Source organism: Paramagnetospirillum magnetotacticum MS-1 (assembly GCF_000829825.1).
GTDB classification, from domain to species: domain Bacteria; phylum Pseudomonadota; class Alphaproteobacteria; order Rhodospirillales; family Magnetospirillaceae; genus Phaeospirillum; species Phaeospirillum magnetotacticum.
This window is the reverse complement of sequence record NZ_JXSL01000009.1, coordinates 170,906-286,248: the sequence shown is the minus strand read 5'-3', so window position 1 is coordinate 286,248 and position 115,343 is coordinate 170,906. Positions and strand designations below refer to the sequence as shown.

Genomic DNA, 115,343 nt, shown 5'->3' with positions numbered 1-115,343 from the left:
CTCGACGGCGTTGTCGCCCAGTTCGTAACCCAGATCCTTCAGCTTGGCCTTGAAGGCGGCGCGGCCCGAATGCTTGCCCATCACCAGGGACGAACGGTTCAGACCCACGGATTCCGGGGTCATGATCTCGTAGGTCTGGGCGTGCTTAAGGACGCCGTCCTGGTGGATGCCCGATTCATGGGCGAAGGCGTTCTTGCCGACGATGGCCTTGTTGGGCTGCACCACGAAGCCGGTGATGGTGGACACCAGCCGCGACGCCCGCGTGATGTTCTCGGTCTTAACGCCCGACTTGTAGGGCAGGAGGTCGGGGCGCGTGCGCAGCGCCATGACGATCTCTTCCATGGCGGCATTGCCAGCGCGTTCGCCCAAGCCGTTGATGGTGCATTCGATCTGCCGCGCGCCCTTGCCCACGGCGGCCAGGGAATTGGCCACGGCGAGGCCGAGATCGTTGTGGCAATGGACCGAGATGATCGCCTTGTCGATATTGGGCACGCGGTTGAACAGCATAGCGATCAGGGCCGCATATTCATCCGGGATGGCATAGCCCACCGTGTCGGGGATATTGATGGTGCGCGCCCCGGCCTTGATGGCGGCCTCGACACAGGTGCACAGGAAGTCGTGTTCGGTGCGCGAGCCGTCCTCGGCCGACCATTCCACGTCGTCGGTCAGGTTGCGGGCATAGGCCACCGATTCGGAGATCTTCTCCAGGACCTTTTCCGGCTCCATCTGCAGCTTGTATTTCATGTGCAGCGGGCTGGTGGACAAGAAGGTATGGATGCGGCCCCGCCCCGCCGGTTTGACGGCTTCGGCGCAGCGCTCGATATCGCCCTTGGTGGCGCGGGCCAGGCCACAGATCACCGAAGTCTTCACCGCCCTGGCCACGGCCTCCACGGCCTCGAAATCGCCGTTGGACGCAATGGGAAAGCCCGCCTCGATCACATCGACGCCCATCTCTTCCAGTGCCAGCGCAATGCGGACCTTCTCCTCCAGATTCATGGAGGCGCCGGGCGATTGCTCGCCGTCGCGCAGCGTGGTGTCGAAGATGATGACGCGGTTCTTGTCCATGTACTCGCTCTTGAACTCTGACGCGCCGCCTGAAGGCGCAAGACGGAATAAGAAGGCGAGCACGGCCCGCCGGAAGCGGCCGGTGAAACATCATCGTGAAACCCGTTTCACCGCGCCTATAGGAAGGCCATTTCGCGGTGCAAAGTCAACAGCCATCGTGTGTCGTAATCGTGCGAAGGCAAAGGATTCTGCGCCGCGCATTCATCTGGTGCGGCAAGGGCGCGGCCATGGGCGCGCTGGTCTTGCGATTCGTTCCAGGCTGGCGCTTAGCCCTCTGGTGGCAAAGCGGAAAATTATGTGCGCGGTCTCACAGTCACCTTCAGAAAAAACCACTAACTTTAGGTCGGGATGGATGAATAAAGCGATGAATGCGGAGCCTGGAACACATGCGTGCCACCTCGAAACAGTCCATTGCCGCCGCCAGGGCCCGCGAGGCCGTCGGCCGGACTCTGTCCGGACCGGTCATGGCCAAGCTGGCGGAACTGGTCCCCGATCTGGCCTGGGCGCCCAAAGGCCGCGAATTGGAGACGACGTTGCGCGACTGCGACCTGCTGCACCGCTGCTTCATCGCGTTTCGCACCCATCGCGCCGATTTCCGCCCTCTCTTGCTCGACAGCCGGAACAAGCCGGTGGAGAACGACAATACGCCGCTGGTCTGCGGCCGGACCGTCAACCAGATCGTCGCCATGATCGTGCGCTCCGCCGCCAAGCGGCACTTCCGCGCCCGCCTGGACGGCTTCCCGCCCGGCCGCGCCCAGCGTTTGCGCAGCCCGGAAGGCGTGGGCTGGGGCGGCATGCTCACCTGGATGGGCGAACGGGTGGAGGAAAGCCGAGGCCGCAAGAATAAAGGTCGCGGCGATCATCTCTACGATGCCATCCGCCGCTATTTGCTGCACGACTGGCAGGTGCCGATCATTGCGCAATACGCCCGCATGACGCCACCCGAAGTCCGGGCTTTGGGCTCGCGCATTCTGGACTTCCGCGACGCGGCGGATCTTGGCGCTTGGCTGGATGGCGGTGCCGATGCGCGGGCGATGCCCGCCCAGTGGAAAGTGGAACCCGTTTCCCAGCCTCCCGGGTCAGATCCGGTGCCCGAGCCCGAGCCCGAGCCGGTGGCCGAGCCCGTCCAGGGGGCAGCCGCCCTGCCCGGCGCTGGCCTTACGCGCGATGGCCGCTCGCGGCTCAGTCAGGTCTTGTCCGATGACGGACGCCTGATCCGTATGGAAACCGTGGTGCCGCTGCTCACCACGCCCGCGCTCAAGGCCGCCCTGGGCCATCCGGGGCGCGAGGAACTGCGCCGCGCCGCCCGCGCCCTGGCTGGGACGGGATCGGGCACGGTGCGCCGTCTGGCGGTGGATTACGGCCTTAACCCGGAGCAGATGACCGCCATGCTGGCCAAGTCAGCCTTGCTGCTGCCGCCTGCCGTCTATGAAAAGATGTTCGGCCGCAAGGGGGAATTGTTGCTGATCCTGGCCCTCATCGGCCGGGCCAAGGCCGCCGGTCTGGATGCGGACGCGTCACCGGCCGCCTTCGCCGCCTTCATGGAGGATCTGTTCGGGCGGTTTGCGCGTTAGGGGGGGGGCGGGCCGCCGCCGCCCAAAGAAAAAAGCCCCGGCGGTGTTCCGTCGGGGCTTTCTCGAACGCTTGAGGCGCGGGCCTTAGTTCTTGGCCTTGTCCACCAGCTTGTTCTTGGCGATCCAGGGCATCATGGCGCGCAGCTTCTCGCCGACCACTTCGATGCCGTGTTCGGCCTGGATACGACGGGTCGCCTTGAAGGAGGGCTGACCGGCCTTGCATTCCAGCATCCAGTCGCGGACGAAGCGACCGGCCTGGATGTCTTCCAGGACGCGCTTCATCTCGGCCTTGGTCTCGTTGGTGATGATGCGCGGGCCGGTGACGTAGTCGCCGTATTCCGCGGTGTTGGAGATGGAGTAGCGCATATTGGCGATGCCGCCCTCATAGATGAGGTCGACGATCAGCTTCACTTCGTGCAGGCACTCGAAATAGGCCATCTCGGGGGCATAGCCCGCCTCGACCAGGGTTTCGAAGCCGTACTGGATCAGCTTGGTCAGGCCACCGCACAGGACCACCTGCTCGCCGAACAGGTCGGTCTCGCATTCCTCGCGGAAGGTGGTCTCGATGATGCCCGAACGGCCGCCGCCGATGGCGGACGCGTAGGACAGGGCGATCTCCAGCGCATTGCCCGAGGCGTTCTGAGCCACGGCCACCAGACAGGGCACACCGCCGCCCTTCAGGTATTCGCCGCGCACGGTATGGCCGGGGCCCTTGGGGGCGACCATGAACACGTCGAGATCGGCGCGGGCTTCGATCAGCTTGAAGTGGATGTTCAGGCCATGGGCGAAGACCAGGGCGGCGCCCTGCTTCATGTTGCCCGCCAGGTCCTGATAGTAGAGATCGGCCTGCAGCTCGTCGGGGGTGAGGATCATCACCACGTCGCCCCACTTGGCGGCATCGGCGGGGGTCATGACCTTGAGGCCCTCGGCCTCGGCCTTCTTGGCGGTGGCGGAACCGGCGCGCAAAGCGACGGCCACGTCCTTGACGCCGGAATCCCGCAGGTTCAGGGCATGGGCATGGCCCTGGGAGCCGTAGCCCACCACCACGACCTTCTTGCCCTTGATCAGATTAACGTCGGCATCCCGATCGTAATAAACGCGCATGAGAGGTTCCTTTCGACAGGCGGATACAGGTCCGCGCAAATTCTGGCGGGCTTTCTAAATCGGATTCGGTCCGCGCGCAATGGCGACGACGCCGGTGCGCGAAACGTCGGCCAGACCCAGGGGCTCCATCAGCTTGATGAAGGCGTCCACCTTGTCGGTGGCGCCCACCACTTCGAAGACGAAGCTTTCATTGGTGGAATCGATGGCGCGCGCCCGGAAAATGTCGGCGATGCGCAACGATTCCACCCGCTTGTCGCCGGTGGCGGCCACCTTAACCAGGGCCAGTTCGCGCGACACATGGGGACCTTCGATGGTCAGGTCGTGCACCTTGTAGACCGGCACCAGGCGGCGGAGCTGATTCTTGATCTGCTCGATGATCATGGCGGTGCCGCTGGTCACGATGGTGATGCGCGACAGCTTTTCGCTGGCATCAACCTCGGCCACGGTCAGGCTTTCAATGTTGTAGCCGCGTCCCGAGAACAGGCCGACGACACGGGCCAGCACGCCGGATTCGTTGTCCACCAGGACGGCGATGGTGTGGCGGTTGATTTCCTGCTGAGCGATGGTCACTTGCATTCCCCCTTACACCAGAACCATGCCATCTTGTTCCGAGCCCGGCTTGTCGCGACCCTTATCCTCCGGCCCCAGAACCATTTCATTATGGGCCATGCCGGGCATGATCATGGGGAACACGTTTTCCGAGGCGTCGGTGCGCATTTCCAGGATCACCGGGCGGTCGACGGCGATCATTTCCTTGATGGCGCCATCCACCTCACCGGGATTTTCGGCGCGCAGGCCGACGGCGCCGAAGGCCTCGGCCAGCTTGACGAAGTCGGGGTGGTGGATCATGTGGCTTTCGGAATAGCGGCCGCCATGGATCAGTTCCTGCCACTGGCGGACCATGCCGAGATACTGGTTGTTGAGGATGACGATCTTCACCGGCAGACGGTGCTGCACCAGGGTGGCCATCTCCTGGATGTTCATCTGGATGGAGGCTTCGCCAGCGATGTTGATGACCAGCGCGTCGGGATGCGCCATCTGCACGCCCATGGCGGACGGCAGGCCATAGCCCATGGTGCCCAGCCCGCCCGAGGTCAGCCAGTGCAGCGGCAGGTCAAAGCGCAGATGCTGCGCCGCCCACATCTGATGCTGCCCCACCTCGGTGCAGAAATAGGGATTGCGATGACGGGTCATCTCGTAGAGCCGCTGGATGGCGTATTGCGGCTTGATGATCTTGTTGGAATTCTCGAAGGACAGGCAGTCGGTGCCCCGCCACTGGTTGATCTTGGCCCACCAAGCCTTCAGCGCCTTGTCATCGACGCGGGCCTGCTTGGCCTTCCACACCTTGATCATGTCTTCGAGAACATGGGCGCAATCGCCGACGATGGGCAGGTCGACCGCCACGTTCTTGTTGATGGAGCTGGGATCGATATCGACGTGGATCTTCTTCGACTTAGGCGAAAAGCCTTCCAGCTTGCCGGTGACGCGGTCGTCGAAGCGGGCGCCGATATTGATCATCAGATCGCAGTCGTGCATGGCCATGTTGGCCTCGACCGTGCCGTGCATGCCCAGCATGCCGAGGAACAGCGGGTCCGAACCGGGGAAGGCGCCCAGACCCATCAGGGTCAGCGTGCAGGGATAGCCGGTCATGCGCACGAACTGGGTCAGCAGCTGACAGGCCGCCGGGCCGGAATTGACCACGCCGCCGCCCACATAAAAGATGGGGCGCTTGGCATGGGCGATCATCTCGACCGCCTTCTCGATGGCCTTCAGATCGCCCTTGACCTGGGGCTTGTACTTGGACTTCAGCTTGGACGGCGGCTGGTACTCGCCCTTGGCCTGGACCACGTCCTTGGGCAGGTCGATCAGCACCGGGCCGGGGCGGCCCGAACGGGCCACATGGAAGGCCTCGTGCACGGTGCGCGCCAGCTCGTTGACGTCCTTGACCAGATAATTGTGCTTGGTGCAAGGCCGGGTGATGCCGGTGATGTCGGCTTCCTGGAAGGCGTCGTTGCCGATCAGATGGGTGGGAACCTGACCCGTCAGGCAAACCAGCGGCACCGAATCACACTGGGCGTCGGCCAGGCCGGTGACCGCATTGGTGGCGCCGGGGCCAGACGTCACCAGGACACAGCCCACCTTGCCGGTGGAGCGGGCGTACCCTTCGGCGGCGTGCACGGCGGCCTGCTCGTGGCGGACCAGGACGTGGCGCAGGCGGTTCTGCTTGAACAGCTCGTCATAGATGGGCAGTACGGCGCCGCCGGGATACCCGAAAATAACCTCTACGCCCTGGTCGACCAAGGCCTTGAGGAGGATTTCCGCTCCGGTCAACGTATCGTGATGCGCCATCTCAGCACCTTATCCTTCATGTCGTTGTTCCCCTGTCTCCTGGAAGAATGGCAGGGGCACGCGCTGCTGCACTGCGGCGCGAGGGGCACAAACTAGCCGCATGTCACGGGGCGGTCAAGAGGTGTTGGCGAATTTTCAGAAAGATTGTGGCTATTAAACTTTCCGAAAGTTGCTCAGACACGGTCAGGGACGCCATCATCTGATGACGGAACCATGTGCCCTGGCGCTTGGCGTAATTGCGGGTGGCCTGGCAGGCATCGGCGATGGCGGCGTCCAGCCCGGTCTCTCCCGCCAGATGGGCGGCCAGTTCACGCCGCCCCAAGGCTTTTTGGATGGGAAGGTCATGGGCGAGACCCAGGGCTTCGAACGCCCGCACTTCGTCCAGGGCGCCCGCCGCCACCATGGCGCGAAAGCGGGACTCGCACTGGGCGTAGAGGCGGGGGCGGGGCGGATCGAGGACCATGGTGAACCAGCGGGCGGCGACGGCGCCTTGGCGGGGCTCGTCCTGCCACTCGGCCAGGGAACGTCCGGTGGCCATGATCACCTCCCAGGCCCGCGCCAGGCGTTGGGAGTTACCGGAATCGAGGCGTTCGGCCATCAGAGGATCATGCTTGGCCAGCCGGTTGTGAAAGGCCGCGTTGCCCATCTCGGCCAGCAGGGCGCGGGCCTCCGCCCGGATGGACTCGGGTATGTCTGGAATGGGAGACAATCCTTCCATCACCGCCTTGAGATAAAGCCCGGTGCCGCCCGTCAGGATGGGCAGCTTGCCCTCGTTCCAGGCCGCCTGGATCTCGCCCGTGGCCATCAGGGCCCAGCGCGCCGCCGAACACAGCTCCGAGGGCGGCAAGACGGCGTAGAGGCGGTGCGGCGCCCGCACCATGTCCTCGGGGGAGGGCCGGGCGGTGAGCAGCGGCAGGGCATCGGTCACCTGCATGGAATCGGCGTTGATCACCACGCCGCCGAACTCACGGGCGATGGCCAGGGCAAGGCCGGATTTGCCCGACGCGGTGGGACCGGCGATGACGATCGCCGGTCTGGGGGCGAGGGGAATGGTCATTCCTCGGACAGCAGGCTCAGGACATGGGCTTCCAAGGCGGCCAGCCGCAGGATCTCGTCGCGCTTCTCGGTCAACAGGGTCCGGGCCGATGCCATCATGTGCCTCCGGGAGCGATTATAGCGCGAGGCCGTCAGGACGAGAAGCGGGGTAGGGCAAGCAAACGGGGCAATCGGGTGAAGGCAAATGTTCCCACAAAAAAGGCCGTCATCCCCGCGAAGGCGGGGATCCATGCTGCCGCAGCCATGATTTTGGGCCTGACGCCACTTTGTGTCCCCGCCATGGATCCCCGCCTTCGCGGGGATGACGAATAATTTGAAGGATGAGATCCCTTCACCTGATTGCCCTGGGCAAGCAATGTCATGACCTCGGTTCCGTCGGCCTTCTTGGTCATCATTCCGACCACCTTTGGTCCGGCAAGGAGGACGAAGAGGCTCGCCCCATGGCGCCTACACCAACCCCGACCCCAGCGCAGGACCTGATCCGCCGTCCTGGGGGTGTCTCGCAGCGCCATGCCGATTTCGGCGCGAACCCGCCCATTACGCCGCAGGAGAAGAGACAACCGGGTGGCCAGGGACCGGTGCCGACCGGGCGCTCCCTCGGGTCGAGGCGCCAGCCGGATCGCGTCGAGGCGCGTTCCGATCATGGGGTCACTTCCAGGCGGGGATCGGCCCCAAGGCCCGCATCCATTCCTCAGCGGCCCTGGGATGAGGGTCGCGGAAGCCCAGACCGGCCAGACGGGCCAGGGTGGGAGAGCTCAGCAATTCGTCGAGGGGCTTCTTCAGGCACTGGGCATAGCCCGGCCCCAGATCGCTGGCGTAGTCCGTCTTCATAGGCGAATCCCAGCGCGCCACGAAATTGCCCAGCGGCTGGCCGTCGGCGGTCCAGGCGTCGATGCCGCAGCCGATCTTCAGTGCTCCATCTTGCTTGCCCCAGCCGGGGCGGCCGGTGAGGCGGACCACGATGTGGGGACGGATGGTGGGATCATTGATCTCCACCTGCTTAAAGCCCTTGGCCAGCATGGTCTGGGCGGTTTCAGCCAGGATACGGCCGTCCAGGATCTTGGTTTCCTCGGACTGGTAGCGGCTGATCTGGATGGACAGTTTGCGCTTCAGGTCGTTGTCGCCCATGAAGATCATGACGCGGGCGTTGAAGGGCAGGGCGACGCCGGGCACCGGGGCGGGGTCGACCTGGGCGGCGGGCGGCAGGCCGGACGAGCATCCGGCAACAAGCAGAGCCGCCAGGGACACCCCGATCCAATTGCGTCCGGCCATGCTCTTAATCCTCATTTCAGTTGATGGAAGACAGGCCCTTGGCCTTCACCCGCTTCTGCCACTCGCCCATGAAGGTCTGGAAGTCCTGGACCTGCTTGATCTTTTCGCCCAGGCGGCGGTAGTCGATGATGCCGCGCTCGGGCTCGCTGGTCAGCAGGTCGAAGGCCTCCTTCCACTCGGTCTGGCCCATCAGGGCGCCATAGCCGCGGCGCAGGCGGGTCAAGCCGCGCTCGTCCTTGGCCAGCGTCATGGCGGTGGCGGTGTCGAGCAGACGGCGAGCCATGGCCGGTTCCAGGGCGCGGTTGCCGATGGGCTTTTGGATGGTGGATTCCAGGGCGGCGGCGGCCTCGGGCCAGCGTTTCAGCTTCCAGTTGATGTCGCCGCGCAAGCGGTTGGCCTCTTCGCTCTGATCGTTGATGATTAGCGCCAGGGCCTCGGCCGAACGTCCCAGATCGGTCAGGGCCTGTACCCGGATATAGCGGCGCTGGGCGGCCAGATCGGTCGGGATCTCAGGGACCTCGCTGGCTTCCAGCGCCTCCAGCGCCAGACCCGGCTTGCGGTCCGACAGATTGAGGAAGGCCAGCCTTGTGCCGATGCGGGCCTTGTCCAGGCCCGACAGGCGGAATTCCACCTGATGGCGCAGCAACTCGCCCGCCCGCTCCAACAGATCGACGCCAGCCAGACGGTCGGCCAGGCGGCGGATCATCTCGTCGCCCTTGGTGCCCGACGGCGTCAGTTCCTGGAACTCGTCGTACAGGCCGATGGCCACCACGGGGGACAGTTTCTCCGCCTCGCCCATCAGGAACAGGCGGTTGAAGGTGTCGCTCATCTCCTCCTGGACCTGGCCGATCTCGGGATGGTCGGGATAATTGGCGACCAGCGAGTGCATGGCGCGCAGTCCCTCGCCATAGCGCCCGGCGGCGATCTGGAGTTGCCCCAGACGCCGCAGCAGCTGGAACTCGAAATCCTCGCCGCGCCAGGCGAAGCGCAGCTTTTCCAGGTCGTGGATGGCCTCGGCCGGGGTCATCTTGTTCAAGCGAAGCATCAGCTCGACGCGGTCGCGGGCGGCATAGGCGCGATCGGGGCGGCTTTCGCTGGCCTCGGCGTCGCGATAGCGGGAAATGGCCGTATCCCACTGCTTGCCCGCCTGGGCGGCCATGCCCGAGAGATAGGCCAGCTTACCCACGTCGCGCCGCGACAGGCCGGGACCCATCATGGAATCGACGATGCGCGCCGCGCCCTTGGAATCTCCGGCCTTGGCCACGGTCTTGGCGGCGATCTCGCCGATACCGATGCGCAGATTGCGTGGCCAGCCCTTGATGTCATCGGGCGCCAGACGCAGGACCAGGGCATTCTTGCCCGGATCGGGCAGCGAGCGGGCCTGGGCCGCCGCCAGGAACAGCTGGACCCTGGCATCCCCCTTCAAGGCCGGGGTGGACAGATCGATGATGGCATCGGCATCGCGGCCCATCAGGAAGCTGGCGGCGCCGCGCACCGCGCGATAGGGGGGCGTATCGACGATCAGGGGGTCCACCGCCGCCATGACGCGCAACTCGCCCAAAGCCTCGGCGCCGAAGCCGTTGGCAAGGTAATGCCGCGCGATTTCCATGCGCTGGGCGTTCTTCTCATCGGGTCGCACATGGGCTAGGCGGCCGATCAGCTTGCGGTGGTCATCGACGAATTTGTCGTTGCCGCCGCGCAGCCATTTGGAAATATCCAAGGGCCCGGTGGTCATCACTTCGGCGCCCATGCTGCCGTCCACGGCCACCTTGCCGCCAGTGCCGGTGGGGCTTTCGGCGGCCAGCATGGGTGACAGATAGAGGCCTCCGGGCTGGGTGATTTCCACGGTTTCGCGGTTGGAATCCAGTCGCACTGTATCGGCACGCGGAATCATGGCGATGCCCTGTGCGGTGGGCAGAAGCTCTGCCCCCGGATATTCGCGTCCCACCCGCACGCCTGCGCCGATGGCGGGAACGGTGACCACATGGATGGAGTCGCCCACTTCCGGGTCGCGCAGGATCATGGGGGCCGAACCGTCGGTGGTCTTGATCACCACCCGGCCCCGTTCCTGGAAGTCCATCTGGGTCGAGACATCCATGCCCGCCTTGGGGGCGATGGGCTGTTCGTGGATGTCGAGCACCCACAACTGGCCCTCCTTGCGGACCGAGGGGTTGAAGCCGGGCCGGGTGATCATGCGCACGGCGGTGCCCTTGAAGCCCTGGATCTGCTCCACATGCAGCACCACATCGCCGCCGGTGCGTTTCAAGAGCTTGGTGTCCATCTCGGCCTTGAGGTCGAACACCGCCCACAGCCAGCCGGAGCGGCGGAACACGGCGGCGCCCACCGGCTTGTCGAAGGCGAAGCCCAGGCTGACCACCTTGCCGGTGGGGACGGCCCGGATGTCGTCGCCCTGGGGGGGCGCGGCCTCGGCCTCGGCGGGAGCCTGGGGCGCTACGGCGGGCGGCTTGCCATTGGCTTTGCCGGGAAGATTGGCCTCGGCCGGGGGGAGCCCCTGCTGGTCCAGGGGCTTCAGCGCCGGGGGTTGTTCCTCGGTGCCTGGTGCAGGCGCCAGGGGCGGGGGGACGGCGCCGTTGGCGCGCGGCGGCGGCGGGGCTCCGGCGGGACGAACCAGATCCACGGCGACGCGCGGTCCGCTGGTGAAATGACGCACCCGCATGCCTGGCGGCAGGGAAAGGATCACCGAGGTGCCCTTGCCGTTGGGCTTGGCCTCCAGGAAGCCCACATCAGCGGGCAGCGAGGCCTTCAGGGAGGTGACGTTGACATTGGCCGGGCGGTCGAAATTGATGGAGGCCGTGCCGTTGCCCTCGTCCACCGAATAACCCACCGGCTTGGGCCAGTCGAAGACCAGCCGGTTGAAGCCGGTATGCTCGCCGCCGCGCACCATCAGATCGGTGGCGGGCCCTTGGGGTTTGGCGGACTCTGGCGGTTTGGCGGGTTCGGGGGCCTTTGGCGTGTCCGGCGCCTTCGGCGTCTCGGGGGCGGCTTTGGCGGGGGCCTTGGCCGCCGTCTGACCGGCGGGAGCCTCGGCCGGAGGAATGGCGGGAATTTCCGCCGGTGGCAGCGCCTGTTCGGGCGGCGGCGGCGCCGATGCCGAACTGGTGGCCTTGGTCTCGGACAGGTCGATGACCACGGAATTGGTGCCGGTCTGGAAGCTCTTGATCTGGACCGGGACGGCCAGGGGGAAGGTGGCCATCTTGCGGTCAGGGCTGAGCGTCACGCCCTTGAGATAACGGGCCAGGGGCTTCAGCACCGCTTTCGGGTCGCCGGAAATGGGCCGGTCGAAACGGATGATCAGCTGGCTGTTGACCGTTTCGGCCGAGAACTTCACCGGAGCGTCCCAGTCGAAGACCAGGCGGCCGAACCCGTCATGCTCGGCGGCGCGCGGGGATGTCTGGGCAACCACGCCAGCGGCGGGCCCAAGGATCAGGCAAAGCAACAGGAACAGAAATGACAGGGCCGGTCCAAGCTTGCGCCGACGGGAATCGCTCACGCCCACGGGCGTTTTCATTGGCCGTCCGGTGGTGGCTTGCGCGGCAGCCTTCATGGAAGGCTAGTCGAAACTTGCCAGCAGCGCGTCGATGTCGGCCTGATTGGTGGCGTTGCCGGGCAGCTGCGGGCCGTTGAGAAGGTCCTGATCGGTCAGCGGCTTTGCTTCCTTGGGACCGGAACCGTGATCCACGTTGCCGCCGAACATCTTGACCAGGCTTTCCACCCGGTCTTCGATTTCCTTCAGCGCCTTGACCACCTTGGTGATGCGCTGGCCGGTAATATCCTGGAAGGTACAGGCCTCGAAGATCCTGGTGGTGATCTCGTCCAGGCGGTTGGCGACCTCCTGGTCCAGCATGGGCGACAGGGAGCCCAGGCTTTCGGCCGCGTCCATGATTTCGTTGGTCGCCGCCTCGGTGGCACCGACGATGGCGTCAAGCTCGTCGGTGGCCGAGGCGATGAACTCGTTGGTGATCTCGCCGGGTCTGAGCGCGGCGATTTCTTCCTTGGCGGCATGGATGTATTGGGCCAGGGATTCCAGCTCGCGATAGAGCCGCAGATCCCCGGCACCGATATCTCCCGTCATGGTTTCGAGTAAAGCCCGAACCACTTCCCCTATCTTATCAACCTGAATGGTCTCGCCATGCTCGGCACGAATGGCGTCCAAGCGAAGTTCCAGATCGCGGTCAACGCCTTTCGCCGACATGACAGATAGACCCCCCAAGGCCGTTTAGAAATCGCCCAGCACGCTCGTCATCTTGGTCTTCAACGTTTCGGCGTTGAAGGGCTTGACGATATAGTTGGACACGCCCGCTTCCTTGGCCGCGATGACGTTTTCCGACTTGGACTCGGCGGTCACCATGATGAAGGGAACCGGCTTCAGCTTGGCGTCGGCACGGACCTCACGCAGCAACTGCAGGCCGGTCATGGGCTCCATGTTCCAGTCGGAGATGACCAGACCATAATTGCCGACACGAAGCATCTGCAACGCCATCGCACCGTCGGTCGCCTCATCGACGTTGTTGAAACCCAGCTGCTTCAGCAGGTTTCTGATGATTCGCAACATCGTCTTGTAATCATCAACGATGAGAACATTCATATTCTTATCGACAGCCATCCATCCGCTCCTTCGAGACACTAGCCGCCAGAAACCGAAAAACCCGGTAACCTACGAATTTTTATAGATAAGATGGGGGGGTACACCTGCGCAAGTCATTTTTTCTGCAATCCCCCGACAATCACCCGCCCGAGGCCGCCCTTGGCATCGGTATCTGGCGTCTTTGTGCCAATTCGGCAGTAACTGCCTTGGCCTTGGACGGGTCCATTTCGGCCATGATCGGAGCAACACGTTGTTCCTTCATGCGCTCGACCACTTCCAGCAGGATATTCATATCCAGCTGTTCGAAAATCTTCGCCGCTTCCTTGGGCTTCATATTCTCGTATATTTTAACCAGGGAGCGCATCTTGTTGTCTTCCTGGTCGTTGTACTGACGCAGCAGGCCTTCGATGGTGTTCTGCAGCGTCTTCATCTCAGCGACCTTGCGGTCGATCTGATCCTCGGCGGCCTTTAGCAAGGCTTCGCGCTTTTCGATGTCCTTTTCACGCAGATCGAGGGTGCCGCGCCGCTCCTGCAGCTTTTGCAGCACGTCCAATTCGGTCTGGCTCATTCCCGCGCCCGGATCGGAATTGGCCGGGGCGGCGGCGGGCGCCGCCGGGGTCTGGGCCGGAGCGGGGGCGTTGGCGGTCTGGGCGGCGGTCTGGCCGGGAGGCGGCGCCTTGGCCGGTTGTTGCGCCTGCAATTCGGCCACGGAGACGGATTCCAGGCCGACCATGCCCTTGAAGATGTCGCTGACGCGCAGCGACAGCATCAGAACGCCCACGAAGATCAGAACCGGCAGAACCCGCACGATGGGGGCCTTGCCTTCCGTCTTGGGCGATCCCTTGGCGGATTTGGCGGGCCTGGGCGCGCCGGGGGGCTGCGCCTTGACGGGTCCGGGGACGGGTTTGCGGTTCTTGGCGGCCATGATGGCTCCTTACCGCATGGACTGAAGGGCGCGAAGCAGTTCGCGCTCGGCTTCGGAACGGTCGTCGCTTTCGGCATCGGCGGAGGCGGCCGCGGCGGCTGCGATGGCGGCGGCCCGATTACCGGCCATGCGGGGCGGCGGCATGGTGGGGGCCGAGGCGGTGCCGACCGGATTGGGGCGCTCGATGGCGCCGCGCGGTTCCGGCGTGGATTTGGGCGCATCGGTGCGGGCGGTACGGACGGCGTTTTCCAGGCGGTTGGCCATGGTGTCGGCCCGCTCGATCATGAAGGCCAGATCGTCGCGCAGCGACTGCGCCTTTTCCACCCGCTCCTGCAGGGTCTGGCCGGATTCCTCCGCCGCCTTCCTGAGTTTGGGGATGGAGGATTCGGCGCGCAGCGTCGCCTCGTTGAAGGCGGAAATGGTCTTTGCCAGATCGTCGCGGTTCTTGCGCAAGGAGGACAGGCGCTGGTTCAGCATCCAGGCATAGCCGATGGTGGCGATCAACAGCACCGAAACGATAAGGTCGAGGACGACTTTCCAATCCACGGCGATCACCCGGACTTGATGGTGGATTCATCCACCTGAATGGCGATGTGCTGGCCCTTGCGCCCCATGCGGCCACGGAACATGGCCACCTCGCCGCAGCGCATGTCGATCTGCGAATCGGCGGTGGCGTTCAGCATGAATTTGGAACCCGGCTTCCAGTTCAGGACTTCGCGCAGATTCATCACCTGCTCGTCGAGCACCGCCTCCAGTTCCACCTCGGTCAGCCACAATTCCTCGGCCAAGTGGGTTTCCCAAATGGAGTCGCGGCCGAACTTTTCACCCATGAACATCTGGAGCAGAAGCTCGCGGACGGGTTCCAGGGTGGCGTAGGGCAGCAGCAGTTCAAGGCGTCCGCCGCGGTCTTCCATGTCGATGCGCAGCTTGGCGACGATGGCGGCGTTGCTGGGGCGCGAAATGGTGGCGAAGCGCGGATTGGTTTCCAGGCGGTCGAAGCGGAAGGTCACCGGCGACAGGGGGTCGAAGGCCGCCGACAGATCGGACAGCACCACATGCACCATGCGCTCCACCAGATTGCGTTCGATGGTGGTGTAGGGACGGCCCTCGATACGCATGGCCGCCGTGCCGCGACGCCCGCCCAGCAGCACGTCCACGATGGAGTAGATCAGCGAGGAATCGACGGTCAGCAGGCCGAAATTGTCCCATTCCTCGGCCTTGAACACCGCCAGCATGGCGGGCAGGGGAATGGAGTTCAGGTAGTCGCCGAAACGAAGGGACAAAATATTGTCCAGCGACACTTCCACGTTGTCGGACGTGAAATTACGCATGGAGGTGGACATCATGCGGACCAGGCGGTCGAACACCACTTCCAGCATGGGAAGGCGTTCGTAGGACACCAGGGCGGAATTGAGGATGGCCTGGATGCCCGACTTGTCGTTGGCGCCGCCCATGTCGTCGTCGAATCCCAGAAGGGAGTCGATTTCGTCCTGGTTCAGAACGCGGGTGGCATCCTTGGCGACCGCCGCCTGGGTCTCGCCGGAACTGTCGCCGGCGCCCAACATGGCTTCCCATTCGGCGGCCATGTCTCCGCCGCCGTCGTCCCCGCCACCACCGGCACCGGCGTCACCACCGCCGCCACCGCCAGCGTCGTCGCCAGCCATGGCAGCCCACTCCTTCATCAGGGCTTCTTCGTCGTCTGCCCCGCGGGTGGTTCCACCATCGTCGTTCATCGCCATGTCGGTCTATCCCGCCGGTCCGTTACTGGACCAGCATCTCCTTGAAGAGGACGTCATTGACCTTTACCGGCTTGACCGCCGCGTTGACGCGGGTCAGCAATTCCTCGCGCAGCAGATGCATGCCCGACGCGCCCTGCAGGTCCTCGACCCGAAGTTCGCGCAGGTAGATCTGGAAATTGTCGATGATGCGGGGCAGCATCTGCTCGACGCGGGGCTGGTCGGTGACCGCCTCCAGTTCGAGCGCCACCCTGAGCTTCAGGAAGGCCTGCTTGCGTCCCGTGGTCTGCAGATTGACCAGCATTTCCGGCAGATCCATGAAGGACGCCGCCTGCACGGCCTTCGGCGGCGGCGGTGGCGCGGCCTCGGCGGCCGGGGCGTGCTCGTCCTTTTTGCCCGTCAGCTTGTCCAGCAGGCCGGAGAAGTAGACCCCGGCCCCGGCGCCCACCAGCAAAAGGATGGGCAGCACGATCATCAGGATCTTCTTGATCGGCGGCTTTTTAGACGGGGAATCGGATATCTCTTCCGAGCCTTCGCCTTCTTCGAAATCTTCTTCCAGATCTTCGGCCATGGACCTCTTCCGGCGCTCGGGCGGCGCGGGCCCACCAGGGCCCACACATGCGCATGCTAGAAACTAGACCTTTGCGGTTAACAAGAGGTTGCGTCGGGGCAAAAGATAGGGAGTCCACCCCATTTGCCCGGCACGCTTCCCCCCACCACGCTGACACGATAGCAACCCCAGGGGGCGCCCGGCAATAACTGCCCGGCAACCCCTGCCCGGAATGGCATCCTGGCCGAAGAAAATGGCGGAAATACGCCAATTTTTAATTTGGCACGGCGGTTGCGAGGATGGTGGCGCAAGCAATTGCCACCCAGGAACGAGATCATGCAGAACACATCCTACATCGCTCTGTCCCGTCAGGCCGCCCTGTGGCGCCAGATGGAGGTTGTTGCCAACAACATGGCCAATGCCAACACGCCAGCCTTCAAGGGCGAAGAGATGATGTTCCGCGAGTTCCTGGTACCGACCCGGTCGTCCGAGCGGGCCATCGGCGGCAAGCTGGCCTTCGTCCAGGATGTGGGCGTGCTGCGCGATACCCGCGAAGGCCCGCTGACCAAGACCGACAATCCCCTGGACTTCGCCCTGCACGGCGACGGCTATTTCCAGATCGAGACCGAGGCTGGCATGCGCTATGCCCGCAACGGCCATTTCCGCCTGGACCAGACCGGCATGCTGGTCAATTCCCAGGGTTACGCGGTGATGGACGACCGGGACCAGCCCATCGTCTTCGCCCCCAACGAGACCCGCGTCGAAGTCGCCTCCGACGGCACCGTCTCCACCGAGAACGGCCGCGTGGCCCGCATGAAGGTGGTCAAGTTCGAGAACGACCAGCTGCTGCGCAAGGCGGGCGATTCGCTGTTCGAGACCACTCAGGACCCCGAAGCGGTCCAGAGCCCCAACGTCGCCCAGGGCATGATGGAAGAATCCAACGTCCAGCCCGTGCTTGAAATGACCCGGATGACCCAGATCCTGCGCGAATACCAAGGTGTGCAGAAGATGCTGGACGCCGAGCACGAACGCCAGCTCAAGGCCATCCAGACCCTGGGCTCTTCCAAGACCAACTGACCGGTTAAACGAGTAAGGAACTCTCGCCATGCGCTCTTTGAACATCGCCGCGACCGGCATGCTGGCTCAGCAGACCAACGTCGAAGTCATTTCGAACAATATCGCGAATATGAACACCACCGCCTTCACCCGGCGGCGTCCCGAATTCGCGGATCTGCTCTATCAGAACCTGCGCCGCGTCGGCTCGCAGTCGTCGGATACCGGCACCATCGTGCCGACCGGCGTGCAACTGGGCCTGGGCGTGAAGACCACGGCGGTCTACCGCATCACCGAGCAGGGCAGCGTGCAAAGCACCGACAACACGCTCGACATGGCCGTTCAGGGCAAGGGCTACTTCCAGATCAAGCTGCCCTCGGGCGAGACCGCCTATACCCGCGACGGCTCGTTCCAGCTGTCGCCGGAAGGCACCATCGTCACCCATGAGGGCTATCAGGTGATCCCCCAGGTGACCATCCCCTCCGATGCGGTGGGCGTCACCGTCGATTCCACCGGCCAGGTGATCGTCAAGCAGGACGGCCAGGTGCAAAGCCAGATCAAGGGTCAGCTGACGCTGGCCACCTTCGCCAACGATGCTGGTCTGGAAGCGCGCGGCGGCAATCTGTTCATGGAAACCCCCGCTTCGGGCCAGCCGGTGGTGCAGACTCCGGGCAAGCCCGGCTTCGGCACCATCCTCCAGGGCTTCCTCGAGACCTCCAACGTCAATGTGGTGGCCGAGGTGACCAATCTGATCGGCGCCCAGCGCGCCTATGAAATGAATTCGAAGGTCATCCAGGCCTCCGACGAGATGCTGTCGACCATCAACCAGATGAAGTAGTGAGGCCATCATGATCCGCCGCCTCTGCCTTCGCGCCACTATCGCCGGACTGGCTTTCGCCGCCGCCTTCGGGACGGCCAATGCCGCCGAACTGCCGCCCCAGTTGAAACCCAACGCGGTTCTCACCGGCGACGCCATCACGCTGGGCGATATCTGGGAGAATATCGGCGACAAGGCCGGAACGCCGCTGGCCAACGCGCCGGCGCCGGGCAAGCGGATCACGCTGGAAACCCGCTGGCTGATGGCGGTGGCCCAGTCTTACGGCATCGACTGGCGCCCGGCTTCGGCTTTCGAGCGCACGGTGGTCGAGCGCGCGGGCCAAAGCGTCGATATCCGTACCATCGAGACCGAGCTGAAGGAAGCTTTGTCCATGGAGGGCGCGCCCGCCGGAGCCACCATCGAGATCAGCAACCGTCAGCAGCTACACATCGTCATTCCGGCCAATGCCAGCCCCACCGTGGCGATCAAGGACCTGTCCTATGATCCGCGCATGAACCGCTTTCAGGCGGTGGTGGAATCTCCGGCCGGGGCGCCCAATTCCGTCCGCTTCAAGGTCATGGGCAGCGTCTACGCCTCGGCCCGCATTCCCGTCCTGGCCCATGCCATGGGCCGTGGCGAGGTGATTGCCGAGGCCGATATCCAGTGGGTCGAAGTGCGCGAGGAAGTGGTGCGGCGCGATATCGTCAGCAATCCCCGCATGCTCATCGGCCAGGAGCCCCGCTATCAGCTGCGCGCTGGCGTGCCGGTGCGCACCAACGAAGTGCAAAAGCCGTTGGCGGTGGGCAAGAACAGCTCGGTGACCATCGTGCTGCGCTCGAAGTTCATGACTCTGACCGCCCAGGGCCGCGCCATGGAGGACGGCAGTGTCGGCGACGTCATCCGCGTCACCAATGTGCAAAGCAAGCAGACCGTCGACGCCCGCATCGAAGGCCCCGGCCAGGTGTCGGTGATGTCGGGCGGCATGCGCGCCCTGGCCCATAATTAAGCCTGATCGGGAGAAGTAAATCATGTCCGCCATTCCCGCCTCCCGCCTGTTCAGCGCCAAGGCCCTGCGCGTCGTGGCCGTGGTTGCCGCCATCTCCGAACTGTCGGCCTGCAATATGCTGACCCGCATGTCGGAAGTGGGCTCCGGCCCCCAAAGTTCGCCCATCAGCAATCCCACCCAGGCGTCGGGTTACCAGCCGGTCAGCATGCCCATGCCGCAGCCTTCGGCTCCTCCACAGAACGCCAATTCCCTGTGGCGGCCGGGTGCGCGGGCCTTCTTCAAGGACCAGCGCGCCAAGGATGTGGGCGATATCCTGACCGTGGCGGTGTCCATCTCCGACAGTGCCACGCTGACGACCGGTCTCACCAATTCGCGCACCGGCTCGGAAAAGGCAGGCTCGGGCACCACCGGCTCGTCCATAACTGCCGTGGGCCTGGAGTCCCAGTTGGCCAAATTGCTGCCCAACATCAATCTGGCCAGTCTGGCCGATCTGTCGTCCACTTCGGCGGTGACCAATTCGGGCAACACAACCCGGACGGAAAGCATCACCATGAGCATGGCCGCCGTGATCACCCAGGTTCTGCCCAACGGCAATCTGGTGATCTCGGGACGCCAGGAATTCCGGGTGAACTACGAGATGCGCGAATTGTCCATCCAGGGCATCATCCGTCCGGAAGACATCAGCTCGTCCAACTCGGTCAGTTCGGAAAAGATCGCCGAGGCCCGCGTCTATTACGGCGGCCGCGGCATGGTCAGCGATCTGACCCAGCCGCGTTACGGCCAGCAGATCTTCGACATCATCTTCCCGTTCTGATCGGAAGCCTTCCCATGAACGGCCCGCCGGAGTGTGCTCCGGCGGGCCTTCGGCATTTTTTGCCGGGTAGGCTCCAGGGGCGTGAATGCCTGCTTCACCACGAAGGCGCGAAGACACGAAGGGGCATGAAGGATGAATTCCTCTTCGTGTTTCTTCCTGATCTTCGTGCCTTCGTGGTGAATATATCGGGGAAAAACTAAAGGGGCGGGTCCTTGGCAAGACCCGCCCCTCGTCCGTTCGGATCGGAAACCCGGCCCTACTTCTTCTTGCCCTCGGCCAGCGGCAGGGCGATGTAGCGCAGTTGCTGGGGGTTTTCCACCCGCAGCAGCAGCGACTTGGCCCCGGCCCGGCGACCTTCGTCGATCAGCTTGCCCAGATCGGCGGGCGAGCGTACCGGCTTGTGATCGGCCTCGATGATCATGTCGCCGGGGCGCATGCCCTTTTCGGCGGCCGGGCTGTCGGGCTTGACCTCGGTGACGACGATACCCTTGGCCTCCTCGTCAAGGCCGAAGCGCTCGCGCAGTTGGGCGGTGAGGGAAGAGACGGTCAGGCCCGCGCCGGGGATGGTCAGGATGCCGTCCTTGTTTGCCTGGGGCTTCGGGCTTTCGGGCTTGCCTTTGACCTGCTGTTCGGCCGGGTCCTCGGGCATCTCGCCCACGCTGGCGGTGATGGTCTGGCGCTTGCCGTCGCGCCAGATGACCACGTCCACCTTCTTGCCGATGGGAGTGGAGGCCACATAGCGGGGCAGGCGGCGCATCTCGGTGATGTCCTTGCCGTCGAATTTCAGCACCACGTCGCCGTCCTTCAGGCCCGCCTTGACGCCGGGGCCGTTGGGATCGACCTTGGCCACCAAAGCGCCCTTCTGATCGGGCAGGCCGATATTCTCGGCCATGTCGGTGTCCAGGGACTGGATGCGGATGCCCAGCCAGCCGCGCCGCACCTTGCCGAATTTGCGAAGATCGTCCAGCACAGGCACGGCCAGCGCGGCGGGCACGGCGAAGCCGATGCCGATGGAGCCGCCCGACGGCGAGATGATGGCCGAGTTGATGCCGATGACCTCGCCCTTCATGTTGAACATGGGGCCGCCCGAATTGCCGCGGTTGATGGCGGCGTCGGTCTGCAGGAAGTCGTCATAGGGTCCGGCATTGATGTCGCGGGCCCTGGCCGAGACGATGCCCGCCGTGACCGTTCCGCCAAAGCCGAAGGGATTGCCGATGGCCAGCACCCAGTCGCCGACGCGGGCCTCGTCGGAATTGCCGAAGGGCACGGGGACCAGGGGCTTCTTGCCGGGTTCGATCTTCAACAGCGCCAGATCCACCTTGGGATCGCGGCCCACCAATGTGGCCTGGAACACCGTGTCGTCATGCAGCTTGACGCTGATCTCGTCGGCATCGGCGATGACGTGGTTGTTGGTGACGATATAGCCCGCCGCGTCGATGATGAAGCCCGAGCCCAGCGAGGTGGCCTTGCGTGACGGCGCGTCGGGGCTTTTGCCGCCCTGCTGGCGCTCCATGAATTCCTTGAAGAACTCCTCCAGGGGCGATCCCGGCGGGAATTGCGGCAGTTCGGGCGCGCCCTGGCTGGGCTTCATGGTCTGGGTGGTCGAGATGTTGACCACGGCGGGAAGCAGCCGTTCGGCCAGATCGGCGAAGCCGCCGGGCGGGGCGCCTGCGCTGGCCATGCCAGGGACGAGCAGGGTGAAGACGGCCAGGGCGCCAGCCAAACGGCGCGCGGAGCCGAGGAATCGGTCACGACTTGCGATGAACACTGGAGAAGATCCTCCGGAATGGACGCCGTCCCGGCCAGGGCAGGGACGCTATGGATATTAGCCGGGTTGACGCGGCTGGCAAGCGGTGGGCGAGTATGAAGGGCAACTATGGCGTGATGAAGGCGGACCGCACCAGCCAGACCCCAAGAATTCCCAGAATGGCCATGAACAGCCCGACGCCGCGCAGCAGGTCGGACGGCATGACCAGAACCTGGGCCATCATGCGCTTCATGGCCTCGGGGAAGGCCGCCCAGGCGAGGCCCTCGATGACGAGGACCAGCGCCAGGGCGGTCATCAGGTCGGTCATTGGCCCCTGCGGCCCGGACCGGAGCCGAAGGCTTTCAGGAACTCGTTGTCGGGCGACAGAACCATGGTGGTGCTGCCGTCACCCAACGCGGAGCGGTAGGCCTGGAGCGAACGGTACAAGGTGAAGAACTGCAGGTCCTTGCCGAAGGCCTCGGACAGGATGCGGTTGGCCTCGGCATCGCCCTGGCCGCGCTCGATCTGGGCCTGGCGTTGGGCCTCGGCCAGCAGCACGGTGCGTTCGCGGTCGGCGCGGGCGCGGATCTGCTGGCTCCACTCATAGCCCTGGGCGCGGGCCTCCTTGGCCTGGCGTTCACGCTCGGACTTCATGCGGTCGTAGATGGACTGGCTGGTTTCTTCCGGCAGGTCGGCGCGGCGCAGCCGAACATCCACCACCTCGATACCCATCTCGCGAAGGGAGCGTTCGGCCACTTCGTGCTGAATCTGCTCCATGATCTTGGCGCGTTCGTCCGATAGCAGCGAGGGCAGCATCACCTGACCCATCACCCGGCGCATGGCCGAGGAGACGATCTGGGTCATCTGGCCGCGGGCCTGCATCTCGGTGCGCACCGCCTGATAGAACTTCAGGGGGTCGGCGATGCGGTAGCGGGTGAAGGTATCGACCACGATGCGCTTCTGGTCGCCCATGATGATCTGCTCGTCGGGCGGGTCCAGCGCCAGGAGGCGGTTGTCATAGCGAACCACATCCTCGACGAAGGGCAGTTTGACGTGCAGGCCGGGCTCCTTGATGGTGGCGCGGTGGGCGCCGAAGCGCAGCACCAGGGCCTGCTCCGCCTGATTGACGATGAACAGCGAAGACGAGGCCAGCATCAGGAGGATGGCGGCCGCCGCGGCGGTGGCGAAGAGGGAGCGGCTCATTTGGCGCCTCCCTGCTTCTTCAATTCAGGCAGCGGCAGATAGGGGACCAGACCCCTGGCCGAGGGATCGATGACCACCTTGGTGGCTCCCTTCAGGACTTCTTCCATGGTTTCGATGTATAGGCGCCGGGCCGTCACGTCCTCGGACAGCTTGTAGGAGTTGTACAGGGACAAGAAGCGCTTGGCGTCGCCCTGGGCCAGATCCACCACCTGCTCGCGATAGGCCTGGGCCTCCTGGGTCAGGCGCTCGGCCTCGCCGCGCGCCCTGGGGATGATGTCGTTGCGGTAGGCCTCGGCCTCGTTGCGGGCGCGCTCCTGGTCGGCGCGGGCGCGCTGTACGTCGTTGAAGGCGTCGATGACCGCGCTGGGCGGATCGACCTTCTGCAGCTGGACCTGTTGGACATGAATGCCCGCGCCATAGGCGTCCAGCAGGCGTTGCAGCTCTTCCTGGGCCTGGATGGCGATCAGTTCGCGCTTGTCGGACAGAGCCGCCTGGATGGGGTTGCGGCCGATCACCTCGCGCAGCGCGCTTTCGGCGGCGACCTTGACGGTCAGTTCGGGATCACGCACGGCGAACAGATATTTCCCGGCGTCCTTGATGCGCCAGAACACCGCGGCCTCGGCCTCGACGATATTCTCGTCGCCGGTCAGCATGCGGCTTTCATCGGTGGCCCGTCCGCCGCCGCGCAGATCGGCGCCAGCGCGCGAGCCCAGCAGCAACTGGTTGACCTTGGTCACCTTGGGCAGCAGCACCGTCTCGATGGGATAGGGCAGGCGGTAGTGCAGGCCCGGCTCGGTGGTGTCCACCCATTGGCCGAAACGCATGACCACGCCCTGCTCGTCGGGGCTGACCTTATAGACGCCGGACGCCGCCCACAGAGCCACCGCCACCGCAGCCAGGGCGATGATGCCCTTGGTGCCGCCGCCGCCGCTGCCGGGGCCACCTTGCATGGCGCGGCGCAGGCGTTCCTGGCCCTTGCGGATGAAGTCCTCGAGGTCCGGCCCATTGCCGAAGCCGCCGCCGTTACCGCCGCCGCCCGGGCGGTTGCCGCCGCCATTGCCCCACGGGCCGCCGCCGTTACCGCCGCCGCCGCCCCAGGGGCCGCCGCCGCCACGAGGATTCCAAGCCATGAATCGTCCCTTCGTCGAAGTCTCGGTCGTACCTGCCGAAAAACCACAGGCGCCACCGGAACATAGGGCAGGTTTTGGCCCCGCGCAACGCGGGCCCGTTCACATTACGGGTTTTCAATATTGAAATTGCCCCGGAAACGGCTTTGCAAACCGGGTCGCGCCCCCTATATGAGGAGATGCTTGTGCGCTTTGGAAGCGTATAACCAACTAATTTACTGTGTCTTTACAGCGAAGAGGGCAGCATGGCCGAGGTCACCGAACAGCAGATCGTCGAGGCGCTGAGCCGGATCATCGATCCCGACCGCAAGGCCGATATCGTCAGTCTCGGCATGGTGTCGGGTCTGGCGGTGAAGAACGGCCATGTGGCCTTCGCCATCGAGGTGGATGCGCAACGCGGCCCCCATCTCGAGCCGCTGCGCAAGGCGGCCGAGAAGGCGGTGCACGATCTGCCGGGCGTGCTGTCTGTTTCCGCCGTGCTGACCGCCGAGCGCAATACCCAGGGCGGTCCCAAGGGCGCGCCCCAGGGCGGCCACGGTCATGGTCATCAGGCGGAACAGCCCTTGCTGCCCAGCGTCAAGGCCATCGTCGCCATCGCCTCGGGCAAGGGCGGCGTGGGCAAGTCGACCACGGCGACCAATATCGCCATGGCGCTCTCGCGCATGGGGCTCAAGGTCGGGCTGTTCGACGCCGATATCTTCGGGCCAAGCATGCCCCGCATGCTGGGCATCACGGGCGAGCCGGTCAGCCCCGACGGCCAGACCATGATGCCCATGGAGAATTACGGCGTGAAGTGCATGTCCATGGGCTTCCTGGTGCCCGAGGACTCGCCCATCATCTGGCGCGGCCCTATGGTGATGGGAGCGCTGGAGCAGCTTTTGCGCGACGTCCATTGGGGCGAACTGGACGTGATGATCATCGACATGCCGCCGGGCACCGGCGACACCCAGCTGACCATGACCCAGCGCGTGCCGCTGACCGGCGCGGTGATCGTGTCCACACCCCAGGACATCGCCCTGCTTGACGCCACCAAGGGCCTCAACATGTTCCGCAAGGTGGATGTGCCGGTCCTGGGGATCATCGAGAATATGAGCTATTACATCTGCCCCAAATGCGGCGACGAAGCCCATATCTTCGGCCATGGCGGCGCCAAGGCGGAAGCCGCCCGCCTGTCGGCCGACTTCCTGGGCGAGGTTCCGCTCGACATTTCCATCCGCCAGACGGCGGACGCGGGCGAGCCCATCGTCATCTCCAAGCCCAACAGCCCCCACGCCAAGGTCTATATGGAGATCGCCGCCAAGATCTGGGACAAGGTCCAGGTCCTGCAAAGCAGCCGCAAGGGCCCGCGAATCGTGATGGAATAGGGTGATGGCGGGCATCTCGCCCGCCCCTCATCCCCCCGAGGCAGGCCTCGGATGGGACATGTCGGTCATCACCCCCGGTCCGTTGACCAGGGAGAAGCCCGACTTGATCACTTCGGTGATCAGCGGGCGGCGGCGGATGCCCCAGACATAACAGGCCATGCCCGATTTGTGGGCCACGTCGCGGAAGCGTTCCATGCGCTCCAGCAATTCGGCGTCGCCGGTCTTTTCCTGGGGCGACAATTGGGCCAGATCGATCCCGATGGCCTTCACCCCTTTCAAGGCCTTGACCATGCCGGGCGCCGACAGGGGCAGCCGGGCCATGAGGGTGCAGTCCAGCTTTTCCAGGGGCTGGAACAGCCGGGCGACCACATGGGGTGGAACGGCGGGCGACAGGCCGAAAATCTCGATCTTCAGATGCTTGCGAAGCGCCTGGGCCGGACAGCTTTCGAACGGGATGCGGATGCAGTCGCGCCAGCGTGGCGCCAGACTCATCCAGTGGAACGGCACCGTCAGGCCCAGCTTGTGGCGGCCATAGAACAGATCCTTCAGCTCATAGGCCGCCTGGGTGGCGACGAAGCGGTCCATGGTCAGTGATTCGATGGGGGTCGCGTCGGCATAGGCATAGGCGCCTTCCAGTGGCGGCGCTCCTTCCTTGTCGACCCGGATGATCTTGGCGTGAAAGGCCCCCACCGCCCGTTTGGTGGCGACCCAGGTGGGGGTCCAGACCAGTGTCAGGTTTGATTCCGGCGTCAGGTGATGGTCCGAGGCCAGACCGGCCTCGGCCTGACGTTCCATCTGCTCGTCCAGCCAGTCGGCGCCCTTGCCGTCTTTTCCGGCGACGGTCATCACCTGGCGCGGGGCGTCGGCTCCCGCCAGGATGGGCCCATCCATGCGCAGCACTTCGCGCGGGGCATCGGCGCCGTTCAAGGTCTTGCCGTCGACCACCAAGGTGGTGCGCGGAGCGTCGGCGCCCAGAAGTCCGCCGCCGCCCTCCATGGACAAAGTGCGGGTCGGCTCGCCGTCGCGTGTCTTGGGCTCATCCATCACCCATTTGGGCATGGAGGATTCGTCAATGTGATAGGGCCTGTCGCCGCCGCTGATGGAATAAGCGGGGCCCTTGGCCGGTTTCTCGACGGGCCGTGCCGTAGAGGAGGGGGGCATCATGGCCGCCAAGCTGGCGCGATGGGGGGCCGACAGACCCGACTGGCCAGGCAGCAGGGCGGCTCCCGCCTGGGCGACCGCCTTGCGGATGGCCTCGTGATCCAAGGTTCCCTCGTCGGTCACCGCATCTCTCACCGCCATATTGGCGGCGACCACCTGGGGGCGTCTTCCGTCGATGAGGGCGTCGCCGAAAAGATAGGTCGAAAGGTCGGCGGCGATGGAGGCGACCTGGGCCCGGGCCTCCTGGCGGTTGGCCGTGGGCATGGACAGGCAGGCGATTTCGGCATCCAGGCGGGTGATCACGTCCTTGGAAAGATCCACATGGCGGCGGATGATGGCGTCGCCCGCCACTTCCAGCAATCCGCTAAGCTTGTCCCATTTGTTCCCGACCGCGTCGCGGAAGTCGGTCAGGGAGAAGACGTGGAGACGGTGGTCTTCGGGTTTTCCGTTTGCCGAGGATTTCAGCAGGGCCTGGGCGAATGTATCGGGATCGAGGAAGCCGGATTGCGGCAATTGCGGCCGGAGCTTCGGGGTCCTGGGCGCGGCAGGGGCTTCGCCAGCCGGTGGGGCCTCTGCTTTCCTGAAACGCGCCTTGATAGCGGTCCATAGGCTTGCAAGCCCCATGATCCCATTTTCCCCTTCAATCCCCTCAGCAGAATTCCATAGTTGAGGCGGCTCGTCTACTCTGGGGCGTCAAGCCAGACGGAAGCCAAGGGTGCGCGCTAGCCCGTCTTGGGGCAATATGGTATGGCAGGGTCACTGGGGACGCTCCGCTTGGATGTTCCGGTGTTTTGGGAGAGGGTGGCATGCGTTGGTTTATTGCCGTTTCGATGATGGCGTTGTTTCTCTGCGTCGGCATGGCGGAGCCCTCCGCGGCGCAGGGCGCCGGACCTGAGGCTGTCATCCGCACGTTCAGCGACCGGCTTCTCGAGTCCATGAAAGGTGGAGCCAAGCTGGGCTTCAAGGGCCGCGCCGAAAAGATGCGTCCCGCAGTGGCCGACGCCTATGACATGGCCTCCATGACCAAGAGCACGCTGGGCACCGCCGCAACCAAGCTGGCGCCGGAAGATGCGGCGAAACTGGCCGAGGCCTATTCCAATTTTTCCGTGGCCACCTACGCCGCCCAGTTCAACGAGTGGAGCGGCGAGCGGTTCGAGGTGGGCGAGCAACGCCCGTCCGCCGGTGGCGCGGTGGTCGTTCCCTCTTGGCTGGTGCCTAAGAACGGCGATCCCACCCAGATCGATTACGTCATGCGCCAGGACCAGGGGCAGTGGCGCATCGTCGATGTGCTGTTCGAGGGCACCGTCAGCCAGGTGGCGGTGCGGCGCTCGGAATTCGGCTCCATCTTCCGCTCCAAAGGGCTGGGTGGCCTGATCGATATCCTGGAAAAGCAGACCGCGGCCTTGGACCGGTAAAACCATGACCACCGTCTGGCAGGGTTTGTCCCTGCTGCTGATCGCTCTGACCTTGGCGGGCTGCCTGTTTCAGGTGGCGTCGGCGGTGCTTGTCCGCCGGTTCCGGCGTGAACCGGAACCCGTTCCCGTCGACCGGCCGCCCATCTCGGTGATGAAGCCCCTATGCGGGGCCGAACACGGCATGGCCGAGAATCTCGAATCCTGCCTTCGCCAGGACTACCCCCAGTTCCAACTGGTGTTCGGCGTGTCCGATCCCGCCGATCCCGCCTTGAAGGTGGTGGCGGAACTGCCCCGCGACCTTGACGGGATGGAGATCGATGTGGTGGCCGATGCCACCCGCCACGGCCACAATCTCAAAGTGGGCAACCTGCTCAATATGTGGCCCCGGGTGCGCCACGACGTGATCGCCATTGCCGACAGCGATGTGCGGGTCGGTCCCCATTACCTGGATGATCTGGCGGCGCCCTTCGCCGATCCCAAGGTGGGAATCGTCACCTGCCTCTATGTGGGACGGCCGGAAGCGGGTCTGTGGAGCGCGCTGGGCGCCATGGGCATCAATCACGGTTTCCTGCCCGGCGCGCTGGTGGCCCGCGCCATCGGGCGCAAGGATGGCTGTTTCGGCGCCACCATGGCGGTGCGCCGCCAGGCACTGGAAAAGGGCGGCGGGCTGGCCGCCCTGTCCCATGTGCTGGCCGACGACTGGGTGCTGGGCCGCATGGTCCGTGAACAGGGCCTGGAGATCGCCCTGGCGGCCCGGCCCGTGGACATGAACGTTCACGAGGACTCGTTCAAAACTTTGCTCGATCACGAGATTCGCTGGGGCCGGACCATTGCGGCGGTGGACCGGACTTCCTACATGGCTTCGGTGATCACGCAGCCACTAGCCCTCGGGGCTCTGGCTGTGGCGGCGGGCGGCGCGTGGTGGCCGTCCCTGGTGGCGCTGTCGTCGGCGCTGGCGTGTCGCTTGTGGGCGGTCCGGACCGAGGAGAGGGCGCTGAGCCTGCCCAGGTCCGGGATTGGTTTGTTGGCCTTGCGGGAAATTCTGTCGTTCGTCGTCTATGTTGTCGCATGTTGCGGACGGACTGTGGTATGGCGGGGCCGGAAATTTTCCGTCCGCGCCGACGGTACACTTGATCAGGTTGAAGGCAGTCAGACATGAAGAAGTCGCTTTTCCTCAATCCGCCCTCCTTCGATGGTTATGACGGGGGGGCCGGAGCCCGGTTCCAGGCGAAGCGCGAGATCAAGTCCAACTGGTACCCCACTTGGCTGGCCCAGCCGGCTGCCATGGTTCCCGGCTCCAAGCTGGTGGACGCCCCGGCCTCGGGCAAGACCCTGGACGACTGCCTGAAGCTGGCCAAGGACTATGAGCTGCTGGTGATCTATGCCGGTGCCGCCACCTATGCCTCCGAGTGCAAGGTGGCCGAGGCTTTCAAGGCCGCCAATCCCAACATCATGATCGGCATGGTCGGCGCCCATGTGGCGACGGTACCCGAAGTGTCGCTGATGGCGTCCGAGGCCGTGGACTTCGTAGCGCGGCACGAATTCGACTACACCATCGTCGAGGTGGCCGAGGGCAAGCCCTTCGCCGAGATCGACGGACTGACCTTTCGGGGCGAGGACGGCAAGCCGGTCCATACCAAGGACCGCACCTTGATCCACGACATGGACGCCCTGCCCTATGTGGGGCCGGTCTATCGCCGTGACCTCAATCCCGAGGATTACTTCATCGGCTATATCCGCCATCCCTATATGGCCTTCTATACGGGGCGCGGCTGCAAGTCCAAGTGCAGCTTCTGCCTGTGGCCGCAGACCATCGGCGGCCGGGTCTACCGGGCCCGCAGCGCCGCCAGCGTGATCGAGGAAGTGAAGCTGGCCCGTCAGATGTTCCCCGAGGTGCGCGAATTCTTCTTCGACGACGACACCTTCACCGACGACCTCGAACGGGTCGAGGAGATCGCCAGGGGCATCGGCCATCTGGGTGTGCCGTGGTCGTGCAACGCCAAGGCCAATATTCCGCGCAAGACCCTGGAAGTGCTGAAGGCCAATGGCTTGCGCGTTCTGGTGGTCGGCTACGAATCCGGCGTGCAGGAAATCCTGAATAACATCAGGAAGGGCCTGCGCATCGACATCATCAAGCGCTTTTCCCAAGATTGCCACGAACTGGGCATCGTCTTGCACGGCACCTTCATCCTGGGCCTGCCGGGCGAGACCAAGGAAACCATCAAGCAGACCCTGGCCTTCGCCAAGGAGGTCAATCCCCGCACCCTTCAGGTCTCCATGGCCGCGCCCTATCCCGGCACCGAACTGTACGAGCAGGCCATCGCCAATGGCTGGTTCAAGCAGGACAAGGAACTGCTGATGAAGGAGACCGGCGGCGGCGGCTATCAGGTGGCGGCGCTCAGCTATCCCGACCTCACCTCCGAGGAGATCTTCAAGGGCGTGGCCGAGTTCTACAAGGCCTTCTACTTCCGCCCCGCCAAGATCGGCGAGATCGTCTGGGAGATGCTGCAGGATTGGGACATGATGAAGCGCCGCCTGCGTGAAGGCGTCGAATTCTTCCAGTTCCTGCGCACTCGCAACAAGCCGATGGAATGCTGATCGGGTCCTTGAGCCGATGATGGGAAAGGGGGGCTTCAGCCCCCCTTTTTCATGCGCAGCCGGTCCCAGTATTCCAGCCGCTTCCTGATGTCGCGCTCGAAGCCGCGCTCGACCGGCTTATAGAAGCGGATCCGTTCCATGGCGTCGGGGAAGTAGTTCTGGCCCGAGAAGCCGTCCGGGTCGTCGTGGTCGTACTGGTAGCCCTTGGAATAGCCAAGGTCCTTCATCATCTTGGTGGGCGCGTTCAGGATATGCATGGGCGGCGCGGCCGAGCCGGTGGTCTTGGCCGCCTTCCTGGCCGCCTTATAGGCCATATAGGCGGCGTTGGACTTGGGCGCCGTGCCCAGATAGATCACCAGTTGGGCGAGCGCCAGTTCGCCCTCGGGGCTGCCCAACCGCTCATAGACATCCCAGGCGGCGATGGCCTGGGTGACGGCCTGCGGATCGGCCAGACCGATATCTTCGACGGCAAAGCGGGTCAGACGGCGGGCGATGAACAGCGGGTCCTCGCCGCCTTCCAGCATGCGGGCCATCCAATAGAGCGCCGCGTCGGTGTCCGAGCCGCGCAAGCTCTTGTGCAACGCGCTGATCAGGTTGTAATGGCCTTCGCGGTCCTTGTCATAGGCGGGCGCGCGCCGCTGCACCGCTTGGGCCAGACCGGCGGCGTCCAGCACCGGCTCGGGCGGCAGCATGGCCAGATCCTCGGCCAGATTGAGCAGATAGCGGCCGTCGCCATCGGCCATGGCGCGCATGGCGGCGCGGGCATCCGCATCCAGGGGCAGGGCGCGGCCCAGATCAGCCTCGGCCTTGACCAGAAGGTCTTCCAGCGCCCCGTCGTCCAGGCGGTGCAGGACCAGGACCTGACAGCGTGACAGTAGCGCTCCGTTCAGTTCGAAGGATGGGTTCTCGGTGGTCGCACCCACCAGAACCACGGTGCCGTTTTCCACATAGGGCAGGAAGCCGTCCTGCTGCGCCCGGTTGAAACGGTGGATTTCGTCCACGAACAGCAATGTCGACCGACCGGTCTGCTTTCTCTTTTCGGCGGCGTCGAACACCTTGCGCAGATCGGCGACGCCGGAGAAGACGGCCGACAGCGGCTCGAAATAGAGACCGACCTTTTCCGCCAGTAGCCGGGCGATGGTGGTCTTGCCGCAGCCGGGCGGTCCCCACAGGATCACCGAGGCCAGACGCCCCGCCGCCAGCATGCGGCCCAGGGGTGCGGTGGCGGCCAGCAGATGGCCTTGCCCCACCACCTCGTCCAGGGCCCCCGGCCTCAGGCGTTCGGCCAGGGGCTTGTCGCTGGAAGGGGTGTCGAAAAGGGAACTCATCCGCCCAGGACCAAGCTCATCACCTCGCCGTTACGCTTGATGGTGATGGCCCAGCGGGCCGATTCGGCGTCCAGCGACCGGCGGGCGTCGGCGACGCTGGCAATGGCGCGTTCGTTGATCTTGATCAGCATGTCGCCGGGCTGCAGCCCCAGGCGGTTGGCCACCGAGCCACGCTTGATGGCCAGGATCATCACGCCGGTCAGGCTGGAATTGATGCCCAGTTCCTCGGCCAGGGCCGGGTTGAGATTGACCAGGGTCGTGCCGGAAAAGGGGTTGCGGCCGTTGATCTCGGTTTTGTCGCGGGGCGGGTTTTCCGGGGGCGCCACCAGACGGACGGTCAGAATCCGTTCCACGCCGCCCCGTAACACGGTAAGGCGCGCCTCCGAGCCGATGGCCAGGGTGGCGAGGCGAAAACGCATGCCTTCGGTATCGTCAACCTCGCGTCCTTCCACCGCGACGATCACGTCGCCATCGGCCAGACCGGCCCGCTGGGCGGGGGAATCGGGGCTGATATGGTTGACCAGCACGCCCACGGGCCGGGGAAGCTTCATGGCCTGGGCCAGATCGGCGGTTACCGCCTGACCCGATGCGCCCAGCCAGGGCCGCACCACCTTGCCGCCCTTGGCGATGGAGGTGGTCACCTGCCGGACCAGGGCGGTGGGAATGGCGAAGCCGATGCCGTTGGAGCCGCCGTCCTTGGAATAGATGGCGCTGTTGATGCCGATCAGGCGGCCTTGCAGATCCACCAGGGCGCCGCCGGAATTGCCGGGATTGATGGCGGCATCGGTCTGGATGAAGCTTTGCACGTCGGACACGCCCACATTGGTGCGCGCCAGGGCCGAGATGATGCCCTGGGTCACCGTCTGGCCAACGCCGAACGGATTGCCCACGGCCAGCACCACGTCGCCCACCTCGATGGCGTCGGAATCGCCCAGAACCAGGGTGGGAAAGCTCTCTTTTCCGCCGTCGATCTTGAGCACCGCCAGATCGGTGCGCTCGTCCGAGCCGACGATGCGGGCCTCGAATTCGCGGCGGTCGGAGAGGATCACGGTGACCTCGTCGGCGTCCTTGATGACGTGGTGGTTGGTGACCACCGTGCCGTCGGCCCCGATCATCACGCCCGAGCCCAGAGAGCGCTGCACCCGGTCCTGGCTCATGCCCGGCACATCACCGAAGAAGCGGCGGAAGAAGGGATCGGCGAACATGGGCGAGGCGGCGGCCCTGACCACCCGCTTGGTATAGATATTGACCACGGCGGGCGCCACCTGACGGGCCACCGGCGCGAAGGTCAGTTTCACCTGCTCGCGCGAGGTCGGCACGACCTGGGTTTGGGCCTGGGCGGCGGGCACGAGAATCACCAGGGCAAGGGCGGCGGCGAGGATCTTCAGGGACGTGGTCATGGCTACCCGCTTAAACAGGAGGAAAAAGGCGTTCTTATATAAGGTCATTCGCCCAGGACGCGCTACCGCCAGTCCAAAGGATAGCTGACCAGCCCATCGGCCAATTTGGGCTCGAACCAGGTGGATTTGGGCGGCATCACCTGATTGGAATCGGCCACGGCCACCAGATCCTCCATTTGGGTGGGAAACAGGGCGAAGGCGCAGGCCATCTCGCCCGAATCGACGCGGCGCTCCAACTCGGACAGACCGCGCTTGCCGCCCACGAAGTCGACGCGCTTGTCCTTTCTGAGGTCATGGATGCCCAGCACCGGCCCCAGCAGGCGGTCGGACAGCAGGCTGACGTCGAGGCGGGCGACGGGATCGGCGGGGGGCGGATTCTTGATCCCCAGCCGGTACCACCGGCCCTCGATGTACAGGCCGAACTGGCGGGAATGGGCGGGGCGGGCCTGTTCGGGGCTGGGCTCCACTGTGAACTCGGAATCCAGCGCCTTGAGGAAAGCCTGGGATGTCAGGCCGCCCAGGTCTTTGACCACCCGGTTGTAGTCGAAGATCTTCATCTCATGGATGGGAAAGGTCACCACTAGGAACGATTCACAAGCCCCGTCTGCGTTGCCCTGACGCCGGGCCGCCGCGACCCGCGACGCGGCGGCCGAGCGGTGATGGCCGTCGGCGATATAGACCGCCTCCATGGCATCGAAGGAGCGGGTTACCGTCTGGATCTGCGCTTCGTTATCCATCACCCACAGGGTATGGACGATGCCGTCGGCGGCGGTGACCGAATAGGCGGGCGGGGCGGCGGTCACCGCCTTGATGACGGCGGCCAGTTCCGGCGTGTCGCGGTGCGCCAGCAGGACAGGGCCGGTCTGGGCGTCGCAGGCATCGATCTGGCGGACGCGGTCGTCTTCCTTGTCGGGCCGGGTGAATTCATGCTTGCGGATGCGGTTGGCATCATAGGCCGCCACCGAGCCGCCGCCGACGATGCCGGTCTGGACATGGCTGCCCATCTTCAGGCGGTAGACGTAAAAGCAGGGCTTGGCATCCCTGACCAGCACGCCCGCCGCCGCCATGGCTTTCAGATTCTCCGCCGCCTTGGCATAGACGGCGGGGGCGTAAACATCAGTGCCGGGGGGCAGATCAATCTCGGGCTTGGAGACGTGCAGGAAGGAATGGGGCTTGCCCAAAGCCATCTCGCGGGCCTCGTCAGAGGACAACACGTCATAGGGTGGTGCGGCCACCTGGGACGCGGTCAAGGATGTGGGGCGCAGGCCGGGAAAGGGGCGGAGCAGCGGCACGGACACTTTGGACCTCCCGAAGCAATGACGTCGCCCACAGGTTTATCCCTCGCCAAGGCATCAGCCAAGGGCTTCATGCTTGCCAAGCCGTGTTGCGGTGCAGTAAACGGGACCGTTTTTCCCTTCTCCTCCAAGGACGCACCATGATCAACGTTCTGACCCTGATCGCCGGACATGGTGGAGAGGGGCTTGATTCCTCGCTGGTCTTCGAGGTGCGCGGCGCGCTCCGGGCCTTGGGCGCCGAGGTGGGGCAGGCCCGGTGGCTGAGCCCGGAACACGCCTGCGACCTGGACTTTTCCGAACTGGACCCGCGCGAGGCCGATCAGGTGGCGGCCCGCATCCTCGAGGGCTGGAGCGTGGACGTGGTCGCCCAGAAGGCCGAGGGGCGGCGCAAGAAGCTGCTGGTCGCCGACATGGATTCCACCATGGTCATCGGCGAGACCCTGGACGAACTGGCCGATTTCGCGGGGCTCAAAGATCACATCGCGCGCATCACCGCGCGCGCCATGAATGGCGAGATCGGCTTCGAGGCCGCTTTGCGTGAACGCGTCGGCCTGCTCAAGGACCTGTCGGAAGACTGCCTGCAAAAGACCTGGGACCGCACCGAATTCACGCCGGGCGCTCACAAGCTGGTGCGCACCATGGTCAAGCACGGGGCCTATGCCGTGTTGGTCTCGGGCGGGTTCAAGTTCTTCACCACCAAGGTCCGCGAATCCTGCGGCTTCCACCGCGACATCGCCAATGAACTGATGGTCGAGAACGGTCGACTGACCGGTCAGGTCGGTGACACCATCATCGGCCGCGAGACCAAGTTGGCCACGCTCAACGCCGTGTCGGCCGAGCTTGGCATCACGCCGGAATTGGCGGTGGCGGTGGGCGATGGCGCCAATGATCTGGACATGCTGCGCGCCGCCGGTTTGGGCGTGGCTTTCCACGCCAAGCCGGTGGTGGCCGCCGAGGCGCGCGTGCGCGTCGATCACGGCGATCTGGTCACCCTGCTCTACGCCCAGGGTTATACCGACGACGAGATGGTGGAATAGGGCAGCCGGTCGGGATCGGCCAGCAAATAGACTCCGCCGATGCGCCCCTGGGCGCAGCCGAAAGTGAGGACCCAGCGGGCTGTGCCCTGGGCTTCGCCGACCAGGGCGGGCAGGCCGTTGACCTCGGCCATGCGGAAGGTGAAGTCGGCGGGCTGGAACTTGCGGCGCACACCCAGCAGAAAGCGGGCGATGCGGTCGGGCCCCAAGATGGGATTGCGGGCGGACTTGACCTTGGCGCCCCCATCGCTGATCAGGCGCGATTCCGTTCCCAAAAGCGAAACCAGGGCGCCGTAGTCGCGCTGGTCGCAGGCGGCGGCGAAGCGCCGCACCAGGGTGGCGGTCTGGGCCGCATCCCAGTCGAAGCGCACCTCGCCTTTGAGCGCGGCACGGGCCCGGCTCATGATCTGGCGGCATGTGGCGACGCTCTTGCCCAAGGTGGCGGCGATGTCGGCGAAATCCAGATCCATGGCTTCGCGAAGAACATAGACCGCCCGCTGATCCGGCGTCAGGCGCTCCAGCAGCAGCAACAGTCCGGTGGACAGATCGGCCTCGCCCGGTTCCACCATTTCCACCCAGGGGTCGGGCAGCCATTGGGCGCCAAGACGGGCGCGGCGCTGATCCTTGCGCAACCGGTCAATGGCCAGCCTGGTGACCTGGGTGGTGAGAAAGGCGGCGGGTTCCTCCACACTGTCGGCCACCAGATTCCATTTCAGCCAGGCGTCCTGAACCACGTCCTCGGCATCGGCGGTACTGCCCAGCAGGCGGTAAGCCAGCAGCCGCAGACGCGGCCGCTGGGCCAAAAACTGCACCAGGGCGGGGCTTTGTCCCTCAGCCATGGGGTCCCTCAGCCATGGGGCCCCACCGCATAGGCCGAGATGCCGACCCGGTTCCAGGCATTGATCACCGCGATGGTCATGGTGAGCTCGGCGATGAAAGTGTCGGCATGGTGGCGGCGTAATTCGGCCAGCAGGCCGGGGACCTTGTCCTCGTCCTGGCGGGTCAGCGCCTCGGCCCAGGCGAAGGCGGCCCTTTGGCCTTCGTCGAACAGGGGCGAAACGGGCCACTGGGCCACGGCGGCCAATTGCTCTTCGGTGACGCCGTCGCGCAGGCCCCATTCGCGGTGCAGATTCTGGCAGAAATGGCAGTTGTTGAGTTGCGAGACCCGAAGGTCGATCAGATGCTTGAACCCGGCCCCCAGGCTGGACCCGGCCAGAATGTCCGAGACGGCATAGAGCCCCTGATAGGCCTGGGGCGCCAAGGTGGTGATGTCGAAACGCGTGTCCATGAAGGCGATCCTTGTGCGGTGAGATACGCCTTGATGACGCGCGGGCCGGGGAGGATGTGACAGGACCTGCGTAAATTTCTCCGACTACCGTTCCCGGAACGCCTCGTGACGCAGTTTGATCACCGGCTTGATCAGGAATTCCATGATGGAGCGGGTGCCGGTGTGGATTTCCACCGTGGCCTGCATGCCCGCGCTGATCAGTCGCTTGGCCTGTTCGTCGCCGATATAGGCGCGGTCGGTCTGGACCACCACCCGGTAATAGGGCTGGGCGTTGGGGGTCTGGGGCACGGTGGTGTCGGGCGCCACCAAGATGACATCGCCGTCCAGGCCGCCATAGGTGGTGTAGTCATAGGCGCTGATCTTCACCGTGGCGCGCTGGCCTTCCTGGACATAGCCGCGATCCATGGGATTGAGCTTGGCATCCACCTGAAGGCGTTCGTGCAAGGGAACGATCTCCATGATGGGATCGCCGGGGCGAACCACGCCGCCGATGGTGTTGGAGCGCATATTCTTGACGATGCCGTCGATGGGGCTGGCGATCAAGGTGCGGCGTTGCTGGTCGGTGGCCTGGATGAACAGTTCCCGGGTCCGCGCGATATTGAGTTCGGCCTCGGACATTTCGCTTTGGGCGGTGCGCTGGAAACGGGCCATTTCCTCGGCGACCCGGCCCTTGGCCTCCTGTTGGGCGGCTTCGGCGCGGGGAATGGAGGCGCGCACGGATTCAAGCTGGCCCTTCAGGTCCTCCACCTGGGACTGGATCTGGACGTGGTCCATCTTCGAGGCCAGACCGGCCTTGATCAGGTCGGTGGACATGACCAGCCTTTCCTGGGAAAGGCGCAGGCTGGTGGTGATGGACCGCGATTTGGTTTCGTATTCCTGTACTTCCAGGCCCTTCTGGCGGACTTGATCGCGAAGCACGGTCAGGGTCGCGTTAAGGGCCTGGCGGCGGGCTTCGAACGAACGGCGCTCGGATTCCACCAGGGCGGGCTGGCGCTTGGCTTCCTCCTCGGGGAAGGCCACCGGCTTGTCGTTCAACTCGGCTTCGAGGCGGGCGCGCTGAAGCATGTAGCCGTCCATGCGGGCCTGCAATTCCTCCTTGTTGAGCGAACTGACCGGCAGGTCCAGCAGGATCAGCGGTGCGCCCTCTTTGACCTCCGAGCCATCGGTGACCATGATCTCGCGCACCACGCCGCCTTCCAGGTGCTGGATGACCTTGACCTTGCCTTCGGGAACGACCTCGCCCTCGGCGATGGCTACTTCGTCCAGATGGGAGACGAAGGCCCAGACGATGAAGATTCCGGTCAGGCTCATCACCACGCGGGCCAGGGGCCGCCAGGTGGGCAGGGGATAGGAATTGGCCAGGGCGTAAAGGCGCGAGCCGAATTGGGGCGCGTGATAATCCTGCAACGGCGCCGGTCCGATGGGATTCATGGCGGGCAGGAACCAGTCGCGGGTGCCGATCAGGATGCGGCGCGGCCAGGCCAGCAGACCGGTGGGGGCATCCTCGGGCTTTTCCGGGGCGGCCATCAGCCAGCACAGGGTCTTCCAGAAGGTGACAAGCCCACTCCGAATGGATTGCATGGCGGTGGGCGGCGGTCCTTTCGGTCCGCCAGGCGGACCGCCGCCGCCGCCCATCATGGCGGCCATGGCCTGCATCATCTGTTCCTGGGTCATCTGCGGCTGTTCGCCCGAGGGACCATTTTGCGGGCCCGCGCCCGCGCCTGGCGGCGGCGTGCCGGCAATGGCCTGATCGGCGGGAACCTTGACCGGAGTGATCTGGCCCAGGGCCTGGGGCGGTGAAGGCGGGGGCTGGGTCATGAATTGCCTCCCACGCCGATGCGCACGCCGCCGCCCAGCGGCGGTGGCGGCTGCGACACCACATGCGGGGGTGGGGGCGGGGCCGGTTGCGGCTGAGGCTGGGCAGGGGGCTGAGGCTGTGGCCGGGCGCCAAACAGACGTTGAAGGGTCTCGGCCGCCGGACCAGCGGCGGCGACGCTTCCCTTATCGAGAACCACCACATCGCGGCAGATGGGCAGCAGGACTGGAGAATGGGTGACGATGATTACCGTATGGGTCTTGCCCAACTCGGCCAGGGTGTTGCGCAGATCCTCCTCGGCCTGGCGGTCCAGGCTGGCCGAGGGCTCGTCCAGCAGCAGAACGGGCGGGTCGCCCAGCAAGGCGCGGGCGATGGCGATGCGTTGACGCTGCCCCGCCGACAGCCGCGACCCGGCCTCGCCGATGGAGGTGCCGTAGCCGTCGGGCAGATCGACGATATACTGGTGCACGCCCGCTTCCCTGGCGGCGGCCAGGATCTGCTCGTCGCTGGCACCGGGCGCGCCATAGACGATGTTGTCGCGGATGGAGGCGTTGAACAGCACGCATTCCTGGGGCACATAGCCCATCCATCCCGCCAGTTCGGACCGTGTGAACTGGGCGATGTCGGCCTGATCCAGCAGGACGCGGCCCTTGGCCGGGTGATAAAGGCCTAGGATGATCTTGAGCAGCGTGGTCTTGCCCGAGCCGTTGCGGCCCAGCACGGCGGTGATGCCGCCGGGATGGATTTCCAGCCGGTCGATGGACGCCGCCGCCTGGGACTTCTGGTCATAGGCGAAGGAAATGTCTTCCAGCGTGATGAGGCCGGTGGGGCGTTCACGGGCGATGGCGCTGTGGCGGCGCTCCTCCTTCTCGGCGAAGACCTCGCCCAGGCGGTCCACCGACTGGCGGAACGAGGAAAAGCTCTTCCAGGCCCCCACCAGTTGGTTGATGGGGCCGTAAAGCCGCGACGACAGCATGTTGCAGGCCACCAATGCGCCCATGGTCAGGTCATGGTCCATGATAAAGACCGCGCCCACCGTGGTCAGCAGCACGCTGCCCAGCATGGTCAGCATCTGACCCAGATTGACATATTCGTCGTTGACGGCGCCGCGCTGGATGGATTGTTCGATGGCGCCCGCCTGACGCTCCTCCCAGATGGGACGGATGGCGCGGTCGAGCGCCACCGCCTTGACGGTGGCGCGGCCGGCGATGATCTCGGCCACCAGTCCGTCGCGGGATTGCTGGACGTTCTTTTCCTTGCCGGTGCTTTCCTTCATGGCGCCGCCGGAGCGCCAGGCCAGGACCAGGAAGGCCACGAACAGCAAAACGAAGACCAGGGCCAGCGGGCGGCCGATGACGAAGATCACCCCTAAGAAGATCAGCACGAAGGGCAGGTCGGTCAGAAGGATGGCGGTGGAGCCCGACACCGTGTTGCGGATGGTGTCCACGTCGCGGAACAGGGTCTGCCAGAACGAGGCCGGGCGGCTTTCCAGGGCGCGCAGCGGCAGATGCATGATCTTGTCGAACAGCTTGGTGCCGATCTCCACATCGATGCGCAAGGCCGCCGTCTGCATGATCCGCCCGCGCGACGTGCGGATGATCCAGTCGAAGGCCAGCAGCACGGCCACGCCGATCACCAGTCCCTTCAGGGTGGCGGTGCCGTTATGGCCGATCACCCGGTCATAGACTTGCATCACGAAGATGGGGACCGCCAGCGCCATCAGATTGATGAACAGGGACGCGGCCAGCAATTCGCGCATCACCGTGCGCAAGGGCTCGATGACGGTCTTCAGCCAGGATGTCTTCTCGGTGTTCATAACCGGCGATTGTCGCCTGCCCCGCCGGGGATGCAAGGGAAATTACCGCGCCCGCCCGCCAGGGGCTGGCCCGCATTATAAGTGGATTTTCATATCCACCTTTTGATATCGTCCCCAAAAGAAGATCAAGGTTGGCTGACGGCGGGTTTTTCTTCGAATCGGGGCAAAGTTGGGGGGCGAAATGTCAGGATCCGTGAAATCTGGGATGCGCATCGGTAAGCGGTTGTGGCTGGGTTTCGGAATCTTGTGCGCCCTGATCGCCGTGGTGACGGGCACCATCATCGTCGAGGCGCTTGCCGTTAACCGGGCCGCCGACCGCATGCTCGGCCTGCGCATGCCCGTGGCCCAGACCGGTTCCGCCATCGAGGGGCGCATGTACGCCTCCCTGGCTGCGTTGCGCGGCTATCTGTTGACCGGCAAGGATGGCTTCAAGACGGAGCGGGCGGAGATCTGGGGTGAGTTGGGGGCTCAGATGGCCGAGATGGACAGGCTTGTGGCCCGCTTCACCAATCCACGCAACCAGGACGCCTGGACCGAGGCGCGCACGCTGCTGCTGGAACTCAAGACCGCCCAGGGCAAGGCCGAAGCCTTGGGGGCCACCCGGGAAGGGGTGGAAATTCTGGTCAGCGAGGCCATTCCCCGTGTCAACCGGCTGGTGGTCCTGTTCTCGGGCGCGAAGGGGGCCGACGGCAAGCGTTCGGGCGGAATGGTCGACAACCAGAAGCAACTTCTCGACGAGGATTCCCGCGAGGTTGCTGGTCTGGTCGATATGATGATCACGGTGGCGGTGGGGGTGTTCTTCGCGGGCCTGATCATGGCTTTGGTCACCGCCCAGCGCACCGCGGCGTCCATCGTGCCGCCGCTGGTGGCCATGACCGGGGCCATGGATCATCTGTCCAAGGGCGATACTTCGGTGGAGATCCCGTCCGCCCATCGCGCCGACGAGGTGGGCGAGATGGCCGCCGCCATGGAGGTGTTCCGCGCCAATCTGATCCGCCAGCACGAGCTTGAGGAAAAGCAGAAGCGGGCCGACGAGGCGGCGCGCCAGCGGGCCGAGCGCATCGCCAGTCTGTGCTGCGACTTCGATGGCGCCGCCAGCGCCATGGTCAAGGAGGTGGCCGCCGCCGCCAGCCAGTTGCAATCGACGGCAGGCGCCATGAGCGCCACCGCCCAGCAGACCAGCCATCAGGCGACCTCGGTGGCCGCCGCCTCGGAAGAAGCCTCGGTCAATGTCCAGACCGTGGCCGCCGCCGCCGAGGAATTGTCGGGCTCCATCAATGAAATCGGACGTCAGGTGGCGCATTCCTCCACCATCTCGCAACAGGCGGTGGGCGAGGCCGCCAAGGCGGCTGGCGTGGTCAACGAACTGGCCGAGACCGCCCAGAAGATCGGCGACGTGATCAATCTGATCACCGATATCGCGTCGCAGACCAATCTGCTGGCGCTCAACGCCACCATCGAGGCGGCCCGCGCCGGAGAGGCGGGCAAGGGATTCGCCGTGGTGGCGGGCGAGGTCAAGAATCTGGCCAATCAGACGGCCAGGGCCACCGACGATATCGGCCGCCAGATCGCCGCCATCCAGGATCAGACCCATCGGGTGGTGGACACGATCGGCGGCATCGTCAAGGTCATCGAGGAAATCGGCAATATCTCCGGCGATGTGGCCGATGCCGTCGAGGAACAAGGCGCCGCCACCCAGGAAATCGCCCGCAACGTGGAGCAGGCGGCTGCCGGAACCGCCGAGGTGTCGGGCAATGTGGTCCAGGTGCAAGACGCCGCCGACCAGACCGGGGCCTCTTCGCGGGAAGTGCTGGAGGCCTCGCGCACCCTGGCCGAGCAGTCGGGCAATCTGCGCTCCACCATCGAAGTCTTCCTCAGGGACGTCCGCGCCGCCTGACCAAGGCCGTAAGTCTGCCTCGACGCAGGCAAGCCGCTCGGGTATGAAGGGGCTGCGGCCTGGGAGGGCCGCAAGCGGTTGGCCGGTGGGGGACCATGAAGACCTGTGTCGCCATTCGTCATGTGGCGTTCGAGGACCTGGGCAGCTTTCAGGCGCCTCTGGAGGCGGCTGGCTATTCCATCCGCTATGTGGAGGCCGGTCTTGACGACATCTCGGCCCTTGAGGCGCAGACCGTCGATCTTCTGGTGGTTCTGGGCGGCCCGATCGGCGCCTATGATGATGGCGATTACCCCTTTCTGAGAGACGAGTTGCGCCTGATCGAGGCGCGGCTGCGGGCCGGACGACCGGTCATCGGCATTTGTCTCGGGGCGCAAGTGATGGCCCGCGCCCTGGGCGCCAGGGTCTATCCCAATGGCGGCGTGAAGGAAATCGGCTGGTCGGCGCTGGACCTGACCGAGGCCGGGCGAGCCTCGCCCCTGGCCGCGCTGACCGGTACGCCGGTACTCCATTGGCACGGCGACACCTTCGATCTGCCCGAAGGCGCCACTTTGCTGGCCTCTACCCCCATCACCCGTCACCAGGCCTTTTCCTGGGGGCGGGCCGGGCTGGGGCTGCAGTTTCATGTGGAGGCGACGCGGATCGGGCTGGAGCGCTGGTTCATCGGCCATGCCGGTGAAATCGGCGCGACGCCGGGATTATCCGTGGCGGGATTACGGGCCGCGACAGGGCAATATGCGGCCGGGCTCGAAGCCCAAGCCCCGAAGGTGCTGAGTGCGTTTTTGTCTGATATGATGTAACTGGCGTCGGGCCGCCTTCCCGCCTGTTCAGGGCTGGTGAAGCGTTGTATAGTCCGCCGAAAGGGGCAAGAGAACACAGCCGTGGACCAGAAACTCAACGAAGAAGACGTCAAGCGCCTGCTCTCCAATCCGACCGGGGACGTGCGTGCCGAAATCGCCGATAAGATTGCCTCCCAACACCAGGGATTGAGCGATGGCGAACGCAAGCTGGCCGAGGACATCTTCCGCCTCATGGTCCGCGACGCCGAAGTCCGGGTCAGGGAGGCCCTGGCCCGCCAGCTCAAGGAGAACCCGACGGTTCCCCATGACGTGGCCATGTCCCTGGCCCGCGACGTCGAAGACGTGTCGCTGCCCATGCTGCAGTTCTCCGAGGTTCTGACCGACGAGGATCTGATCGAGATCGTGCGCAGCCAAAGCCCGGAAAAGCAGGTGGCCGTTGCTGGCCGCAGCCATGTTTCCGCCAGCCTGGCCGATGCCCTGGTCGATAGCGGCAACGAAACCGCCGTGGCGACCCTGGTGTCCAACGAAGGCGCCGATCTGAACGAGGCCGCGCTGAACCGCGTCGTCGACCGCTATGGCGAGTCCGAGCAGGTGGGCAAATCCATGGTGGAGCGCAAGGTGCTGCCCATCACCGTGGCCGAACGCCTGATGACCAAGGTGTCGGAGAATCTGCGCCAGCATCTGATGGCGCGTCCCGACCTGACGCCGGAAGCCGCCGCCGCCATGATGATCCAGGCGCGCGAACTGGCGGTTCTGGGCCTGTCCAATTCGGAAAGCGACGTGGCCCAGCTGGTGGGGCATCTCTACAATGTGGGGCGTCTCACGCCGTCCATCATGCTGCGCTCGGTGTGTATGGGCGATATGACCTTCTTCGAAGTGGCCATCGCCAAGCTGGCCAAGATCAAGGTCGAGAACTGCCGCACCCTGATCCACGACGCGGGCAAGCGCGGTTTCGAGGCCTTGTTCGAGAAGGCCGGTCTGCCCAAGGCCTTCTACGCCGCCATGCGCGCCGCCATCGACGTGTCCTACGAGATGGAATATGACGGCGGCCCCAATGACCGCGAGCGCTTCTCGCGCCGGATGATCGAACGCATCCTGACCCAGTACGGCGATCTCGGCGTGGATTTCGAGAACGACGATCTGGAATACCTGCTGTCCAAGATGAATCAGTTGCCAGCCACCATGCTCGGCGAGTGACGTCGGGACTTTCACAAGGGGAAAACCATGGCCGGCAGCGCGAAGCCCGCGGCCAAGCCGCTCGACAAGGACGCGGCCAACCGCAAGGAAATCGTCACCACCATCAAGGGACCGGTGACCGCCCGTGTCACTCAGCTGATTCCCGCCCTGGCCGCCTTTCCCAATCCCTATGCCTCGGTTTTGGCCACCCCTGATCTGCTTTACGCCTGCATGCAGCTGGTCAAGACCAAGCGCGAGCAGTTCCAGGATCTGCTGATCGACAAGAACGGCGATCCGGTGACCACCGATGACGGCGTTCTGCGCTGCGAGCGCTCGCTCAATCAGGTGATTTCCATGGTGGTGCGCTCGGGCGCCAAGGCCTATGCCGAAAAGCGTTTCGGCACCGCTGACAAGCCCGCCGCCCCCGTGGCCGTGAAGAAAGAGCCCAAGACCCTTCTGGAGAAGATCCAATCCCTGGTCTCGGGCAAATGGGGCGACATGGAAGTCCCCAAGCCTTCGCCCACCCAGGCCGACCAGTTCTATGGCGCCATCAAAGATTATCTGGATTACGACTGGCAGGTGCCGCTGATCCCCTGTTTCGCCGAACTGCCGGTCAAGCTGATCCGCGAGATGGGGCTGGGCGTCACCACCTTGCGCACCCCCGAGGGTATCGCCGCCCTGGCCGATATCGGCCGCCATTCCATGGATCAGGCCAAGCGCATCCTGTCGGATTCCATGATGCGCGAAATGCTCGATACCCAGCCCCTGGCCGCCAAGGGCGTGGCCTTCCTGGGTAAGGACCGCTACGACTATCTGCACGGCACCGTCTACGACAAGATGGGCGAGAAGTTCTGGGAAATGTGCGTCGACTGCGAGCGCCTGGAGGCCATGGAGGTCCAGAACGCCAAGGATCTGGAGCAGTTGGCCACCCATCTGCACATCCTCTCGGGCGAGGCCATCAACCAGATCGTCCGCTTCCTGAACTATTCCCAGATTCCCATCTTCCTGGAAATCGGCACGGAAAAGCTGGGCGAGGAGAAATTCGCGGAAATCTTCGGCGTGCCCGGCAACAAGAAGCTGATCAAGATCTTCTGCGAGAAGATCAAGATGTGGAAGCTGGACCAGGAAGACCCGGACGCGGATCTGCGCGCCAAGCTGCCCGACGTTTTCGGCGCCTATATGCGGGCTCCCGCCGATTTCGAAAAGGGTCTGTAGGGTTTTGTCGGCCTAGGGCCGGTTGACCGGCAGCCGCATCACTCCGAACCAGTATTCCAGGATTCCCTGGATGGCCTCGAACAGGGCGTCCACATCCACCGGCTTGGTGACGAAACCCGACGCCCCGCTGTGATAGGCGGCGGCCACGTCGCGTTCGGCGTCGGATGTGGTGAGCACCACCACCGGCAGATCCTTCAGGGCGGCATCGGCCTTCATCTCGACCAGGACCTCGTGCCCGCTTTTCTTGGGCATGTTGAGATCGAGCAGAATCAGGTCGGGCAGGACGTGGGTTCCCTCCAGGGCCAGGGCACGCAGGCGTTTCATGGCCTCAACCCCATCGGAAATGTGATCGATCCGGCACACGAAGCGGCTGCTGGCAAAGGCGGCTCTGACCAGACCGGCATCGCCTGGGTCGTCCTCAACCAGCATTACCTTGAATTCCTGCTCGCTAACCTCGTTCACGGTCTCTCCCATCGGGCATCTACGCTCCGGGTCCGTGCCGCGGGCAGGACGATGGAGAAAACACTCCCCTGCCCAATTTGGGAACGGACCCGAATGGTTCCCCCCAGATGTTCCACCATCTTTTTGGCGATTGCTAGCCCCATTCCCGTTCCGGGATGGGCCGAGCGGGCATGAAGGCGCTGAAAGACATCGAATATACGTTCAAAATACATCTCTTCGATTCCGATGCCGTTATCGGCGATGTCGATGTACAGGTACGTCCCTTCCATGCGCGACGAAATGCGGATCACCGCCGGGCGCTCGGGCGATCGGTATTCGATGGCATTGCCGATCAGAGCCAGGAACGCCTCGCTCAGGCGATGATGGTCGGCCCACACCATGGGCAGGGGAGAGACCTCCAATGTGGCCCCGCTTTGGTTGATGGGGCCGCTCAGCTTGCGTCGGGCCATGGCCAGAGCCTCGGCGGCGTCAATCTGCCGCTTGGGCAGGGGGGCGTTGCTTTCCCCCAGATAGATCTGAACATCATGAAGCAGGGATTTCATCAGCCGGGCGGCGTTTGCCAGTCCGGACAGCCATTCCCGGTGCTCTGGCGTCAGTTGGTCGGACATGCCCCGTTCCACCAACTGGCTGAACGATACGATGGAGCGCAGCGGTTCTTGTAAATCATGGGCGACGACGAACGAGAAACGCTCCAGTTCCCGGTTGGCGTTGGACAATTCGCGGGTGCGGCTTTCCACTAGTTTTTCCAAGGTCTCGCGCCTGCGCAGAGCGATCCAGGTCAGAGTGAGGAGGCCGATGCCGATGATCAGCAGGCCGAAGCGCAGGGCGGCGATTTCCGCTTCCTCGGCAGTGGCCTTTGCCCAGCCCATACGCGGGGCCAGGGCGAATTCCCAATATCCTTCCGGCAGAGCGATCGGCACCAGGACTGGCTGCATGGCGAAGACCCCGGCATCACCGCCCACCAAAGTTCCAGACTTTGTCCGCAGGCCCCAGATATAGGTCCTCATGCTGTCGATCAGGCCGGAATCCAGGAGGGAGGCGATGGAAAAGGCCATCCCGACCGCTCCCCAGGGGCGCTCATCGACGAAGATTGCCTGGCGGGCCATCAGTCCCAGGCCGCCCTGAATCAGTTCCACCGGCTCGTGCACCGCCAGGTCACGGGTCTTGATGGCGCGGTTGACCGCCTCGGCGAAGCCTGGGCGCTTGTCGTCAAGCAGATGGTTCCCCACCACCTTGAGGTTGCCGGCGTCTTGCGGATAGACCAGCCGGACCACGAAGTCCGGCGCGACCGAAATATTTCTGATGCCCGGAACCTGCTGGTAACAGGCACTGGCGAAGGCCGGGAATTCCAGGTCGATCTCTTCGGGATGATTCTCGGCGGCCTTGACCGCCATGAAGGCGGCAAGACCGCGCACCAGGGCCAGGCGCTGATTGAGGGCATTGCCCAACGCCCCCGCCGAGGACTGGGCCAATGCCGAAGCCTGCCCGCGCAATTGCGCCTCGCGGTGATCGCTATAAATGGCTGTGATCCACCAGGACAGGCCAAGCCAGACCACAGTCGCCAGGAGCATGATGAATGCAAGCCTGTTTCGCCCGGCCCGTGGCGGGGCTGGCGTCGGTGGGTCCTTTGCGCCATCGAGGGGCATTGCTGGTCCATCAAGCCCGGTGGAGAAAAAGTCGGGGTGACTTTAGCCCAATCCCAAGGCAAGAGACACGCTCAATTATGGCCGACGTATTAAGACTTGACGGTGAAGCTTTGTTTCGGGCAGGTTAGGATCATGACACAGATGAATGCCACCCTGCTGCTGCTAGCCACCCTGGAATCGTAAGTTCGGTTCCGGGATTTCGTGGTTTTAGCCTTCGGGTAGGTTCTTTCGTGATGTCAGCTCTCTCCTCCTTCTCCTCGATGTGTGTTCCGGCCTTCGGCGCCCTGGCTCTGCTGCGACTAACCAGCGGTCGCCGGGCATAAGGTCTTTCGCGGCCGCCCGGCGGCTCCAAGGACCGGGCCGCGCTTTCCTCATCGCCAAAAAGATCAAGGAGGACCAGGCCATGATGCCTGCCGCCAGCACCAAGTACCGGGCCTATCCCGCCATCCGTCTCAGCCACCGCCGCTGGCCCGACGCCACCATCACCCGCCCACCCATGTGGTGTTCCGTGGATCTGCGCGACGGCAATCAGGCGCTGATCGATCCCATGGGATCGGATCGCAAGATGGCCCTGTGGCAGACCCTGGTGGGAATGGGGTTCAAGGAGATCGAGGTGGGCTTTCCCGCCGCGTCCCAGACCGATTTCGACTTCATCCGCCTGCTGATCGAGGGCGGCCATATTCCCGACGACGTCACCATCCAGGTGCTGGTCCAGTCGCGCGAAGACCTGATCCGCCGCACTTTCGAGGCCCTGGCGGGGGCCAAGCGCTGCATTCTTCACATGTACAACTCCACCTCCGAGGCCCAGCGGCGCATCGTGTTCGGCATCGACCGCCAAGGCTGCATCGATCTCGCCCTGGGCGGAGTCAAACTGGTGCGCGAGCTTTCCGCCCAAAGGCCCGAGGGCGAGGTGGTGTTTCAGTACTCGGCCGAGAGCTTTACCGGCACCGAGCCCGACTTCGCGGTGGAGATCGTGGAGAAGGTGGCCGAGGCCTGGGGCGCCACTCCGGAACGCCGGATGATCTGTAATCTCCCGGCCACGGTGGAGATGTCGACGCCCAATATCTATGCCGATGTCATCGAGTGGTTCTGCGCCACGGTGAAGAACCGCGACTCGCTCATCGTCTCGGTTCATCCCCATAACGACCGGGGCACCGGCGTGGCGGCCGCCGAACTGGCGGTGATGGCGGGCGCTGACCGTGTCGAGGGAACCTTGTTCGGCAATGGCGAACGCACCGGCAATGTGGACGTGGTGACCCTGGCGCTCAACCTCTATACCCAGGGCGTCGACCCCGCTCTCGACCTTTCCGACATCGACACGGTGCGGCGCACCGCCGAGCATTGCACCGGGCTGCCCGTCCATCCCCGCCATCCTTATGCCGGGGAACTGGTCTACACCGCCTTTTCCGGCTCGCATCAGGATGCCATCAAGAAGGGCTTCGCCGCCCGCAAGAAGGCCAATGATCCGGTCTGGGAAGTGCCCTATCTCCCCATCGATCCGGCCGATGTGGGGCGCAGCTACGAAGCGGTGATCCGCATCAACAGCCAGTCGGGCAAGGGCGGCATCGCCGCCGTGCTGGAACGCGACCATGGATTGGAGATTCCCCGTCCGCTGCAGATCGACTTCGCCCGCGTGGTTCAGGCCATGGCCGACAAGGCAGGCCGCGAACTGGATTCGGGCGAGATCATGGCCGCCTTCTCCCAGACCTATTTCAAGGACTGGCCGCTGGAACTGGTGGAATACGAGACCCATTCCGAGGGCCGCGGCGCATCGCGGACGATTTCGGCCACCATCCGCGATCGCGGCGTGGAAAAGCGCATCGAAGGCCAGGGCAACGGCCCGCTGGACGCCTTCATCCATGCGCTGGAAACCGGTTTGGGCCGCAAGGTCAAGGTCCGGGACTATCACGAACACGCCATCGGTTCGGGCTCGGAGGCCCAGGCCGCCTGTTATGTGGAGATCGCCGGAGAGGGCGGAGGATCGGTGCACGGCGCCGCCCTGGATTCCTCCATCACCATGGCCTCGCTGAAGGCGGTGGTCAGCGCGCTGAATAGGGCTTAGCCCGATTATTCGCCCGCCGCGCTCCTTTGGGGGAGTGCGGCGGGTTCGTCAAGTCGGCCGACCAACTGCTCGAACTGATCAACCGGCATGGGCCTGGCGAACAGATAGCCCTGGCCGAAGTCGCAGCCAGCGGCGGCAAGCAGGGCATATTGCTCTTCGGTCTCGATCCCTTCGGCGACAACCTTCATGCCCAGGCGGTGAGCCATCACGATGATCGCCTCGGCGATGGCGCGGTCGCTTGAATCGTCGGTCATGTCGCGGACGAAGGACTGGTCGATCTTGATGTAATCGATATCAAAGCGCTTCAGATAGGACATGGCGGAATAACCGGTGCCGAAATCGTCCAGCGCGATCTGCATGCCCGCCGCGCGGAACTTGCTCAATCTTTCCATCACATCCGCATGCTGGCCCAGCAACAGCCCCTCGGTGACCTCGATGGAGATGCATTGGGGCGAGATGTTCAATTGGCGCAGATGCTCGGCCCATTCCAGGTGGCTGAATCCTGAGAAGAACTGGCGGGGCGATTTGTTGACGGCAATCTGGAACAGGCATGGGGCGTTTGGCCCGGCCATTTCCGCCTTGCGGCAAATACCGCCATTCACATAGGGGCAGCGATCGCACAATCGACGAGCGGTGGCGGCGGCCTGGCGAAAGACCCAATTGCCGATATCGCTGATCAGGCCGGTTTCCTCGGCGATGGGGATGAAGAGCGCGGGGCTGACGAAACCGCGCTCCGGGTGGCGCCAGCGCAGCAGGGCCTCGGCCTTGACGATGGTCCGGGACGGCATGTCGATGATGGGCTGGTAGTAGACCTCGAACTGCCCGGCGACCAGCGCCTCACGAAGGTCGTTGGCCAGTTGCAGTCTGGTCTGTCCTGCTTCTCGCATGGACTCCGTGAAGCAGCACGAGCGGTCGCGCCCCCCATCCTTGGCCTCGCGCACGGCCTGATCCACATTGCGGAGCAGTTCCTCGATGTCGCCTCCATCGGTGGGATAAGCGGTGATGCCGATGCTGGCGGTCAGATGGACGGTATCGCTTCCCGAGTGAAAGGGTTCGGCGATGGCCATGCGAATGGCCGCGACAGTGGCCTCGATGCGGGCGGTACTGAGATCATCGACCATGGAGACAATGAATTCGTCGGCTCCCAGATGTCCGACGACATCCGTTTCGGACAGGCAGGACCTGATCCGGCGGACGACCTCCAACAGTAATTGGTCGCCGATGGCATGTCCCAATGTGTCGTTGATCTCCTTGAAGCGGTCCAGATCAACGAGCAGGACGCCCACGACCCTGTCGGGGAGGCCGTCCGCACGCGCCAAATCCTTGCGCAGCAGATCAAGGAAGCGCTGACGATTGGGCAGACCGGTCAGCAGATCATGGTTGGCCTGATGCCAGATGATCTCCTCGGCTTTCTTCTGGGTGGTGATGTCGGAGGCAATGGCGACGCGGCGCTGCACCTGGCCTTCGCCATCATAGATGGTCGAGATGGTCAGGCGTTCGGGATAGATCTCCCCGTTCTTGCGGCGGTTCCAAACCTCTCCCGACCAGTTTCCCGAGGTGACGATGGACTGCCACATCTCGGCATAAAAGGCGGCGTCATGGCGGCCCGATTTCAAAATTTTCGGATTTTGGCCGACCAGTTCTTCCAGGTCGTATCCGGTCAGGCGGCAAAACGGTTTGTTAACGCTGACGATCAGGCCCTCGGCATCGGTGATGGCGATGGCCTCGCTGGTCCCGTCGAACACCGAGGCTGCCAGCACCAATTGCTCGGCATTGTCGCGCAGAGACTGCTTTTGCGAACTGATGCGGTCGTGGAACTTGTTGAAACTATCCAGCAATTGACGGATTTCCGGTCCGCCCTCGACCGGCAGGGGGCTCAAGGGGCGATTGCCCGAGGCCATGGCGTTGAGCATCTCGGCCGAGTGTTCCAGCGGCGCCAACTGGCGGCGGACAAACAACCAGAGCAATATGGCGATGATAAGGGATGCCAGCGCGGCGTCCTTATAGATCTCGAATGTCAGGCGCTGGATGGGGGCAAATGCGACGGAGGTCGGCATGGTGGCGATCACGGCCCATCCCACGCTTTCGATCCTCTTGGAGGAACTGAGGACTTCAATGCCCTGGGAGTTGATGGAAATCCCCGACCCTTCATAGCCCTCCACATAGCGGTCGAGCATACGGTTGACGCCCGCTGCTGGCAGGGGCTGAAGAATCCGCTCCTTCCTGGTGGAGGCGACGTAAAGCCGGTCCTTGGGGGAAATGATGTGGAATTCCCCTTCGAGGCGGCTCTGCCGGGGAATGATTTCGGTGAAGAAGTCACTGTCCGAGACGGAATTGGATCCCACCAGGATGCCAATGATCTGGTCGGCCGGGCCGCGGATGGGAACCGCCAGCAAGACGATCGGCCTGCTGCTGAACCGTCCCAGGCGCGGGCGGGATATGGCGACGTCCCTGCCTGCCATGATCATCGGGAAATAATCTTCGCCAGAGAAATCATAGCCCGCCCTGCCATTCAGTGCCGGAAAGTCGGCGACGCCGATTCCTTGCCGCGAAACCACGGACAGGCCCAGGTTGAACAGTCGGCCGACATGTTTGAACGCGGCCAGTTTTTCCCCCAGACGCTCGTTGTTTCCCATCAATTCCGGGGTGATCAGCGAAGCAATGTCCTTCAGCGTGTTGATCCGCAGCTTGCTCTCTTCCTCGAGGCTGTCGGTGATGTGATCCACCAGCGCAGCCTGCTCGGCGGAAATCACCGACGTGACGTCATCGCGAATTTCTTCCGCTACGTCGTGGGCAAGCAGCCAGATGGCGGCAACGAACATGCCGACACAGGCCACAACGATCTTGGTCTTGAGGTCGAGGTTCTGAATGGCTGCCGTCATGGTCCGAATCATCTGATGCTGTTCAATGCGGTGCTTCATTGGCATCGTTTGGATATTGCCCTCAGCTTGGCTGGGGATAATATCCAATAGTGCCTTAACGATTCGGTTAAGGCCATGGCGGCGCGATGAGGCGCCGGACCTCATTCCTCGGGTGGGACTTCCGCCGCTCGCTCGCTGGTCCTCAGATAAGCCATCTTGTCGGGATGGCGCCTTGCCACGCCGTGATGGTGCAGGCGCATGGCATCGACCAGGGCCCCCTTGCGCTTCAACTGATCGTCGGCCATGCGCACCATGCGTGAATTGGGCCAGGAGAACGGGCGGATGGCCTTCAGATGGGTGAAGGCCTCGGCCTCTCGCCCCGGATTGTGCTGGGCCATCAGGATGATGGCCGTGGCGGTGGAGCGCGAGATGCCCATGTGGCAGTGGATCAGCAGATGCTCCACAGTTTCCGTCTTCAGCGCCGTGCCGTAATCCAGGATGGCTTCGACGTCGCGCATGGTGGGGTGAGCCTGACCCTCCTGCGGATTGACGATGTCGTGGAAGCGCCAGATGGTGCGGCTGTGGGGCGGATAGAGAGCGAAATGCTCGGGGTCCGGCCATTGGGGATCGAGAATGGTCACCACATGGCTGACCCCAGCCGCCGCATGGTCGGGCAGTTCGTCGATGCCGCAGATGGTCAGGCGGAAGGGCAGCAGACCGGGACCGCTCACAGCTGCTGAATCTCGATATTGTGTTTCTTCAGTGCATAGCCGATCTGGCGGGGCGTCAGGCCCATGAGGCGGGCGGCCTTGGCCTGGACCCAGCCGCAACGCTCCATGGCCTGGATCAGACGCTCGCGCTCGGAGAGATCCTCGTCGGAGAGGGAGGCCTCGGCGGGCGTTTCCGCGGCTGGCGGGGCCGGAGCCGGGACAGGAGCCGAGGGCAGAGGCGGGGCCGCATGGGCGGGCGGGACGATGGGGCCGGTGGGAACCGGGATGGGCGCGCTGAGATTGGGCGCCGCCTTATCCGCCGGATTGCGCTTGTGCCACAAGGTGGAGGACAGACAGGTGTCCTGTTTGCACGACAGGTCCATCTCGTCGATCATCTCGCCCTTGGTCATGGTGGCGGTGCGATAGACGCAATTTTCAAGCTCGCGCACATTGCCGGGGAAATAACATCGCTGCAGCGCCTCGAGCGCCGTCTGGGAGAAGGTCAGGCCCCGGCCGTTCTCCTCGTTGAACTGCTTGAGGAAATACATGGCCAGCAACGGAATGTCGCCCGAGCGTTCGCGCAGTGGCGGCAGGAAGATGGGCACCACGTTGAGGCGGTAATACAGGTCGGCGCGGAACGAACCGTCGGCCACCCCGGCTTCCAGGTCGCGATTGGTGGCGGCGATCAGACGGACATCGACCTTGACGGTCTTGTTGCCGCCGACCCGCTCGAACTCGCCCTCCTGGAGCACGCGCAGCAGCTTGGCCTGGAAGTTGGCGGAAATCTCGCCGATCTCGTCCAGGAACAAGGTGCCCCCGGTGGACAGTTCGAAGCGGCCCTTGCGTTCGGCCACGGCGCCGGTGAAGGCCCCCTTCTCGTGACCGAACAGTTCTGATTCCAGCACGCTTTCCGAAAGGGCGGCGCAATTGACCTTGATGAAGGGCTTTTGCGCGCGGGCCGACAGGATGTGAATGGCGCGGGCCACCAGTTCCTTGCCGGTACCGCTTTCGCCGCGCAACAAGATGGTCGCCTTGGTGGGGGCGGCCTGCTGCACATGGGCGAAGACGCGAGCCATGGCCTCGGAGGAGCCCACCACGTCTTCCAAGCCCCGGATGGGCAGGGTGGGGCGGACCTCGGCCATGCGCTTGTGCAGGCGCGCCGCGTCGGTCATCAGGGTTTCGCGGTCATTGGCCAGCTTGCGGTGCAGGCTGGCGGTCTGGCCGATCAGGGTGGCGACCATGGTGAGGAAGCGCAGGTCGTGCTCGAACACATACTGGGCGCTGTCGCTCCACGAACGTTCCACCGACAGCGCGCCGAAGGGCTTGTCGGTGGTCTTGATGGGCACGCAGAAGAAGGACAAACGCTCGTCTTCGAGGGAATCGTCGTTCTCGGCGACGTATTCGGTCAGCAGCGGTTCCTCGGCGGCATCGGGCACCACCATGGGAATGCCGGTATTCATCACCTTATCGACGGCGGCGAAGGGATATTTCAGCACGCCTTCGCGCGCCAGGCGCAGGGACATGCCGGTAACGGCGGCCAGATGGGATTTGCCCGCCTCGTCCTTCAGAACCACGGCGCCGTGGCGCATGTTGAGGTAGGAGGCCAGGACGTTGAGGACATCATGCAGGGCCTTGTCCAGATCCAGGGTGGCTCCGAGAATTTTGCTGATCTCGTAGATCCCGATCAGGGGCAGGGCGCTCTCGTCGCTCTTTTGGGCCGTCATACGCATCCGATCCACCGGTTGACCTTTACACGGAGATAGCGCCGCGAACGAGCCGCAGCGCCCCGATCCCCCCGCCGTTTCTTGATGTTGTGCATAATTCTTATTCCATTACCGCCCGTCCGTCCACACCCGCTTGGCATGCCATGTGGGTAGGATGACGCATGGCTGCCCGCAAGGCCTTGGCCGAGGCCCTTTTTACCGGGATGGGACAAGAAAATCAGCCCCGCTTATTGCGCGGACGGCGCGGCGGCGCTTCGGTGGTGGGCTCCTGGGGTGCGGCCAGAGCCAGGGGGCGGCGGGGCAGCGAGGCCTCCATAACCTGTTCGATCAGCTGGGCCGTGGCCAGGACCTCGGCCAGCTTTGTGCGCAGGGTGTCGACGGTAAGCTCCTCGGCCTTGCGCTTGCGGCTGGCGGTCAGGGCACCGGCGCCAGCGGCCACGAATTTATCGACCCAATCGTCCAGCTTGGTGCGGCTGATGCCGATGGAGGACGCGATGGCTTCGGCGTCCTCGCCCCGCAGAACCCGCATCACCGCCTGACGCTTCAGGGCCTGGGTGATGGGCAGGCGCCGCTTCTGCACCATGGTCAGCTTGGTGATGTTGTCGCCGCGTGCTGTCGTGGGGGCGGTTTCGGCCAGGACGGGCGGAACCGGGGAGACGGCCTGCACGGGCGCTGCCGGTTTGAGAACGGCGACCCTGGGGACCGGTTTGGCGGGAGCCAGCGCCTGGACGGCGGGCGCGGGCGCCACGGTCGCCGCCGGGGCCTGCGCAACTGGGGCCTGTGCAACTGGGGCCTGCGCGGAGGGGGCCAGCGCCGTCGGAGCCTGCGCCGCGGGGGCAGGGCGGCCCGGCAGAGCCATATTGATCCGGCCGGTCACCGCCTTGGCCGGTTGCGGCGCGACAGACCCCGACACCGCCGCGGGGGCAGGCAGGGCCAGATGGGGCAGGCTGGCCGGGATGACGGCATTGATGGGGGCGGGCAGCTGGGACGGACGGCCACGGGGGCCGGTCTGCTCGCTCTGGACCGAGATGGAGGGAATCGGCGCGTCGGCCCTGTCGCCGGTGGAGAACATGCGGCCAAGGGGGATGCGCCCTGACGAACGCGACGGAATGGTCAGTTCGGCTCCGGCGCGGATATGCTTGGCCTGCAGGCGGGTGGTGGCGGGGCGGACGCCCTGCGCCGGTTGCGGAACGGGAAGCGAAGCCTGCGCCGCCGGAACCTGGGCTACAGGAACCTTGATAACCGGAGCCTGGCTGATGGGCGCCTGGCCGACGGGCGCCAGGACGGGGGCGGCGGTTTGGGGGCGCGGCGGCAGCGGCTGGGACGACAATTGCTGCGGCGCAACGGGCGCAACAGGGGCAACGGGCGCCACGGGTGCAGACACGGGAGCCGGGGCGGCGGCGGTTGCCTGCTGGGCGGCGGCGATGGCCCTGTCCGCCAGTTCCGAGGCTGGCATCTTGACCGGGGTGATGCGGGCCAGGGCCTGGGCGTCGCCAGCCTGGCCGGGGCCGGGAAGGGCGGGCGGCGGCTTGAGCTTCTCGAGGACCTTCTCCACTTCCTCCAGACCGAGGGTGGCGGTATCGACGATGGGGGTGAAGCCGTGGGTGGTCACCAGACGGTTCAGATAGGCGTGGGCACCGGCCGCGTAAAGAACGGCCTCGTGCCCTTCGCCCGAATCCTTGACGAATTTGCGGACCCGGTGGGGAATGCGCCGCAGGATGCCCTGGCGGCGGTTGGACAGAACCTTGAAGTTCATGACTTCGAATAGCAGGTCTGAATGCCGGGCCGGATGCAGGCATTCGAACAGCCATTCGATCAGTTCGATTTCGGCGAATTCAAGGACCAGGAAGGTCTGCTGGGTCTTCTGCCAGTCGGAGATGAAGGCGCGGATGGCGGCCAGCTGCGCCGCCATTTCGTCTTCGAAGGTGACCGGGTCGAGCATGCGCCAGGCCCGGTCCGAGGCCAGGGGCAGGCGGGTGGGCAAGCCGAATTGCCGGGTCAGATGGATGGCGACGCCCAGCAGGGGGCGGCTTTGCAGCCCGCTGACACCTTGGGCGGCGAAGCAGTCGCGCACCAGATCGGACGCCTTGAAGTCGTCCCGGGGCGGCGGGTCCGACAGCAGGGTGGCCAAAAGCTGCACGTCGGGAGGAAGGCTCGGATCACCCTTGTCGGGAATCTCCGCCAGAGCCCTGGAGATGATGGAATAGGCCCTTTCCTCGGACATGGCTGCGCTGGCGGGGGCGGCAGCCTGTCGCGGGGGGGCGTGGGAGGCGGAGGTGCCGCCAGCGCGGTCGCCCTCGGCGGTCACCGGGGCAAAGGCCGCACGGAAACCGTTCAGCAGGCCGCTGAAGGGGGCCGCCAGGGCGCGGCTGACCGATGACAGGGGGCCCGATTGGGGTAGGGCATCCGTGATCCGGCTTGAAACGGCGGAAAGAACACGCGACGACCCGCGCAGGGCGTTTCTCGACCAGGCGCTCAGACGTTCCGCCAGCGGCGGTGAGGAGACGGCCGAAGCGTGGTGGAGCGGTGCATGCGAAGTTTCCGCGATTGCTTCGGTCTTGGCGCGCTCGCGCCGCCGAACGGCCCGCAGAGCCAGACGTTCAAACAGGCCAAGGTGGTGATGCGCGCCGGAACCAGGACGAGCTTTCCCCCAGCGCGGCATCAAAGCCATGCGCTTAGTGGAATACTTACCCTTTCGCCCGCCCTTAACCTTCATACTTCAACAATCCGAGAGGAGGCAGTCAGAACCCCATCGGCCTCAATCCTCCCGGAAAGTCCCATCAGGGAGGATGAACCCATACTACACACTAACCTTGAGATTTTAATAGTTTATGTCTGTAGGGCAAATATTCTCTCCTATACCATGAGTCTGGTATGCCTTGGTTGGCATGCGCCGCAGGAGGTTTTCGCGAGCCAAGTTTCGGCGCCAGCGTTCAATTGGTTTGCCGGGTCGGGCGGGAATGCTATGGTTGAGGCCTTGGGTTGGGGAGCAAGATGATCCAGGGTTCGCTTCGATTCATCGTCAGGCTTCTCGCGATACTTCTGCTGGTGGCGCCCATGCGGGCGGGGGCCGCGGACGGGGCTGCGGCGACGCCCATCCGCATCGGGTTGCTGCCCACCGTCGCCACGCTGAGCCTTCTCAAGCTCTACGATCCCCTGCGCCAGCATCTGCAACAGGCCCTGGGCCGTCCGGTTGAGCTGTATACTTCGGGCAACTTTCATTCTTACTTGGACGATATTGCCGCCGTCGAGTTCGACATGCTGGTGGCCGCCCCCCATTTCGGGGTGATCGCGACGGATCGCGGCTATGTGGCGATGTTACGCTATCAACAGGAGCTGACCCCTCTGATCGTGGTGACCAAGGAGAGTGCCCTGCGCGAGGCGCGGCATCTGCGCGGCAAGCGAGTCTTGACCGCTGACCGACTGGCCGCCCTGTCGGTGGTGGCGGAAACCTGGATGATGGTCGATTATGGCATGCTTGCCGGGGTGGACTATGAACTGAACGAGGTTTCAAGCCATTCCACCGCGGTTCGGGCCGTGGCCATCGGCGACGCCGATGCGGCCATCAGTTCTGCGTCGGTGTTGCAGCAGCTTCCCGAGGATCAGCGAGAGAAAGTCGTGTCCTTCGCCAGCCGTCTGCGCATTCCCCATCAGTTCATCCTGGCCCATCCCCGGCTGGGGCAAGAGACCATCGGCGTGATCCGCGAAGCGCTTGGCGATTTTGGCGCGACCGAGAAGGGGCGGGCTTTCTTTAAGGCCGGTGGCTTCAAGGGACTTGTGCCCGTTACTCCCGCCGATATGGAACAGGCGCGGCCCTACGCCCAAATGGTGATGAGGGCGGGCAACAGCCCCGCCACCAACGGCAGGAGTGGGAATTGAGTTTCGGTTATGCGCGCCCTCCATCGGTCCGGCCGGTCAATTCGCTGCGGCTTCGCCTGCTGGCGTTCAGCGTCCTGGTCGAGCTGATCATGCTGACCCTGCTGGTGACCAACAGCGTGCGGCTGATCCAGACACATCTGTCCGACAGCACCCAATTGCGTCTTCAGGCGCAGGAGTCCTCGTACAACATCACCCTGGCCGGGCAGTTGGCCGAACGCGATTATGCCGCGCTGCAAAGCATCATCGAGGGATGGGGAGCTTCCAAGGGCATCACCTATATGGTGGTGACCAATGCGGCGGGTAAGGTGGTGGCGGCCTGGGGACATGATGGCAACGGTCCCTTGCCCTCGGCTGAGAAAGTCCTTTCGCCGGAACTGGACGAGTATCGGGGCGCCTTCGACGTCGTCTTCCTGGGGCAGCGCTATGGCGAGGCGCGCTACGGCCTTGATACCCGCTTTCTGGGCACGGCGCGGCGCGAATTGCTGCATCAAAGCCTGGGCATCGCCGTGGTCGAGGTGGTTCTGACCGTCACCTTGCTGGCCGCCATCGGCTATTGGCTGACCCGTCATCTCGACATGCTGGCACGGGCATCGCTCAAGGTGGCCGGGGGTGATTTTTCCATCCGTCTCAAGATGGAAGGCAAGGATGAGATCGCCGTACTCACCCAGGCTTTCAACACCATGTCCGTCGCGGTGGAAAGCCGCATCCAGGATCTGGATGAAAGCCAGAAACGGTTCCGCGCCATCGCCGATTTCACCTATGCCTGGGAGAATTGGTTCGATACCGAGGGCCATCTGCGCTGGGTCAATCCGGCGGTGGAGCGCATTACCGGCTACAGCGTCGCGGAATGCCACGAGATGGAAGGTTTTCCCCTGCCCATGGTGGTCGGGGACGACCGCCCTCAGGTCAGCAGCGTTCTGGCCAGCGCCCAGAACGGGCAGTCTGGCCAGGACATGGAGTTCCGCATCCAGAACAAGCAGGGCGATATCTTGTGGGTGGCCATGTCGTGGCAGCCCATCTTCGACGGAGAGGGCGCGCCCCTGGGCACGCGCTCGTCCATCCGCGACATCTCGGTGCAAAAGCACAGTTCCGATCTGGCGGTGGAGGCCAAGGGCGAACTGGAGCGCATGCTGTTCGCCGCCTCCCATGATCTACAGGAACCCATCCGCTATATCCTGGCCTATACCCAGCGCCTGGACCGCGAATTCGGCGGCGAGATGCCCGAACGGGCGCAAAGCAGCATGACCTTCATCCGCGAAGGCGCCAACCAGCTCAGCCTGCTGGTCAAGGGACTGGTGGACTACACCCGCTCCAACCGCCCCATGACCGCCTTCGCCCCGGTGGATTGCCGCCGGGTGGTGGATCAGGCCATCGCCGACTGCACCGCCATGTCCACGGCCAACCCGCCCCAGTTCAGGGTGGGCGAGATGCCGGTGGTCCAGGCCGATCCGGTGCTGCTGTTCATTCTCTTCGAGAACCTGATCAGCAATGCCATCAAGTTCGTCCGTCCCGACGTCCCGCCCCAGGTGAACATCACCGCCCAGGCCGAGGAAGAGGGCTGGCGCATCGATATCAGCGATAACGGCATCGGCATCGATCCGCAATATCTGCAGACCATCATCCGGCCCTTCTCGCGCCTGCATTCGCGCTCCACCTTCCCTGGGGCCGGACTGGGTCTGGCCTCGGCCCTGAAAGTGGCGAAGATCCACGGCGGGCGGTTATGGCTGGATTCCGAGCCCGGCAAGGGCACCACGGTCCACATCTGGCTGCCCACCAAGGCGCAGCCCGAGGTGGTGTGATCAGTCCTCGGTCCGCAGTTCGGCTGGCGCGCGGAAGTTGAAATGGGCGGGCGCGGCCATGACGACGGCGCGGGTCCGGGCGAAGGCTGATTTCAGTCCCTCGGGCAGGCGTCCCTCGCCGCCAGCGGCCCGCGCGATCTCCACCAGGGAGGGCGCGCCTTTTTCCCCGCCGGTCACCACGAGGCCGTTGCTCTTGGCGGCGAACAGCAGATCGTGGATCAGGGTGCGCTTGTTGGCGGCCACCGCCTGACGGGCTCCGGCCAGGGCGGCTTCGGCGCCTTCGGGGGCGAACAGGGTGACCCGGTGGTGCGGATCGATGCCTGCCGGAGACAGATGGCCATAGGCCGACAGTTCCACCTCCACCGCGCCCTTCAACTCACGGGCCAGAACGCGGATGGCCGAGCGGTAATCGGCATAGGCCTCCAGCACCGAGACGATGGCTCCGGTATCGGCGGGCAGGACGATATTGATGTCGGTGGAGGTACTCCACGGCTTCAATTTTCCGGGTTGAACAACACGTGCCTTGGTGCGGGCCAGATCGGGGGCGCCTTCGCGGATGGCGCGGAAGGTCTCCATCTCGGCGCCCGAGGAGAAGCCCACGCCGAAATCGATCATCACGCCGCCGATGGTCTCGGTCTCGGGGTCCAGAAGGCTCATCAGCACATCGTCGATGGACAGTTCGGACCAGCCGGTGAGGCAGGCCAGCATATCGGCGCCCGCATATTCGCACGATTGCAGCAGGCCTTGCGCCTTGGAGCGTGCAGGCTCTTCCGAATGCTCGATGAAGGTTTCCAGGGAATCGCGGCTGACCAGTTCGATGCCGTTCAGCACCGTGTCGCCGCCCTCGCCGGCAACAAGGCCCCCGGCCTCGGCGGGCAGGGTGATCTGGGTCCAGGGGCGCAGCCAGGCCAGCAGGCTGGCAATGGTGTCCACGTCCGAGCCCTGCACCGGCAGAACCAGCCCGAACTCGCCGGAGGGAACCAGGAAGAAGCGAAAGCGGGCGGCGGCCACCATGCCGGTCCAGCCTTGCATGCCCTGCACCTCGGCCAGGGTGTCATCCTCGACCAGGCGGGCCACGTCGCCGCCATCGGCAAGGCTGACGGCATCCAGGGTGCCGAGCGGCGACAGGCGCAGCGGCCCCATGCCGCCGGTGGCCACCACGCCGCCCACGAAGGCCGAACCGATGCTGGTGAGATCCACCAGGACGCGGGCATTGGGGCCGATGGCTTCGGCCAGGGCGGCGTTGACCTGGGTGAAGGTAAGGCCCGCACCGGCCGAAACCAGTCCCTTCCCGGAATCGATGGCGATCTGATGAGTCTTCAGCGCCGAAAGCGGCGTGTCGTCGGCCACTCTCTCGGCGGCCAGGGCACCCTTGGGGCGGATGGCGACGATGCCGCCAAAGCCCGCGATCTCCTCGTCGGCATAGTCGTAGGACCCGATGGCGCTGGTCAATCCACCCGCAGGCATCACCGCCCAATTGGCGCGCACCGCATCGGCTACCGCCTGGGCGATGTCATGGGTGGCCAGCAGGCGGGCCCGGATGGGCTTGCCGCCATCGTCGGTCAGTTCCGCCAATGGCAGGGAGGAAAAGTCGGTGGACATGGTCAAAAGGCTACCGCGAGCTGCGCGGTCCTTAGCGTCGATGCGAAGGCGCGGACCATAGCACCAACGGCTCTCAAGAAAAAACCCCCTCCGGTGTCAGGCCTCCCCCACACTATCGGGGGGGCTCCTGCCTCAAGGAACGCATTTGGCCAGTTCGACGGGCAGTTCGATTGCCGAGAGGGTCTCGGGATCGGAGACCAACTGCTCCAAGGTCTCGTTGATGATATAGGTCATGGCGCGCATTTTTTTGTCCAGGTTGACGACGTTGGGAGCCGTCCTTTGCCTGGGGGATCCCACGGCGTCTGGAGTGGCGGCCTGGATGCCGAGATTGTCGATTTTCGCCTGATTGGTATCGGCCTTCTGCTCTTGCTCGGTCGGGGCGCCCGGTATGCGGGTCACGCTGTCATCGGCCTTGCCGGGGACATTCATGCTTTGGACGGACTGCTTGTTCTTGCCGTCGGGGTCCAATCCGGCGTTGCCGTCCAGGGCATTGCGCGTGGCCTGCATCTGGCTTTTGTGGTCTTCCAATTCCTTGATGCTGCCCGTGACGGCGTCCAAGGTGGCCTTGGCGCTGAATTGCTGCATCTTTCCGAAATACAGTGTCGCGACCCTGTTCTCGATTTTCTGGCGATATTTTTCCAAGGTGGCGGGAATTGCGGCCACCGCTTGGGAATTCTTTACGGCCAGAGGTTTCGAACTGGTGCCCAGCGCGATGGCGGCGGCCAGCGCCGCGCGGACATTTCCGTCACTACCGGAACTGTTGGCAATGTAGCCTTTGGCTTTTCCCAGATTGCGATCCAGGCGGGCCTTGCGGGTTTGAATGATGGTCCCGAAGTCAGGCCCCCCAGACTGCTTGGGGTCAAAGAACTTAACCTTCTCGGCAGCGGTCTTGAAGCAACGCCAATTCTCCGTCGATGCGCTCAGCACCTCGGCTCGGCCGGAAAAATCAAGGTTCTGATTCAAGACATAATAGGCACCGGTTCCAAGGCCCAGATCCACCAGAACATTGGTGTTGGCGCCATGGAGGGTGACCGCGCCAGCGGCGACGGCCGCCGCATAGAGCGGGGCGGTCATCCAATATCCGGTATTGCGCAGGTCGACAGTCCGCTTGTTGTACATATCAATCAGGATATCGGCATAGGCGATATTCTGCTGCACGGAGGTCAAGGTAATGTTGGGTGGGGCGGCGGTGATCTGACTCTGATCAGTGATCTGGGGCGGCGTGGTGGACAGCAGTTCGATGCAGCCCCCCAAGGAAAGGACGCCAGACAGCAGTGCGAGCCGCGAGATTGAAACCCCATTGCCCATGACACCCCCCCCCTTTTTATCGATCATCGAACTGTTGCGCACAATAGGTGTACGCAAGCGAATAATGATTCGAATAATGCATCTATAGCATGCATATAACAACTATAAAGAGTCATCGCGCGGTGCGTTGGAATTGGCCGTGCGCCGCACTATCTGCAAGGGTGTCCCCGCTGTTACGGCAAAAGGCAGGTCCGGCGAGCATGCCCGATGGAAACCAGTCCCTGACCGTCACCGTCTTATCCGCCATCGCTGAGATCGGGGCGGAGGAGTGGGATGGGTGTGCAGGGAGCCATAATCCCTTTATTCGCCACGCTTTCCTTCTGGCCATGGAGCATTCGGGATCGGCCACGGCCCAGACCGGCTGGACGCCCCGCCATCTGGCGGTGAGGGACGCGGAGGGCCGCTTGCTGGCGGCGGCGCCGCTTTATCTCAAAAGCCATTCCTTCGGCGAATACGTCTTCGACTGGAGTTGGGCCCAGGCCTATGAGCGGGCGGGAGGGCGCTATTACCCAAAGCTGCAATGCGCCGTGCCCTTCACGCCCGTCACGGGGCCGCGCCTGCTGGTCCGCCCCGGAGAGGACGGCCCAAGGCTGCGCCGTGTCCTGGCAGCTTCCATGGTGGATCTGGCGCGTCGCCTGGGGGCCAGTTCGGTGCACGTCACCTTTCCCAGCGGCCAGGAGTATGAGGGACTGGGCGAGGTGGGCTATCTGCAACGCCTGGGCAGCCAGTATCACTGGAGCAATCAGGGCTATCAAAGCTTTGACGACTTTCTGGGGCAATTGTCGTCGCGCAAACGCAAGCAGATCCGTAAGGAGCGCGACGCCGTGGCGCGCTCCGGCGTGCGCATCACCACCTTGGTGGGCACCGAGGTCAAATCGCGCCATTGGGATGTGTTTCATGCCTTCTATGAGTCGGTGGTCGACCGCAAATGGGGTCGGGCCTATGTCAACCGCGCCTTCTTCGAGGAACTGTCGGCCTCGAATCTGGCCGAAGCCGTGGTCCTGGTCTGGGCCGAAGATGACGGCGAGCCCCTGGGGGCCGCCTTCAACATGCTGGGCAAGGACACGCTTTATGGCCGCACCTGGGGTGGCGGGCGGCATGTGGACTTCCTGCATTTCGAGGCCTGCTACTACCGCGCCCTGGACTTCGCCATCGCCCATGGACTGGCGCGCGTCGAGGCCGGAGCCCAGGGCGAGCACAAGGTCAGCCGGGGCTACCTGCCGACGCCCACCTATTCAGCCCACTGGATCGCCGATGCCGCCCTGGCCGAGCCGGTGGCCCGCTATCTCGCCCATGAACGCGCCCAAGTGGCCGAGGATATGGCTGACCAGACCGAGGAAGGGCCTTTCCGGAAAGCGTGATGGGTGAGGTTTACCGCCATCGTCACCCCGGAAGCGCATCGCGCTATCCGGGGCCCAGGGGGGCGTGACTCCTGGGTCCCGGCTCTCACGTTGTTCGGCCGGGATGACGGAGTCGGCGACGGCTTCCGTCCCGCAGAGAACCGCTTTAGACTGCGGCCGTCCATAGCCGCAGGAGATACGCCTTGGCCGTCGAAGGCCCGACACCGGAACAGAAGGCCGATTATCTGGTTCGCAAGCTGGAACAGACCATCCGCGAGAACCGGACGGTCAAAGGCATGTCGTTCCGCACCTGGCAGAACATCGCCCGCGAAGAGATCGTCAACGCCATGCGCGAGCACGAAAAGCGGTTGATGCGCTATGACCAGACGGTCAACCGCCTGGTTCTGGCCTCGGCCTCGTCCTTGGTGACCATCGGTTTTTGGGGGGCCATGGTGGCGGTCAACAGCGCCTATGGCGGCGTGGCGGCCATCATCACCTTGGTGGCGGGTGCCGCCTTGTTCTTCGTCACCGCCGATTGGGGCATCAAACGCTTCACCTCGGGCTACAACAAGCAGAAACGGGCCGAGCGCCTCGCCCATATCGAGGACCTGGACAAGCGCATCAAGCGCATGGAACACGATATGAAGAAAAAGGCCGACCGCCTGAAGGAAACCCAGGCCAAGCTGGGGGCGGTCGAGATTTGAACTCTCTTTTCCCCTATGACGTGATGGTGATCGGTGCCGGTGCCGCCGGGCTGATGTGCGCCGCCCTGGCCTCGGGGCGGGGCAAGAGGGTGGTGGTGCTGGACCACAGCGACCAGCCGGGGCGCAAGATCCTCATCTCGGGCGGCGGCAAGTGCAACTTCACCAACCGCACCGTGACGCCCGCCCAGTATCTGTCGGCCAATCCCCATTACGCCACCTCGGCGCTGAAGCGGTACGGCCCCGCCGATTTCCTCGACCTGATGAAGCGCTACCGCATCGCCTTCCACGAGCGCGAGCATGGACAGCTTTTCTGCGACAATTCCGCTGCCGATATCGTCTCCATGCTGATGAGCGAATGTGGCGCGGGTGGGGTGGAGATGGTGCTCGACGCCAAGATCGGCGCCGTCACCGGCGACGGCCCCTTCCGGGCGGCCACCAGCCGAGGAACCTATGAGGCCGCCGCTTTGGTGGTGGCCACAGGCGGATTATCGGTGCCGAAGATCGGCGCTACCGGCTTCGCCCATACCCTGGCCGGGCGTTATGGCTTGGCGGTGGTGGCGCCGCGGCCCGGATTGGTGCCGCTGACCTTTACCGGGGCCGATCTCGACCTGATGCGCGATCTGGCCGGTATCGCCATTCCAGCCGAGGTGACATTCGGCAAGACCAAATTCCGCGAAGCCGTGCTGTTCACCCATCGAGGATTGTCGGGACCGGCCATTTTGCAGATCAGTTCGTATTGGCTGACCGGTCAGTCTATTACGCTTAACCTGCTTCCCGACCTGGACGTGCAGGCCCGCCTGCTGGAGCGCAAGGCGCAAAGGCCCAATGCCCAGGTGGAAACCATCGTGGGAGAGCTGCTGCCCGCCAGACTGGCCCGCGCCCTGGTGGAGCGGGCTGGGCTGCTGGGTCGACCGATTGGTCAGTCGACAAATGCCGCCCTGGCCGGATTGGCCCGGCTGCTGTCCCAGTGGCCGCTGGTTCCGGCGGGCAGCGAGGGCTATCGCACCGCCGAGGTCACCTTGGGCGGTGTGGACACCGCCGGTCTTTCCTCCAAGACCATGGCGGCCAAATCCCATCCCGGCCTCTTCTTCGTCGGCGAGGCCGTCGACGTGGCCGGTTGGCTGGGCGGCTATAACTTCCAGTGGGCGTGGTCGTCGGGCTGGGTGGCGGGGATGAGCGTTTGAGGGAGATGCGGGGCTCCCGCCCCGACCCCGGTTGGAGGAGACCTCCTAACCTCCCTATATTTTGAAAATCAAAGAAGGTTTGGGGCATCGCCCCAAGCGGGTCTGAGGGCGGCAGCCCTCATCAAAGGGCCAACCCCAACCGCGTCCCCTCCTCGAAGGCGGCGAGGGCGTCCAGCTTCGAGGCATCGCGGGCCCCGCCGATCAATTGGACGTCACGGCCCAGGGCTTTCAACTCGTCGGCCAGATCGCGCCGTGGCTCCTGGCCGATACAGACCACGATGGTGTCGGCCTCGATCAGCCTGTCCTCGCCGTTCAGGGTGACATGCAGCCCGGCATCGTCGATGCGGCGGTAGGTAACGCCCGCCAGCATGTCCACGTGGTGGCGTTGGAGATGGGCCTTATGAATCCAGCCTGTGGTCTTGCCGAGTGAGGCGCCGGGGCGGTCGGGCTTGCGTTGAAGCATGGTGATGGCGCGTTTGGGTGGTGGCGGGGCCGAAGGCTCGGCCAAGGCGCCGCGATGGGTGAAGGCGCGGTCGATGCCCCATTGGGCGTTGAAGTCCGCCTCGTGGTCCTCGCCCACCAGAGTGAGGGCCACGTCGAAACCGATGCCGCCCGCACCCATGATGGCGACGCGGGCCCCGGCCCGCTTGGCGCCCGACAAGATATCCTCGTAGCCCACCACCTTGGGGTGGTCGGCGCCGGGCAGGTCAAGCTTGCGCGGGCGGATGCCGGTGGCCAGGACGATGCGCTCGAACCCCGTCAGGTCCGAGGCGGCTGCGGCACGGCCCAGGCGCAGGGTGACTCCGGCCTGGGTCAGGGCCTGGGCGTAATAGGCGGGGGTAGCGGCGTATTCCTCCTTACCCGGCACGGTCTGGGCCAGGATGAACTGGCCACCCAACTGGGGCGCCGCGTCGAACAGGGTAACGGCATGGCCGCGCTTGGCGGCTTCCAGGGCGCAGGCCAGACCGGCCGGTCCGCCGCCCACCACGGCGATGCGTTTGGTTTCGCAAGGCGGGCGCGCCATGAACTCGCCTTCCCGTCCGGCGCGGGGGTTGACCAGACAGGTGGCGGCCCCGCCCGAGAAGATGGGATCGAGGCAGCCCTGGTTGCAGCCGATACAGGCGTTGATGGTGCTGGCCTCGCCGCGCGCCACCTTGGCGGCGAAGGCGGGATCGGCCAGCAGGGGACGCGCCATGCTGACCAGATCGCACTGGCCCTCGGCGATGAGGGATTCGGCAAGGTCCGGGGTCTTGATGCGGTTGCTGGCGGCCACCGGAATCTTCACGGCTGCCTTGACGCGGGCGGTGGCCCAGCTCCACACCCCCTGGGGGACCGTATGGGCGATGGTGGGAACCCTGGCCTCGTGCCAGCCGATGCCGCTGTTGATCAGGTCGCAGCCCTCGATCTCGATGGCCTGGGCGACGGCGACCACCTCATCGGCGCTCAAGCCGTCTTCCACCAGATCCACCATGGACAGGCGCACGCTCATCATCTTGGCCTCGCCCAGGGCTTGGCGCACGGCGCGGACGATCTCCACCAGGAAACGCATGCGGCCGTGCAAGTCTCCGCCCCAACGGTCCGTGCGCTTATTGGTGCGCGGCGCCAGGAATTCGTTGATCAGATAGCCTTCGGACGCCATCACCTCGACGCCGTCATACCCCGCCAGCAAGGCCAGCCGGGCGCAGTTGGCGTAATCGGCAACGGTCTGAACGATCTCGGCATCGGTGAGTTCGCGCGGTGTGGCGCTGTTGATGGGGGCCCTGATCGCCGAGGGCGCCACGATATCCTTCATGCGGGAATAGCGGCCGCAATGAAGGATCTGCATGATGATGCGCCCGCCTTCGCGGTGCACCGCCTGGGTGATCAACTGGTGACCGGGAAGTTCGGCCTCGGAGGTCAGTACCGTGCCGTCGGGGCCGAAATTGCCTTGCTCGTTGGGCGCCACGCCGCCGGTGACGATCAGGCCGATACCGCCCCTGGCGCGTTCGGCATAAAACGCGGCCAGCCGAGGCCAGGCATCGGGCAGCCCTTCGAAGCCCAAATGCATGGACCCCATGATCATGCGGTTGGGAAGATGGATTGCGCGAAGCGTGATGGGCGACAGCAGGTGGCGATGGGGCATGGCGACCTCATAATGGCATTGCGGTACCATTATGCCGGATATGGAGGGCGGGGCAATATTTTGAGCGCGGTGACGCCCCACGCTGATCTATGGTCACCGAGACTGCGGCTCACCCCTTCTGCGTCTCGACCCGCAGGCCGGTCAGCAAGAAGACGTCGCGGGGGCTCAACTGGGCTTCGGCGTTGAAGCGCCCGCCCGCCACCGCTTCGGGCTGCGGGCGCTTGCGGATGATGAATTCGATGGCGGCCTCGCCCACCGGCGTCAAGGTCTGGTCGAAGCGGGGCAGGCGATGGCGGAAGCTGCCGTCCAGGGATTCGATGCGGCGGATATCGGCCTGGACGCCCAGCGAGGGCAGGACTTCCAGCAGGTTGACCGAGACGGGACTCCAGGATTTCGTCTTGAACAGGGTAAAGGTCCATCGGTGTTCAAGATTGTGCCGCGACGGCCACCAGCCCTGCTCGTACATGTCCTCGTCGGGAACCAGGACGACCATATGGCCACCGGGCTTGAGGACGCGCAGCCAGTGGCGCAGGGCTTCCTTGGGATCGGCCATCTTCTGCAAGACAAAGGCGGAATGCACGAAGTCGAAGCTGGCATCGGCCAGGCCTGTGAGGAATTGCAGATCGCCATCGACCACGTCCCAGATCTTGGTCCCGGTGATTCCGGGAAACTGCTCGCCATACAGGGCGAGGGGATCGTTGGCGCCGCCGATGTCCAAACCCTGGCCGACGAAGATCCGGGTGATGAAGTCGGGCTGACGGGCGCGGCGCGCGATGGACTTACTGGTTTCCTTCAAGGGATCACTCCACGGCCTGCAACTTGTCCAGGATATCGCCGCCCCCCGGCACATGGGTGCGAAAGGATTTCCAGGCGGTTTGCCGGGCCAGTTTGCGCCATGCCTCGAAGGCTTCGGCATCCAGGGTGACCACCTCCACCCCGGCGGCGATGAAAGTGCCGGCCAGGCGGCGCTCGAGCAGGGACAAGGCTTGGGACAGACTGGCCTCGGCGGCGGCGGCGGCGGTGTGCAGGGCCTGGCGCTGAGACTCGCTGAGAGAGTCGTAGCGGCGTTTGGAGATCAGAATCGGTTCATAATTATACCACAGGGCACCCGCCTCTCCGGGGACCACCAGACAGGTGAATTTGCGCTCCATGCGCAGGGAGAGCAAGGTGGCGGCCGAGGTATTGGCGATATCGATCAGATCATTGCTGACCAGGGTGCCCAGCGAATCCGAGGAGATGACCGGGACGGGGGCGGCCCCGGCTCCGGCCCAGAACTCGCTCATGAAGCGCCCGATGGTTCTGGCCCGCAGGCCCTTGGCATCAACGGGGTTCACCACGCAACGCTGACGGCTGGCATAGGCGCCGGGAATCCAGGAATCAGCCAGAACCAACGCGCCAGCCGCCTCCATCTGGCGCTTCAGATCGCGCATGACGGCCGAGGCGGCGACGCGTTCGCCCTGGGCCCGCGAGCGGATCAAGGTCGGCAGCGACAGGGCCCCGAGTTGGGGAACGCGCCCCTGCAGATAGTCCGACGGCATGAAGGCCATGTCGATACTGCCGCCGGTCAGCGCGCTCCACTGGTCACCGGGGCGCAGCAGAGAGGCAGAGGCATAAAGCCGGATGGTTACCCCCTGGGGCTCCATGGCGCTGGCGATAGCGCGCATGGCCTCGTCTCGCATGTCGCCGGGCGGGAACTGATAGGAGGCGATCCAGGTCTCGGCATGGGCCGGGTGCACGACGGACAACACCGTCATGGCGGCCATCGCCAATTTCATCCCATGTCCGAAAAAGCGTTTCAGCACCGTGGCGCAGTCCCCAACCATCCCCCGGCTGTCAGTGCACCACGTTCGCGGGTCTCGGGCAACTATTCCCTGGCGCCGGGGTCGTCGCGGGTCTCTTCACCGGCTTCCAGTTCCTCGACCACTTCCTCGGGCAGCATCAGCACGCCCGCATTGTAGTCGTAGTCGAAGATCTCGGCGTAGCGGCCCCAGGTGATGGTGGTTTCCAGCACGCGCTCGGCCTCGTCATCGGTGAGGTAGTCCTGCAATTCCTGCAAGAAGCGGTCTTCCGGGGCGCGGTGGTCCTTGCGCTCGTCCAGCACCCGGCGGATATGGGCGGCCAGCGGGATATTCTTGACCAGAGCCTCGGCGAACAGCTCCTTGCGGTGGGCATCATCGGCCTCGACGAAGGCCTGACCCGAATGGGTGACGAAGATATCGCCCGCGGCGATGCGGGCCAGGCCTAAGACGCGCAGGCCTTCGAACAGGTGGAACAACTGGTCGTCCTCCAACTCGGTCTCCTCGGCCAGTTGCGGCAGGTCGGCACGGCCGTTGAAAGGCGCCTCGGCGACGGTTTCCAGCAGACCGGCCATCTTGCCCGGCGTGGTGTCGGGCAGGCGGTAGCCGAGCGTCAACTGCTCGGTGGCCCCCACGCCGCCGCCCCTGACATTGGCGGTCATCAAGGTGTAGACCTCGTCGACGATCTGGCGGAAGGCGGCGGATTCCGTGTCACGCGGCCGGGGCAGATTGACGCGGATCTCGGCCCTGACCCGCCCTGGATCGGAGGAGAACACCAGGACGCGGTCGGCCATGGAGACCGCTTCCTCGATATTGTGGGAGACCAGCAAGATGCCCTTGGTGGGAATCTTGCGCTCGTCCCACAGTTCCAGCAGATCCTCGCGCAGCGTTTCCGAGGTCAGCACGTCCAGCGCCGAAAAAGGCTCGTCCAGCAGCAGCACGTCGGGGCGCATGACCAGGGCGCGGGCAAAGCCCACACGCTGGCGCATGCCGCCTGAAAGTTCCTTCGGATACGCGCTTTCATAACCGCCCAGACCGATGAGATCGATGGCCTCGTTGGCGCGGTCCTCGCGCTCGGCCTTAGGGATTCCCGCCGCTTCAAGGCCCAGTTCCACGTTTTCTTCCACCGTCAGCCAGGGGAACAGGGCGAAGGACTGGAACACCATGGAGATGCCCTTGGCCGGGCCGGTCATCAGGTGGCCGCGATACTTGACCTCGCCGCCATTGGCCTTGATCAGACCGGCCATGATGCGCAGCAGGGTCGACTTGCCCGAGCCCGACTTGCCCAAGAGGGCGACGATCTCGCCCTCTTCCAGCTTGAAGTCGACGCCTTCCAGAACGGTGCGTTCGCGCCGGTCGGGCGTGAGGAAGGTCTTACGCACGCCGCGCAGGTCGAGAAGGGCGGTGGAAGTGGTGTTGTCTGCCATGACCCGGTCCTTCAGTCCAAACGCAGCCGGTCGGCCGCCAGCATGTAAAGGCGCCGCCACAAAAAGCGGTTGAAGCCCATCACGAACAGGCACATCACGGCGATGCCCAGCGCGATGCGCGGAAAGTCGCCGTCGGCGGTGGCGCGCGCGATATACGAGCCCAGGCCCACGGCTTCCAGCTTGGTGTCGCCCCAACTGACCAGTTCGGAGACGATGGAGGCGTTCCATGACCCGCCCGACGCTGTCACCGCCCCGGTGACATAGGACGGGAAGATGGCGGGCAGGATGAACTTCTTCCAGCGCAGCCAGCCCGACAGCCCCAGATTGCCCGCCGCGTCCTTCATGTCCTGGGGGATGGCCGAGGCTCCGGCGATGACGTTGAACAGAATGTACCACTGGGTGCCCAGGATCATCAGCGGGCTGGTCCACACATCCACATTGGCGTCGAAACGGACGATCAGCACCACCGCCACCGGGAACATCAGATTGGCGGGGAAGGCCGCCAGGAACTGCGCCACCCACTGGACATTTTGGGCGACCAGGGGGCGCTGGCCGATCCACACGCCCACCGGCACCCAGATCAACGAGGCCAGCGAGATCAGCACGACCACCCGAAAGGCGGTGGCAAAGCCGTAGAGCAGAACCTGCCCCACTTCCCAAAGGCCGATGGAGCCGTGGATGAACAGCGCCACCTCCACCAGGGCGCCGACGGCGCCGCAGATCAGCAGGCCGTCCCAGGTCCGCTCGACCCAGCGGGGCAGGGTCACCATGTGGATGGGGGCCTGATGGAACAGCTGGGCCCGATCCTTGCGGCGCAATAGGAAGGTGAAGCGGTCCCACATGGCAGAGGGCAAACGGGCGAGGGTGCGGAACATCCGCCCGCGCTGCATCAGGGTCAACAGCCAGGATTCGGGCTGCTGCTCGCCGGGCAGGGAATCCACCTTGAACTTGTCGGCCCAGGCCACCAGGGGGCGGAACATCAACTGGTCATAGATCATGATGCCAGCCAGCACCGCCAGCACGGCCCAACCGATGGCCGCCAGATTCTCCTCGGCGATGGCCAGGGCGATATAGGACCCAACGCCGGGCAGGGCGATGCTTTGGCCGGAAACCGAGATGGCCTCGGAGGCCACCACGAAGAACCAGCCGCCCGACACGCTCATCATCATGTTCCACACCAGACCAGGCATGGCCCAGGGCAGCTCCAGGCGCCAGAAACGCTGCCAGGGCGACAGGTGGAACATTTCCGAGGCTTCGATCAGGTCGTTGGGCACCGTCTTCAGCGAGGAATACAGGCTGAACGTCATGTTCCAGGCCTGGGAGGTGAAGATGGCGAAGATGGCCGCGCATTCCACGCCCAGCAGATTGCCGGGGAACAGGGCGATGAAGCCGGTCACCGTGATGGACAGGAAGCCCAGGATGGGAATGGACTGCAAGATGTCGAGGACGGGGATCAGCACCTTTTCCAGGGCGGGCACCTTGGCGGCCAGGGTGGCGTAGACCAGGGTGAAGGCCAGCGAGGCCAACAGGGCGGCGGCCATGCGAAGCGCGCTGCGCAGCAGGTAATAGGGCAGACCCGCCGGGTCCAGGGACAGGGCAAGCTTTTCGCCCACGTCATAGGGCGTGGTCATCTGGGCGCCGCCATAGGCCAACAAGGCCAGCAGCGCGAAGATCATCGGTATGATCGCCAGATCCCAAAAATTGGGTTTGAGTTCCGGCGCCACCGCGACTGTGGGCAGGCTCCAACGCATTCCGGCCATTCCGGTTCGGGTTGAGTGCGCCCCACATAGCCTGCTTCGGCGGACTTTGTCGAGCGGGGAAACCTTTACAAGATCGTGACTGTCAGCAGCCTGTCAGGCCCGGTCCAGAATCACGAAGTCGAAGGCCGGATCGCCGTCATTGGGGCGCCGGGTGACTTCTTTCCACCGAGCGCGGTCGAAGGCGGGAAACACCGTGTCGCCCTCATAGGCGCGTCTGATCTCGGTAAGATAGAGGCGGGTGGCGCGGGCCAGGGCCTCGGCGAACAGGGCATTGCCGCCGATGACCATCAGTTCCGACGCCTCGGGCGCCAGTTCCGCCGCCAGCTTCAGGGCTTCGTCCAGAGAGTGGGCGGCATGTGCCCCCTCGGCCCGCCAGTCCAATTGCCGCGTCACCACGATGTTGGGGCGCTTGGGCAGCGGCCGGCCTATGGAATCCCAGGTCTTGCGGCCCATGATCACCGGCTTGCCCAGGGTATTCTCCTTGAACCATTTCAGGTCCTCGGGAATATGCCAGGGGAGCTGGTTGTCCTTGCCGATCACGCCGTTCGAGGCGATGGCGACGATGAGGGAAACGTTCTTTTCTGTCATTCCGACGACCATCGGGAGGAGGAATCGCCGTCTGCTGCGATTTGTCCGGTTCGGTAAAGGCGGACCAGAATGAGATCCCTCGGCTTCGCTCGGGATGACCGGCTGGATGTCTCGCTCATACCGCCACCGGGGCGGAGATATGGGCGTGGCACTGGTAGTCCACCACCTTGATGTCGTCCATGGTGAAGGCGAACAGGTCCTTCACATCCGGGTTCAGCTCCAGCCGGGGCAGGGCCAAGGGCGCGCGCGACAACTGCAGCTCCGCCTGCTCCATGTGGTTGGAGTACAGATGGGCGTCGCCGAACGTATGGACGAAGTCGCCGACCTCCAGCCCCGTCACCTGGGCCATCATATGGGTCAGCAGGGCATAGGAGGCGATGTTGAAGGGCACGCCCAGGAAGACGTCTGCCGAGCGCTGGTAAAGCTGGCAGGACAGGCGGCCCTCGGCCACATAGAACTGAAACAGGCAGTGGCAGGGCGGGAGCGCCATGGACTCGATATCGGCCGGGTTCCAGGCCGAGACGATCAGGCGGCGCGAATCCGGGCTCTTCTTGATCATCTCCACCACCTGGGTGATCTGATCGACGGTGCGCCCGTCGGGGCAGGCCCAGGACCGCCACTGCTTGCCGTAGACCGGCCCCAGATCGCCGTCGGCATCGGCCCATTCGTCCCAGATGGAGACCTTGTTGTCCTTGAGATAACGGATATTGGTATCGCCCCGCAGGAACCACAAAAGCTCGACGAAGATGGAGCGGGTGTGGAGCTTCTTGGTGGTCACCAGGGGAAAGCCCGCCGACAGGTCGAAGCGCATCTGGTGGCCGAACACGCTGGTGGTGCCGGTGCCGGTGCGGTCGGTCTTGGTCACGCCCTCGGCGCGGATGCGGCGCAACAGGTCGAGATATTGCTGCAAGGGCCAAACCTCCTGGTTGGGGCGGCGGCACTGTATCAGCCCAGGTTGTGGGGATGCAATCTCGGGGGGTGTCTTCTTTCGCCACACCCCGTCACGTCTTGGACGGAGACATGGGGCGAAACCAGCCTTAAGATATATCTGGGCGAAAGGAGTGCCGCGTGAGTTTCGACACCAAGACGCTATGGATGACGCTGGCCATCAGTAATCTAGTGTTCGGTCTGCTGATGCTGGTCTATGCCGGAGCCGAGGGCGGCCGGGCGACCCTGCGTGGCTGGGCCTCCGCCCAGTTGCTCAAAGGGCTGGCGATCGTCCTGATCATCATCAAGCCGATGTTTTCCCATCCCTGGGGCTTTACCGGAAATGTGCTCTATCTGGTGGGGCACTTCGTCGAACTGGCTGCTTTCCTGGCCTATGCGGGGCTCGGTGATCGTATCAAGGGCGCCGCCCTGATGTCGGTTGCTCTGACCTTGGGATATCTCGTTGGTATTGGGATCGGCGCCGCGGGCGGCGCCATGGCGGTGATATTTTCGTCCTCCCTGTTCGTTCTTTATGGCCTCAGCGCCTTGGCCCTGGCGGCCTCGGGGCGTCGCCGGTCGCCGGTCCAGGTTCTACTGGTGGTCAGCAACGGGCTGATCGCTCTGACCGCCCTGGCCCGCGCCGGACTGGCCTGGTCCAGCGAGGCCTGGGATCCACAGAGCGCCGCCCTGACCAACCAGGCCATGTTTCTGCTCGGCTATGTCTTCTCCCTGTGCGACGGATTCGCCTTCCTGCTGCTGGTCAAGGAAGACGCCGACCGGTCCTTGCTGCGCATGGCGACCACCGACGAGTTGACCGGCATCGCCAATCGCGCCCATTTCCTGGATCTCGCAGAGGACCGGCGGCGGCTGTGCCTGCGCTCGGGCCAGCCCATCACGGTGATGATGATGGATTTGGACCACTTCAAGCAGGTCAACGATGTGTTCGGCCATGCGGTGGGAGACGAGGTGCTGCGCCGGGTGGGAGCGGTCTTGCGCGATCATCTGCGCGATGTGGACGTCTATGGGCGGCTGGGCGGTGAGGAATTCGCCGTGGTTCTTCCTGGAACTTCGCCGGAGGCTGCCCTGCCGGTGGCCGAGCGCCTGCGTGCCGCCCTGGCCGAGACGGTGGTGGCGACCGATTCTGGCCAGGCCAGGATCACGGTCAGTCTGGGATTGGCCGATCTGGCGGGCGACCGGCGCCTGGAACAGGCCATGTCCGAGGCCGACCAGCATCTGTACCGCGCCAAGGCCCAGGGGCGGAACCGGGTGGTGGCCGCGACCGAAACCATTTCCGACAGGGCTGGCGCTTCGTTGCGGCCCGCTTTATAGTGGCGGTTGCCGGGCAACCGGCTATGACGCTAAACGCCACACGGAATAGACGTTACGGACCCGGGGGCGGTACCCGGCGCCTCCACCAAATTTCCCGGCCCACGACGCGGGCCGGAACCTTGGGGGCGAAATAGGATCGACGTGCGCAGTAAAGGTCTGGTTTGCGTTCGGCATGATACCACCGTTATCGGGTCAATCCTAACAAGTGCCAACGACAACGTTGAACTTGCCGCTGCGGCTTAGTCCGTAAGCGCGGTCCGGGGGGAACCGGGCAACAGAACTCCCCCCACTTCTCCGGGTTCCAGTGACGCCCGTCATCGGAACACGGCTAGGCCCAAGGGGCCGCGCGGCTTTTTGCCGCGGGAGCCAAGCACGCGGAGGCGTGCGCCCGGCGCCTGAGGGGCTTCGGTGTGTGATACGCGAGGATGGGGTTTTTCGCCGGTGGAAGAACTGCGTTACGACAAGATGGTGGAAGAGGCCCTGCGCGGCGTGGTTCGCGACTCGCTGGTTTTTGCGGCCGAGCATGGCCTGCCGGGCGAGCATCATTTCTACATCACTTTCCGCCCCCATCATCCCGACGTGGAAATGGCCGACCACCTGAAGGCCCGCCATCCCGACGAGATGACCATCGTGCTTCAGCACCAGTTCTGGGACCTGTTCGTCACCGAGGACGGCTTCACGGTGACCCTGTCGTTTTCGGGCAAGCCCGAGAAGATGGTGATCCCCTTCTCCTCGGTGACCGGCTTTGCCGATCCCTCCGCCAAGTTTGGCCTTCAGTTCCAGGCCATTCCCGGCGATGACGAGGATGACGACGACATGGAGGTCGACGCCTTCGACCCCCAGCCGCCGCGCGGTTCGGCATCGTCCACCGATGACGAGCCCGAGCCCAATCCTCCCGGCGAGGGCGGCGACGGCAAGGTGGTGGCACTGGACAAGTTCCGCAAGAAGTAGGTCGGGCCCTCCGGCCGCCCTTGACGTTGCCTGCAAAAAGGTGTTTGACCAGAAGCGGCCGCCCAGCCCCGAAGGGTGGGGGCGGCGCTACCCGTTTTCTCTGACCGAGGTCGCCGGCCATGTCCGATTTCGCCTTCCACGAAATGTTCCCGCTGTCTCACGACGACACCCCCTATCGCAAGATCACCAGCGACGGCGTGGGGACCGCCAGCTTCAACGGCCAGAGCGTGGTCACCGTGGCGCCCGAGGCGATCACGGCGCTGACCAAGGAAGCCATCAAGGACACCTCGCACCTGCTGCGCCCCGCCCATCTGCAGCAACTCCGCAACATTCTCGACGATGCCGGATCGTCGCCCAACGACCGCTTCGTCGCCTACGACCTGTTGAAAAACGCCTGTATCGCGTCGGGCGGCGTTCTGCCCATGTGCCAGGACACCGGCACCGCCATCGTCATGGGCAAGAAGGGCCAGCGGGTCTGGACCTCGGGCAATGACGAGGCGGCCATCTCCAAGGGCGTCCAGGAGGCTTATACCGAGCTGAACCTGCGCTATTCCCAGACCGCGCCTCTCGACATGTACGAAGAGGTCAATACCGGCACCAATCTGCCTGCCCAGATCGACCTCTATGCCACCGAGGGCGAGGCCTACAAGTTCATGTTCATGGCCAAGGGCGGCGGCTCGGCCAACAAGACCTTCCTGTACCAGCAGACCAAGGCGCTGCTGAACCCCAAGTCGCTGCTCACCTTCCTCGATGCCCAGATCCGGACGCTGGGCACCTCGGCCTGTCCGCCCTACCATCTGGCCATCGTCATCGGCGGCCTGTCCGCCGAGATGTGCCTGAAGACGGTCAAGCTGGCCTCGGCCAAGTATCTGGACTCGTTGCCCACTTCCGGCAACAAGTTCGGTCAGGCCTTCCGCGATGTGGAACTGGAGCAGATCGTCCTCAAGATGACCCAGGACATGGGCATCGGCGCTCAGTTCGGCGGCAAGTATTTCTGTCATGACGTGCGCGTCATCCGCCTTGCGCGCCACGGCGCCTCCTGCCCGGTGGCCATCGGCGTATCGTGCTCCGCCGACCGCCAGATCCTGGGCAAGATCACCAAGGACGGCGTCTATGTGGAAGCCATGGAGAAGGATCCGGCCAAGTATCTGCCCGATATCGATCCCTCCAAGCTGGCGGGCGAGGTGGTCAAGATCGACCTCAACCGCCCCATGGACGAGATCAGGAAGACCCTGTCCCAATACCCGGTGAAGACCCGCGTGTCGCTTACCGGCCCCATGATCGTGGCGCGCGACATCGCCCACGCCAAGCTCAAGGAGCGTCTGGACCGTGGCGAAGGCCTGCCCGAGTATTTCAAGCAGATGGGCGTCTATTACGCTGGCCCGGCGAAGACGCCGTCCAACTTCGCCTCGGGCTCGTTCGGCCCGACCACGGCGGGCCGGATGGATTCCTATGTGGATCAGTTCCAGGCTGCCGGCGGCTCCATGCTGATGATCGCCAAGGGCAACCGCTCCAAGGCGGTCACCGAGGCCTGCAAGAAGTATGGCGGCTTCTATCTGGGCTCCATCGGCGGCGCCGCCGCCCGGCTGGCCCAGGACTGCATCAAGAAGGTCGAGGTCATCGAATACCCCGAACTGGGCATGGAAGCCATCTGGCGCATCGAAGTGGTCGACTTCCCCGCCTTCATCGTCGTCGATGACAAGGGCAACGACTTCTTCGCCGAGTTCGCGCACTAAGCCCTATTCCCGTCATGGCCGGGCTTGTCCCGGCCACCCACGCGGTTCCGTCTGAACGTCCCTCGAAACACGAGGGGCGGATGGGCGTGGGTGCCCGGCACAAGGCCGCGGCTGTCCGGTTTAAATTTCCATGAGAGTTCCGAATGGCAGAGCCAATGCGGATTTCATCTGGTCATGGAACACGGATGGACACGGATGCCGCTTCGCGGCCACGGATGATCACGGAAAGGTCATCCTGGGGCAGGGTCGGGGGGGCGGGAACGAGACCATTTCCGTGTTTATCCGTGAGCGGCGCGATGCACCGCATCCGTGACATCCGTGTCTCATGACTCCACGTCTGCCATCCTAAATTTAACCGGGCAGCCGAGGGACAAGCCCGGCCATGACGACAAGGAGGAAAGCCCTGGCCCGAACTGGGCAATCTCGAATTAATCGATAAACTCGATTTCAGAAACGAATTTAACTCGTTTCACTCGATCAATTGGTTTCGATAAGGTCTCTCCATCGGATCACACCAAGGAGAGACCCCAATGGCCTTCAATCCCGCCTCGCCCACCATCGGCAATCTGGAAGCCGCCTTCGCTGGCGAGTCCATGGCGAACCGCAAATATCTCTACTTCGCCCGCCGGGCCCGTGAACTGGGCGCCGTCGAGGTGGCCGAGGTTTTCGAGCGCACCGCCGAGCAGGAGACCCTGCACGCCTTCGGGCATCTTGAACTGCTCTATCCCAAGGCCGATCTCACCGTCGAGAAGATGCTGCAGATGGCCATCGATGGCGAGACCTACGAATACACCGAGATGTACCCCAAGTTCCGCCATCTGGCCGAGCAGGAGGGCCATGACGCCGCCGTCAAGGAGATGGACGAGCAGATCGCCGAGTCCAAGGAGCACGCCGAGCGTTTCGCCAAGATCCTGGCTACCGCCGCCAAGCGTTTCGCCGCCCTGGCCAAGGTCGAGGAGAAGCATGCGGGCCACTACCAGGCCACCCTGGACGCCCACAAGAGCGCCTGAATCCAACTCATATCGGAGGATAATTCCATGAAGAAGTATGTCTGCGTCGTCTGCGGTTTCGTCTATGACCCGGCTGTCGGCATGCCCGAGGACGGCATTCCGGCGGGCACCCCCTTCGAATCCATTCCTGACGACTGGGAATGCCCCGATTGCGGCGTGTCCAAATCGGACTTCGAAGTCCAGGAGGGCTGATTCCATGGACCGCGCCCCCCAAAACGGTGTGGTGATCCTCGGCAGCGGGCTGGGGGGGTATACCCTGGCCCGCGAGTTGAGGAAGCTGGACGCCCAGGTGAGCATCACCATCGTCACCGCCGATGGGGGGGAGTCTTACTCCAAGCCCATGCTGTCGGCGGCCTTCGCCCAGGGCAAGGACGCCCTTTCCCTGATGCAAAAGAGCCCCGGACAGATGGCCGAGGATCTGAAAGCCACCATCCTCGCCCGTCACCGGGTGGCCGCCATCCGCCGCGATGCCAAGACGGTGGTGATCCGCCGCCCCGATGGCGACGAGATGGAACTGGGCTATGGCCGTCTGGTTCTGGCCCTGGGCGCAGATCCCCGGCCCTATGTGGCCGAGGGCAGCGAGACGGCGGGGTTGCGCACGGTCAACGATCTGGACGATTACGCCGCCTGGCGCGCGGCACTTTCCCCCGGTGCCCGCGTCCTGCTGGTAGGCGCCGGGCTGATCGGCTCGGAATTCGCCAACGACCTTGCCGGTGCCGGGTTTTGCGTCGCCGTGGTGGACCCCGCGCCCTGGCCGCTCGGCCGCCTGCTTCCCCAAGCCCTGGGCGAGGAGATGGCCAAGGCGCTGGGGGAGGCGGGCATAAGCTTCCATCTGGGGCGCTCAGTGACCCGATGGAGCATGGGCCGCGCCGAACTGGATGATGGTTCCGCCATCGCCTATGACCAGGCGCTGTCGGCCATCGGACTGATCCCGCGCACAAGGCTGGCATCGGAAGCGGGGCTGGTGGTGGAGCGGGGGATCAAGGTCGATGGAAGCCTGGCCACGTCGGACCCGGCCATCTTCGCCATGGGCGATTGCGCCGAGACGCCCGCCGGGCTGCTGCCCTTTATCCTGCCGCTGATGGCCGAGGCCAAGGCCCTGGCCGCCACCCTGGCCGGGTGCGAGACGCCTTTGAAGCTTCCCGCCCTGCCCGTGGTGGTCAAGACGCCCGCTCTTCCCATGGTGGTCTGCCCGCCCGCTCCTGGCGCGGTGGGAGACTGGGTGATGGAGGGCGCGGGACGCGACCGCAAGGCGCTGTTCGTCTCGCCCCAGGGCAAGGCGTTGGGCTTCGCTCTGTCGGGGGCGCGGGTGAATGAACGTCAAAGTCTGGCGAAAGAGATGCCAGACCTGTTGTGACAAAGCGCAAATGATGCTTTCCTGATGGGGATGGGCAAACGTATTAGGGGGACTTTTCCGATGAAGCTTCAGCTTGCCGCCTTCGCCGCAATCATGGCCCTGGCGGGCACCGCTTTGGCCGCCGATCCGCCGCCGGCCTTTTCGGCCTGCAAGACCTGCCACAAGGTAGAGGCGGGTGGCAAAAGCATCGGCCCCAGCCTGTTCGGCGTGGCCGGGTCCAAGGCTGGCACCGCGGCTGCGGGCTTTGCCTATTCACCGGCCATAACCGGTTGGGGCAAGTCCTGGGATGACGCCAATCTGGCGGCCTATATCGCCAATCCCAAGGATGTCATTCCCGGCAACAAGATGGTCTTCGCCGGGCTGAAGAATCCCGCCGACGTGGCCGCCGTGGTGGATTATCTGAAGACCCTGAAGTAGCGGGCGGCGCGGGGGCTTAGCGCCCCCGCGCTTCCTCGGCCGCATGGGCGGCGGCGGCGCGGGCGTGATGCCCGGCCACCATCTTTCGGATCACCACATAGAAGATGGGCGTGAAGACCAACCCAAAACCGGTGACGCCCAGCATGCCGTAGAACACGGTTGTGCCTAAGCTCTGGCGCATTTCGGCGCCCGCTCCGGTCCCCGCCACCAAGGGCAGCACGCCCAGGATGAAGGCCAGGGAGGTCATCAGAATGGGCCGCAGGCGGGTCCGTCCCGCATGGACGGCGGCCTCGATGCGGTCGAGGCCTTCGGATTCGCCCTGTCTGGCGAATTCCACGATCAGGATGGCGTTCTTGGCGGCCAGTCCGATCAGCACGATGAAGCCGATCTGGGCCAGGATATTGATGGGCAGTCCCCGGATGATCAGTCCGGTGACGGCGGCCAGCAGGCACATGGGTACGATCAGCACCACGGCGGCGGGCAGGGACCAGCTTTCATACTGGGCAGCCAGCAGCAGGAAGACGAACAGCACCGAAGCCGCGAACACGAACAATCCGTTATTACCCGCCAGCAATTCCTGCAGCGCCAGTTCGGTCCATTCGAAGCCGAAGCCCTCGGGCAGGCGCTCGGCGGCCAGGGCGCGCATCTGCTCGAGCGCATAGCCGCTGGCATAGCCCGGCGCGGCCGAGCCCTGCACCTCGGCGGCCGGGAACAGGTTGTAGCGGGGCACGCGATAGGGCCCGGTGTCGAAGCGGAACGAGGCTACGGCGCCAATGGGCACCATCTGGCCCTTGTCGTTTCTCACCTTGATATTGGCGATGTCCTCCACCTCCTGGCGGAAGGGCGCGTCGGCCTGGGCGGTGACCCGGAAGGTGCGGCCCAGATAGTTGAATTCGTTGACGAAGGCCGAGCCCAGATAGACCTGCAACGCCTCGGACACCCGGTCGGTGGGCACGCCCAGCATCTGGGCGCGCACTCGGTCGATATCGGCGTAGACATTGGGCGTGCGGGTGTTGAACAGGGTGAAGATACCTTGCAGTCCGGGAATCTTGTTGGCCTCGGCCGCCATGTCCAGGGCCACGTCCTCCAGCGCCTTGGAGCCACGCCCGCCCTTGTCCTGCAGCATCATCTTGAAGCCGCCCGCCGTGCCGATACCGCGCACCGGGGGAGGCTGGATGGTGATGATAAAGGCGTCCTGAACGGAACTCAGGCGCTTTCTAAGATCGGCCAGGATCACATTGGCCGACAGGCCCTGGGCGTAGCGTTCCTCGAAGGGCTTTAGGGGCGTGAAGATGGCGGCGCCGTTGGAGGCATTGGTGAAAGTGGCGCCGTCCAGACCGGCGAAGGCCAGGGTATGGGCGACGCCGGGGGTCTCGGCCATGACGTCCGCGACCTTCTTGACCACCGCATCGGTGCGCGACAGTGATGAACCGGGCGGCAACTGGACCACGGTGATCAGATAGCCCTGGTCCATCTCGGGGATGAAGCCCTTGGGGGTCTGGAAGAACTCCACCCCCGCCGCGCCGATCAGCCCGCCATAAATGACCAGCATCAGAGCCGATTTGCGCACCACCGTGCGGGTCAGGGAGCCATAGCCCCCGGCCAGGCGGTCGAAATTGTGGTTGAACCAGGCGAAGAATCGGGCCACCACCTTGCGCCAGCCGGTCTCGTCATGATGGTCCAGCGGGCCGTGGCCCCTGAACAGCAGGGCGCACAAAGCGGGCGACAAGGTCAGCGACACGATCAGCGAAATCACCGTCGAGGCGGCGATGGTCACCGCGAACTGACGGAAGAACTGGCCCGAGATGCCCGGAATGAAGGCAGCCGGGATGAACACCGCGCACAGGACCAGGGCGATGGAGATCAGCGCGCTGCCCACCTCGTCCATGGTCTGGTGGGCGGCGGACCGGGCATTCATGCCGTCCTTCATGTTGCGCTCGACGTTTTCCACCACCACGATGGCGTCGTCCACCACGATGCCCACCGCCAGGACCAGGCCGAACAGCGATAGGTTGTTCAGCGAATAGCCGAGCGCGCCCAGCACCGCGAAGGTGCCCACCAGCGAGACCGGAATGGCGGCCAGCGGAATCAGCGAGGCCCGCCAGGTCTGGAGGAACAAGATCACCACTACGACCACCAGCAAGACCGCCTCGAAGATGGTCTTGATCACCGCCTTGACCGACTGGGCGATGAACTGGGTGGGATTGTAGGCGATGGTGTAGGAGACGCCCGAGGGGAAGGTCTTGGACAGTTCCTCCACCTTGGCGATGACCCGGTCGGCGGTGGCCAGGGCGTTGGAGCCGGGGCGCTGGAACACCGCCACCGGCACGGCATTCTTGCCGTTGAGATAGCCGTTGACGCTGTAATCCTGGGCGCCCAGTTCGATGCGCGCCACATCCTTGAGGCGCACCATGCGGCCCGTGGCATCGGCCTTGACGATGACATCGCCGAACTGGGCGGGGTCGAGAAGGCGGCCCTGGGTCTGGACGGAAAACTGGAAAGCGCCCTGATTGGGGATGGGCGGCTGGTCCAGCACACCGGCGGCGATCTGGACGTTCTGGGCCTGCAGCGCCTTGACCACCTCGCCCGCTGTGAGGTTGCGGGCCGCCGCCTTGTCCGGGTCGATCCAGACGCGCATGGCGTAATCGCGCGCGCCGAAGATGCGCACTTCGCCGACGCCATCCAGGCGGGCCAGCACGTCGATCATCTGAAGGGTGGCGAAGTTGGACAGATACAGCTGTTCGCGCGAGCCGTCGGGCGAGTTGAGATGCACCACCATCAGCATGTCGGGCGAGTTCTTGGCCACGGTGATGCCGATGCGCTTGACGTCGTCGGGCAGCCGCGCCGTGGCCACCGCCACCCGGTTCTGCACCAGCACCTGGGCGGTGTCGAGATTGGTGCCCAGTGCGAAGGTCACGGTCAGCTTCAGATTGCCGTCGCCGGTGGCCTGGCTGTTCAGATACAGCATGTTCTCGACGCCGTTGATCTGCTGTTCCAGCGGCGTCGCCACGGTGTCGGCCACCACCTGGGCCGAGGCGCCGGGATAAGAGGCGCTGACCACGATGGTCGGCGGCGCGATCTCGGGATACTGCGCCACCGGAAGAGCGAAATAGGTGATGGCGCCGATGATGGTGATCAGCACCGAGACCACGGTGGCGAAGATGGGGCGGTCGATAAAGAAGTGGGACAGGCGCATGGGCTTTGGTCCCTATTCGATCTTGCCGGGCTGGGCCGTGACCTTGGCGCCGGGCCGGGCCCGCATCAGGCCATTGATGACGATCTGATCGTCGGGCGCGATGCCGTCCCGGACCACCCGCAACTCGCCGTCCTTGGGACCCAGCTTGACCGGCTTGGGCACGATGGCGCCGTCCTTCACGGTCATCACCAGCTTGCGCGATTGGTCGGTGACGATGGCGGTGTCGGGGACCAGCAGCGCCTCGTAGGGGGCCGAGGCGGCCAGACGCACGCGGCCGAAGGCGCCTGCGGGGACCTGGCCTTCGGGATTGGCCAGGATGGCGCGCGCCCGGATGGTGCCGGTGCCCTTGTCGATCTGATTGTCGATGAAGTCCAGCTTGCCTTCATGGGGCCAGCCGCTTTCGCTCATCAGCCGCAGTTGAACCGCCGCCCCCACCGGATTGCCCCGCTTGGCCTGGACCAGATAGTCGGCCTCGGTCAGGTCGAAGGTCACATGGATGGGGTCCTGGGAGACGATGGTGGTGAGCAAGGTGGGCGAGGCCACGCCGGGGCCGCCGGTGACCAGATTGCCGATACTCACCTGCTTGGCGCTGATCCGTCCCGAAATGGGGGCGGTGACGCGGGTGAATTGCAGGTTCAACTCGGCATCGCGCACGGCGGCGCGGGCGGCCTCCACCGTGGCTCCGGCGCCCCGTGATTCCTCGGTCCTCTGGTCCAGGGTGCTTTCGGCGACGAATTCCTTGCGATGAAGCTCGCCGGCCCGAGACAATTGCCGCTTGGCGAATTCCTTGGAGCCCATGGCCTGATCCAGCTTGGCCCGCGCCGAGGCCAAGGCAATCTCGTAGGGGCGCGGATCGATGACGAACAGCGGATCGCCCTTGGCCACCATCTGCCCGTCGGTGAAGTGCACCTCGGTCAGATAGCCGTTCACACGGGCCCGCACCTCGACATAATCCACCGCCTCGAACTGGCCGGTATATTCGCTCCAGTCGGTGATGGTGCGGCTGACCGGCTGGGCCACCGTCACGGCAGGGCCGCCGGAAGCCTGGGCTCCGCCCGGACCCGATTTGGTGGATGCGAACGAGACAAGCCCTGCCGCCACCCCGGCCAGCGCCAGTCCGCCCAGCAGCAGGACGGGCAGCGGAAGTTTGAGGCGGCGGGGCGAATTGTCCATGGTCCGGTCTCATTTCGGCTGATGTTTAGGGAAAGACATGGTCACGGCCAGCCTGCGGATACAAGATATCCGCAAAGCTGAACTGAACGGTTCGGTTTTAACGAGCCTATGGGGCGATGGTCAATAGGAAGTGCCCAAACCTTGGATAGTGCAGGGGTATTGAGTCTCGGTTGTGAGCCCATCCATCCGCATGTATTCTTTTGCGCATGAATGCGCAGCAGCCAGGATCGCTTACCGAGGCGACATCGGGTGGTGCCGGTCTCGCGAAGGCCGGTCCGCCGCGCCCGATCCGCGCATGGCGGGCCAGGTTGTTGGCGCTGCTGGTGATACCCTGTCTGGCCGCGTTGACCGTCTGGCAAGCGGTGGGGTCCTATCGTAAGGACGTCGCCGACACGGAGCGGCTGGTGGAAGCCCTGGCGCGGGTCTCGGAAGAGCACATCGCGGGCGTGATGCGCAGCTTCGACCAGTTGCTGTCCGAAATGGAAGAAGCCGCCCCCGATGGAATCCTCGCGGACCCGCAACGGGCCCTTACCGCCATCGGCAATCGCGCGAAATTTATTCCCGAACTCCGCAGCGCCGCTTTCATCAACGACCAGGGCATCATGTTGGCCGGAAACCTGCCAGGCATGGCCGGCACCAATGTTCATGATCGTGAATACTTCCGGGCGCTGTTGGAAAATCCTAATCTTTCCATATTCATCAGCGCGCCGCTGCGTAGCCGGGTGGTGACCGGCACCAGCATCGTTATCGTCCGCTCCATCCGCAAGGGGGGCGGTCAACTGGCTGGCGCGCTGGCCGTGGCCATCGACCCCAAGATATTCGAAGACGAATTGCGCTCGGTCCTGCCTGGTGATGGTGGACGGGTGACCCTGCTGCGCGACGACGGGGTTATCCTGGCGCGGCTGCCTGACAGCGATAAATGGCGCGGCGTCTCGGTGGCCCAGGGCAATGTGATGGTGAATGTGGCCAAGGAGGGACGCGGAACCCTCGTTGGCAGTTCGGTGACCGATGGCCTGGATCGGGTTATCGCCTATCGCCGTCTGGAGAACTACCCGCTGGTAGTCGCGGTAGGGATGTCGCTGTCCGAGGCTCTGTCCGACTGGAGGCGGGATGTATCCCTGCAAGGCGGTGCGAGCTTGCTTTTGGCCTTGTTGACCTTCGGACTGTCCATGGTCTCGGACCGGCGTCTGGCCGAGCGCCAGCGGATCCAGCAGGCCCTGGCCGCCAGCGAGGCCCGCTACCGCATGCTCACCGAACATTCGCCGGTGGGGGTGTTTCAGGCCGATCCCGAGGGAACCTGCCTTTATGCCAACGAGCGCTGGCTGGACCTGGCCGGGCGGAGCCGGGACGAGATGCTGGGCGCCAAGTGGTGCCGGGTCGTCCATCCCGATGACCGCGAGGCGGTGGCGGCGCTGTGGCAAAGTCATGTGAGCGGCCAGGGGGAATTTCTGGCGGAAATGCGTCTGATGCGTGGCGACGGTTCCATCCGCTGGGTGCGCGGCCACGCCGCCGCCCTGTCCGACAGCGAAGGGCCCGCGGGCGGGCTGGTCGGCACCATCGAGGACATCACCGCCGCCAAGGAGGCCGAACGCCGCCTGCTCTTGTCCGAGGAAAAATTCGCCAAGGCCTTCCGCGCCAGTCCCGACGCCATGGTGATCTCCCTGGCCGAGGATGGGCGCTACATCGAATTGAACGATACCTTCTCGTCCATGCTGGGCTACGGACGTGACGAGTTAATGGGGCATACCGCCCTGGAGATGGGCGTGTGGGCCTTGCCCGAGGATCGGGCCGCCCTGGTTGCCGCCGCCCGCCGCGACGGCCAGGTGGTCAATTTCGAGACCCGGTTGCGGCGCAAGAATGGCGAGACCTTCGACACCCTGATCTCGGTGCAGGAAGTGGTCCTCGACGATCAGGACTGCCTGCTGTTCATCTGCCGCGACATCAGCGAACGCAAGGCCATGGAAGCGCGCGGCAAGGAACTGCTGGCCCGCCTCGACGCCTCCAACAAGGAGTTGGAGCAGTTCGCCTATGTCACCTCCCACGATCTGCAGGAACCGCTGCGCATGATCGCCGGATATGCCCAGTTGATCGAGCGGCGCTATCGCGGACGGCTGGACAAGGACGCCGACGAGTTCATCGCCTTCCTGGTGGATGGCGCCATGCGGATGCAGGCCATGATCCGCGACCTTCTGGAATATTCGCGGGTCGATCGGCTGAGCGGCCAGTTCACCTGCTTTTCCATGGGCGATGTGCTGGATGACGCCAGGGCCAATCTGGGCGCCGCCCTTGCCGAGGCGGGCGGGACCATCGAGGTGGGGCCCATGCCCGAGGTGAACGCCGACCGCTCCCAGATGCTGCGCCTGTTCCAGAACCTGATTGGCAACGCCCTGAAATACCGCTCTGCCGAACGCCCGCCCAAGGTCCGGGTGAGCGCCGAGCAGACGGCGCGGGGTTGGGTCTTCTCGGTGGCCGATAACGGCATCGGTATCGATCCCGCCTATTTCGATCGCATTTTCCTGGTCTTCCAGCGCCTGCACACGCGCGAGCACTACGACGGGACCGGCATCGGTCTGGCCATCTGCAAGAAGATCGTCGAGCGCCATTCCGGGCACATCTGGGTCGAGTCCCGTCCCGGTGAGGGATGCGATTTCCGGTTTTCTCTTTTCGAGGGCCAGGGTTGATTTTGCCCATGGGGCCCGTCGCCGGACTTGGTCTGTATCCGCCCAGGCGGCCAGCGCGAAATTACGGAAGGCGGTTGGTGGCGGTCGTGTAACGTTGTGTGATGATTGTTGCCTATTTTTGAAATTTATAAGTAAAAAACGAGGCTTGCTGCAGGTAAGCCTCGTTTTTTTTATTATTTTTAACGCTGAGTCTCTGTATTTTGTTCTCGTTTTCTTGGTGGCGATGACTGGGTTTGCCTTTGCAAGTAATTGGATTAATTGCGTAAGGTAAACGCTGTATATTGACCTTTTCTCGCAATTGGCCGTATCATGCAGAGTGGTGCGAAGTGGCTGTCGCGCGCCGTCGATGGCGCGTGGCCAATTTTTGAGATGAGGGTGGCATGGCGCCTAGGGATGAACGGCCTTCCAATTCGGGGGGAGAAGGCGGGGCAGGGGCGAAGGGCGTCGAGGGCGGGCATGCGCCTGCCGTGAAGCCGCAGCCGTCCGTCGTCATCGACTCGGCTGGCATGGCCAAGGTCATGGTGCCCGGCGGTAATCTTCTCGTCGATGCCGAGTATGTGCGCCAGGGCAGCGATCTGGTGCTGGTGGGCGCCGATGGCACCCGCGTGGTGATCAAGGGCTATTTCGGTTCGGAAAATCCCCCGCCGCTGATGAACGATTCGGGCGCGATGATCGACGCCGCCCTGGCCGGAAAGCTGGCCGGGCCGCTGGCGCCGGGCCAGTACGCCCAAGCGGGCGGCGGCTCGGGTGCCACCGCCATCGGCAAGGTGGAGACCCTGAACGGGTCGGTCAGCGTCAAGCATTCGGACGGCACCACGGGCGAATTGCATAAGGGCGATAACGTTCTCGAAGGCGATGTCCTGCAGACGGCGCAGGGCAGCGCCGTGGGCGTGACCTTCGCCGACGGCACCACCATGTCCTTGGGCGAGAAGGGCCGTCTGGTCCTCGACCATCTGGCCTATGATCCGGGCGCCAAGACCGGTGACGCGCAGATGTCGCTGGTGTCGGGCTCCTTCGCCCTGGTCTCGGGCCAGATCGCCAAGGCGGCCCCCGACGCCATGAGTCTGAAGACGCCGACCATGACCGTGGGCATCCGCGGCACCGGCGTGGCCGGTAACGGCAATACCGTCGCCATGATGGCGGAAAAGGGCGGCGTGACCGGCGAGGTCAGCGTCACCTCGTCTTCCGGCCAGACCTTGACCCTGAACTCGGCTGGCGCGGCCGCCGTGATGTCGGCCACCGGCACCATGGTGGCGCAGCAGATGTCGCCCTTGCAGGTCATGCAGGTGGCGGGTAATGCCGGTGCGGCCCTGCCCAATGCCGCCAACACCCTTTCCGCCGCCTTCAATCAGGCGGTCCAGGCGGTGCAGCAGCAGCTTCAGCAGCAGCAGCCGACCACGCCGCCTCCCGTCGTGCCGCCACCCACCGGGCAGCAGGGCGGTGAGCAGAAGGGCGCGCTGCAACAGATTCAGGAACTGCATCAGGCCCAGGTCGAATCCGCGCAAAAGCAGATTGCGGCGAATAAGGAACTTATCGTTGCCCTGGTCAAGGACGCCCGCGATATCGCCGTCCGGGTGGCGGAGCAGCAGTTCCATCAGTTCCAGGACGATTTCGGCGCCCGCGAGGCCGATGCGGTCAGACAGGTCACGGCCCTGCTGGACCAGGCCAAACTTGCCATCGTTCCGGCCAGCGGATCGACGGCCCTGGCCCTGGCCAACACCGCCATTTCCGAGGCTTCGACCAATGCCACCCAGGCGGCCACGGATCTTGCCTCGGCCAAGGCCATGCTGGCCGCCGCCGATGCCCTGATCCGTCAGGCCAGCGGAGCGGCGGGCCCCTTCGCCAAGGCCCTGAGTCTGATCACTCAGTTCGAGGCCGGGACTGATTACAGCAACGCATCTTCCACCATTTCCACGGCCGACGGCTCCATCGCGGCGGCGGCCACCAACAACGTCGCCGGTCTGTGGACGGATGGGTCGTCCATTTCCGACTGGAATACCGCGCATACCAATCTTGATGCCGCGAAGACCAAGGCTGCTACGGCCCTGGCGGCGGCGACCGCCGCGTCCGACGCGGTCACCACCAAGCTGAGCGCCCTGGAGGCGCCGCTGGTGGCCTCGGCTTCCTCGGCGGCGGTCGAAGCGGTATTGACGGCGGCGCGCAACGACACGCTGAGCAATTACCTGAATGCCGCGTCCGATTACCTGAAGCTGTTCGGCCTGACCGTGCCCACCGGCTGGTCTTCGGACGAAGCCGAGATCGCGCTGGGCAATGCCGCCTCGACCAATGCCAATGTCATTGCCTTGCGGGCGGCCAAGGCCGTTGCCGATGGCTATGCCGCCACGGATTCGCTGATTCAGTTGTGGAAGGACACCCTGACTCAGGCCGAGGCGGATTATACCTCTGCCCATGCGACCGCTGTTGCGGCCCAGGACGCGTTCAGCAGCGCCAAGACCGCCTATGATCTGGCGCAGGCCACCGCCCAGTCGGCATCGGACGCTTATGCCGATGCCCAGTCCGCTTTGGCCGCCGCCACCTATGCCGACGGCTATGCCGCCGGTTACGAACAGGCCGCCGAGGCGGCGTGGCAGTACCAGTTGGATACCGCCCTGTCATCGGACAGCACCACCATCAATGCCAAGCTGACCACCGCCAAGCTGGCGGCGGCGTCCGCCCTGGACGACGCCAATCTGGCCAAGGCCCATGCGACGGGAATCAGCACCACCAATTCCACCCAGGCTGTGAATGCCCTGACTCTGGTCCTGAATGACAAGGACGCCGCCGATGTTCAAGTGGCGGCGGCGGTGGCCGCCCAGAAGGCGGCAGCCAATGCCCTGGCCGATGCGGTCCAGAGTCTGAAGCTTTACGGTCTCAATACCGACGGCAGTTCCGTCACGGCGGGGTCCGAAAGCGGCGGCGTGCCCGCCAATTACGACACCATCGTCAAGGTTTCCACCGACAGCACCCAGACCACCATCACCACCACGCTGAGCACCGGCCAGCAGGCGGCGCTGCTCAAATACCAGTCCCTGGCCGCCTACAAGGCGCAGATCGACCAGCAAGTGGCCCTGGCGCAGCAATATGACGATCTGGCCCAGCAATGGGTGCTGCAGGCCACGGCCGCCAAGAATCAGGCCTTGCTGGCGGAAGGTGTCGCCAATCTCTCCGTTGCCCAAAGCAGCGCCGACACGGCCTTGACCTCGGCCAACAGTTCCGAATCCGCCGCAGCCAACTCCGCCAGTGCCGCTGCCAGCGCCAATGATACCATCGCCAGCCTGCTCAGCCAGATTCTGGCCTCGGGGGCGCCCAGTTCGCTGACCGGCGCCAGTCTGGCTGCCTATAACGCTCAGATCGACCTGATCCGCCAATATGCGTCGGCGGCCTTGACCGATGCCGCCGATGCCAGCGGAGCCTCCAGCGCGGCGCATACCGATGCGGCGACGGTTGCCACCAATGAGGGGTTAACCAACACCGATACCGACGCTAACATTGCCAAGGGGCATGCGCTTACGGCCAACCAGGCGGCCAATGATGCCGCCCAGCAGGCGCAGGTTGCCGCCGACAAGGCCGCCGATGCGGGCCGGTTGCTGGGCTTGGTCAAGGCGGCCCAATCCTCCTTGGCGCAGATCGTTTCCGACGCGGCCGCCGCCGCGTCGCGCGCCGCCGACGTGGCCGCCGCCCAACAGGCCAGTACCGATGCCGCGACCGCGTCCAGCACCTTGTCCGCCACGGTTCTGGCCCAGGCGCAGAGCAAGCTGACCGCCGCCCAGGCGGCGCTGGGCACGGACAACGCGGCGACGACCGGTGCCACGACCCTTTATGGATTGAAGTTCGCGGCCGCCGCCAAACTGCAGTCGGCTCTTGATAACAAGGCCATCGACCCCCAGGCCTATCAGTCGGCCCAGAATGCCTATGACCGGGCGGTAAAGGCGGTGGATCAGGCCTCGGCCGCGGTCTCGCGGTTGTCGGCGGCCAAGGACGCCATTGCCCTCCTGGTGTCGTCGGCCTCCACGGCGGCCAGCGACGCCGCCACCGCCTATGCTTCCGCCGTCAGCGCCAATACCGCCGGGACGTCTACGGCCAATGCCCTGGGTTCCGCCCTGAAGGCCGTCCAGACGGCGCAGCAGGCCCTGACCCAGGCGCAAAGCTATGCGGTCACGGTCAACGCGGCCAATGACACCTTCACCGCCCAGTCGGCCATCGTCACCGCTCAGGTCACGGCGGTGAACAACGCACAAAGCCAGTCGGACCTGTCCACGGCGGCCCATAATGCCGCCGAGACCGCCATCACCGCGTCCAAGACGGCCCAGACCCTGGCCACCGCCGCCGCCACCGATGCCACCGACACCAAGGCGGCGGCCTCGCTGGGCACCCAGGCCGGGACCCAGACGGCAGCCACCGAATACGCCAACACCCAATCCGAGGCCACCAGCGTCAAGACCCAGGTGGGGACGGCCCAGACCAATGTGACCACGGCGCTCTCCAAGGCCGGGGCCGCCCTGGCCGGGACGCCTGCGGCGGTGAAGACCGCTCTCGACAACGTTTCTACGGCTCAGAGCGATTACAAGGACGCCCTGGACGCCGTCTATACCGCGTCCCATGCCGATTTCACCGCCAAGATGGCCTTGGCCAGCGCCAAGCTGGACATTCTTAACGCCAAGATCGCCCTGGCCCAGGCGGCCATGTCCGATGCCTCCACCGCCGCGGCCGTGGCGGCCGGTACCGCTGCCGGTGTGGCCGCCATCGAGGCCAACCGGGCCGAGCAGGCGCTGACCACGGCGCTGACCGCCTATGCCCAAACCTTGCAGTCACGCGATGATGCCGCCGCCGCCAATGCCTTCGCCCAGGATCAGAGCGCGGCCCTGACCTATTGGTTGTCGGCTTACACCAATGCCAAGGCCGCCGCTTCGGCCTCGCTGAGCCAGATCAAGGCGGCGGCCGATTCCGCCTCCGCCGCCGCCAACCGCGCCGATTCCGCCGCCCAGGATCTGAAGAGCTTCGATTCGGCCCACAGTCTGACCAAGACGACCGAGGAAAATAACGCAACCACGGCCGCCACCAACGCCTCCAATGCCTCCAAGGCGGCGACCACGGCTCTGAACACCGCGTCGGACGCCATCGCCGGTCTGTCCGACCCCACCGGCACCACCAGCGTGTCCACCGCCCAGGCGGCGGCCCTGGCCGCCCAGGCGGCGGCCAGCACGGCGGCCTCCCAGGTCAAGACCGCCCAAGCCCAGGCCGGTGCCGCCGTTCAATACGCCAATACGGCGGTGAGCATCGATACCTCGGTTCAGGCCGACTATACCAAGTCGGTGCAGGCCGCCGCCCAACTGGCCGCCCAGACCGCCGCCAACCATGCCGCGACGGCGGTGGCTGATAGTTATACGGTGGATTCCGCCTTCCGCACGGCCCATCCCGGCAGCAGTTCGAGTGCCGTGGCTCTGGACGTGATGGCCAATGACAAACTGGCTGGTTTTGCTCCGCTCGGCGTCGCCAATTTCGACGCTGGCGTTCTGGTCTCGGTCGGCGGCGCGTCCCATGGAACGGTCAAGGTGGTCAGCGGCAAGGCGGAATACACCGCGACGTCCGGCTATACCGGCACCGACAGCTTCACCTACACCGTTTCCAATACCTATAACGGCGCCACCACCTATTCGACCGCCACCGTCAACCTGACCGTGGCTGCGCTGGACAAGCCAGCGGCGACGGATTTCACCGCCACTTATGCCAGCAGCTTTACCGCCGCCAGTTTCACCTCCCATGCTTCGGGGACGGGCCTCACCCTGACCTTGCAATCGGTGACGCGTGGTTCGTCCTCGGGCGGCAATGTCTCGCTGTCGGGCGGCACGGTCACTTATACGGTGCCCTCCAGCTTCTCCAAGCTGGCCCAGGGCGAAACCAGCACGGATTCGGTTCTCTACACGGTGGTCGACCAGTACGGCCAGACCGCCACGGGCAAGATGACCATTTCGCTCACCGGCGTGAATGACGCTCCGGTGGTGACCAGCGCTACCTATTCCGGCGTGGCGGGCAAGGTGTTCAGCTTCAGCGCCGCCGACTTCACCGGCAAGTTCAGCGACGTCGATAATGCCCTGACCAATGGCAGCGATACCGGCTACGGCAATACGCTGCATTCCATCAAGGTGGTCTCGTTGCCGGCTGGCAGCCTGGCACTGAACGGTGTGGCGGTCACCGCCAATCAGGTGATCGTGCTGTCTGATCTCGGCAAGCTGACCTATACCCCGTCGGGCGGCAGTGCGGTCAATACCTCGTTCACCTGGCAGGCCAATGACGGCATCGACTGGAGCACATCGGCCACCGCCACTATCAACCTGACGGTGCAAAAGCAGATTCTGGTGGGCGGCCCGGGGGCCGATACCCTGTCTGGCGGTTCCGCCGACGATACTCTGACCGGTGGCGGCGGGGCCGATATCCTGGACGGCGGAGCGGGCAGCAATGTCTTCGTCTATCAGGCGAAGACCGATTCCACCGTGGCGGCGCCCGATACCATCAATAATTGGAGCAGCGGCACCAGCAACGTCCTGTCCTTCTCGGGCATGGGCGGCATGAAGTATCTGGCCGCGCCCTGGACCTTCGGCGCGGCGCCCGCCGACAACGTGGCGGCGGTGGCCGCCGTCAAGGCCGGGGCTCCGGCCAATTCCGTGGTGTTCTTCGTGCGTGGTGGCGACGGTTACATCTACGTCAACGGTTCGGGCAGCGGCACCGATTTCGACGGCACCCTGATCAAGCTGGCCGGATTTACATCCCAGCCGTCGCGAGCCTCCCTGGGCGGGCTGGGTCTGGTGATGGATACCACCGGCAACCCCACCTTCGCCCAGACTGGTCTGTTCGCCGTCACAGGCGCGCCCCTGACCCTGGTGGGCAACGGCACCTTGTCGGGTTCGCTCAGCGATCTTCAGACCCTGGCCTCCATCAACGGCAGTGGCACCGCCAAGGTCAACGTCACCTCGGGCGTCGTCGCGGCCTCCAATCTCAGCACGCTGACCACCAATCTCGCCGCCAATGGTCTTTCCGCTACGGTAAGCGGCAGCCTCACCTTCACCGGCAATTTCGGTAGCGCGGTGGTGACGCTCAGCGGTGGCGGCACGCTCAGCGGCGCTCTTTCGGCCCTGTCCACGGCGGGCAGCTTCAATGGCGGCGGCAGCGGCACCGTGGCGGTGACCGGCGTGACGGCCACCAGCACCCTGCCCACCGTTACCAATGCGGCCCACTACACCGCTCAATTGGCCTTGGGGGCCACCAACCAGACTTTTACCGGCGACTTCAAGAGCGCCGAGGTCACCCTGACCGGTTCCGCCACCCTGACCGGCACGGCGGCCAAGATGGCGGGCGCCGCCTCGTTCACCATCGCCGGAGGGTCGACCGCCCATGCGGTGGTGTCGGACACGGCCGCCAATCTGACCGCCAGCGTTCTGAGTTCGCTGCAGACCAAGGCAGTGGAATCGGCCACCATCAGCGATACCGGCACCATCACCCTGACCGGTGCCCAGATCGGCGCCCTGAATACGCTGGCGGTCAATATCGGCAGCGGCCACCTGAAAGTGGCCGATACCGCCTCGGGCGCCTTGTTGGGCGGTGTCAGCCTTGCCAGTCTGCCGGGCAAGCATGTGGATCAGATTCAGATCACCGGCGGCACTCTGACTACGGATGTCAGCACTCTCACCACGACCCTGTCGGCCGTAACCATCAGCCAGTCCAGCGGCGCGCACCTCCAGGTTCAAGATACCGCCGCCAATCTCAGCACCGCCAACATCGCCAATTCCAAGGTGGCGAGCTTGATCGCCAAGGGGGCCGATCAGATCGACCTCAGCGATAACGGCACCTTGCTGTTGACCGCCTCCCAGGCCAAGACGCTCACTCTCACCAATACCCACGGCGGCCATCTCGAGGTCCTCGATACCGCTTCCAATATCACCACCAACCTCGCCTCCCTGGCGGGGAAGGTCGATACCCTGGCCATCAGCGGCACCGGCTCCGTGGCGCTGACCGCCACTCAGGTCACCTCTACTTTCGGCACCCTGGTTCCCGGCACCGGTCAGTTCCAGGTCAGTGATGTCGCCGCCAATCTGGGCGGAGCCACGCTGGCAACCTTGGCGGGCAAGGGCGTCAAGGCGGTGACCGTCACCGACGCGGGCACCTTGGCGCTGTCTGCCGGAACGGCTCTCAACCTTTCCAATCTGGGCCTGACCATCAACCGTTCGGCGGGCGCCACCATCTCGGTGTCCGATACCATCTCCGAGATTAATACCGCTACGGTGGCCAAGATCGTAGGCGCCGGTTTCAACGCCATCACCCTGACCGATACCGGCGGGACGCTGGCTATTGCCACCACCACCGGTCAGACCCTGGCTTTCAAGGGCGCCTTCAACGGCAATACGGTGGCTGTCACCGGGACCGGCACCATCTCCCTGGCTTTGAGCTCAGCTCAGAGCGCCTTGCTGATCACCGGCGCCAGCACGGCCAATCTGGTGGTGACGGGTCTGACCGCCAGCAGCAATCTGACCACGGTCAACACGTCCAATATGGCCAACCTGACGGCTGTGCTCGATACCAGCAGCGGCAATGTCACGCCGACCGGAACCTTCAATATCGGCAGCTTCGCCCTGTCGCTGACCGGTAACGGCACCTTGACCCTGTCGGCCGCCCAGGCGTCGGGCAAGACCATTTCCGGTACCGGCACCGTGGTGATCGGCGATACCACCATCGGCGTCGATACCGATCTGCACAACATAAGCACCACCATGACCATGGCGTCCAGCGTGGTGGTGTCGCCCGGTTTCACTCTGACGCTGAACGCCAATCAGGCGTCGGGAAAGACCATCACCGGCGGCGGCACGGTGGCCATCAGCAATACCAGCATTTCCGGCACCGTCGATCTGCACAACATCTCGACCGGGACACTCAGCCTGGATTCCGGTCTTTCCGTGGCGGCCCAGTCCAAGCTGATCCTGACCTCGGCTCAGGCGGCGGGGCGGACCATCTCCGGCGCGGGCACGGTGGAGATTTCCAATGCCGCCATCACAGGTGCGGTGGATCTGCACAATATCACCGCGACCAGCCTGACCTTGCAGACGGGGGCCAGTGTCGGCGCCGCCGCCCTGCTGACGCTGAGCGCAGCCCAGGCGGCGGGCAAGTCCATTTCCGGCGCGGGCACGGTGGCGATTGCCGATTCGACCTTTGCCGCCAATACCAATCTGACGGGGATTACCTCCACGCTGAGTCTTCAGCCCGCAATGACCGTATCGACCAGTGCGACTCTGACTCTGACATTGGCTCAGGCCAACGGGGACCATATCAGCGGCACGGGCGGAGTCTCCATCGTCGGCGCCAACGTCACTGCGAATACCGATCTGCACAATATCACCACGGCGACGACGACCTTCCAGTCGGCTTTGTCCCTGGCAACCGGCGTGTCGCTGACCCTCAACGCCTCCCAGGCCAAGGACATCACCAGCGCGGTGACCAAGGCGACGGGCGCCCATGTCCTGGTGGCGGATACCGCCGCCAATTTGACCACCAGCGCCGTTGCCGTGGCCGTCAGCCATGGTGCCGATACGGTCGTCATTACCGATAATGGAACGGTGAGTCTGACCGCCGCTCAGGCCCTGCCGCTGAACCTGGTGGCCGGTTCGGGGCATTTCCAGGTGGCCGACACCGCCGCCAATATCAACGCGGTGGGCATGGGCGCGCTCGAGGCCCACGGGGTCGACACCTTCCAGTTGACCGCGGCCGGAACCGTCAATCTTCAAGGGCCTCAGCCGGGCTCGGCCACGGTGATCGGCAGCAGCGGCAACGACACCTATGTGGCCGCAGCGTCCACTTCGGGAACCCTGACCCTCATCGACAGTGCTGGCACCAATGTGCTGGATGGTTCTCTTGTCACCGAAGCGGGGCTGAAGGGCGCCCGTCAGGTGGGCGACGATCTGGTCATCGATCTCAGCCCGGTGGCGGGCGGCGGCGAAGTGGTGGTCAAGAACCAGTTCGCGGGATCGGGCGCCGGAATCGATCACATCCTTACCGGCTCGGCCAACAATCCCACCACCAAGATCGTCGGCGCGGTGGGGACCTCGGGTGGCGTCCATTCGGGCGTTGCCAATTTCACCACGGGCGACGGCCATCAGGAAATGTCGGTGGCCCATTCCACCGACCTGAACATGGGCAACTACGTGTCCATCGAGGCATGGATCAAGCCCAGCGCGGCTTCCAATAATCAGATCCTGATGAAGGGCTCCTACGGCTACGCCATCGGCCTGGAAGGCGGCCATGTGGAATACTGGGTGGATGGCTCTCAGGGCAATACCATCAAGTCCACGGGCACGGTGGTGGCCGATGGCAATACCTGGACCCACATCGCCGTGGTGGTCGACAAGACCGCCAACACCACCAGCTTCTACATCAACGGCACCCTGTCCAATACCATCAACACGGCGGTGATCAATAACAACAGCGAGTCGCTGTATCTCGGTCAGCAGACGGGTTCCGCCTATAACACCTTCGCGGGCCAGATGGACGAAGTCCGGCTGTGGAACAAGGCGCTGAGCGGGTCCGAGGTTTCCGCCAATTACGCCTCGGCCCCGGCGGCCAATTCCACCGGTCTGGTGGCCGACTGGCGGTTCAATGAAGGCAGCGGCACCACCGTGGCCGATGCCACCGGCAACGGCCATACGGCCACGCTGGGCGCCTATGCCTCGCTTTCCACAAGCGTCAGCTTGCCCACCAGCCTGACCGGCACCTCGGCGGACGAGATCGTTCTGGGCAATCTGGGCGAGGCCACGCTGAACGGCGGCGGCGGCCACGATGTGTTCTATGTGGGCGGGGCTGACCAGACCATCATCGGCGACAGCTCTTCCGGCGGCAAGGTCAGCTTTGCCTACAATTCCGGTCCGGTGACGGCCTCTCTGGCCAGCGGCATGGCCACCATCACCAATGGTGCAAGCACCTATCACGATACGATCACCAATATATCCGAGTTGGAAGGATCCAACGCCGCCGACATTCTCTATGGCGCGGCCAGCGGTCAGTCGGTCCTGGAAGGCGGCGCGGGCAACGACACTTTGATGGGGGGTGGTGGTTTCACCGTCGCCAGCTACAAGCATGCGGGGGCGGGCGTTAGCGTCAATCTGAGCACGGGCATCTATTTCGGTGCGTCCTCGGGCTCGGCATTGGAGAGCTATTACGTCAACGGCACCCTGACCACCGGGACCGACAGCCTTGGGGCTGTCTCCGGCGTGCGCGGCTCCAGCTTCGCCGACCATATCAAGGGTGGCGATACGGCGGCCTATTACGACATCACAGGCGGCGGCGGGGCCGACGTCCTGGTGGCGGGCAGCGCCAGCACCAACTTCCATGTCAGCACCACCGATGGCGCTACGGTGACCGGCGGAGCCGCCATCGACAGCATCGGCTTCGACGACTTCACCTCGGGAACGCTGAGCAACGCGGCGGCCTTTGCCCATGTGACCGGGGTCGAGACCTTGAGGCTCAATGCCTCGGCCTCGTCGCAGACGGTCATTCTAAATTCACTCACCGCAGGTGCGGGCATCACCACCGTGGATGCGGGCATGACCACGGCGGGCGTGACGGTGGAGGCCGCGACGGCGTCGGGTTCCATCTCCTTCATGACCGGTTCGGGCAGTGATGTTTTCCACGGAAATTCGGGCACGTCCTCCATCATGGAGAACTGGACCGAATCGGGGGTCTACTTCACCGCCTCGGGCGGAACCACGTCGCTGGCCATGATGGGCCGTGGCGGCATCGCCGATACCTTTACCGGCGGCACGCTGAACATCCAGTTCAACGACGGCGGTTCGGTGACGGTCACCGGTGGCGGCGCCACCGTGATCGCCAGTTCAGGCAATGACAGCCTGAATATCGGCGCCGGGATCGATACGGTGGTGGCGGGAGGCGGCAATGACGTGATCAATGCCGTCGGCGGCAATCATGTCTTCCAGTTCGGTCCCGGCCTGTTGGATTCCTTCGATTCGATCCTGGCCAGCGGAGGTCTGAACACCATTTCGCTGATGGCCGCCACGGGCGGTTTGTATGTGGATGATACGGCGTTGACCAACGTCTACGGCGTCCAGACCCTCAAGATCACCGGTGGTGGATATTTTGGCAATCTCGGCGCCAATGCCATGAAGGCCGGGGTCAGCGTGGTCGATGCCAGCGCCATTACGGGCACGATCGCCTTTGACGCCACCCAGGACAGCAATGGGGTGACCCTGATCGCTGGCAGCGGCGCGACGGATATGTATGGTGGTTCCGGTCATGACGTGGCGGTGGTGCAGAGCACCGCAGCCGCGGGGACCATCTCCGGCGGCGGATCCGGCTTCTTCGTCACCGGCCCCACGTCCGGGTCGGGGCTGTCCATGCATGGTGTCGAGGAAGTGCGCTTCAGCGATGCCAAGACACTGAGTCTTATTGCCTCGTCCGGCTCCCCCTTCTCGGTGATGGGCGGCAGCGGCAACGACACCATCAATGTCGGCAACGGCATCGATTCTGTGATTGGCGGGCTGGGCGACGACACGATCTCCGCCGCGGGCAACACCGTTGGCATTACCCTGGATGGTGGGGCGGGTTCGGACATCCTGACCGGCGGCTCGGGTAACGACACCTTCCGCCTGTCCGATTTCACCAGCGCCGATACCATCAATGGCGGGGCGGGCAGCGATACCCTGGTCCTGAACTTCACCTCTGGCGGCGTGGTGGTGGATTCCGCTTTCGCCCATGTGAGCGGCGTCGAGACGCTGATGGTGGCCGCCTCTGGCTCACCGCTGTCCATCACCATGGGGACCATCGCATCGGGTGCCGGGTTCAACACCCTGGACGCCCATCTGAGCGGCGCGGATGTCAGTCTTGATGCCGGCGGCCACGGCTCGGCCATGACCATGACCGGTGGCATCGGCAGCGACACCTTCACCGGCGGGGCGGGCAACGATGTGTTCGACGGCGGCTATGGCACCGACAAGGCGGCGTTCCATGGCTCGGAGGCGGGCTATCGGATCAGCATGGCCAACGGCACCGTCACGGTAACCGATACCAATACGGCCGACGGCAATGATGGCACCGATACCCTGGTCGGCGTCGAGACGCTGCAATTCAGCGACGGCAGCCTGACGGTCACCCAGGCGGCGCCGACGCTGGGTTCTCTGACGGTGAGTGGGACGAAGACCCAGGTTAATACCTTCACCACCGACAACCAGCAGCAGCCCTTCATTTCCAAGCTGGCCGACGGCGGTTGGGTCGAGGTCTGGCGTAGCTATGGCCAGGATGCCTCGTTTACCGACGACGTCCATTTTCAGCGCTTCGATGCGTCCGGCAACCCCGCGGGCAGCGAGACACATGTGGGTTCGACTCCCGCCTTCAACCAGTCGGGCCAGGCGGTGGCCGGTCTGACCGGCGGCGGTTTCGTGGTCCTTCGGCAGATATATCAGACCGAATCCGGGGTGGCCGACACCAACCAGTGGGGGGTCTACGGCCAAATCTACAATGCCAGCGGGGTGGCCCAGGGCGGCCAGTTCCTGGTCAACAACACCACTACCGGCTACCAGTCCTATCCCTCGGTGGTGGCCACCTCGGATGGCGGCTTCTTCACCGCCTGGCAGAACGATCCCGCTGGCTCGACCTCGTTCCACGTCATGGCCCAGCGTTACGACGCCAGCGGCAACAAGGTGGGGCCGACCGAGATCCAGGTGTCGTCCAATACCGGCGATGCTGGCAATAACGGTTTCATCCAAAGCCTGGCCGAACTGACCAATGGCGACGTGGCGGTGGTCTGGGAAGCTGGTACCGGCAGCAGCCATACCATCTGGGCGCAGTTGGTCAGCCCTTCGGGCACCCCGCGCGGCCAGTTCGAAGTGGACGTGCCCAGTGCCAACGACAAGACCGGCATGACTGTGGCCGCCCTGACCGGCGGCGGTTTCGTGGCGATGTGGCAAAGCGCCAACCAGGATGCCACCGGCAGCGGCGATGCCAACGGAGAGTCCGGAATCTACGCGCGCCTTTACAACAGCAGCGGCGCGGCGCAGGGCAGCGAGTTCCTTGTCAACACCTCGACCACCGGCTTCCAGGGCTGGCCGGCGGTCACCCGCCTGTCGGACGGCGGCTTCCTGGCGGTGTGGGAAAGCGATTATTCCGGCGCCACCTCGCTGGGCAACAAGGCCATTTTTGGCCAGCGCTTCGATGGCGGCGGCAACAAGTTGGGGACCGAGTTCCAGGTGCCCAACAGCAGTTGGACCGGCGACGGGCATCCGCAACTGGCCACCCTGGCCGACGGCTCCGTGGTGGTCACCTGGACCGGCGCCGACAGCAATGCGGCTGGCGTGTTCAGCCAGCGTTACACCTTCTCGGCTGGCGGCCCGGGCGCGGTCACGTTGAGCGGCTCGGCTGGCAATGACACCATCGACGTCGCCAGCGGCTTTGCCACCATCGACGCCGGGGACGGCAACGACATCATCAAGATGAGCGTGGCCGATCTGGCCGCCGCGACCACGGTGATCGGCGGTACCGGCACGGACCAGTTGATCCTGTCGGCTGGCAGTTCCGTCTCCTCGGCCGCTCTGGCCAAGCTGGGCGGTATCGAGGGGGTGGTGATCAGCGACACGGGCAATGAGTTCCTCTCGCTGGGTTCGGGTACGGGCATCAATTCGCTCGACGTCAGTGCGTCCACCGGCACGGTGTCGCTGAACGCCTCGGCCATGACCAGCGGCCTGACCTTGGCGGCGGGAACCGGCACCACCAGCATTCTGGGCGGCACCGGCGCCGACAAGGTCAATCTGCAGATGGCCGAAAGCGCGGCGACCTTCACGGGCGCCAATGGCAGCCTGCATGTGAGCGGCAGCAGCCAGCTTTACGAGTCGGGTGTCGAGCAACTGGGCTTCACCGGCGGCAATACCGTGACGGTGGTCAGCAATCCCGCCCCGAGTGTCTCGGCGATTCAGTTCTCGGGGACGAACTATATGGTGGTGCCCGCGATTGTCGGCGGTGCCAATACCGGCGATCAGGTGTCAGTGTCTTTCAAGATGAACTGGCCGTACACGGCTGCCGATAGGGCCATGCCGATCAGCTTCGGCCAGTATAACCTGATGATCTGGGACGACAAATTAGGCTTCTGTACCCTTCAGGGCGGGGATTCCTATGGCATCAGCGGAATCAATGCCCTGGCCGGACAGTGGCACACCATCACGGCTGTGTTTACGCAAGGGAACGTTTCCGCCAACAAGCTGTATATCGACGGCGTCGATATGGCGATTTCCCAGTTGTACGCGGGATACCCGCCGAATAACGCTCACGCCAACATTACCACGACCCTCGCCATCGGCAGCGGCAATGGTAGCTATAATTTCCTCGGGCAGATTACCGATATCCAAATACATAACCGGGCGTTGACGTCCTCCGAGGCCGGACAGATCAACCAGGGCCAGGTTGTCGCCAGCGGTCTCGTGTCCGAGTACGACTTCGCCGGGGCCACGCCGCTCGCTGACAAGTCCGGCAATAGCCACACGGCGACCATGTCCGATGCCGGGTCGCCGACGATCACGACCACCAGCAGCGGTTCGGCGACTCTCTCGCTCATCGGCGGCTCTGGGGCCGACGTGATCAATGTGGCGGGCGGTATCGACAGCGTCGATGGCGGGGCGGGCAACGATACCTTGTCAGCCAGTGGCAGCAGCACCGCCGTGACCCTGAACGGCGGGACGGGCAACGATACCCTGACCGGCGGTTCGGGTAACGATACGTTCCTTTTGTCCGATTTCAGCAATGCCGATTCCATCAATGGCGGTGCTGGCAATGATACGCTGAGACTGAACTTCACCACTGGCGGCGTGGTGGTGGATTCCGCCTTCGCCAATGTGCACAACGTCGAGACGCTGATGCTGGCGGCCTCGGGCTCGCCTCTGTCGGTGACCTTCGGGACCGCCTCCTCGGGGGCGGGCTTCACCGTGGTGGACGCCCATCTGTCCACGGCCGCCGTCACGCTCAGCGCCCTGGGCGATTCCACCATCCAGACCCTGATCGGCGGTCAAGGCTCGGACACCCTTAGCGCCGGAGCGGGCGGAGACGTGCTGACCGGCAATCTGGGCTCAGACGTCTTCAAATTCGAAGCGGGGACGGTATCCACCTCGGCCTCACCGGCGGTGATCACCGACTTCACCACCGGCGTGGACAAGGTCGATCTCAGCGCGGGCGGTTCGCTGACCTATGTGCAGGTCATGCCCTGGCAGGGCACGCCGACGGCCACCGCCGCCCTTCTTTCCGGTCTGGGCGGCGGCAACATGGTCGGCTTCATGACCGACGGCACAGACGGCTGGCTGGCGGTCAAGGGCGGCAATCTGGACGGCACCCTGATCAAGCTGGCGGGCGTCACCACCCATCCGGCCCAGGCCGATATCACCGGTGTCACCGGCCTTTATGGCGGCGGCAATCCCACCGTGAACGCCGAGCATTACGCAATTGCCTTCGACGGCCACAACAACCTGGCCTCGCTGGCCAATATCAGCACCCAGACCGACAACGTCACCATGGAGGCGTGGGTCAAATGGGATGGCAGCAACCACGGCAATCTCCAGTTCATCGCCTATACAGGTGATGGTTCGTTCAGAGGTTATGGCCTTTATGCCGATACCTCCGGTTATCTTGGGTTCATGAGCGGTGGGGCGGTCGTTTCGGGGGTGTCGAGCGCGCATCTGAGTGCCGGTCAGTGGCAGCATGTGGCGTTGGTGCGCACCAACGGCGTGTTCAGTATCAATCTGGATGGCGCGTCCTACTCGGTTCCCGATTCCACGGTCGGCGTATACCCCATCAATTCGTCCCTCGACCGCACCTACGTGGGCAATGCTGGCAACCCCGGCACCGAGGGCTTCCACGGCGAGATCGCTGATTTCCGCCTGTGGAACACGGCGCGGACCACTGCGGAAATCTCCGCCAACATGGACAAGGTCGTCACCAGCACTGATTCCGACTGGAGTTCCCTGGCGGCCTATTGGCGCATGGATGCCGGAAGCGGCGTCACCATCGCCGATTCCTCGGGCCACAATTATAGCGGCACCTTCAACGACGGCGCGCACTGGATCGATGACGGGGCCTATGCCCTGTCCAATACGGTGAGTGGCCATGTGCTGTTGGATTCTCCCCTGCCGGTCAGCTTGAGCATCGCTGGTGGAACCCTGGCCCCCGCCAATGGCAGCGTGTCGATCAATTCGACCTCCGGGACCTGGCAGTACACCCGCAGCAATTACAGCGCGGCCAGTGACCACTTCGTCGTCGTGGCCGATAACGGCTTCGGCGGCGTCACCCAGCAGACCATCACCCTGTCCTTCAACGACCAGCCGGTTCTGTCGGGGACAACTGTCACCGTGGCGGGGATCAGCGAAGACCCGGTGAGCAATCCCGGCACGCTGGTCTCGGCCCTGGTGGCGGGACAGGTTACCGATACCGTCATGGCCTCCACCCACGGCATCGCCGTCATCAATGCCTACAGCCCGGACGGCGCCTGGCAGTACAGCCTGGATGGCGGTGGAAGCTGGTCCGCCATGGGCAATGCCCTGGCCCCGGCTTCGGCGCTGGTTCTGGATGCCTCGGCCAAGGTGCGCTTCGTGCCCAACGCCAATTTCAGCGGCAATACGTCGTTCCAGTTCAAGGCCTGGGACGGCACCGATGGCGCGGTCAGCGGTGGCTTGCAGAACACCTACGCCAATTCAGGGACTCTCAGCGCCTATTCCAGCGGTCAGGCCACGGCCAATCTTTCCATCGCCCCGGTGAACGATCCGCCAGTGGCGACGCAGTCGGGCAACACCGCGTCCTATACCGAGGGAGGAACGGCGACCGCGCCGTTCTCGACGCTCTCGCTGACCGATGTGGACAATGCCTCCTTGAGCGGCGCCACCATCGCCATCAGCGGCGCGGTGGCTGGCGACACCTTGTCCTTCGCTGGCCAGAACGGCATCACCGGAAGCTTTGCCAATGGCACCATGGTGCTGTCGGGCTCGGCGACCCTGGCCAATTACCAGGATGCCCTGCGCTCGGTGACCTATTCCAACGCGCTCGATACGCTGGCCAGCGGCTCGCGCAATATCAGCCTGACCGTCAACGACGGTACCGCGTCGAGTTCAGCTGTCAATTCCACCCTGACCGTGTCGGCGGCCAATGACGCGCCAGTGTTTACGAGCTACCAGATCAACGCCAGTACCGCCACCATCGACAATTCGGTTACCTCCGGCACTCAGTACCGTCCGGTGGCGGCGATGCTGGCCGATGGTGGCTATGTGGTCGCTTGGGCGGGGTCGTTGCCCGCCGACCCCGTTTACGGTTGCATCGTTATGCGCCGCTTTAATGCCGATGGTACTCCACGCGACGCCGCCGACATTATGGTCAACACCACCACGGACGGCGATCAGGGGCTTCCTTCGGTCGCCGCCCTGGCCGATGGCGGTTATGTCGTCACCTGGAACAGTGCCGAGGGCTCGGACGTCGGCGTGCGCGCCCGCGTGTTCAACGCCGACGGCAGCGCCCGTACCGCCAACGACTTCTTCGCCGACACCAACCATACCGGCGAACAGGCCTACGCCCAGTCGGCGGGCCTGGCTGGCGGCGGTTTCGCTGTGGTCTATTCCACGGGGGCGGTCGGCAGCCGCAATATCGGCCTGCGCTTGTTCAACGCCGACGGCAGCGAAATGCTGTCGGAGCGGCTGGTCAACACCGACAACACCGACGAGCAGATGTATCCCTCGGTGGTCGGGCTGAAGAACGGCAATGTGGCGGTATTCTGGCGCAGCGTCAACGAAACGGGCGGATCGGGTACGGACGTCGTCGGCACCATCCTGTCGCCGACCGGTACGGTGGTGGCCGCCAATTTCATCGTCAACTCGACGGTCGCTGGCAACCAGAACTATCCGGCCGTGGCTGTGCTCTCGGACGGGTCCTTCGTTGTCGCCTACGAGACCAGCACAAACACCTCCGATATCCTGGTGCGTCACTTCGCTGCCGACGGCACGGCGTTGGGTGCCGAGACGTCGCCGCTGCAGACCACGACCCTCGTGCAGTACCGCCCGCACATCGCCGCCACCAATGACGGCGGCTATGTGCTTTCCTGGTATTCCGATACCGGCACCCGCCAGTACATCGCCCGCGCCTTCAACGCCGACGGTTCGCCACGCACCGACGAATACGTGCTGGGCACCACGCTGAGCGACGAGACCCAGGGCAACGCTATCATCGGTCCGCTGAGCAACGGTGATTTTGCCGTGGTGTGGGGCAGCCAGCCAGCCAGCGACTCCAATATCGCCGATCGCCATTTCCAATTCTCGCCAGCCCCGGTGACCCTGGCCGCCATCGTCGAGGATGTGAGCAGCGCCTCCAATACCGGCAATCTGGTTTCGGTGCTGACCGCCTCGGTCAGCGATCCCGACGGTACCGGCCTGCCCAAGGGCATCGCCGTCACCAATGTCCCGGCCGCAAGCGGCACATGGCAGTACAGCACCGACGGTGGAACGACCTGGAATGCCTTCGGGACCGTGTCGTCCACCCAGTCCTTGCTGTTGGCCGATACGGACAAGGTGCGCTTTGTCCCCAACGCCGATTACAACGGCACCCCCAGCTTCACATGGCGGGCCTGGGATCAGACCAGCGGCACCCATGGGGCCAAGGTCGATACCAGCACCAATGGCGGCGCCACCGCCTTCAGCTCCGCCACGGCCACCGCCAATCTGACGGTGACGGCGGTCGATGACGCGCCGGTGGCGACGCAGTCGGTGTCTACGGGCACCTTTACCGAGGGAGGAACGGCGACCGCGCCGTTCTCGACGCTTTCACTGACGGATGTGGACAACGCCTCCTTGAGCGGCGCCACCATCGCCATCAGCGGCGCGATCACCGGCGACACCTTGTCCTTCGCCAGCCAGTACGGCATCACCGGAAGCTACAACTCCGGCACTGGCATGCTGACGCTCAGCGGTACCGCCACCCTGGCCAATTACCAGGACGCAATCCGCTCGGTGACCTATTCCAACACCAGCGATACGCTGGCCAATGGCAGCCGCACTTTGAACCTGACGGTGACCGACGGCACCGCGTCGAGCAGCGCCGTCACGTCAACCATCACGGTGACCAGCGCCAACGACGCACCGGTTCTTCCGCCCGTCGCCTTGTCCTTCGACGGTGTGAACGATATCGCGACGACGGCCGGAAACATGACGCTGACCGGCGGTCACGCCGTCGAGGCGATGATCAAGACCACCGCCGTCGGTACCAGCTTCGCCGGTATCGTCAGCAGCAATTCCGCTTATGCGGGCGGGTTCTTCCAGATGGTGATGAACTCCGGCAAGCTGGTGGTGCAGGTCAGCGACAACAATGGCCAGGGTTTCTATGCCACCAGCACCGTCGATATCAACGACGGTAACTGGCACAAGGTGGGCTTCAGCTACGATCAGTCAACCAAATCGGCAACCGTTTATGTGGATGGCGTCGCCTGCGGCACCGGCGAGAACGCCGCCGGGATGACGGCTCTGACCATCAACGCTCCGGTGATGTTGGGCGTGAACCGGAGCGCCTCGGGTTTTGTGCCGATCGAGATCGGTGAGGTGCGGGTTTGGGGCGCCACCCAATCGGGAGCCCAGATGGGGGCGGCGTGGACGGCCCTTAGCGGCAGCGAAACCAATCTGGCGGCTGACTGGACCTTCCCGACCGCCGATATCACCGCCAACAAGGTGGCTGGCGGTCAGGCCATGACGCTTGGCGCCGGAAGCGCCGCTCCCAGCGTGGTCAACGGCTCGATCGCCCTGACCGGCATCACCGAGGACATCAGCTCCGCCGCCAATACCGGCAGTCTGGTTTCCACACTTACGGGCGGGGTGACCGATCCCGACGGCACCGGCCTGCCCAAAGGCATCGCCGTCACCGACGCCACCGATCCGCATGGAACCTGGCAGTACAGCACCGATAGCGGCAGCACATGGACGGCCATGGGGGGCCTGTCGGCCACCCAGTCGCTGCTGCTCAGCGGTACCGACAAGGTGCGGTTCGTTCCCAATGCCGATTATTCTGGCGCGGCCACCTTCACCTGGCGGGCCTGGGACCAGACCAGCGGCTCCCACGGGGCCAAGGTCGATACCAGCGTCAACGGCGGCACCTCGGCGTTCAGCGCCAATACCGGGGTGGCCAACCTGACGATCACCCCGGTGAACGATGCGCCGGTGGCGACGCAGTCGGGCAACACCGCGTCCTTTACCGAGGGAGGAACGGCGACCGCGCCGTTCTCGACGCTCTCGCTGACGGATGTGGACAACGCCTCCCTGAGCGGCGCCACCATCGCCATCAGCGGCGCGATCACCGGCGACACCTTGTCCTTCGCCAGCCAGTACGGCATCACCGGCAGTTTTGCCAATGGCAGCCTGGTCCTGTCGGGTTCCGCGACCCTGGCCGATTACCAGAACGCCATCCGCTCGGTGACCTATTCCAACGCGCTCGATACGCTGGCCAGCGGCTCGCGCAATCTGAACCTGACGGTGAGCGATGGCACCGCGTCGAGCAGCGCCATCACGTCAACGATCACGGTGAACAGCGCCAATGACGCGCCGCAACTGGGGCCGCAGACCAATACGGTGGGAACGCCTGTCCAGCTCAGCACCAATGCCAGCAATCCGTGGGGCTATTTCGACCATCTCACCCACCTCACCAACGGCAAGATGGTGGCCTCCTGGGGCAGTGGCTTTGCCGGGTTCCGCATGCTCGATACCGACGGTACGCCGCTTGGCTCGTCGTCGACCTATCTGGGGACGTTGGGCCTCAATCCCGGCGCCAATTCCTGGGTCCGCATGACGGTGGCCCCGCTGGCCAATGGCAAGTTCGTGCTGGTGGGCGATAACGAATTGTCGGTGGACGCGTTCATCTTCGATGCCAGCGGCACCTACCAGACCACCCCCGGCCGCATCTCGGTGGCGGCCAGCGATGGTCAGTCGCACCACTACCCGGCGGTGACGTCGCTTTCGGGCGGCGGCTTCGCGGTGTCGTGGCGGGAATCCACCGATGCCAGCCACAGCCAGATCTCGGTCAAGGTCTACAACGATGCCGGTCAGGTGGTGGTGGCCACCACCAAGGCCAACACCTATGCCACTCAGATCGGCTACGACTTCGTCAATACGATCACCGACCTGGGTAATGGAAAGATCGCCGTCTTCTGGTCCACCAACAGCGCGGTGGGAGGAAACGGCCAGGATATCGACGGCCAGATCTTCTCCATTTCCGGCAATTCGCTCTCGCCGGTGGGTGGTGAATTCCTGGTCAACAGCAATATTGCAGGCAACCAGGCCGAGCCCCAGGTCACCACCCTGGCCGATGGCAGTTTCGTGGTCGCCTATGACGACGGTGCTCCCCATTTCCGCCATTTCACCTTGAATGGCTCGGCTGTGACCGGCGGGACCGAATACAGTCCGACGACCAACATCACTCCGACACCGTCCAATGTGGGGAGTCCCACCGTTCTGGGCCTTTCCGACGGCTCTTATGTGATCGCCTGGCGTGCTTATGTGGGTGGCACGGACGCCACCAGGGTGATCTTGCAACACTACAGTTCCGCCGACGCCTTGATCGGCGATACCACCATCATCACGCCCAAATCCAACCTAGCGTGGAACCAGCAGGTGGGGTTGACCGAACTCGGCGATGGCCGGATCGGCATAGTCTTCCCCGGCGACCTCGACAGCAGCGGGCATGAGGACGTGGATTTCGTCACCGTCACCCTGGGCGGCCCCACCACCTCCACCTGGACCATGGTCGAGGATGCGGCGCCCAGCGTCCATCTGGTCTCGGAACTGCTGGGCAAGGTCACCGATCCCGACGGTACCGGCCTGCCCAAGGGCATCGCGGTGACCGCAGCCGCCAATTCCAACGGCAATTGGGAATACAGCATCGACGGTGGCAGCAACTGGGCCTCGTTTGGTTCGGTGACGGGCTCGCAGTCGCTGCTTTTGGCCTCCACCGACAAGGTGCGCTTCGTCGCCAATGCCAATGCCAATGGCAGCGGCGCCACCTTCACCTGGCGGGCCTGGGACCAGACGGACGGTTCGGCTCATGGCACCAAGGTGGATACCAACACCAATGGCGGCAGCACCGCCTTCAGCCTCGATACCGGAACCGCCAATCTGACGATAACCGCGGTCGAGGACGCGCCGGTTTGGCAGGGGCTGATGATCGGCACCTCCACCGTGACCTCGTTCTCGGTGACCAATAGCGGCTCGGTCAGCGGCGCGCTGGGCGCCACCGATGCAGATATCGGGCAAACCGTGACCTATTCTTTGGTGGGTGCCACCAAGACGGCCCATGGCACGGTTACCGTGACAGGGGCCGCCCTGACTTATCAGGCCGATTCCGGCTATGTGGGCAGCGATACCTTCACCATCAACGCCGATGACGGCCATGGCAATGTGGTGGCCCAGGCCTTCACGGCCAATATGGGCTATGACTGGCACTCCTTGACCTTGGCGCCCCCCAATCTGATCGTGGGGCAGACGGGGACCTTTACCCTGAACGAGGCCTATCTGCGTCCCTATGACGCTATCCAGGTGGGTGATTCCAATCTGGTCTATACCGTGGGAACCCTGGCGCACCAGGGAACCCTTTACAAGGGCAGCACGGCGCTGGCCTCCGGGGCGACCTTTACCCAGGCTGACGTCAACGCCGACATCATCACGTATGTGGCGGCCGGAACGGTCGGCGCCGATGCCATCGACCTTGTCGTGAACGACGGGATGGGGGGCACGCTGACCGGAATGGGATCGCTTTCCTTGACGGTGGTCGCCTCCAACACCGCGCCCACCCTGACGGTGGGAAGCACCTTCGTGGACAGCCAGGGTTCGTCCATCAACATCATGAGCGGGGCGAACGGCCTCAATGCCACGGATTCCGAAGGCGCCGCCGCCGCTCAGCTCAGCTATGTGGTCACCGACCTTCCCGATTACGGCGCCCTGGTGGTCAATGGCCGAGTCCTGGCGGTGGGCGATGCCTTCAGCGGCGCCGACCTGTCCGGCGGCACCATGGGGCTGCGCTATTTCAATGACGGGTCGTCGCACACCTCCGATTCGTTCCAGGTGCGCCTAAGCGATGGTCAATATCTGACGTCGCCCCAGACCGTCTCCATTACCGTGCAGTCGGTCAATCAGGCGCCGGTGGCCGGGGCGGGGATGGGCTATGCCCTGTATCCGACGGGAACTTCCGCCACCACTGTCACCGTCAATGACGGCGGCAAGCTGGCCTTCGCCGATGCGGTAACCCTGGAAGCCTGGGTCAAGCCGCTGACATCGGCAACCGTTGGCCAGCTTCATGCCGTGGTCGCCCGCGGCACGACCAATGGCAGCGTCGAATACGGCCTGTTCATCAAGGAAGTGTCTGCCGGAACCTATACCCTGACCGCCGTGGTCAACGGGACCGAGGTGACACTGGGCGGCACACCGGCCACCTTCACCGGGACCTGGCACCATGTGGCGGCCAGCATCAGCAGCGCCGGTACCGTCACCTTGTATCTGGACGGCAGTGTCTATGGCACCGCCTCCATCCCGGCGGTTCCGCTGGCGGTGACCGATACCGGTTCGCTGGGCCTGGGCAATCCCATCGGCAGTACCGGCAGTGCCCTGAACGGTCTGCTGGACGATGTGCGGGTGTGGCACGGCGTGCGCACCCAGGCGGAAATCTCCGCCAATATGAACGCCACCCTGCATGGCTATGAGAGCGGCCTGTCCGGCTATTGGCGCTTCGACGGATTGCAGGCCAGTCCGATTGACTCCAGCGTCAATGGTCTGATGAGCACGGGCGGCGCCAGTGTGGCCTATGCCAACGCGGATCGCGCGGCGCCGAGCTTTACCGTCTCGGGGGACGGGACACTCAGTGGCACCCTGACCGGCAGCGACCCGGAAGGCCAGGCGCTGACCTACACCATCGCCAGCAGCGGCACGTTCAGCGGCCAGCCCAGCCACGGCGCCCTGACCCTGGGGACCAACGGCGCCTTCACCTACACGCCCGATTACGGCTTCTACGGCACCGATACCGTCAAGTATGTGGTGAGCGACGGCACCCTGACCTCGCTTCCAGGGGTGGCGAAGTTCGTGGTGCAAAACCCCGGCAACCACGCCCCCGTTCTGGGCGGATTGTCGGCCGACAACACCGCCGCCTATTTCAACGGCAGCACCGCCTATTCCGCCGGGCAGGCCCTGGCGACCACCGCCACCTCGCCCTTCACCCTGGAGGCCTGGATCAATACCAGGGACACCACGACCGGGACCCGCATCATCGTGGGTCAGGGCAATGCCGTGGGCGGCGGGGTCGGAACCTTTGCCCTGGCCCTGGTGAACGGCAAGCTGACCTTCCTGTCGTCGGATACCTGGGATGGTAACGCAATTGCCTGGACCTTGCAGGATACCGTGACCCTGAACGACGGCGCCTGGCACCATGTGGCCGTGGTGCGTTCGGGCGGCCATTACAGCCTGTATGCCGACGATGTGCTAGTCGATACCGTTATGGTGAATACGCCCACCGCCACGCCCGCCGCCACCGACCTGATGGTCGGGGCCATGCACAATGGCGGGGCGAATACCGTGGATTCCGCGACGGCCTTCAACGGGCTGATCGATGATGTGCGGGTCTGGAGCGTGGCGCGCACCGGCACCCAGATCGTCACCGGCCAGGGCCAGCAGCCCACCGGGGCGGAGACCGGACTGGTCGGCGCCTGGACCTTCAACGATACGACGGGCACCGCGCCGCTGGCCTCCCTCAACGCCACCGGTCCGTCCCTGGTCCCCATCGGCACCTCCATGCCGTCCATCCTGGACGGCCAGGCCATGCATTTCGATGGTACGGCATCGGCGGCCGTTACCATCGACAACACGATCGGCCAAGGCAGCGGACCGCTGACCTTCGAAGCCTGGATCAAGACCAGTTCCGCCACCAACCAGACCATCGTCTATATCGGCCAGGACGGCGCC

The 115,343-nt window shown here is 64.5% G+C and carries 72 protein-coding genes and 1 other RNA gene (2 of these 73 running past the window's edge); 30 read left to right on the top strand and 43 right to left on the bottom strand.

All coding sequences use genetic code 11. The annotated features are described in order from the left end of the window. Positions 1-1,065, bottom strand: partial view of a 2-isopropylmalate synthase gene (locus tag CCC_RS01510; RefSeq protein ID WP_041039316.1) — the 5' portion only. 480 nt of this gene lie to the left of the window's left edge; 1,065 of the gene's 1,545 nt are visible here — the first part of the coding sequence; it begins with the start codon at positions 1,063-1,065; its stop codon lies beyond the left edge, outside the window. 386 nt (positions 1,066-1,451) lie between these two features. On the opposite strand from CCC_RS01510, the gene CCC_RS01505 reads away from it, so the two are divergent. Then, the gene (locus tag CCC_RS01505) at positions 1,452-2,639 is read left to right on the top strand and encodes a hypothetical protein (protein ID WP_041039406.1); all 1,188 of its coding nucleotides are present in this window, start codon (positions 1,452-1,454) and stop codon (positions 2,637-2,639) included. A gap of 84 nt (positions 2,640-2,723) precedes the next feature. Here CCC_RS01505 and ilvC read toward each other — a convergent pair whose 3' ends face one another. From ilvC to CCC_RS01440, 13 genes are all read right to left on the bottom strand, one after another. Beyond that, positions 2,724-3,743 (bottom strand): ketol-acid reductoisomerase, encoded by a 1,020-nt coding sequence (gene ilvC, locus CCC_RS01500; RefSeq protein ID WP_009870175.1) that lies wholly within the window; start codon positions 3,741-3,743, stop codon positions 2,724-2,726. 54 nt (positions 3,744-3,797) lie between these two features. Beyond that, positions 3,798-4,319, bottom strand: coding sequence for an acetolactate synthase small subunit (gene ilvN, locus CCC_RS01495; protein WP_009870176.1), 522 nt, complete (start codon positions 4,317-4,319; stop codon positions 3,798-3,800). Positions 4,320-4,325: 6 nt separating this feature from the next. After that, entirely contained in the window at positions 4,326-6,092 is a 1,767-nt protein-coding gene (locus CCC_RS01490) for an acetolactate synthase 3 large subunit (protein WP_041039314.1), read from the bottom strand. A gap of 103 nt (positions 6,093-6,195) precedes the next feature. Beyond that, positions 6,196-7,149 carry a tRNA (adenosine(37)-N6)-dimethylallyltransferase MiaA gene (miaA, locus tag CCC_RS01485; protein WP_009870179.1) on the bottom strand — a complete coding sequence of 318 codons (954 nt, stop codon included), beginning with the start codon at positions 7,147-7,149 and terminating at the stop codon, positions 6,196-6,198. A 130-nt stretch (positions 7,150-7,279) separates the two neighbouring features. Further along, entirely contained in the window at positions 7,280-7,543 is a 264-nt protein-coding gene (locus CCC_RS21985) for a hypothetical protein (RefSeq protein WP_152619667.1), read from the bottom strand. A 253-nt stretch (positions 7,544-7,796) separates the two neighbouring features. Then, a complete protein-coding gene (locus tag CCC_RS01475; RefSeq protein ID WP_009870180.1) occupies positions 7,797-8,420 on the bottom strand; it encodes a hypothetical protein in 624 nt (207 codons plus the stop codon). A 16-nt stretch (positions 8,421-8,436) separates the two neighbouring features. After that, entirely contained in the window at positions 8,437-11,949 is a 3,513-nt protein-coding gene (locus CCC_RS01470) for a tetratricopeptide repeat protein (protein WP_009870181.1), read from the bottom strand. A gap of 42 nt (positions 11,950-11,991) precedes the next feature. Further along, on the bottom strand, positions 11,992-12,633 hold the full coding sequence (locus tag CCC_RS01465; RefSeq protein WP_041039308.1) for a protein phosphatase CheZ: 642 nt from the start codon (positions 12,631-12,633) through the stop codon (positions 11,992-11,994). Between the two features lie 24 nt (positions 12,634-12,657). Continuing rightward, positions 12,658-13,044 (bottom strand): response regulator, encoded by a 387-nt coding sequence (locus CCC_RS01460; protein WP_008622552.1) that lies wholly within the window; start codon positions 13,042-13,044, stop codon positions 12,658-12,660. 121 nt (positions 13,045-13,165) lie between these two features. Beyond that, the gene (locus CCC_RS01455) at positions 13,166-13,951 is read right to left on the bottom strand and encodes a MotE family protein (RefSeq protein WP_009870184.1); all 786 of its coding nucleotides are present in this window, start codon (positions 13,949-13,951) and stop codon (positions 13,166-13,168) included. A gap of 9 nt (positions 13,952-13,960) precedes the next feature. Beyond that, the gene (locus tag CCC_RS20960; protein ID WP_236686261.1) at positions 13,961-14,497 is read right to left on the bottom strand and encodes a DUF6468 domain-containing protein; all 537 of its coding nucleotides are present in this window, start codon (positions 14,495-14,497) and stop codon (positions 13,961-13,963) included. Positions 14,498-14,502: 5 nt separating this feature from the next. Then, positions 14,503-15,690 (bottom strand): flagellar motor switch protein FliM, encoded by a 1,188-nt coding sequence (gene fliM / locus CCC_RS01445; protein ID WP_009870186.1) that lies wholly within the window; start codon positions 15,688-15,690, stop codon positions 14,503-14,505. A gap of 22 nt (positions 15,691-15,712) precedes the next feature. Continuing rightward, a complete protein-coding gene (locus CCC_RS01440; protein WP_009870187.1) occupies positions 15,713-16,258 on the bottom strand; it encodes a flagellar basal body-associated FliL family protein in 546 nt (181 codons plus the stop codon). Between the two features lie 315 nt (positions 16,259-16,573). Between CCC_RS01440 and flgF the strand changes: the two genes are divergently transcribed. From flgF to flgH, 4 genes are read left to right on the top strand one after another with little or no spacing between them, the layout of a single operon-like run. Beyond that, the gene (gene flgF / locus CCC_RS01435; protein ID WP_009870188.1) at positions 16,574-17,314 is read left to right on the top strand and encodes a flagellar basal-body rod protein FlgF; all 741 of its coding nucleotides are present in this window, start codon (positions 16,574-16,576) and stop codon (positions 17,312-17,314) included. Between the two features lie 28 nt (positions 17,315-17,342). After that, complete coding sequence (gene flgG, locus CCC_RS01430; protein WP_009870189.1) at positions 17,343-18,128, top strand: flagellar basal-body rod protein FlgG; 786 nt, start codon at positions 17,343-17,345, stop codon at positions 18,126-18,128. A 10-nt stretch (positions 18,129-18,138) separates the two neighbouring features. Continuing rightward, positions 18,139-19,113 carry a flagellar basal body P-ring formation chaperone FlgA gene (flgA, locus tag CCC_RS01425; RefSeq protein WP_009870190.1) on the top strand — a complete coding sequence of 325 codons (975 nt, stop codon included), beginning with the start codon at positions 18,139-18,141 and terminating at the stop codon, positions 19,111-19,113. A gap of 22 nt (positions 19,114-19,135) precedes the next feature. Then, on the top strand, positions 19,136-19,927 hold the full coding sequence (gene flgH / locus CCC_RS01420) for a flagellar basal body L-ring protein FlgH (protein ID WP_009870191.1): 792 nt from the start codon (positions 19,136-19,138) through the stop codon (positions 19,925-19,927). Between the two features lie 256 nt (positions 19,928-20,183). Here the strand turns inward: flgH and CCC_RS01415 are convergent, their stop codons facing one another. From CCC_RS01415 to hflK, 4 genes are all read right to left on the bottom strand, one after another. Next, a complete protein-coding gene (locus tag CCC_RS01415; RefSeq protein WP_041039305.1) occupies positions 20,184-21,695 on the bottom strand; it encodes a DegQ family serine endoprotease in 1,512 nt (503 codons plus the stop codon). Positions 21,696-21,801: 106 nt separating this feature from the next. Continuing rightward, complete coding sequence (locus CCC_RS01410; RefSeq protein WP_009870193.1) at positions 21,802-22,002, bottom strand: DUF2065 domain-containing protein; 201 nt, start codon at positions 22,000-22,002, stop codon at positions 21,802-21,804. Further along, positions 21,999-22,877, bottom strand: a complete 879-nt coding sequence (gene hflC, locus CCC_RS01405; protein ID WP_009870194.1) for a protease modulator HflC — start codon at positions 22,875-22,877, stop codon at positions 21,999-22,001. The genes CCC_RS01410 and hflC overlap by 4 nt, the downstream gene beginning before the upstream one ends. Beyond that, positions 22,874-24,007, bottom strand: coding sequence for an FtsH protease activity modulator HflK (hflK, locus tag CCC_RS01400; protein WP_009870195.1), 1,134 nt, complete (start codon positions 24,005-24,007; stop codon positions 22,874-22,876). The genes hflC and hflK overlap by 4 nt, the downstream gene beginning before the upstream one ends. Positions 24,008-24,249: 242 nt before the next feature. On the opposite strand from hflK, the gene CCC_RS01395 reads away from it, so the two are divergent. After that, on the top strand, positions 24,250-25,368 hold the full coding sequence (locus CCC_RS01395; RefSeq protein ID WP_009870196.1) for an Mrp/NBP35 family ATP-binding protein: 1,119 nt from the start codon (positions 24,250-24,252) through the stop codon (positions 25,366-25,368). A gap of 27 nt (positions 25,369-25,395) precedes the next feature. On the opposite strand, the gene CCC_RS01390 is transcribed toward CCC_RS01395, so the two are convergent. Then, the gene (locus CCC_RS01390) at positions 25,396-27,153 is read right to left on the bottom strand and encodes a hypothetical protein (RefSeq protein ID WP_152619666.1); all 1,758 of its coding nucleotides are present in this window, start codon (positions 27,151-27,153) and stop codon (positions 25,396-25,398) included. A 182-nt stretch (positions 27,154-27,335) separates the two neighbouring features. Here CCC_RS01390 and CCC_RS01385 point away from each other — a divergent pair, with 182 nt between their 5' ends. From CCC_RS01385 to hpnJ, 3 genes are read left to right on the top strand one after another with little or no spacing between them, the layout of a single operon-like run. Further along, complete coding sequence (locus CCC_RS01385; protein ID WP_041039302.1) at positions 27,336-27,944, top strand: HpnM family protein; 609 nt, start codon at positions 27,336-27,338, stop codon at positions 27,942-27,944. Between the two features lie 4 nt (positions 27,945-27,948). After that, positions 27,949-29,103: a bacteriohopanetetrol glucosamine biosynthesis glycosyltransferase HpnI gene (hpnI, locus tag CCC_RS01380; protein WP_009870199.1), complete on the top strand. Its 1,155-nt coding sequence runs from the start codon at positions 27,949-27,951 to the stop codon at positions 29,101-29,103. Further along, complete coding sequence (gene hpnJ / locus CCC_RS01375; RefSeq protein ID WP_009870200.1) at positions 29,100-30,542, top strand: hopanoid biosynthesis associated radical SAM protein HpnJ; 1,443 nt, start codon at positions 29,100-29,102, stop codon at positions 30,540-30,542. Before hpnI ends, hpnJ begins: the two co-directional genes overlap by 4 nt. Before the next feature lie 35 nt (positions 30,543-30,577). Here hpnJ and CCC_RS01370 read toward each other — a convergent pair whose 3' ends face one another. The 3 genes from CCC_RS01370 to CCC_RS01360 form a co-directional block, all read right to left on the bottom strand. Next, on the bottom strand, positions 30,578-31,870 hold the full coding sequence (locus CCC_RS01370) for a replication-associated recombination protein A (protein WP_009870201.1): 1,293 nt from the start codon (positions 31,868-31,870) through the stop codon (positions 30,578-30,580). After that, on the bottom strand, positions 31,867-33,270 hold the full coding sequence (locus tag CCC_RS01365; protein ID WP_009870202.1) for a DegQ family serine endoprotease: 1,404 nt from the start codon (positions 33,268-33,270) through the stop codon (positions 31,867-31,869). The genes CCC_RS01370 and CCC_RS01365 overlap by 4 nt, the downstream gene beginning before the upstream one ends. Positions 33,271-33,332: 62 nt before the next feature. Next, on the bottom strand, positions 33,333-34,568 hold the full coding sequence (locus CCC_RS01360; protein WP_009870203.1) for a DUF1015 domain-containing protein: 1,236 nt from the start codon (positions 34,566-34,568) through the stop codon (positions 33,333-33,335). A 137-nt stretch (positions 34,569-34,705) separates the two neighbouring features. Here CCC_RS01360 and serB point away from each other — a divergent pair, with 137 nt between their 5' ends. Continuing rightward, the gene (gene serB, locus CCC_RS01355; RefSeq protein ID WP_009870204.1) at positions 34,706-35,602 is read left to right on the top strand and encodes a phosphoserine phosphatase SerB; all 897 of its coding nucleotides are present in this window, start codon (positions 34,706-34,708) and stop codon (positions 35,600-35,602) included. Here serB and CCC_RS01350 read toward each other — a convergent pair. The 4 genes from CCC_RS01350 to CCC_RS01335 form a co-directional block, all read right to left on the bottom strand. Continuing rightward, positions 35,575-36,438, bottom strand: coding sequence for a sigma-70 family RNA polymerase sigma factor (locus tag CCC_RS01350; RefSeq protein ID WP_009870205.1), 864 nt, complete (start codon positions 36,436-36,438; stop codon positions 35,575-35,577). The genes serB and CCC_RS01350 overlap by 28 nt on opposite strands. A gap of 8 nt (positions 36,439-36,446) precedes the next feature. Further along, on the bottom strand, positions 36,447-36,887 hold the full coding sequence (locus tag CCC_RS01345) for a carboxymuconolactone decarboxylase family protein (protein ID WP_009870206.1): 441 nt from the start codon (positions 36,885-36,887) through the stop codon (positions 36,447-36,449). Positions 36,888-36,971: 84 nt separating this feature from the next. Further along, positions 36,972-38,705, bottom strand: a complete 1,734-nt coding sequence (locus CCC_RS01340) for an HlyD family type I secretion periplasmic adaptor subunit (protein ID WP_009870207.1) — start codon at positions 38,703-38,705, stop codon at positions 36,972-36,974. After that, positions 38,702-40,519 (bottom strand): peptidase domain-containing ABC transporter, encoded by a 1,818-nt coding sequence (locus CCC_RS01335; protein WP_009870208.1) that lies wholly within the window; start codon positions 40,517-40,519, stop codon positions 38,702-38,704. The genes CCC_RS01340 and CCC_RS01335 overlap by 4 nt, the downstream gene beginning before the upstream one ends. A gap of 205 nt (positions 40,520-40,724) precedes the next feature. Between CCC_RS01335 and CCC_RS01330 the strand changes: the two genes are divergently transcribed. The 4 genes from CCC_RS01330 to CCC_RS01315 all read left to right on the top strand — a co-directional run bounded on the left by CCC_RS01330 (position 40,725) and on the right by CCC_RS01315 (position 45,604). Then, positions 40,725-42,416: a methyl-accepting chemotaxis protein gene (locus CCC_RS01330; RefSeq protein ID WP_082036451.1), complete on the top strand. Its 1,692-nt coding sequence runs from the start codon at positions 40,725-40,727 to the stop codon at positions 42,414-42,416. A gap of 95 nt (positions 42,417-42,511) precedes the next feature. Next, entirely contained in the window at positions 42,512-43,213 is a 702-nt protein-coding gene (locus tag CCC_RS01325) for a glutamine amidotransferase (protein ID WP_009867995.1), read from the top strand. 81 nt (positions 43,214-43,294) lie between these two features. Then, positions 43,295-44,410 (top strand): DUF2336 domain-containing protein, encoded by a 1,116-nt coding sequence (locus CCC_RS01320; protein WP_009867997.1) that lies wholly within the window; start codon positions 43,295-43,297, stop codon positions 44,408-44,410. Positions 44,411-44,437: 27 nt separating this feature from the next. Continuing rightward, positions 44,438-45,604 carry a hypothetical protein gene (locus CCC_RS01315; RefSeq protein ID WP_009867999.1) on the top strand — a complete coding sequence of 389 codons (1,167 nt, stop codon included), beginning with the start codon at positions 44,438-44,440 and terminating at the stop codon, positions 45,602-45,604. Between the two features lie 12 nt (positions 45,605-45,616). Here CCC_RS01315 and CCC_RS01310 read toward each other — a convergent pair whose 3' ends face one another. Next, entirely contained in the window at positions 45,617-46,066 is a 450-nt protein-coding gene (locus CCC_RS01310) for a response regulator (protein ID WP_269078859.1), read from the bottom strand. Next, positions 46,063-47,637, bottom strand: coding sequence for a sensor histidine kinase (locus CCC_RS01305; RefSeq protein ID WP_009868004.1), 1,575 nt, complete (start codon positions 47,635-47,637; stop codon positions 46,063-46,065). The genes CCC_RS01310 and CCC_RS01305 overlap by 4 nt, the downstream gene beginning before the upstream one ends. Before the next feature lie 478 nt (positions 47,638-48,115). On the opposite strand from CCC_RS01305, the gene leuA reads away from it, so the two are divergent. Next, positions 48,116-49,774, top strand: a complete 1,659-nt coding sequence (gene leuA, locus CCC_RS01300; RefSeq protein WP_009868006.1) for a 2-isopropylmalate synthase — start codon at positions 48,116-48,118, stop codon at positions 49,772-49,774. A gap of 5 nt (positions 49,775-49,779) precedes the next feature. Here leuA and CCC_RS20955 read toward each other — a convergent pair whose 3' ends face one another. From CCC_RS20955 to CCC_RS01280, 4 genes are all read right to left on the bottom strand, one after another. Next, on the bottom strand, positions 49,780-52,656 hold the full coding sequence (locus CCC_RS20955; RefSeq protein WP_160295494.1) for a bifunctional diguanylate cyclase/phosphodiesterase: 2,877 nt from the start codon (positions 52,654-52,656) through the stop codon (positions 49,780-49,782). Between the two features lie 140 nt (positions 52,657-52,796). After that, positions 52,797-53,366: a tyrosine phosphatase family protein gene (locus CCC_RS01290; RefSeq protein ID WP_009867707.1), complete on the bottom strand. Its 570-nt coding sequence runs from the start codon at positions 53,364-53,366 to the stop codon at positions 52,797-52,799. Beyond that, positions 53,363-55,069, bottom strand: coding sequence for a nif-specific transcriptional activator NifA (gene nifA / locus CCC_RS01285; protein ID WP_009867706.1), 1,707 nt, complete (start codon positions 55,067-55,069; stop codon positions 53,363-53,365). The genes CCC_RS01290 and nifA overlap by 4 nt, the downstream gene beginning before the upstream one ends. Positions 55,070-55,286: 217 nt before the next feature. Beyond that, positions 55,287-57,785 carry a helix-turn-helix domain-containing protein gene (locus CCC_RS01280; RefSeq protein ID WP_152619665.1) on the bottom strand — a complete coding sequence of 833 codons (2,499 nt, stop codon included), beginning with the start codon at positions 57,783-57,785 and terminating at the stop codon, positions 55,287-55,289. A 278-nt stretch (positions 57,786-58,063) separates the two neighbouring features. On the opposite strand from CCC_RS01280, the gene CCC_RS01275 reads away from it, so the two are divergent. Together CCC_RS01275 and CCC_RS01270 are read left to right on the top strand one after the other, a co-directional pair. Then, the gene (locus tag CCC_RS01275) at positions 58,064-58,948 is read left to right on the top strand and encodes a phosphate/phosphite/phosphonate ABC transporter substrate-binding protein (protein WP_009867703.1); all 885 of its coding nucleotides are present in this window, start codon (positions 58,064-58,066) and stop codon (positions 58,946-58,948) included. Then, complete coding sequence (locus CCC_RS01270) at positions 58,945-60,747, top strand: ATP-binding protein (RefSeq protein WP_041039287.1); 1,803 nt, start codon at positions 58,945-58,947, stop codon at positions 60,745-60,747. Before CCC_RS01275 ends, CCC_RS01270 begins: the two co-directional genes overlap by 4 nt. Here CCC_RS01270 and CCC_RS01265 read toward each other — a convergent pair whose 3' ends face one another. Further along, positions 60,748-62,349 carry an FAD-binding oxidoreductase gene (locus CCC_RS01265; RefSeq protein ID WP_009866980.1) on the bottom strand — a complete coding sequence of 534 codons (1,602 nt, stop codon included), beginning with the start codon at positions 62,347-62,349 and terminating at the stop codon, positions 60,748-60,750. It lies immediately after the preceding gene. A gap of 132 nt (positions 62,350-62,481) precedes the next feature. Further along, complete coding sequence (locus CCC_RS01260) at positions 62,482-63,759, bottom strand: hypothetical protein (RefSeq protein ID WP_152619664.1); 1,278 nt, start codon at positions 63,757-63,759, stop codon at positions 62,482-62,484. 98 nt (positions 63,760-63,857) lie between these two features. Here CCC_RS01260 and CCC_RS01255 point away from each other — a divergent pair, with 98 nt between their 5' ends. The 3 genes from CCC_RS01255 to CCC_RS01245 all read left to right on the top strand — a co-directional run bounded on the left by CCC_RS01255 (position 63,858) and on the right by CCC_RS01245 (position 66,885). Beyond that, positions 63,858-65,018: a GNAT family N-acetyltransferase gene (locus tag CCC_RS01255; protein WP_041039281.1), complete on the top strand. Its 1,161-nt coding sequence runs from the start codon at positions 63,858-63,860 to the stop codon at positions 65,016-65,018. A 182-nt stretch (positions 65,019-65,200) separates the two neighbouring features. Beyond that, positions 65,201-65,701, top strand: a complete 501-nt coding sequence (locus CCC_RS01250) for a hypothetical protein (RefSeq protein ID WP_009867390.1) — start codon at positions 65,201-65,203, stop codon at positions 65,699-65,701. 23 nt (positions 65,702-65,724) lie between these two features. Then, positions 65,725-66,885 (top strand): BaiN/RdsA family NAD(P)/FAD-dependent oxidoreductase, encoded by a 1,161-nt coding sequence (locus CCC_RS01245; RefSeq protein WP_041039395.1) that lies wholly within the window; start codon positions 65,725-65,727, stop codon positions 66,883-66,885. A 121-nt stretch (positions 66,886-67,006) separates the two neighbouring features. Here the strand turns inward: CCC_RS01245 and CCC_RS01240 are convergent, their stop codons facing one another. From CCC_RS01240 to CCC_RS01210, 7 genes are all read right to left on the bottom strand, one after another. After that, positions 67,007-69,007, bottom strand: coding sequence for an FAD-dependent oxidoreductase (locus CCC_RS01240; protein WP_041039279.1), 2,001 nt, complete (start codon positions 69,005-69,007; stop codon positions 67,007-67,009). Between the two features lie 109 nt (positions 69,008-69,116). Next, positions 69,117-69,803 carry a methyltransferase domain-containing protein gene (locus CCC_RS01235; protein WP_009868460.1) on the bottom strand — a complete coding sequence of 229 codons (687 nt, stop codon included), beginning with the start codon at positions 69,801-69,803 and terminating at the stop codon, positions 69,117-69,119. A gap of 4 nt (positions 69,804-69,807) precedes the next feature. After that, positions 69,808-70,782, bottom strand: coding sequence for a TRAP transporter substrate-binding protein DctP (gene dctP / locus CCC_RS01230; RefSeq protein WP_169746876.1), 975 nt, complete (start codon positions 70,780-70,782; stop codon positions 69,808-69,810). Positions 70,783-70,871: 89 nt separating this feature from the next. Further along, positions 70,872-72,230 (bottom strand): ABC transporter ATP-binding protein, encoded by a 1,359-nt coding sequence (locus CCC_RS01225; RefSeq protein ID WP_009868458.1) that lies wholly within the window; start codon positions 72,228-72,230, stop codon positions 70,872-70,874. Between the two features lie 11 nt (positions 72,231-72,241). Further along, entirely contained in the window at positions 72,242-73,981 is a 1,740-nt protein-coding gene (locus CCC_RS01220) for an ABC transporter permease (RefSeq protein ID WP_052472858.1), read from the bottom strand. A gap of 102 nt (positions 73,982-74,083) precedes the next feature. Beyond that, positions 74,084-74,578, bottom strand: a complete 495-nt coding sequence (locus CCC_RS01215) for a dihydrofolate reductase (protein WP_041039277.1) — start codon at positions 74,576-74,578, stop codon at positions 74,084-74,086. Positions 74,579-74,693: 115 nt separating this feature from the next. Continuing rightward, positions 74,694-75,488, bottom strand: a complete 795-nt coding sequence (locus CCC_RS01210) for a thymidylate synthase (protein WP_009868455.1) — start codon at positions 75,486-75,488, stop codon at positions 74,694-74,696. A 158-nt stretch (positions 75,489-75,646) separates the two neighbouring features. On the opposite strand from CCC_RS01210, the gene CCC_RS01205 reads away from it, so the two are divergent. The 8 genes from CCC_RS01205 (at position 75,647) to CCC_RS01175 (ending at position 82,305) form a co-directional block, all read left to right on the top strand. Continuing rightward, complete coding sequence (locus CCC_RS01205; protein ID WP_052472856.1) at positions 75,647-76,834, top strand: GGDEF domain-containing protein; 1,188 nt, start codon at positions 75,647-75,649, stop codon at positions 76,832-76,834. Then, positions 76,803-77,125: a transfer-messenger RNA gene (ssrA, locus tag CCC_RS21565) on the top strand. Before CCC_RS01205 ends, ssrA begins: the two co-directional genes overlap by 32 nt. Positions 77,126-77,275: 150 nt before the next feature. Further along, a complete protein-coding gene (locus tag CCC_RS01200) occupies positions 77,276-77,785 on the top strand; it encodes an SspB family protein (protein WP_009868452.1) in 510 nt (169 codons plus the stop codon). Positions 77,786-77,904: 119 nt separating this feature from the next. Further along, entirely contained in the window at positions 77,905-79,521 is a 1,617-nt protein-coding gene (locus tag CCC_RS01195) for a fumarate hydratase (protein ID WP_041039275.1), read from the top strand. A gap of 530 nt (positions 79,522-80,051) precedes the next feature. Further along, positions 80,052-80,531, top strand: a complete 480-nt coding sequence (locus CCC_RS01190; RefSeq protein WP_009870344.1) for a rubrerythrin family protein — start codon at positions 80,052-80,054, stop codon at positions 80,529-80,531. A 27-nt stretch (positions 80,532-80,558) separates the two neighbouring features. Further along, positions 80,559-80,723: a rubredoxin gene (locus CCC_RS01185; protein WP_009870345.1), complete on the top strand. Its 165-nt coding sequence runs from the start codon at positions 80,559-80,561 to the stop codon at positions 80,721-80,723. Positions 80,724-80,727: 4 nt separating this feature from the next. Beyond that, the gene (locus CCC_RS01180) at positions 80,728-81,888 is read left to right on the top strand and encodes an NAD(P)/FAD-dependent oxidoreductase (RefSeq protein ID WP_009870346.1); all 1,161 of its coding nucleotides are present in this window, start codon (positions 80,728-80,730) and stop codon (positions 81,886-81,888) included. A 60-nt stretch (positions 81,889-81,948) separates the two neighbouring features. Further along, complete coding sequence (locus CCC_RS01175) at positions 81,949-82,305, top strand: c-type cytochrome (RefSeq protein ID WP_009870347.1); 357 nt, start codon at positions 81,949-81,951, stop codon at positions 82,303-82,305. A gap of 16 nt (positions 82,306-82,321) precedes the next feature. On the opposite strand, the gene CCC_RS01170 is transcribed toward CCC_RS01175, so the two are convergent. Together CCC_RS01170 and CCC_RS01165 are read right to left on the bottom strand one after the other, a co-directional pair. Beyond that, on the bottom strand, positions 82,322-85,501 hold the full coding sequence (locus CCC_RS01170; RefSeq protein ID WP_009870348.1) for an efflux RND transporter permease subunit: 3,180 nt from the start codon (positions 85,499-85,501) through the stop codon (positions 82,322-82,324). Between the two features lie 12 nt (positions 85,502-85,513). Continuing rightward, on the bottom strand, positions 85,514-86,674 hold the full coding sequence (locus CCC_RS01165; protein ID WP_009870349.1) for an efflux RND transporter periplasmic adaptor subunit: 1,161 nt from the start codon (positions 86,672-86,674) through the stop codon (positions 85,514-85,516). A 206-nt stretch (positions 86,675-86,880) separates the two neighbouring features. On the opposite strand from CCC_RS01165, the gene CCC_RS01160 reads away from it, so the two are divergent. Both CCC_RS01160 and CCC_RS21980 read left to right on the top strand, forming a co-directional pair. Next, entirely contained in the window at positions 86,881-89,355 is a 2,475-nt protein-coding gene (locus CCC_RS01160) for a PAS domain S-box protein (RefSeq protein ID WP_041039272.1), read from the top strand. Positions 89,356-89,822: 467 nt separating this feature from the next. Then, positions 89,823-115,343 carry the 5' portion of a LamG-like jellyroll fold domain-containing protein gene (locus tag CCC_RS21980; RefSeq protein ID WP_041039270.1) on the top strand. The gene runs 11,280 nt beyond the window's last position, so 25,521 of the gene's 36,801 nt are visible here — the first part of the coding sequence; the start codon lies at positions 89,823-89,825; its stop codon lies beyond the right edge, outside the window.

Excerpts from the sequence above, each read along its gene's own strand:
- CCC_RS01275 (WP_009867703.1), top strand. The coding sequence starts at position 58,064 with ATGATCCAGGGTTCGCTTCGATTCATCGTCAGGCTTCTCGCGATACTT.
- CCC_RS01180 (WP_009870346.1), top strand. The coding sequence starts at position 80,728 with ATGGACCGCGCCCCCCAAAACGGTGTGGTGATCCTCGGCAGCGGGCTG.
- CCC_RS01280 (WP_152619665.1), bottom strand. The coding sequence starts at position 57,785 with ATGAAGGTTAAGGGCGGGCGAAAGGGTAAGTATTCCACTAAGCGCATG.
- CCC_RS01350 (WP_009870205.1), bottom strand. The coding sequence starts at position 36,438 with ATGGCTGAGGGACAAAGCCCCGCCCTGGTGCAGTTTTTGGCCCAGCGG.
- CCC_RS01335 (WP_009870208.1), bottom strand. The coding sequence starts at position 40,519 with ATGAACACCGAGAAGACATCCTGGCTGAAGACCGTCATCGAGCCCTTG.
- CCC_RS01245 (WP_041039395.1), top strand. The coding sequence starts at position 65,725 with ATGGTGATCGGTGCCGGTGCCGCCGGGCTGATGTGCGCCGCCCTGGCC.
- dctP (WP_169746876.1), bottom strand. The coding sequence starts at position 70,782 with ATGAAATTGGCGATGGCCGCCATGACGGTGTTGTCCGTCGTGCACCCG.
- CCC_RS01175 (WP_009870347.1), top strand. The coding sequence starts at position 81,949 with ATGAAGCTTCAGCTTGCCGCCTTCGCCGCAATCATGGCCCTGGCGGGC.
- CCC_RS01395 (WP_009870196.1), top strand. The coding sequence starts at position 24,250 with ATGGCCGAGGTCACCGAACAGCAGATCGTCGAGGCGCTGAGCCGGATC.
- CCC_RS01340 (WP_009870207.1), bottom strand. The coding sequence starts at position 38,705 with ATGACCCAGCCCCCGCCTTCACCGCCCCAGGCCCTGGGCCAGATCACT.
- CCC_RS01325 (WP_009867995.1), top strand. The coding sequence starts at position 42,512 with ATGAAGACCTGTGTCGCCATTCGTCATGTGGCGTTCGAGGACCTGGGC.
- CCC_RS01305 (WP_009868004.1), bottom strand. The coding sequence starts at position 47,637 with ATGCTCCTGGCGACTGTGGTCTGGCTTGGCCTGTCCTGGTGGATCACA.
- CCC_RS20955 (WP_160295494.1), bottom strand. The coding sequence starts at position 52,656 with ATGACGGCAGCCATTCAGAACCTCGACCTCAAGACCAAGATCGTTGTG.
- leuA (WP_009868006.1), top strand. The coding sequence starts at position 48,116 with ATGATGCCTGCCGCCAGCACCAAGTACCGGGCCTATCCCGCCATCCGT.
- CCC_RS01195 (WP_041039275.1), top strand. The coding sequence starts at position 77,905 with ATGTCCGATTTCGCCTTCCACGAAATGTTCCCGCTGTCTCACGACGAC.
- CCC_RS01185 (WP_009870345.1), top strand. The coding sequence starts at position 80,559 with ATGAAGAAGTATGTCTGCGTCGTCTGCGGTTTCGTCTATGACCCGGCT.
- CCC_RS01345 (WP_009870206.1), bottom strand. The coding sequence starts at position 36,887 with ATGGACACGCGTTTCGACATCACCACCTTGGCGCCCCAGGCCTATCAG.
- CCC_RS01255 (WP_041039281.1), top strand. The coding sequence starts at position 63,858 with ATGCCCGATGGAAACCAGTCCCTGACCGTCACCGTCTTATCCGCCATC.
- serB (WP_009870204.1), top strand. The coding sequence starts at position 34,706 with ATGATCAACGTTCTGACCCTGATCGCCGGACATGGTGGAGAGGGGCTT.
- CCC_RS01165 (WP_009870349.1), bottom strand. The coding sequence starts at position 86,674 with ATGGACAATTCGCCCCGCCGCCTCAAACTTCCGCTGCCCGTCCTGCTG.
- ilvC (WP_009870175.1), bottom strand. The coding sequence starts at position 3,743 with ATGCGCGTTTATTACGATCGGGATGCCGACGTTAATCTGATCAAGGGC.
- flgA (WP_009870190.1), top strand. The coding sequence starts at position 18,139 with ATGATCCGCCGCCTCTGCCTTCGCGCCACTATCGCCGGACTGGCTTTC.
- CCC_RS01370 (WP_009870201.1), bottom strand. The coding sequence starts at position 31,870 with ATGAGTTCCCTTTTCGACACCCCTTCCAGCGACAAGCCCCTGGCCGAA.
- CCC_RS01440 (WP_009870187.1), bottom strand. The coding sequence starts at position 16,258 with ATGGCCGAAGATCTGGAAGAAGATTTCGAAGAAGGCGAAGGCTCGGAA.
- hflC (WP_009870194.1), bottom strand. The coding sequence starts at position 22,877 with ATGAGCCGCTCCCTCTTCGCCACCGCCGCGGCGGCCGCCATCCTCCTG.
- hflK (WP_009870195.1), bottom strand. The coding sequence starts at position 24,007 with ATGGCTTGGAATCCTCGTGGCGGCGGCGGCCCCTGGGGCGGCGGCGGC.
- flgG (WP_009870189.1), top strand. The coding sequence starts at position 17,343 with ATGCGCTCTTTGAACATCGCCGCGACCGGCATGCTGGCTCAGCAGACC.
- nifA (WP_009867706.1), bottom strand. The coding sequence starts at position 55,069 with ATGACGGCCCAAAAGAGCGACGAGAGCGCCCTGCCCCTGATCGGGATC.
- flgH (WP_009870191.1), top strand. The coding sequence starts at position 19,136 with ATGTCCGCCATTCCCGCCTCCCGCCTGTTCAGCGCCAAGGCCCTGCGC.
- CCC_RS01365 (WP_009870202.1), bottom strand. The coding sequence starts at position 33,270 with ATGACCACGTCCCTGAAGATCCTCGCCGCCGCCCTTGCCCTGGTGATT.
- CCC_RS01410 (WP_009870193.1), bottom strand. The coding sequence starts at position 22,002 with ATGACCGACCTGATGACCGCCCTGGCGCTGGTCCTCGTCATCGAGGGC.
- CCC_RS01330 (WP_082036451.1), top strand. The coding sequence starts at position 40,725 with ATGCGCATCGGTAAGCGGTTGTGGCTGGGTTTCGGAATCTTGTGCGCC.
- CCC_RS01385 (WP_041039302.1), top strand. The coding sequence starts at position 27,336 with ATGCGTTGGTTTATTGCCGTTTCGATGATGGCGTTGTTTCTCTGCGTC.
- CCC_RS01215 (WP_041039277.1), bottom strand. The coding sequence starts at position 74,578 with ATGACAGAAAAGAACGTTTCCCTCATCGTCGCCATCGCCTCGAACGGC.
- hpnI (WP_009870199.1), top strand. The coding sequence starts at position 27,949 with ATGACCACCGTCTGGCAGGGTTTGTCCCTGCTGCTGATCGCTCTGACC.
- CCC_RS01265 (WP_009866980.1), bottom strand. The coding sequence starts at position 62,349 with ATGTCCACCGACTTTTCCTCCCTGCCATTGGCGGAACTGACCGACGAT.
- CCC_RS01170 (WP_009870348.1), bottom strand. The coding sequence starts at position 85,501 with ATGCGCCTGTCCCACTTCTTTATCGACCGCCCCATCTTCGCCACCGTG.
- CCC_RS01470 (WP_009870181.1), bottom strand. The coding sequence starts at position 11,949 with ATGAAAACGCCCGTGGGCGTGAGCGATTCCCGTCGGCGCAAGCTTGGA.
- CCC_RS01475 (WP_009870180.1), bottom strand. The coding sequence starts at position 8,420 with ATGGCCGGACGCAATTGGATCGGGGTGTCCCTGGCGGCTCTGCTTGTT.
- CCC_RS01190 (WP_009870344.1), top strand. The coding sequence starts at position 80,052 with ATGGCCTTCAATCCCGCCTCGCCCACCATCGGCAATCTGGAAGCCGCC.
- CCC_RS01240 (WP_041039279.1), bottom strand. The coding sequence starts at position 69,007 with ATGCCCCATCGCCACCTGCTGTCGCCCATCACGCTTCGCGCAATCCAT.
- CCC_RS01455 (WP_009870184.1), bottom strand. The coding sequence starts at position 13,951 with ATGGCCGCCAAGAACCGCAAACCCGTCCCCGGACCCGTCAAGGCGCAG.
- CCC_RS01315 (WP_009867999.1), top strand. The coding sequence starts at position 44,438 with ATGGCCGGCAGCGCGAAGCCCGCGGCCAAGCCGCTCGACAAGGACGCG.
- CCC_RS01490 (WP_041039314.1), bottom strand. The coding sequence starts at position 6,092 with ATGGCGCATCACGATACGTTGACCGGAGCGGAAATCCTCCTCAAGGCC.
- CCC_RS01390 (WP_152619666.1), bottom strand. The coding sequence starts at position 27,153 with ATGGGGCTTGCAAGCCTATGGACCGCTATCAAGGCGCGTTTCAGGAAA.
- hpnJ (WP_009870200.1), top strand. The coding sequence starts at position 29,100 with ATGAAGAAGTCGCTTTTCCTCAATCCGCCCTCCTTCGATGGTTATGAC.
- CCC_RS01220 (WP_052472858.1), bottom strand. The coding sequence starts at position 73,981 with ATGCGTTGGAGCCTGCCCACAGTCGCGGTGGCGCCGGAACTCAAACCC.
- CCC_RS01160 (WP_041039272.1), top strand. The coding sequence starts at position 86,881 with ATGAATGCGCAGCAGCCAGGATCGCTTACCGAGGCGACATCGGGTGGT.
- fliM (WP_009870186.1), bottom strand. The coding sequence starts at position 15,690 with ATGGCGATGAACGACGATGGTGGAACCACCCGCGGGGCAGACGACGAA.
- CCC_RS01225 (WP_009868458.1), bottom strand. The coding sequence starts at position 72,230 with ATGGCAGACAACACCACTTCCACCGCCCTTCTCGACCTGCGCGGCGTG.
- flgF (WP_009870188.1), top strand. The coding sequence starts at position 16,574 with ATGCAGAACACATCCTACATCGCTCTGTCCCGTCAGGCCGCCCTGTGG.
- CCC_RS01505 (WP_041039406.1), top strand. The coding sequence starts at position 1,452 with ATGCGTGCCACCTCGAAACAGTCCATTGCCGCCGCCAGGGCCCGCGAG.
- CCC_RS01465 (WP_041039308.1), bottom strand. The coding sequence starts at position 12,633 with ATGTCGGCGAAAGGCGTTGACCGCGATCTGGAACTTCGCTTGGACGCC.
- CCC_RS21985 (WP_152619667.1), bottom strand. The coding sequence starts at position 7,543 with ATGATGACCAAGAAGGCCGACGGAACCGAGGTCATGACATTGCTTGCC.
- ilvN (WP_009870176.1), bottom strand. The coding sequence starts at position 4,319 with ATGCAAGTGACCATCGCTCAGCAGGAAATCAACCGCCACACCATCGCC.
- miaA (WP_009870179.1), bottom strand. The coding sequence starts at position 7,149 with ATGACCATTCCCCTCGCCCCCAGACCGGCGATCGTCATCGCCGGTCCC.
- CCC_RS01460 (WP_008622552.1), bottom strand. The coding sequence starts at position 13,044 with ATGGCTGTCGATAAGAATATGAATGTTCTCATCGTTGATGATTACAAG.